This window comes from Streptomyces sp. NPDC056987 (assembly GCF_042673865.1).
Taxonomy (GTDB): domain Bacteria; phylum Actinomycetota; class Actinomycetes; order Streptomycetales; family Streptomycetaceae; genus Streptomyces.
In genome coordinates, this window is sequence record NZ_JBHURV010000015.1 from 16,601 (window position 1) to 130,693 (window position 114,093).

The following is a 114,093-nucleotide window of genomic DNA, read 5'->3' on the forward strand; positions in this document are numbered from 1 at the left end:
TTGTTCTTTTGGTTGCGCGGGGGCCGGGGGGGGGGGGTTTCGCAATCTTGACGCGGTGGTGGCCCACCCACTGTTGCGGGGGCCGGGCGGTTCCCCCGCGGGCCCACTTCGCGGTGGTGAGGGTTGTTCCCGGTGGCCGCCGGGTAGTGACGTGACGGGCCGCGAGGTCCGGACCGCGTACCCACCCCTCGGTGTTGTGAGGTGATCGGCAGTGATCCTGGTAATCCTCGGATCGGTCCTGCTCGGACTCGGTCTGTCGTGGGCCGCCGCCCACCACCTGGCGGACCGGCTGCCCGCGCTCCGTACGGTGTACGCGGCGGGCCCGCTCGGCGCCCTCTTCGGCGCGTATGTGACGCACATGGCGCTCGGCACCGGCCATGTCATGGCGACCCTCGTGGGGGCCCTCCTGGTCGCCGCGGTGCTGCTCTCGCTGCTGCTCCGCCCGGCGGGCCGCCCGCTGCACCGCGCCATACCGTCCTGACGTCCGGCCGGGCCGCCCCGCCGAGGGGCGGCCGGGTCAGGCGGCCAGTCCGAGCGCGGCCATCCGCTTCGTGTGCGCCTCGGTGATCCGGGAGAACATCCGGCCGACCTCCGCGAGGTCGAAGCCGCCCGCCACCCCGCCCACCAGCATCGTGGAGAGCGCGTCCCGGTCGGCCACCACCCGCTGGGCCTGCGAGAGCGCCTCGCCCATCAGACGGCGGGCCCAGAGCGCGAGCCGGCCGCCGACGCGCGGCTCCGCCTCGATCGCTGCCCGCACCTTCTCCACGGCGAAGTTGCCGTGCCCGGTGTCGTCCAGCACGGCGAGCACCAGCGCGCGGGTGTCGGTGTCGAGGCGGGCCGCGACCTCGCGGTAGAAGTCACTGGCGATCGAGTCGCCCACGTACGCCTTGACCAGGCCCTCCAGCCAGTCGGACGGCGCGGTCAGGTGGTGGAAGTCGTCCAGCGCCTTGGCGAACGGCTCCATCGCCCCGGTCGGCTCGGCGTCGATCGCCCGGAGTTGGTCGTTCAACTGTTCGAAGTGATGGAATTCGGCGGCGGCCATCTTCGCCAGCGCCGCCTTGTCCGCCAGGGTCGGCGCGAGCTTGGCGTCCTCGGCGAGCCGCTCGAAGGCCGCCAGCTCGCCGTAGGCGAGCGCCCCCAGCAGGTCCACGACCGCCGCGCGGTACTGCGGCTCGGCCGAGGCCGTCGCCCAGTCCTGGGCGGCGATTCCGGTCGGCGCGGCCGGCGCGGCCGGCGCAGTCGGCTCAGCGGGGTCCGTGGGGTCGTCGGCTCCGGCTGCGGGCGCGGTGGCGTTGTCGGGCGTCTCCATGAGGGGCACAATAGCCCGCCCGGTGGAGGGTGTAAGGGCCGGTCGGACCGGGCTGTCACACCGTTCCGACGAATTCGCCCAACACACATGCACGATTCCGGGGTACAGTGGTAATGCGCCTGCCGAGTATTCGGCGGGCCATCGTGTGTCTGACTCGCATGTTTGACTTGCATGTTTGACAGTGTTTGACGAGGTCCGTTCCTCACGGACAGGCCCCAGAGGATGCCCGGTCGGTGGCCCGATCGGCTCCGACCCCGACCGCCCTCCGCGCGGACCGTGCGCACAGCAGCGTACGACCGCAGATGAGGGGCCCCCTCAGCGGCATGAGCGCTCTGAGCGACGGCAGTGGTCCCGCGCCATCCGGCCAATCCACGGCCGGCCGAGTACCCAGGTGCGGTACGACCCCCCGCGTTCGCCTCGCGCCGCGTTTCACAGAAGAGGCAGCACCCTGACTACGACTTTCCGAGAACTCGGAATCCTCCCCGAGACGGCCGAGGCGCTTGAAGCCGTCGGCATCCTGTCTCCGTTCCCCATCCAGGAGATGACCCTCCCCGTCGCACTGTCGGGCAAGGACGTCATCGGACAGGCCAAGACCGGCACGGGCAAGACCCTCGGTTTCGGTCTGCCGCTGCTGGAGCGCGTCACCGTCCCCGCGGACGTCGAGTCCGGCCGGGCCGTGCCCGAGCAGCTCACCAACGCCCCGCAGGCCCTGGTCGTCGTCCCCACCCGCGAGCTGTGCCAGCAGGTCACCAACGATCTGCTGACCGCCGGCAAGGTACGCAACGTACGCGTCCTCGCGATCTACGGCGGCCGGGCCTACGAGCCGCAGGTCGAGGCCCTCAAGAAGGGCGTCGACGTCGTCGTCGGCACGCCGGGCCGTCTGCTGGACCTGGCCGGCCAGCGCAAGCTGGACCTGTCGCACGTCCGCGGGCTCGTCCTCGACGAGGCCGACGAAATGCTGGACCTGGGCTTCCTGCCCGACGTCGAGCGGATCATCCAGCTGCTGCCGGCCAAGCGCCAGACGATGCTGTTCTCCGCGACGATGCCGGGCGCGGTCATCGGCCTCGCCCGCCGCTACATGTCGCAGCCGACGCACATCAGCGCCACCTCGCCGGACGACGAGGGCGCGACCGTCGCCAACACGACCCAGCGGGTCTACCGCGCCCACTCCATGGACAAGCCGGAGATGGTCGCGCGGATCCTCCAGGCCGAGGGCCGCGGGCTCGCCATGATCTTCTGCCGGACGAAGCGCACCGCCGCCGACATCGCCGACCAGCTCGCCCAGCGCGGCTTCGCCTCCGGCGCGGTCCACGGCGACCTGGGCCAGGGCGCCCGGGAACAGGCGCTGCGCGCCTTCCGCAACGGCAAGGTGGACGTGCTGGTCTGCACGGACGTCGCCGCGCGCGGGATCGATGTCGAAGGTGTGACGCACGTCATCAACTACCAGTCGCCGGAGGAGGAGAAGACCTACCTCCACCGCATCGGCCGCACCGGCCGCGCGGGGGCGTCCGGTACGGCGGTGACGCTGGTCGACTGGGACGACATCCCGCGCTGGCAGCTCATCAACAAGGCGCTGGACCTCGGCTTCCCGGACCCGCCGGAGACGTACTCCACCTCCCCGCACCTGTTCGAGGAGCTGAGCATCCCCGCCGGGACCAAGGGTGTCCTGCCGCGCGCCGAGCGGACGCGTGCCGGACTCTCGGCCGAGCAGGTCGAGGACCTGGGCGAGACGGGCGGCCGCGGCCGCAGGTCCGCGCCGGCCGCCGCGCCCGTACGGGAGGAGCGCCCGGCCCGTACGCGCACGCCGCGCCAGCGCCGCCGCACCCGTGGCGGTACGGCGCCGGCCGCGTCGGCGGCGACGTCGGCCGCCACGACGGCCCCGGCCACCGCGGCCCCGGCCGTCACCGCCCCGGCGAGCGCCCCGGTGGTGACCGCGCCGAAGGAGACGCCCGAGCCGCAGTTCCAGACGTCCTGGACGATGGTCCCGGCCGACGAACCGCGCACCCCGCGCCGTCGGCGCACCCGCTCCCGTGCCGGTGCCGGTACGGACACGCCGTCCCCGGAGACCGTGGCCGCGGACGCCGTGGCGACGGCCGCGGCCCCGGCCGTCGCGGAGCCGGAGGCGGAAGCGGCGCCCAAGCCGCGCCGCCGCCGTACCCGCGCCGTGAAGCCGGAGGCGGACGCCCCCGCGGTGGCCGAGGCGGCCGTGGCGGCGCCCGAGGCACCGGCCGCGGAGGCTCCGGCCACCGAGGCCCCGGCCGCGGAGCCCAAGCCGCGCCGCCGCACCCGCGTGGCGAAGGCCAAGGCGCCCGAGGCTGCGGTCGCGGAGGTCGCGGAGGTCGCGGAGACCGCCCCGGCCGATGTGCCGGCGGAGGCCGCCGCGACGGAGGAGCCCAAGCCCCGGCGCCGTACCCGCGTCGCCAAGCCGAAGACCGAGCAGGCCGAAACCGCCGAGCCGGCCGAGAAGGCGGGAAAGGCCGAGAAGGCTGAGAAGACCGAGAAGGTCGCGAAGGTCTCCAAGGCGGGCAGGGCCAAGAAGGCCACGGTCGCGGAGGCCGTCGCCGAGGCGCCCGGGACGGAGCCGGAGGCGGTGCCCACACCGCGCCGCCGCCGCACCCGTACGGCCGCGGCGAAGACCGCGCCGGCCCAGCCCGAGGAGAGCTGAGCCGGACCGGAGCCGAAGAACAGAACAGCCCGCCGTGCCGCGACCGGCACCAGGCAGCACCGCCGATGGCCCGACGCCCCGAACCCAGGGGTGCCGGGCCATCGGCGGTTCGGCAGTTCGGCGGTTCCGGGGACGGGGCGCCGGTCGGGCCCGTACGCGGTTAGCCTCGTCGCATGAGTCGGCCGCCCACCTTCACCCCGCCCCCCTGCGCCCGCGCCCGTACGCTCGCCACCCGGCGCGGACGGTTCGCCGTCCTCGACGCACGCCCCGCCGGGAAGCCGCACGGGACCGTGCTGATGCTGCCCGGGTTCTCCGGCAGCAAGGAGGACTTCGTCGCGCTGCTCGAACCGCTCGCCGCGGCCGGGTACAGAACCGTCGCCGTGGACGGCAGGGGACAGTACGAGACCGACGGGCCCGACACCCAAGAGGCTTACACGCGGGCCGAGTTGGCGGCCGATGTGCTGGCGCAGGCGGCGGCGCTCGACACCCCCGTACATCTGCTCGGGCACTCGCTCGGCGGCCAGATCTCCCGCGCCGCGGTGCTGCTCGACCGGGACCCGTTCCTCTCCCTGACGCTGATGTCCTCCGGGCCCGCCGAGGTCGCCCCGGGGCAGCGGGAGCGGATCAAGCTGCTCAGCGACACGCTCGCGGTCATGACGATGGCGCAGGTGTGGGAGGTGATGCAGACGATGGAGCCTCCCGCAGACACTGCCACTGCCACCGCCACCGCGGCGGCGTCGGCCCCCGACAACGGCGCCGACCTGCGTGAGCGCTGGGTACGGACCAGTCCCGCGCAGCTCATCGCCACCGGCGCGCAGCTCAGCGCGGAACCGGACCGGGTGGCCGAGCTGGCCGCCGTACAGCGGCTGCCGCTGCATGTGATCTCCGGCGAGCGGGACGACGTGTGGCCGGTGCCGCTGCTGGACTCGATGGCGCGGCGGCTGGGGGCGCGCAGGACCGTCGTCGCGGGGGCGGAGCACTCCCCCAACACCGACCGGCCGGCGGAGACCGCGGCGGCGCTGGCCGACTTCTGGGACAGCCTCTACTGACCCCTGCCGCCCTTCCAGGTCCGGTACGGGGCGCTCAGTGCTGGCCGCTCAGTACTGGGCCTGGAGGTGCTGCCAGAAGCCGTCCCGCAGCGCCCGGCGCAGCAGGGCGTGGCCCCGCAGTGAGCGCTGGAGCAGCCTCTCCGCCTCGATCAGCAGGTCCTGGTCCACCGGTCCCGGCAGATACGGATGGCCCGGCAGCAGCTCGGCCAGCGCCTCCCTGCCGCGCTCGGTCAGCCAGGTCGCGGCGATCTGCGCGCCGATGAAGCGGACCTGGTCGCGGGAGGGCGGCGGCTCGCCCTCGTGCTCGTACGTGGTGACCGGGCGGCGGGTCACGTACGGCTTGCAGAACTCCAGGTCGAAGGTGCGCTGGCTGTCGACCTCCCAGAGCAGCGGCTCCGCCTGGTTGCGTCCCTCGCCCGCCTCGATGCCCCAGAGGTGGACCCGTGCGCCGTATCCCTGTGCCGCCTCGACGGCCGACACCAGGTCCTCGTCGCCGCCGACCAGCGCCGCGTCGCTGATGGCGCGGTGCCGGGCGAGCGATTCGAGGTCGGTGCGGATCAGGGAGTCGACGCCCTTCTGCTGGTTGTTGGCGTTGAGGTTGCCGAGCCGGACCTTGACGTCGGGCAGTTCGGCGATGGACTGCTGCTCGGAGGTGTGGATCCGCCGCCTCGCGCCGTCGTACCAGTAGACGCGCAGCAGCCTGCTGTCCGCGAAGATGATCCGCGCCTTGTCGATGAAGGCCTCGATGAGCCCCTCGGCGTCCAGATCGAAGGAGCGCCGGTCCTCGGTGCCCGCCACCAGCAACCCGGCCGCAGCATAGACGTAACCGGCGTCGACGAAGATGGCGTGCGTGGACGGGGTCTTCGCGACCTCTGCGAGCATGCGCTGGAGCAGCTCGTTGGTGCGCTCCAGCCGGGCGCCGATCGCGGTTGTCTCTGCGGTCATCTCTGCCTTGATCTCCGCCTCGTTCATAGGCCGTCAGTTGTTCTCCGTGGATGATACTTACCAGTCAGTAGTTAGCCTCGCAAAAATTTTCCTTAGCGTAGGGAATGTTTGCAGAGGGCAAGCCGTTGATACGGATGTACCCGCCCGACATATAACCAACGACGGAGATGCCCGTCACTCACTCAGTTCTCCAGCAGGAGGATCAGACGAAGGGAGAAGCCTTGCGCTTCGAAATCATGCGACTCGACGACGTCGACGGCTCGGCCGTGGACAGCACCGTTGTGGACGCCGCCTCCGTCAACCGGATAGTGCAGCAGGCCGCCGCGATGGGCCAGCGCATCTACATCCGCCCGGCCGACTCCCCGGCCTCGTAACGCCGACGACGAAGCGCCCCCGTACGGATCACCCGTACGGGGGCGCCGCCCGTTGCCCCGGCGTCAGGCACCCTGGACGACCTGGGTGACGCCGTTGATGATCTGCTGCACGGCGATGGCCGAGAGCATCATCCCGGCGAGCCGGGTGACCAGCACCACCCCGCCGTCCCTGATCACCCTGATGATCAGCAGCGAGTAGCGCATCGTCAGCCAGAGCACCCCGTGCATCGCGATGATCGCCGCCCAGACCGAGACCCCGTCCGCCACACCGTCGGCGTGCTGGACGGCGAGAATGACGGAGACGATCGCGCCCGGCCCCGCGAGCAGCGGCATGCCCAGCGGCACGAGGGCGACGTTGACGTCCTTGGTCTGCTGGGGCTCGTCGGTCTTGCCGGTCAGCAGGTCCAGCGCGATGAGCAGCAGGAGCAGCCCGCCGGCGATCATCAGGGCCGGTACGGAGACATGGAGATAGTCCAGGATCTGCTGTCCGAGCAGGCCGAAGACGGCGATCACCCCGAAGGCGACCGCCACCGCCTGCCAGGCCATGGCGCGCTGGACCTTGGCGGGGCGCCCGGAGGTCAGGGCAAGGAAGATCGGGGTGATCCCGGGCGGGTCCATGATCACAAAAAGGGTGAGAAAGAGGGATCCGAAGACAGCGAAATCGAACACAGTGAAGCCCTGAAGGAAGAAGAGGAGGAAGGGGAGGAGAGGAGAGGAAGGGGAGGAGGAAGCGGCTGACAGCGTGCGGGCAGCCGGAGAGCGGTGGGTGTACGGGCGGCTACGCCGGGAAATACGTCAGGCGCCCGGCAGGACCGCGCCACGGCAGAGGTACGGCGGGCGGGGCCGCGGGACGGCGGCGCCCCACGTCCGTGCTACGCACGTCCGCCCGCGCCCGGCACCGGGAAGGCGCCGGAGGCACGCCGGGTGATCTCGCCGTAGATCTCCGGGTCGGTGGTGCAGGCGCCGAGCTCCACGGACTTCCGGGTGCCGTGGTAGTCGCTGGAGCCCGTGGTCAGCAGCCCGAGTTCGGCGGCGAGCCCGCGCAGCCTGGCGCGGGTGGGCGCGTCGTGGTCCATGTGGTCGGCCTCGACGCCGTCGAGACCGGCTTCCGCGAGCCGCGCGACGGCGGACTCGGGCACCACCGCGCCGCGCTTGACGGCCAGCGGGTGGGCGAACACGGTGACCCCGCCGGCCGCCTTGACCAGCCGGATCGCCTCGAAGGGGTCGAGTTCGTGCTTCTCGGCGTAGGCCCGGCCGCCGTTCGCCAGCCACTGCGGGGTGAAGGCGTCGGAGACGGTCTCGACGACGCCCAGCTCGACGAGCGCGGTGGCGATGTGCGGCCGGCCGAGGGAGGCGTCGCCCGCGATCCGCGCGACCTGCTCCCAGGTGATCGGGACGCCCAGCTCCTGGAGCCTGGCGACCATGGTGCGGGCGCGCGGCACCCGGTCGTCCCGTACCAGCTCACGCTCGCGCAGGAACTCGGGCTCCTCCGGGTCGAAGAGGTACGCGAGCAGATGCAGCCCGACGCCGTCGAGCCGGCAGGAGAGTTCGGCGCCGGTGACGAGGGTGAGCGGCCGGTCCAGCCCCGGGAGCGCGGCGATGGCCTCGGCGTGGCCCCGGGTGGAGTCGTGGTCGGTCAGCGCGACGACGTCGAGTCCGGCGGCCGCGGCGTTGAAGACCAGCTCGGCGGGGGTGTCGGTGCCGTCCGAGGCGGTGGAGTGGGTGTGCAGATCGATGCGCACGACGCGGACTCCGGGACTCGGTACGGGCCAGGGGGCGGGCCCTGGGGGACGCTCAAGGATAACGGCAGCCCTCCCCCGGCCCCGTACGCCCCCTGCACGCCCCCTTGCACCTCTGAGCGCCGTCCCGCCGCGGGCGCCTTCCCCGTACGGTCGTAGTCACGGTCGGTTTCACGGCGGGTTTCCCGGCCGGATTTCCCGGTCAGTTCAGCAGTCGCGGGGAGAGCGCCCCGCAGGGCAGCAGCTCCACCTCCGTACCCTCTTCCCGCAGGTCGGTCAGGACCAGTTCGTCGTAGAGCAGCAGCCCCGACTGCTCCGGCCAGACGATCGCCCACAGCCAGAGCCCGAGCGCCTCGCCCACGAAGACGGCACGGTCCTGCGGCGCCTGCGGGACATGCCAGAGCGGTGTGGGCCGGCCCGCGGCCAGGAGTTTGGTCTGCGGTGGCTTGCCGACTCCGATACCGGGCCCCGGGTCGGGCCCGGTGATCCCCGCGTAGCGCGCCCCGAGCCCGACGCCCAGCTCCTCGGCGATCAGCAGCAGCTCACCGCTGCCGCCGAGCGGACCGGGGCCGGAGCAGGCGACGGCGGTGGCCCGGCCGCCGCTGCGGTCGTCACCCGCGTACGCCACGCCGGTGAAGAGCCAGCCGATGGGCAGCGGCCAGGGCATCCAGACCGGGACCCGCGCGCGGTGCACCACGACGTCAAGGGCCTCGACACTGGGCGGTATCACGGGCTGGAGCGGATGCACAGTGCCGTGCACATCGCACTGCCAGGAGTCGGCGAAGAGACCGGGCGCCCTGACCCGGCCACCGCACTTCGGGCAACTGGGTTCGCCCCTCATAGCGCCCCACGGTCCTCCGCGACCGCCGCCGCGTCAAGGACGATCACCCGTCCGGCCCGAGGCGTCACGGAGCGAGGTAGGTGCATGTTGCATTTATTAGCCGGGCTAACTTAATATATGCACACACCAACCATCAGCTCGCGGAGCTGGCTTCGGAGAGCGAGGAGAACCCTCATGCGCGCAGAACCGGGAGAACCGGCAGAACCGGGAGAGGCAGGCCGGGACGATCCCTTCGACGAGGGGCGGCCCAGCCTGCTGCGCCAGCCCAAGGCCGTCTGGGCCACGGCCGGGGCGTCCGTCGTGGCCTTCATGGGCATCGGACTCGTCGACCCGATCCTGCCGTCCATCGCCAAGGGGCTGGAGGCCACCCCGAGCCAGGTGTCCCTCCTCTTCACCTCCTACTTCCTGATCACCGCCGTCGCGATGCTGCTCACCGGCTGGGTGTCCAGCCGGATCGGCGGACGCAGGACCCTGCTCGCCGGCCTGGCCCTGGTCGTCGTCTTCGCCGGACTCGCCGGTACGTCGTCCTCCGTAGCGGAACTGGTCGGCTTCCGGGCCGGCTGGGGCCTCGGCAACGCGCTCTTCGTCTCGACCGCGCTCGCCGTCATCGTCGGGGCGGCGGCCGGGGGCTCGGCGGCGGCCATCCTGCTCTACGAGTCGGCGCTCGGCCTCGGCATGGCGTGCGGGCCGCTGCTGGGCGCGCTCCTCGGCGACGCGAGCTGGCGCTACCCCTTCTTCGGCACCGCCGCGCTGATGGCCGTCGGCTTCGTCTGCATCACGGCGTTCCTCAAGGAGCAGCCCAGGCCCGCGCGCAGGACCGCGCTCCTCGACCCGATCCGGGCGCTCGGCCACGGCGGGCTCGCGTCGGCCGCCGCCGCGGCGTTCTTCTACAACTACGCCTTCTTCACGGTCCTGGCCTTCACGCCGTTCGTCCTCGACATGTCGCCGTACCGGTCGGGCGCGGTCTTCTTCGCCTGGGGGCTGCTGCTCGCGGTCTTCTCCGTGCTGGTGGCGCCCCGGCTCCAGGCGCGCTTCGGCTCGCTGCGGACGCTGGGCGGCTCGCTCGTGCTGCTCGCCGCGGACCTGGTGGTGCTCGGGTACGGGAACCACACCGCGGCCGTGGCCGGCACGGTCCTCTCCGGCGCCTTCATCGGCCTGAACAACACCGTCTTCACCGAACTGGCGCTGGGTGTCTCGGACGCGCCGCGGCCGGTGGCGAGCGCGGGGTACAACTTCGTCCGCTGGTTCGCCGCCGCGGCGGCGCCCTTCCTCGCGCCGAAGATCGAGGAGTGGAGCGACGTCCATGTCCCGTTCCTGGTGGCGGCGGGCGCGGCGGTCGCCGGCGCCGTCGTCGTGGGCGCCCGGCGCGGCGCGCTCACCCACCGCGCCGAGGAACTGCGGCCCGCGCACGCCACGGAGGACGGGGTCGGGGTCTTCGCCAACTGAGCCCCTCTCCCCCCGATACGGGTCAGTCCAGCGCGACCGAGCGGCGCAGCGGGTCGCGCAGGTCCGTGCCGCGCGCCAGCCAGCGCTCCTCCAGCTCCGCGGCGCCCCTGACCCGCTTCCACGCCGCCTCGTTGGGCGTCATCGGCAGCAGCGGCAGGAACCGTACGGGCTCCATCGGCGCCGCCAGTTCCAGGTCCGGTACGAGGCCGCCGGGCTCCCCGACCAGCACGGAGTGGAACGGCGCCCCCGGCCAGAGCGGCCCGCCGACGTCGAGCGAGCCGCCGGGCGCCACCACCACGCCCTCGACCTGCGGCGACGCGGCCAGCACCGCGAGCGCCCGCAGCACCTGGTCGGTGTCGGCGAGCCCGGCGCGCACGGAGAGGACCAGCTCGGCCCGGGGACCCTTGACCGGGTCGGCGAGGAGCGCGGACGGGTCGGCCATCGGCTGCGCGGACATCCCGAGCGTGGCGTACCGCACGACATCGGCGCCGTCCAGGAAGCGCAGGACCTCGATCCGGTCCGTGCCCAGGAAGGTCACCGCGGCGCGCGCGTCCGGTTCCCCGAGGGCCGTACGGAGCCGCGCCTCGACCAGGGCGAGAATTTCTTCCATACGGTGAGCATAGAACGCGTAAGGATTGGGCAAGAGAACCGTTTGGCCCTGGGGCTGCTGATAGGCTAGGCCGCCGGTCGGGACAGCGCGCCGAAGCGCCGCTCTCCAGTCCCGACGACACGTCATCCCCCACGGGGGACAGACCGGAGGAGGTGGGGCTGCGGTGGACCGAAGTCACCCGGCCAGTACCAACCGCTCTTCCGCCCCAGCCGTATCGGCCGTATCGCGTCCGTCCCGGTAGTCGGCACCTCTTCGTGAGCTGACACCTCCGGGCCGGGCCCCCGCCCGTACCGGGCACGGCCATGGCAGATCGCACGACGGAAGAGCACTTCTCGATCGCCGGTGTTTTTTCCTGTCATTAGCGAACGCCGTCACCGCGAACCCCCGCGGTGCCGCCCGCTTTGCGGACGTCTCGCGACACGTCCCCATTCCGGGCTGTGCCACGCTCTCGCCGACGGCCTCTCCGTAGAGGAGTTCCCGCCATGTCGATGATCCGTGACCTGCGCGCGGCGGTCCGTCCCGCCCTGCGCAAGAACAACGCCGCCTACGGCACGTACGACGGCTACGACGCCACCCGTGACCCGTCCGCCTCGACCGCGGTCGTCGACTGCGCGGTCTACCGCGACGGCGAGCGCGTCCGTGAGGACCCCTGCCTGACCCCGCGTGAGGCGATGTTGCGGGTCCGTGAGGGCGGCGGCTTCGCCTGGATCGGGCTGCACGAGCCGACCGAGGCGGAGTTCGCGGGCATCGCCGCCGAGTTCGGGCTGCACCCGCTGGCGGTGGAGGACGCCGTCCACGCGCACCAGCGGCCGAAGCTGGAGCGGTACGACGACACCCTGTTCACCGTCTTCAAGACCATCCACTACGTGGACCACGCCGAACTGACCGCGACCAGCGAGGTGGTGGAGACCGGCGAGGTGATGTGCTTCACCGGCCGGAACTTCGTGATCACCGTCCGGCACGGCGGCAAGGGCTCGCTGCGCAGTCTGCGCCACCGTCTCGAATCCGACAGCGAGCTGCTGGCCAAGGGGCCCTCGGCGGTGCTGCACTCCATCGCCGACCATGTCGTGGACGGGTACATCGCCGTGGCGGCGGCCGTGCAGGACGACATCGACGAGGTCGAGATCGATGTCTTCTCGGCGCCGGCCAAGGGCGGCCCGCGCGGCTCGGACGCCGGGCGGATCTACCAGCTCAAGCGGGAGGTGCTGGAGTTCAAGCGCGCGGTCTCCCCGCTGCTGCGGCCGATGCAGCTGCTGAGCGAGCGGCCGATGCGGCTGATCGACCCCGACATCCAGAAGTACTTCCGCGATGTCGCGGACCATCTCGCCCAGGTGCACGAAGAGGTCATCGGCTTCGACGAACTGCTGAACTCGATCCTCCAGGCCAACCTGGCGCAGGCGAGCGTCGCGCAGAACGAGGACATGCGCAAGATCACCTCGTGGGCGGCCATCATCGCCGTGCCGACGGCGGTCTGCGGGGTGTACGGCATGAACTTCGAGCACATGCCGGAGCTCCAGTGGCGGTACGGCTATCCGCTGGTCCTCGGCGTCATCATCACGACGTGTGTGGCGATCCACCGCACGCTCAAGCGCAACGGCTGGCTGTAACCGGGCGGTTGCCGGGACGGGACCGGGCCGGACCCGACGGTGATCGGGTCCGGCCCGTACGTACAGCGGTGAGGCGGCGGTCAGTTCAGCGCGCGGAAGCCCGCCATGCCCGAGCCGACGCCGGCCCCGCTGCCCTTGATGTCCGGGTAGAACAGCAGGTCACCCGCGGCGTTGGTGGACCAGATCGCGGGCTTGCCGTCGCCGAGGACGTTCGGTACGGCGGTGAGCAGCGGCCGGCTCGCGGGGGTCCAGCCGGTGCCGATGGCGGTGCGGTCCGGGCCGGAGCCGAGGCCCTCGCCGCTCGGGCCTTTGCCGGCGTACAGGAACAGCTCGCCGGTGTCCTTCTTGCGGGCGACGAGGTCCACGCGGCCGTCGCCGGCCGTGTCGCCGGGGGCGGCGAGGTCGTAGTTGGACCAGCTTCCGTCACCGATCAGCACCGGCGGCTGGTCGATGAAGTCGTCCAGGTAGTAGACGTAGTCGTCGAGGTAGCCGGAGGGTGAGCCGAAGTAGAGCCAGAGCTGGTCGCCCTGCTTGACCAGCAGGTCCGGGTAGCCGGGGCGGTCGTCGGGGCCGATGACGCCGTCGCCGTCGAGGTCGAGCGGTCCGTCGACGTCACCGATGGCGAGGATCTGGTCGGCACCCTGCCAGTGGTCGTTCTCCGGCTCCCAGACGCGCAGTTCGCGCTTGTCGGACTCGTCGACGGCGGCGGAGCCGTCGTTGGGGTGGACCCAGAGGCGGTCGCGGCCCGCGGCCGGGTCGCCGGACAGGGTGATCAGGTCCTCGTAGCCGTCGTCGGTCCAGTCGCCGCGGCGCGTCGTCTTCGTGTCGGTGTAGCGGCCGGCGGCGGAGGCGGCGCGGTCGGCCTTGACGGCCTTGCCGGTGCCGTCGCCGAAGTAGCGCTGGAGGGTGCCGGCGGCGTCGACCGCCCACAGGTCGGGGTGGCCGTCGCCGTTGAGGTCGCCCGCCTTGTCGGCGACCTTGGCGCCGTTGGCGTAGAAGAGGTAGGCGCGCGTGTCGGAGCGGTTGCCCGCCCGGTCGAGGCTGCGTACGTAGAGCTGGTGCGCGCCCGCCTTGGTGGGGGTCAGCTCGATGGTGACACTGCCGCCGAGGGCGCCGGGCGCGCGGGTCGTGATCGCCGGGTCGATCGTGGACCAGAACTCGTACGAGGCGATGTCGGTGGCGGCGCCGGGGCCGACGGTGAAGGTGCCCGGGGTGCGGACCGTACCGGTGTCGACGGGCCAGCCGGCGGTGCCGTCCGGGAACTGCTGGGAGGTCACGCTCGGCGGGGTGCTGGGCCGGTCCGGCAGATAGACGAAGCGGCAGCCGGGGGCGCCGGCCGTCGGGTTCCAGTCGCTGGTCAGGGAGCCGTCACTGGCCTGGACCTTCCAGGAGAAGTTCCCGTTGGCCGTGCCGACATGCGCCTTCAGGGTGGCCTTGGGGACGGTGACACGGGCGACGGAGCCGGAGGTGACGGAGACCGTCTGGTTGACGATCAGGACGCCGTTGGGGTCGTCGCCGGGGTGGTGGCCGGTCGCCCAGAGGTGGAACTTCAGCTGGACCGTGCCGCCGTCCGGGTCGGTGCCCTTCGCCGTGAGCTGGACGTCGGTGTCACCGATCAGGCCGTACGGCGCGGTGTTGCCGCACCCGGTGGTGTTCTTCGTGCTGGGGACGGTGTCGAGCGCGGACGGCACCGCGGGGGGCGTGTTGTACTCCGTGGTCAGGACAGCGGTGGACGCATCGAACTTCTTCCAGCCGTTGGTGTCCGTCGTGCTGGCCTGGAGGCTGAGCGTCATCGTCGCCCAGTTGGAGGCGGCCGCCTTCACGGCGTTGCCCTTGACGCCGAACTCCAGGTTGCCCGCCGGGCAGCCGGTGCCCCAGCCCTTGGCGTCGGTCACGGTGGTGAGCAGCGCGCCGAGGGTGGGCTGCTTGGCCCAGGTGGTGGCGGAGCTGATGGGGTTCGAGGCGTACAGGTACACCGGCTTCTTGGTGCAGGACCAGGAGTGGGTGTTCTTGATCCGGAACGTCGAGTTGACGATCGTCTTGCCGGAGAGGTTCCGGGTGTCCATCGTGAAGTACGAGAACCAGGTGCCGCCGGTGTCGTCCTCGTGGCCGACGCGGGCGACGTTGTCCGACTTGTTCCAGTAGCTGGTCGTCGGGTAGCTCTTCGCAACCGACGTCCAGTTGTTGCGTCCACCGGAGACGTACGGGTCGATGTGGACCGGGAAGACCGTGTCGGGCGCGGTGAGCAGGCCCTGGTCCGGGGTGAGTTTGAGGGCGCCGCCCTCGACGACGGCGGGGACGGCGCTCTCCTTGGCGCCGGCCGCCGGGGCGAAGCCCTCGTCCTCGACGGCGGGGGCCCGCGGGGCGGTCCGCCCGGCCGCCGAGCCGGCGGTGGCGGTGGCGAGCGCGGCGCCGAGCGAGGCGGCGCCCTGGGGCTCCTGGCCCGCGGCGACGCCCGAGCTGTCCCACATGACGGGGGTGGGCGCGGCGAACACGTTCTGTCCGGCCGGGTCGACGGCGGTGAGGTTGCCCGCCGCGTCGGTACGGGCCCGTACGCCGTCCGTCTCCATCGGGAAGGTGAGCCGCTCCAGCCGGGGATCGGCGGCGGCCGCGCGGGACTTGACGACGAGGAGCTGCTGGAACCCGGTGACCCCGGCGCGCAGTTTCAGGTCGACCCCGGGGAACACCTCGGGATACGTCGCGGTGTCGCCGTCGAGTTCGGGCTCGGGGAGCTTGCCCTGCCAGTCCAGCGACATGGTGCGGCCGTGCTGCTCGATGGTGGCCATCACCGAGTCGCCGCCGCCGGAGAACTCCAGGCCGACCGAGGTGGCGCGGGGCCGTACGGCGCCGTCGGCGGCGCGCACCAGGGTCGGATCGGCGTCCACCAGACGGCCGTTCTGCCGGACCCGGATCGGGACGATGTGGGTCTCCTGGGTGAAGGTGCCCGAGGGGTTGGCGTAGGTCGTGGAGAACTCACCGCGCTCCGCGACCACTTCGGCCCGTTTCCCGGTCTCGGCGGCCTTCTTGAGGGCGCGTTCGGCGGGGGTGGTCCGCTCGGCGGCGTCGGCGGCCGTCGTGGCGGTGGTGTCGGCGGCGGCCGGTACGGCGGAGAGCGGTATGACGGCGCCGGCCAGGCCGGTGGCGACGGCGGCGGCGATCAGGGGGCGCAGTCGCGCCCGGCGTCTGCGCAGCCGTGGTTGAAGTGACAAGACGTTTCCTCCCCGAAGCCCCGGCGGCCCGGTCCGGTGTCCGCGCACGCCAAAGGCGCGCGCGTCGCGCGGAACGGTGACCGAGGGGCCCAACAGTCTTTGTGAATGAACGGTGATGACCGACGAAAGGAGAGTAAAGCGCACGCCAACGCTGAATTAATGCGGCATGTTTCGGCAATTCCGGCATTCCGCTTGTGCAAATCACAACAGAAGCGAACAGATATGCCCCCTTTAACCACGCTTTACGTAGCTCTTAGACACGTATCCTCCACACGCGGTTATCAACATCACCACTAGGGGGACTCCGTGAACGACCCTTCGAGCCGTGCCGTGCACAGCCGGCGCAGATCGAGACCGACACGTCGAAGAAGATGGACGAAAACCACCTCGGTCATCACCGCGTCCCTGCTCATCGGGGGTTTCCTGAGCGCCGAGACCGCCTTCGCGGTCAGCTCGCTGACCCTGCCGAAGCTGGACGAGACCAAGCCCGTACCGGTCTCACCGGTCGAGCGGAAGCGCGCCGGCGGCAAGGACGACGCCGCTCAGGACGCACTGCGGTCCGTGCCCGGCGTCAGCTGGCCCGCGCCCGGCTCGGCGGAGGTCGAACTCCCCGCCGCCCGCGGCAGGGTGGAGCGCGCGGGCACCCTTCCCGTACGGCTCGGAGCGGCCGCCGGGAAGCCCGCGGCCGGCGCGCGCGGCACGGCGCCCGGCTCCGCGCAGGTCCAGATACTCGACCGGAGGACCACCGAGAAGCTCGGCGTCGAGGGCGTCGTGCTCGCCGTGCGCGCGGCCGACGGCGGCAGCGACGCGAAGGTCCGGCTCTCCCTCGACTACTCCCGGTTCCAGCACGCCTTCGGCGCCGGCTGGGCCTCCCGGCTCTCCCTCGTCCAGCTGCCCGCCTGCGCGCTGGAGACGCCCGGGGCGAAGGACTGCGGCGCGCCCGTCGCGCTCGACACCGACAACGACGCGGGCGACCGGACCCTGACCGCGGATGTCCCGGTCGACGCGGCGGAGCCGGCGGACACCGCCGACGGCGCGCCCGCCGGAGCCCCCGTCACGGCCGCGCCCAAGAGCGCCCGCTCCGCCACCGGGCTGACCGCCGCCTCCGGCGTCACCCTGCTCGCGGCCACCGCGGGCCCCTCCGGCGCGGGCGGCGACTACAAGGCGACCCCGCTCTCCCCCTCCGGCAACTGGACGGCCGGCGACTCCTCCGGCGGCTTCGGCTGGGGGTACGAGATCCAGACGCCGGAGGTCCCCGGCGGCCTGGAACCCGAGCTGGCCCTGAGCTACTCCTCCCAGTCGCTGGACGGCCGCACCGCGGCCACCAACAACCAGACCAACGAGGTCGGTGACGGCTGGTCGGTCACCGAGAACTACATCGAGCGCCGCTACGTGTCGTGCAACGACGACATGACGGGCGGCACCAACAAGGCGAAGAACGGCGACCTGTGCTGGGGCACCTGGAACGCCACCATGTCGCTGGACGGCCAGTCCCACGAACTGGTCAGGGACGACACCCGCGGTGAGTGGAAGCTCAAGGACGACGACGGCACCAAGGTCGAGCGGCTGACCGACGCCGACGCCCCCTCCCCGCGCGGCAACGGCGACAACGACGGCGAGCACTGGCGGATCACCACCACCGACGGCACGCAGTACTACTTCGGCTACAACCGGCTGCCCGGCTGGTCGTCCGGGAAGGCCGAGACCAGCTCGGCCTGGACCGTGCCGGTGTACGGCAACCAGAGCGGCGAGCCCTGCTACAAGACCGCCTTCGCCGACGCCTACTGCCAGCAGGCGTGGCGGTGGAACCTCGACTACGTGGTGGACACCAACGACAACGCCACCGCGTACTACTACACCCCCGAGAAGAATCGTTACGGCCGCAACGTCTCCGCGACCACCGGTCTCGGCACGCCGACCGAGTACACCCGGGGCGGCTACCTCTCCCGTATCGAGTACGGACTGCGCTCCGACACCGTGTACGGGACCGACGCGGCCACCGCGAAGGTCGACTTCACGGTCGCCGAGCGCTGCCTGCCCGACGCCTCCTTCGACTGCGCCCCGGCCAAGATGACCACGGCGAACGCGAAGCGCTGGCCGGACGTCCCGGTCGACCAGGACTGCAAGGCGGGCGAGGACTGCAAGAACCGGATCGCGCCGACCTTCTGGACCAGCAAGCGGCTGACGAAGATCACCACCTCGACGCTCTCCGGCTCCTCCTACCAGCCGGTCGACTCCTGGACGCTGCGCCACGAACTGCCCGACCCGGGCGACGGCTCACCGGCCACCCTCTGGCTGGCGGGCATCACCCGGACCGGCCACACCGGTGAGCAGCCGGTCAGCCTGCCCGAGGTCACCTTCAAGGGCTGGCAGCTCCCCAACCGCGTGGACACCACCGGCGACGGCATCCCCGCGCTGGTCCGCTACCGCGTCAACCAGATCAACAGCGAGACCGGCGGCTCGATCGGCATCACCTACTCGGAGGCCGACTGCAAGCCGGGCGATCTGCCCTCGGAGACCTCCAACACGCGGCGCTGCTACCCGGTCTACTGGTCGTCCGCGGACTCCCCCGCCGCCGACTACAAGCCGGTGAAGGACTGGTTCCACAAGTACGTCGTCACCCGTGTGCTGGAGAACGACCTGGTCGGCGGCTCGCCCAGCGAGCAGACCGACTACACGTACGTGGGCGGTGCGGCCTGGGCCAGGAGCGAGGACGAGTTCACCAAGGCCGAGCACCGCACGTACAGCGACTACCGCGGTTACGGAGAGGTCCGCACCCAGAACGGCAACGGCGCCGACGGTCCGAAGCAGGACAGCCGGACCCGCTACTTCCGGGGCATCGCCGGGGCCGGGGTGGCCGACTTCGAGGGCAAGGAGGTCGCCGACCACCCCGCCTTCCAGGCCATGGTGCGTTCGGAGATCGTTTACAACGGCACCGAGGTGGTCTCCGAGGAGACCTCCACCCCCTGGCACAAGGGCCCCACGGCCACCCGCGCCAGGACCGGCCTGCCTGCCCTGACCTCGGGGATCACCGACGTCCAGGAGGAGACCACACGCTCCCCGGCCAAGGGCGGCGGCTGGCAGCGCACCAGGACCGAGCGGACCTTCGACGCGTACGGCATGATCGCCACGGAGACCGACCACGGCGACACGTCGAAGACCGGCGACGAGACCTGTGACACCACGACGTACGCCCGGAACACGGCGGCCAACATCCTGGAGCTGGAGGCCTCGGAGAAGGTCACGACGGGCACCTGCGCCGCACCCGGCGAGCTGATCTCGGAGAACCGCAGCTTCTACGACGGCTCCACCACCCTGGGCGCCGCGCCGACACGCGGCAACACCACACGCGAGGACGAGAACAACGCGGAAGGGACCGGCTTCTTCACCGCCTCGCAGACCACGTACGACCTCTACGGCCGCCCGCTCAAGGTGACGGACTCGCAGAACCGCGCCATGACGACGCGGTACGTGCCGGCCACCGGCGCGCCGACGAGCATCGTCGCCACCAACCCGCTCGGCCACACGCTGACCACCGAGATCGACACGCGGCGCGGGGTACCGACCGCCGAGGTCGACGCCAACGGCAAGCGCACCGAGCTGGCGTACGACGCGCTCGGCCGGATGACCGGCGTCTGGGAGCCCGGCCGCACCCAGGCCAAGTTCCCCGACCACCCCAACGCGTCCTACGCGTACCGGATCTCTCCCACGGACACCCCCGCCGTCACCACCCGTGAACTGCGCGGGGACGGCTCCTTCGAGACCAGCTACGAGATCTACGACGGTCTGCTGCGCGAGCGCCAGACCCAGGGACCCTCGCTCACCGGCACCGGCCGGGTGCTGACCGAGACCCTGTACGACTCGCGTGGACAGGAGTGGAAGTCGTACGACGACTACTACGCCACCGGGTCCCCCGAGGCGAAGCTGGTCGCCGTCGACGACACCAAGGCCCCGGCCGGGGTGCGCACGGTGTACGACGCCGCGGGGCGGCCGACCGAAGCCGTCGCGCTGAAGTACGGCACGGAGACGCGCCGGACGAAGACGGTGTACGAGGGCAACCACACCACGCTGATCCCGCCGAAGGGCGGTCTGGCCAGCACCACGGTCACCGACGCGCAGGACCGGCCGGTCGAGGTCGTCGAGTACACCGACGAGGCGCGCACCACCTCGCAGTCCGTCAAGTACGGCTACGACAAGCGGGGTCTGCTGGAGACCGTCACCGACCCCGCGGGCAACGTACGGAAGTTCACCTACGACACCCGCGGCCGCGAGACCCGCACCGACGACCCGGACAGCGGCACGCTGCGCACCTCCTACGACTCGCTCGACCGGCCGGTGACCACCACGGACGCCCGTGGCGTGACCCTCACGGCCGCCTACGACGAACTGGGCCGCAGGACCTCGCTCAGCCAGGGCGACAAGGTCCTGTCCGAGTGGGCGTACGACGGGGTCGTCAAGGGTGAGATCAGCGAGTCGCGGCGGTACGTGGACGGAAACGCCTACGTGCAGAAGGTCACCGGCTTCAACGACGACTACCAGCCGACCAAGGTGGAGGTCACCGTCCCGGAGTCGGAGGGCGCCCTCGCGGGCACGTACTCCGTGGGATATGTCTACGACGCGCTGACCGGGCTGCCGACGGCCGTCAACCAGCCGGCGCTGGGCGATCTGCCGGCCGAGCGGGTGGTCACCCGCTACGGCGGGGACGACCAGGCGCAGGGTCTGACGGCGGGCAGCAGGACGCTGGTCAACTCCTCGACGTACGACCCCTTCGGGCGGGCGCTGCGGACCGAGTACAACGACGCCGCGCGGCGCCTGTACCGCTCCGCTTCGTACGACGAGCACACCGGCGAGCTGCTGCGGACCGTCACGGACCGTACGGCGGCGCCGAGCCGGGTGGACGACACCAGCTACGGCTACGACCCGGCCGGCAACGTCACCCGTATCACCACGGTGACCGGCCAGGACACGACGGAGCAGACCGACACCCAGTGCTTCACCAACGACGCCCTCCAGCGCCTCACCGAGGCGTGGACGACCGAGGACTCCTGCGACGCGGCCCCGGCCCCGTCGACGGTCGGAGGCCCGAAGCCGTACTGGCTGACGTACAGCTACGACGCACTGGGCAACCGCACCAAGGAGGTGCGCCATGACGTGGGCACGGACGGCTCGGCGGGCAACAGCGCGCTGGACTCGGTCCGTTCCTACGACTACGCGAAGAAGGACGGCGCCCAGCCGGCCGCGCTGACCTCGGTCGGCACGGAGCGCGACGGCGTCACGACGGTCACGGACTCGTTCGGCTACGACGCGGTGGGCAACACCACCTCGCGCAACACGAACGGGCGCGACCAGAAGCTGGTCTGGGACGCGGAGAACCAGCTCGCGAAGGTCGAGGAGCCGGGCAGGACCACCGTCGAGTACACCTACGACGCCGACGGCGGGCGGCTGCTGCGCAAGGACCTCACGGGGACCACGCTGTACCTGCCGGGCGGCAACGAACTGCTGCTGCGTCCCGACGGCAAGAAGGCCGGCACGCGCTACTACGACTTCGACGGTGAGACGGTCGCCGCTCGGTCGGACGGCGCGGTCCAGTTCCTCTTCGACGACCACCACGGGACCGTCTCGACCGCGATCGACTCGGCCACCCAGGACGTCCAGCACCGCGCGCTGGCCCCGTTCGGAGAGGAGCGCGGCTCGCCGTCGGCGCAGCCCGCACTCTGGCCGGGTGGTGACCAGGGGTTCGTCGGCGGGACGATGGACAGTACGGGCCTGACCCAACTGGGCGCCCGTGCCTACGATCCGAAGCTCGGCAGGTTCCTGAGCGTCGACCCGATGACGGACGTCTCCGAGTCGCAGCGCATGAACGCGTACGCCTACGCGAACAACAGCCCTGCCACCTTCTCGGACCCGGACGGCCTGTTCTGGGGCAAGATCACCAAGGCGGTCAAGAAGGTCGCCAAGAAGGTGACCAAGAAGGTCAAGAAGGCCGTCAAAAAGGTCAAGAAGGCCGTGAAGAAGGTCGCCAAAAAGGTGACCAAGGTCGTCAAGAAGGCCGCCAAAGCCGTGAAGAAGGCCGCCAAGAAGGTGGCCCGCGTCGCGAAAAAGGTCATCAAACGGACCACGGCGACGGTGAAACGGTATGCGAAGAAGGCATCCAGTTTCGTCAAGAGAAACGTCAAACGCGCCGGTTCCTACATAAAGAAGCAGGCCAAGAAGGCAGGAGGTTACATCAAGAAGGCCGGAACCTCGGCGAAGAAGGCGGGGCGTTCAGCCCTGTCCGCCGGGAAGTCCGCGGGCCAGGCCATCGGGAAGAGCGCGAGCAAGCACGGGGGCAAGATAGGCGGGGCCGTGGGCCTCATCGCCTCGGTCGCCGGCGGCATGGGGACCGGACCGTCCGGCGGAAGTCTGGGCGACCTGCTCGGCAGGGTGTCCACCCTCGCCGGGACGGCGGGCATGGTCGCGGCCTTCATCCCCGGCATGCAGGGGGCCGCGCTGGCCCTCGGCGCCGTATCCGTCGCTGCAGGTGCGGCGAGCGGGTATGCCTACCAGCGTGAAGGCAACAGCGAGAGCGCCCGCAACGCGTACATCGGTGCGGGGCTCGGACTGTTCGGCGGAGCGGCCGGCAAGCTGGCCGGTCGCGCCGTCGGGGGAATGAGCACCAGGGCCTTCACCGGCATCACCGGGCGGAGTTACTCGTCCGGTTTCCAGAAGGGTGTGGTGAACACCTTCAGTAACATCGGTGCGGATCTGCCCGGGGCGGCCTGGGCGTACTCCACCACCGACTTCAAGTAACCGGCGTTTCCCACCCTGTTCCCCCGGGGCCGAACGGCCCCGGGGGAACAGGGCCGACCCTGCGGACAGGAGCCATGCAGCTTTCCTCCATACCACTGGCAGTCGTGATCATCGTGGTGGTTCTCGCGGTGGCCCTCTTCGTTCGCGTCTGGGTACCCCTGATGGACACCAAGGAACAGAAGGTGAAGATCGGGGTGGCGGCGGCAGCGGGTCTCGTCGCGATCAACGTGGGCGGGGTGGTGAAGTTCGGCTGGCCGCTGAAGACGGCGCTCGCCTACTACGCCGTCATCATCGTGGCGTTCGCGATCGGTGCCCTCGGCCACTCCACGTCGATCAGAGCCGTCGCGAGCCGCGAGGCGGCCGAAGGGCCGAGCAAGGACAATCAGATGTCCGGTCTGCTGATCATCCAGATCTTCGCGGTGATGGTGGCCCTCTTCTTCCTCGGCGGGTGGCTCTTCGAAGACTTCTGAGCCGGGCGGACGACTCATACCCGCCCGCTCCCGGCCCCCCTTCCCGCGACACCGCGGCTCCGCGGCTCCGCGGCTCCTCGGCAGGAGAATGCGTATGCCCCACGTCTCCCGCGACGTCGTCCTCCTCGTCTTCGTCCTCGGCCTGGGCGCGTTCGCGCTGGTCCACATCATGCTGACCGCCACCTGGGGTCAGCGGTCGGTACTCCTGTGGATGCTGGTCCCGCTCGGCGGTGGAACAGGACTCGGCCTGGCCAAAGGCGAATCGGTCGACGTACTGCTCTTCAGCCTCGGCGGGGCCTTCGCGATCATGGCCGTACTGATGGCCTTCCCGAGCGGAAAGAGAAAAGAGCTGTACCGGCGTCAGGCGGCCGGGGAGACGGTCGAGTGGAAAGAGGCCGAGCCGCCGGCGTGGGCCGTCTGGGTCTTCGTCTGCGCGATCTGCCTCTGGGCCGCCTTCTCCTTCGTGGTGACCGGATCATGACCCCGCCGATAGGCTGCGCGCATGACAGAACCACAGCTCGGGCAGGCGCTCGTCGAGGAGGCCACCAAGAAGTCCGGCCTCATGTGGGTGCGGGGCTCCGGGCCCGAACGGGCGCTCTGGCACGTCTGGCACGAGGGCGCCGCGCTGATCGTCGGGGACGGCCCCGGGGAGCAGCCGCTGCCGGGGCTCGCCGACGGCGCGCCCGCCGAGGTGACCGTACGCAGCAAGGACAAGGGCGGCCGGCTCGTCGCCTGGACGGCGGTCGTGGCCGAGCTGGCGCCGCGCTCGGAGGCGTGGGAGAGCGCGGTCGCCGAGCTGAAGGGCAAGCGGCTCAACGCGCCGGACGCGGAGACGATGACCGAACGCTGGGCCCGCGAGTGCCGGGTGGTGCGGCTGGTGCCCCAGGAGACGATCACCGAGCTGCCGCAGGGCTCGCTCGCCGCCGTACCCCTGGAGACCCCGGCGACGACCCGGGAGCCCGTACCCGCCTCACTCGGCCGCCTGCTGCTGCGGCGCAAGAAGCGGACGGGCGGCGCCTGAGGCCCGGCGCCCCCGGCCGGTCGGCTCAGCCGTCTCCGTCGCCTCAGTCGCCTCAGTCGCCGGTCTTCGGCAGCCTGCTGCCGTAGTCGACCGTCTGGCCCTTCGTCGGGGCCTCCAGCTCGAAGTCCTTGCCCCACTCCGTCAGCGAGAGCGTCCCCGCGCCGCCCGCGCGCAGCAGTTGCAGCGGGTACGGCGTGCCCTCCAGCGAGACGTCGAGCGTCCCGCCCGCGCCCTTGGTGCCGTTGATCTTGATGGTCCGCACCCCGCCGATGCGGTCGCGGTCGCCCTTGTCCAGCGCGCCGTGGAGCGTCAGTATCCCGGCGAGCAGGACCTTCTTGTCCGTGAATCCGCTGAGCTGCTGGTACGCCGGATCGTCCTGCGGGACCTTCACGTACTTGTCCTTGAGCTTGCCCGCGGCCGCGGCGTCCGCGCTGCTGCTGGGCGCCGGGGTCGCCTTGCCGGCGGCGTCCCCGGGGTCCTCCGCGTGGTTCCAGAAACCGGCGTCGGCCTTCAGGTACAGCTCGTCCTCGATGCGCAGCAGCTGGAAGGTGCTGTTCTTCGAGGTGACGGAGCCGGTGCCGCCGTTCTCCTTCAGCCGCATGTTGAGCCGGTACGTACCGCCCTCGCTCACCAGCGCGCCGGAGAGGTGCACCGCGCCGGCCGCGTCCGCCGCCGCCTTGGCCTTTCTCTCGATCTCGACGGCGGTGAGCTTCCCGACCCCGTTCGTCCCCTTGTCCGGATCCTCGGTCTCGCCGCCGCACGCCGTGAGCACCGCCATGAGTCCCAGGCAGAGCGCCAGGGGAAGCGCTGCCCGGCGGGGGCGGTCGGACGACAGGGGAACGATCACAGACGCACTGCCTCTCATACGCTGCCGGAGGGTGGCAGACCGCAGCGTACCCGGGCCCCGGGGCCCCCGGCCCGCCCCCCGAACAGCACGCGGTACGGACGTCCGGACGGACGGATCCGTCAGCGCGTGGCGCAGCGGTACGGGCTAGCCTGAACCCGTCATCACGCTGGATAGAAGGAAAATCGAGTACATCAAGTACAAGAACCAAGGAGGCGCTCGGCATGGCGGCAGGCGCCCCTCGGATCTTCGTCTCGCACCTCGCCGGCGTACCGGTCTTCGACCCCACCGGCGACCAGGTCGGCCGCGTCCGCGACCTCGTCGCCATGCTGCGCGTCGGCGGACGCCCGCCGCGCCTGCTCGGCCTCGTCGTGGAGGTCCTGAGCCGGCGCCGGATCTTCCTCCCGATGACCCGGGTCACCGGGATCGAGTCGGGCCAGGTGATCACCACGGGGGTGCTCAACGTACGGCGCTTCGAGCAGCGCCCCACCGAGCGCCTCGTCCTCGGCGAACTCCTCGACCGCCGGGTGCGGCTGGTGGAGGACGGCGAGGAGGTCACCGTCCTCGACGTCTCCGTGTCGCAGCTCCCGGCCCGCCGCGACTGGGAGATCGACAAGGTCTTCGTACGGCGCGGCCGCAAGGGCGGCAAGCTGCGGCGGCGCGGGGATGCGCTGACCGTCGAGTGGTCGGCCGTCAGCGGTTTCTCGCTGGAGGAGGAGGGCCAGGGCGCGGAGAGCCTCGTCGCCACCTTCGAACGGCTGCGCCCCGTCGACCTCGCCAACGCGCTGCACCACCTCACCCCCAAGCGCCGCGCGGAGGTCGCGGTGGCCCTCGACGACGACCGGCTCGCGGACGTCCTGGAGGAGCTGCCCGAGGACGACCAGGTGGAGATCCTCGGCAAGCTGAAGGAGGAGCGCGCCGCCGACGTCCTGGAGGCGATGGACCCGGACGACGCGGCCGATCTCCTCTCCGAGCTGCCCGAGCCGGACAAGGAGCGGCTGCTGACGCTGATGCGCCCCGACGACGCGGCCGACGTGCGGCGCCTGATGTCGTACGAGGAGCGCACCGCGGGCGGTCTGATGACGACCGATCCGATCGTGCTGCGCCCGGACGCGACCGTCGCGGACGCGCTGGCCCGCGTACGGCAGCAGGACCTCTCCCCCGCGCTCGCGGCGCAGGTCTACGTGTGCCGGCCGCCGGACGAGACCCCCACGGGGCGTTACCTGGGCACGGTGCACTTCCAGCGGCTGCTGCGGGACCCGCCGTACACGCTGGTCAGTTCGATCGTGGACAGCGATCTGCCGCCGCTCGCCCCGGACACCCCGCTGCCCGCGATCACCAGCCACCTCGCCGCGTACAACATGGTCTCCGCGCCGGTCGTGGACGACAGCGGGGCGCTGCTCGGCGCGGTGACGGTCGACGACGTCCTCGACCACCTCCTGCCGGACGACTGGCGCGAGACCGGCTTCCACGGCGGGGAGGCGGCGCGTGGCACCTGAGCGGCGGGACACCAACGAGGGCGCCGGGTCCCGCGCCCTGGAGCGGATGCGCTCCGGGGCCGGTTCGACGGCGCTGCTGCGCGGCGGGCGGAACCGGCTGGACCAGCCGCGGCCGCAGCGGCGCAAGCTGCTGCCCGAGTACGACCCGGAGGCGTTCGGGCGGCTCTCGGAGCGGGTGGCGCGCTTCCTGGGGACGGGCCGCTTCATCGTCTGGATGACGCTGTTCATCATCGTGTGGCTGGTGTGGAACGTCTGGGCCCCCGCCGACCTGCGCTTCGACCCGTACCCGTTCATCTTCCTGACCCTGATGCTGTCGCTCCAGGCCTCGTACGCGGCGCCGCTGATCCTGCTGGCGCAGAACCGGCAGGACGACCGGGACCGGGTCACCCACGAGCAGGAGCGCAAGCAGAACGAGCGGTCGATCGCGGACACCGAGTACCTGACGCGGGAGATCGCCGCGCTGCGGATCGGCCTGGGCGAGGTCGCGACCCGCGACTGGATCCGCTCGGAGCTCCAGGACCTGGTGCGGGAGATGGCGGAGCGGCGCGCGCTCCCCCCTGCGGGGCCCGGTGAACCGCCGCCCGCCGGGCGTCCGGAAACCGACCGCTGACGGGCCTTTCCTGCTGCGGTACGGATCGCCGTACCATCTCGGTATGGCTACCGACACGTACGGAACCGCCGTCCCCGCGGAAGAAGCGGTGCGCGAAGCGCTGGCGACGGTGAACGACCCCGAGATCCACCGGCCCATCACCGACCTGGGGATGGTCAAATCGGTGGAGATCGCCGCGGACGGTGCCGTGGCCGTGACGGTCTACCTGACGGTGGCCGGCTGCCCGATGCGCGACACGATCACCCGGAACGTGACGGACGCCGTCAGCCGGGTCGAGGGCGTCACGCGGGTCGAGGTCACGCTGGACGTGATGGGCGACGAGCAGCGGCGCGAGCTGGCGGCCTCGCTGCGCGGCGGCACCGCCGAGCGCGAGGTGCCCTTCGCCAAGCCGGGATCGCTGACCCGGGTGTACGCGGTCGCCTCCGGCAAGGGCGGCGTCGGCAAGTCCTCGGTGACGGTCAATCTGGCGGCGGCGATGGCGGCCGACGGGCTGAAGGTCGGCGTGGTGGACGCGGACATCTACGGGCACAGCGTGCCCCGGATGCTCGGTGCGGACGGCAAGCCCACCCAGGTCGAGAACATGATCATGCCGCCGTCCGCGAACGGCGTGAAGGTCATCTCGATCGGCATGTTCACGCCGGGGAACACGCCGGTGGTGTGGCGCGGCCCGATGCTGCACCGCGCGCTCCAGCAGTTCCTGGCGGACGTCTACTGGGGCGATCTGGACGTGCTGCTGCTCGACCTGCCGCCGGGGACCGGCGACATCGCGATCTCGGTGGCGCAGCTGGTGCCGAACGCCGAGATCCTGGTGGTCACCACCCCGCAGCAGGCCGCGGCCGAGGTCGCGGAGCGGGCCGGCTCGATCGCCGTGCAGACCCACCAGAAGATCGTCGGTGTGGTCGAGAACATGTCGGGGCTGCCCTGCCCGCACTGCGACGAGATGATCGATGTCTTCGGCACCGGCGGCGGCAAGCTCGTCGCGGAGGGGCTGACCCGGACGACCGGCGCCGAGGTGCCGGTGCTGGGCGGGATCCCGATCGACGTACGGCTGCGCGAGGGCGGCGACGAGGGCAAGCCGATCGTCCTCTCCGACCCGGACTCCCCGGCGGCGGCGGCGCTGCGCGCCATCGCGGGCACGCTGGGCGGGCGGCAGCGCGGCCTGTCGGGCATGTCGCTGGGGATCACACCGCGCAACAAGTTCTGAGCCGTCCAGGGGGCCGTGGAGGGCTCCGGGATCCCGTACGCGGGATCTTCCGTCCGCGGGATCCCTCCGGGGCAAGGGGGCGGCCGTTCGAGCGGTCGCCCCCGTCACGGCGCAGGCGTCAGGGCGCGTACGACCTGATGTCGCCGATCGCCGAGAACCCGAGGCCGTACGCGCTCATCCCGCGCCCGTACGCGCCGAGGTGCACCTCGTCGCGCGCCGATCCCGCCAGCACCCAGCCGAACTCGGACTCGCGGTAGTGGAAGGGCGTCAGCTCGCCGTCGACCGGCAGGGAGAGCGACGACCAGGCCGGCCCGGTCAGATCGTCGGCCAGCTCGAAGGCGGTCTCCGTCTGCTGTGCCAGCCATTCGGCGCGCAGCGTGTGGTCGAGCTGCGCGGGCCAGGTGGTGGCCAGCAGCCCCGACCCGGCCAGCCAGGCCGCCGAAGAGGCCGTCGTGGCGTCCAGATGCCCCGTACCGTCACTGGTACGGCGCAGCGCGCTGTTGGCGACCGTGACGACCACCGCGAAGCGTTCCCGGTGCGCGGCGGCCGCGTCCGGTCTTATCGACGGCTCTTCGCCGTGGCCCGTGGCGCCGTGCCGGACGGTGCCGTCGGCGGTCGCCCCGACCTGCATCAGCCAGCGGGGCCCCGTGAACGCCTCGTCCAGCCCGTACCAGGGAAAAGGCGCCCGCAGATAGGCGGCGAGGGAACGAAGACCCGTCTGCCCTCCCTCGGAAGGGGCTGGTCCGGCCGTGTCCCACGCACCCGCCCGACTCGTGGTCTCCATCTGCCCGCGCCTCCTCGATCTCGGTCGTCCGGCGCGAGCCGCCCCCGACGGGCGTTCCACTGCCGGACAGATGGAGGATAGCCACCCGCTCCCGACTCGTAGGGATTGGTCGTGCTCAGGTGGCGTCTGAGTCGAAGGGGGGCCGTTCGACCGGATCGGGCTTTTCGCGCTTCTTGAGCAGGTCGGGCGTCTGGGGCGAAGTGGGGGTTTTCTTGAGGAGATCGGGTGTGCCGGTCCCCCCGACGGACGTACCGCCCGCCGGCGATCCGTTCACGGCCGATCCGTTCGCGGCGCTTATGGCGGGCGCGGGGGTCTCCGGCGCGTCGAGCTCGTCCGGGTCGTTCTCCCGGCCGTTCACCACGTCCGCGATGTCGTTCATCTCCTGGCGGAGATCGAAGGTGCTGCGGATGTCCTTGAGCCCCAGCTCGTCGTTGTCCATGAGCTGTTTCCGGACGAAGTTCTTGGGGTTGAGGTCCTCGAACTCGAAGTCCTTGAACTCCGGTCCCAGCTCGGAACGGATGTCCTCCTTGGCGTTGTCGGAGAACTCACGGACCTTCCGTATGAAGCCTGCGACGTCCTGGATGACCTTGGGCAGCTTCTCCGGACCGAAGACGATCACGGCGAGGACGGCGATCGTGATCACCTCAAGGGCGCCAATGTCGTTGAACACCTTGCTGCTCCTTGTGTTCTCCATGCACGCCGGACGGGGACGGGACCGTCCTGGTCCGTACGGGGTCGAGGTGGGGCGGGGGCCGGGCCGCTCCACGGTACCTGCCCGAACTGTCCGGGCGGTACCTTCCGGTGACCGTCAGGTGCCGTCCGCGGAGCCGAGAACCAGACTGAGCGTGCGCTCGTCGCCGTCCCGTACGAGGGTCAGTTCCAGCTGGTCGCCGGGGCGGTGGGCGCGGATCTTCACGATCAGCTCCTCGCCGCTGTGCACCCGCTGCCCGTTGACCTCGGTGATGATGTCGCCGGGCCTGATGCCCGCCTTGGCGCCGGGGCCGCCCGTGGTGACGGCGGGGCCGCCGTCGGCCGCCTCGGCACCGACCTTGGCGCCGTCGCCCGCGTACTCCATGTCGAGGCTCACGCCGATCACCGGGTGGGTGGCCTTGCCGGTGTTGATCAGCTCCTCGGCGACGCGCTTGCCCTGGTTGATGGGGATGGCGAAGCCGAGCCCTATCGACCCCGACTGGCCGGTGCCGAGCCCCGTACCGCTGTCGGCGGCGCGGATGGCGCTGTTGATCCCGATGACGCGGGCCCGGGCGTCCACCAGCGGGCCGCCGGAGTTGCCGGGGTTGATGGGGGCGTCGGTCTGGAGCGCGTCGACGTAGCTGATGTCGCTGCCGTCGCCCTTCTCGCCTCCCGCGGTGATGGGGCGCTCCTTGGCGCTGATGATCCCGGAGGTGACCGTGTTGGAGAGGTCGAAGGGCGCGCCGATGGCCACCACCGGGTCGCCGACCTGGACGTTGTCGGAGTTGCCGAGCGGCAGCGGCTTCAGCCCGGACACACCGGTGACCTTGACGACGGCGAGGTCGTAGCCGCTGTCCTTGCCGACGAGCTTCGCCCGGGCGGTTTCACCGCCGCTGAACGTGACGGATATCTCGCCGCCGGAGCCGGAGGTGGACGCGGGCTGGACGACGTGGTTGTTGGTCAGGATGTGGCCCTGCCGGTCGAGGACGAAGCCGGTGCCCGTGCCCTGCTCGCCGCCGCCGCTGACATGGAGGGTGACCACGCTGGGCAGGGCGCTGGCGGCGATGCCCGCGACGCTGTCGGGCGCGCGCCCGGCGGCCTCGGGGCCGGCCTGCGGGAGCTCGACACGGGTGAGGCCGCCGTTGCGCTCGATGTACGCGCCGACCGCGCCGCCCAGGACACAGGCGGCGAACCCGACGAGCACGAGGGCGGCGACCCCGGCCCGCCGCCGCTTCGGGGCGGGCTCCCCGTACTGCTGGGTGAGCGGCGCGCCGCCCGGGGCGCTCCAGGGGTCGTACTGGAGCCACTGGGAGGGCGCGGGCTGGGGCTGCGGCTGGAGGTGAGGCTGCTGGAGGGGCTGCTGCTGCGCGGGCTGTACGTGAGGCTGCTGCGGGCCCCCCGGGCCGGGGTACGGCGGCGGCATCGGTGTACCGCCCGCGGGGGTCGGCAGCTGCACCGGGGGCGCGGGGGCCCAGGGACCGGGGCCGCCGTACGGCGGGGTGCTGTAGGCGTCGGGCTCGTGCAGCGGCCGGGGCCGCTCCGGGGGCGCGTCCGACGGCTCGGGCACGTCGGCCGGCGGCGCCATGGGGGCGGGGTGCCCGGCGACGGTGGCGGACGGCTCGGCGGGCTGCCCGGCCGGGGCCGCGACCGGCTCCGGGCCCGCGACCGGCTCCGTAGGCGTCACCGGCTCCACCAGCGAGGCCGGCTCCGTAGGCGCGACCGGCGCCTCATATGCGATCGGTGCCGTGGGCGGCTCGGCGGAGGGGCCGGCGGGCGGCGCGGCCGGCGGTTCCGCCGTCACCGCGGGCAGTTCCGCCGTGACCTCGGCGCTTCCCGCCGGCCCTGACGGGCCGTCGGGCTCCTGCGGCGGCGCGCCGACCGCGGAGGGCCGGCTCCACCACTTCGCCTTCGGTCCGGTCGGCTTCCCGTCGTCCATGCTCTCCCCGCAACTGCCGTTCCGTGCCCTGACAGGGGCACCCCTGCCCTGGATTCAACCAGGTTTACGAATGTCCGCGCAGGGAACCGGTCAGCGCCTGGCCGAAAGCGGCGTGGAAGGCAGCGTCGGGGCGTCGATCCGGGTGGGATCGGGGGTGTTCGGGGAACCGGACTCCGGCGTTCCGTCGTCGAACCGTACGGCGGAGCCCGTGGTCCCGCTCCACGGCAGCGGCGAAGCACCCGTCAGCAGCCCCTGCGAGAAGGGGTGCTCGGAGAGCATCTGCGACTGGAGCACACCGGCCGGGGCGGTGCCGGCGGGCCGGTCGGCGGAGCGCGAGGACGATCCGCCGCTCTGGCGGCGGGAGGAGTCGCTGATGGTGGAGGCCGGGGCCGTCGGGCCCGGGGCCCGCATGGGGGTCACGCTGTTGCCCGCGCCGCGCGGCAGTACATCGGCGGCGGTGCCCAGCGGCATCGTCCCGCCGAGGGCCATCGCGGCGAACGACACGGCACTGGCCGCGGCGAAGGCGAACCGCCGGCCGCGCCACGGGGAGCGCTCCTCGTCCCGCCGCTGGCCGGGGCGGGAGACCTCGTGGATCCGGAAGCCGGAGCCGCCCGGCAGCAGCCCGGCGCCCGATCCGGCCGGGACGTAGCCGAAGCCGTCCGTTCTGACGCCGAAGGCGCCGTCACCGAAGCGCCCCCCGTCGAAGAGCCCTTTTCCGTCGTCGTCATCCCCGGAGCCGGGTCCGGAGCCGGGACCACCCGGAAGCCCCTGGAGCCGCGCGAGCAGCCCCGCCGAGAGCTGCGGCGGCGCGGCCTGCGCGAACGCGGTCTTCAGCCGGCGCTGGGCGTCGGCCTCCGCCTTGCACTTGGCACAGGTCGCGAGATGGGCCAGCACGCGCTCACGCGCGTCGTGATCCAGCTCCCCGTCCACCAAGGCGGCGAGTCGGTCCCCCAGATGCTGCTCGGCGGGGGTGGGCCCTGTGCCACTCACGCCGCTCCGCCCTCCCCGGCCACGCTCGCGAAGGCGCGCTGCTCGGCCCGGGCCTCGGGGGAACGGTGCTGGAGGGCCTTGCGCAGGTGCGAACGGCCGCGGTGGATCCTGCTGCGTACGGTGCCGAGCTTCACGCCCAGCGTGGCGGCGATCTCCTCGTACGACAGCCCCTCGATGTCGCAGAGCACCACGGCGGCACGGAATTCGGGCGCGAGGGTGTCCAGCGCCTGCTGGACGTCCGCGTCGAAGTGCGTGTCGTGGAAGACCTGCTGCGGCGAGGGCTCACGGCTGGGCAGCCGCTCCGCCGCGTCGTCGCCGAGCGCGTCGAACCTGATCCGCTGCTTGCGGCGGACCATGTCGAGGAAGAGATTGGTGGTGATGCGGTGCAGCCAGCCCTCGAACGTGCCGGGCGTGTAGGTCGACAGCGAGCGGAAGACCCGCACGAAGACCTCTTGGGTAAGATCCTCGGCGTCGTGCTGGTTGCCGGTCAGGCGGTACGCAAGGCGGTAGACACGTCCGCTGTGCGTGCTGACGATCTCCTCCCAGCTGGGAGGCGTCCACGCCTGCGATTCCGCATCCGATGCGAAGGTCGCCGTTACTGCGGAGTCGGTGGAGCGGGAACGGTCAGCAATGTTGGTCACGGATTTCGGCTCGCCGGCTGACCTGAGAAAGCGCCGGAGCACTCCTCCCCGATCCACAGGCGCAGCCGCACCTCCCCTGTCGGCTCTGGTGGTGTCCAGTGGAGCCCCTACCATAGCCACTCCGCCCGTTAGCTCCGGATAAGAATCTTTACGTGAATTTGGGGGCGGTCCCGGGCCCCTTCCAGGGGCTCTTCGGGGGTTTCCCCCGCCTCGCGCTCTGCCTTTCTTAACGCCCGGTCCCATCTGCGGGTTCCCGGGCGCAGCGGATACAGTCACCGTTGCGCCGCCAACGGGGACAAGGAGAGGGTCATTACCGCCAACCGGCAGACGAGCTGGGCGTTCGCCGACGCCTTTGTCGCCGAGGACGAAGCTCTGCACTGGGCCCGGGAACGGGCCCGGGAGACAGGGCTCCGCTCGGTGTCACCAGGCACCGGCGCCGCGCTGCGTCTGCTGGCCGCCACGCTGGACGCCAAGGCGGTCGCCGAGATCGGCACGGGCACCGGTGTCTCCGGTATCTACCTGCTGGAGGGCATGCGCCCGGACGGCGTGCTGACCACGGTCGACACGGAGCCCGACTGCCAGCAGTTCGCCCGGCAGGCGTTCCGCGCCGCGGGCTTCACCGGGAACCGCGCACGGTTCATCCCCGGCGGCGCCCTGGACGTACTGCCGCGGCTCGCTGACGGCGCGTACGATCTCGTCTTCTGCGACGGGGACCGGCTGGAGTGCCTCGACTATCTCGCTGAATCGTTGCGGCTGCTCAGGCCCGGCGGTCTGGTCTGCTTCGAGGGCGTCTTCGCCAACGGCCGGACGGTGGACTCGGCGGCGCAGCCCTCGGAGGTGCTGCGGCTGCGGGAGCTGCTGCGGACCGTACGGGAGAGCCAGGAGCTCCAGTCGACGCTGCTGCCGGTGGGGGACGGTCTGCTCTGCGCGGTACGGCGCGGCTGAGTCCTCCGGGACGGGCCCGACGCTCCCGGCACGGGCCCGCGTTCCCGGGACGGACGGGCGGGCCGGTCCTCCCCGTACGCACGGCGAACAGTCCTCTGCCCCGGCACGGACTGATCCGTACCGGGGCAGAGGGCCGTTCGTCCGGGGGTGACTCCCCACCCCGAAGACCGTGATCGTTCCGCTCAGCCGACGACCTTCTTCAGCGCGTCGCCGAGCGCATCCGCCTCGTCCGGAGTCAGCTCGACGACAAGCCGACCGCCGCCTTCGAGCGGAACGCGCATGACGATGCCCCGCCCCTCCTTGGTCACCTCGAGCGGGCCGTCGCCCGTTCGCGGCTTCATGGCCGCCATGCTCGTTCCCCTTCCTGAAACCAGCTCATCGCAGCCGGCGGCCCCATGACAGGCGCTGTGTCACCGGCATCGAACACATTGCTTCCAGCCCATTATCCCGCATGGCGGGAGCCGATGACCAACATCGGACGGCATCGCTTACGCAACGCGCTCTCGCAAAACGCCGCATTTCGGGGATCCGGCTGCGATACTTCGCCGCCGCGTGCTCCGCCGGCGGCGAACTTTCTTAGACGCAGGTCACATGCCCGGCGCCGGTGATCTCCGCCATGCTGGGGCCGGACAGGACCGCCCGAGCCGCGAAGGAGACCCGATCATGGCCGACACCGTGCTCTACGAGGTGAGTGACGGACTCGCAACGATCACGATCAACCGGCCCGAGGCCATGAACGCGATGGACGTCGCGACCAAGGTCGCGCTCCGTGACGCGCTGACCGCGGCGGGGGACGACGCCGCCGTGCGGGGCGTGCTGCTGACCGCCGCCGGGTCCCGGGCGTTCTGCGTGGGCCAGGATCTGAAGGAGCACACCGCGCTGCTGGCGGAGGACGCCAGGACCGGCGCCGGACAGACGATGAGCACGGTGCGCGAGCACTACAACCCGATCGTCCGGGCGATCACCGGGATGCCCAAGCCGGTCGTCGCCGGGATCAACGGCGTCGCGGCGGGCGCGGGCCTCGGCTTCGCCCTGGCGGCGGACTACCGGATCGCGGCGGACACGGCCGCGTTCACGACGTCCTTCGCGGGCGTGGCCCTGACCGCCGACTCCGGCATCTCCTGGACGCTGCCCCGGCTGATCGGCCGGGGCCGTGCGACGGACCTGCTGCTCTTCCCGCGGTCGGTACCGGCGGCGGAGGCCCACGCGTGGGGCCTGGTGGACCGGCTGGTCCCGGCGGCCGACCTGGCGGCCACGGCCGCCCGGGTGGCGGCGGAGCTGGCCGCGGGCCCGACCGTGGCGTACGCGGCGCTGAAGGAGTCCCTGGCGTACGGCGCGGAGCACTCGCTGGCCGAGACGCTGGAGAAGGAGGACGAACTCCAGACCCGGGCGGGCACGTCGGAGGACCACGGGATCGCCGTGCGCGCGTTCCTCGCGAAGGAGAAGCCGCGGTACGTGGGCCGCTGAGGCCGCACGGGGACGCACACGGCCCCCGATGCGGCCCGTGCCGGACGCCCGCACGGGCGTCCGGCACGGGCGTCCGGCACGGGACGTCCTCGCCGGTCGGTATCGGGTCAGGCCGTCCGGCGGCGGGCCGTGCACGCCTCCAGGTGGTCGTCGACCAGACCGCACGCCTGCATCAGCGCGTACGCCGTCGTCGGGCCCACGAACCGGATGCCGCGCTTCTTCAGCTCCTTCGCCAGCGCCGTGGACTCGTCCGTCACGGCCGGGACGTCGGCCGTCGTCACCGGGGCCGGGCGCCCGGCCGCGTCGGGTGCGTACGACCAGATCAGCTCGTCCAGGGCGCCCGCGGGCCAGTCGGTCAGCACGCGCGCGTTCGCCAGGGTCGCGTCGATCTTCGCCCGGTTGCGGATGATCCCCGGGTCCGCGAGCAGCCGCTCGCGGTCGGCGTCGGTGAACTCCGCCACCGACGCGATCTTGAACGAGGCGAACGCCGCGCGGAAGCCCTCACGGCGGCGGAGGATCGTGATCCAGGACAGCCCGGACTGGAAGGCCTCCAGGCTCAGCCGCTCGAACAGGGCGTCGTCGCCGTGGACCGGACGGCCCCACTCCTCGTCGTGGTACGCGAGGTAGTCCTCCGTGGAGACGCCCCAGGGGCAGCGGGGCCGGCCGTCGGGACCCGCCACCGCACCGCCGGGAAGCTCGCTCATCGGTCGCTCTCCTCCCCCGGCTTCTTGAAGAGGTCGGGGGAGGAGACGGCCGTCGCCTGCGCGCCCGCGAGCGCGGACTCCAGCTCCGCGATCCGCGCGTCCCGCTCCGCCAGCTCCGCGCCGAGGCGGCTGAGCACGTCGTCCACCTCCGCCATCCGGTAGCCGCGGGCCCCGACGGGCAGCCGGAGCGCGTCGACGTCCGCGCGCCCCACCGGGCGCGACACGGGCAGCGGGTCCACCAGCCGTTCCGGAGCGGCCTCCGGCAGGACCGCGCTGTCGCCCCCTCCGACGACGGCGAGGGTGACCGCGGCGACGACCACGACCATCGCGATGAGCAAGAACAAGAACACGAGCTTCTCCCCGGGCAGGAAACGTCCAGTGCCGATCGTGCCACGAGCCACTGACACCGGGTGCCGCCGAAGGCGGTTAGGGTCGGTTCCGGCCCCGGGACGGACGACAGGACCGAGGCCGCGGACGTACCGAACGCTGGGAGGAACCACGGGATGCGCGCCACCGACGGGACGCTGCGGCTGGGACGCCGGGAGTTCGGCCCGTACGAGCCGGTCGTCATGGCGATCGTCAACCGGACTCCTGACTCCTTCTACGACGGGGGCGCGACCTTCCGCGACCAGCCGGCCCTCGACCGGGTCGAGCAGGCGGTCTCCGAGGGCGCCGCGATCATCGACATCGGCGGGGTGAAGGCGGGCCCCGGCGAGGAGGTCACGGCCGAGGAGGAGGCCCGCCGTACGGTCGGCTTCGTCGCGGAGGTGCGCCGCCGCTACCCGGACGTGGTGATCAGCGTCGACACCTGGCGCCACGAGGTCGGCGAGGCGGTCTGCGAGGCGGGCGCCGATCTGCTCAACGACGCCTGGGGCGGGGTGGACCCCCGGCTGGCGGAGGTCGCCGCGCGGTACGACGCGGGGCTGGTGTGCACGCACGCGGGCGGCGCGGAGCCACGGACCCGGCCGCACCGGATCGCGTACGACGACGTGATGGCGGACATCCTGCGGGTGACGCTGGGACTGGCCGACCGCGCCGTGGAGCTGGGGGTACGCCGCGACGCGATCATGATCGACCCGGGCCATGACTTCGGGAAGAACACCCGGCACTCGCTGGAGGCGACCCGCAGGCTGGGCGAGATGGCGGAGACGGGGTGGCCGGTGCTGGTCTCGCTCTCCAACAAGGACTTCGTCGGGGAGACGCTCGACAGACCGGTCAAGGAGCGGCTGATCGGCACGCTGGCGACCACCGCGGTCTCGGCGTGGCTCGGCGCGCGCGTCTACCGCGTCCACGAGGTCGCGGAGACCAGGCAGGTGGTGGACATGGTCGCGTCCCTCGCGGGCCACCGCCCGCCCGCCGTGGCCCGCCGCGGCCTCGCCTGAACGAGCACCGCGGCGGAGCGGAGGTCACCCGGCGGAGGTCACCCGACGGGGATCAGTTGCCGGTCTCCTTCGTGACCAGCGCGACCGCCTCTTCCACGTCGTCCGTGACGTGGAAGAGCAGCAGGTCCTTCTCGGACGCCTTGCCCTGTCCCACGACCGTGTTCCGCAGCCAGTCGACCAGGCCGCCCCAGTACTCCGTACCGAACAGCACGATCGGGAAGCGGGTGACCTTGCGGGTCTGCACCAGGGTGAGCGCCTCGAACAGCTCGTCCAGCGTGCCGAGGCCGCCCGGCAGCACCACGAAGCCCTGCGCGTACTTCACGAACATCGTCTTGCGGACGAAGAAGTAACGGAAATTGACGCCGATGTCGACGTGCGGGTTGAGCCCCTGCTCGAAGGGGAGCTCGATCCCCAGCCCGACGGAGATGCCCGACGCCTCCCGCGCCCCCTTGTTCGCCGCCTCCATGGCACCGGGGCCGCCGCCCGTGATCACCGCGAAGCCCGCGTCGACCAGCGCGCCGCCGAGCCGCACGCCCGCCTCGTACTCCACCGTGCCGGCCGGGGTGCGCGCGGAGCCGAAGACCGCGATGGCGCTGGGCAGTTCGGCGAGGGCGCCGAAGCCCTCGACGAACTCCGACTGGATCCGCATCACCCGCCAGGGGTCGGTGTGCACCCACTCCGAGTCGCCCTCGGTGTCCAGCAGCCGCTGATCGGTCGTGCCGGGCTGCACCTGCTCGCGTCGCCGGATCACCGGTCCGAGCCGCTGTTCCTCCGGCCTGCGCGCTCCGTCAGGCATGCCCATGAGCTGCTCCCTCCGCTGCTGTGCGTTGTTCTGGGCAAGGGTAGATCGGCGGACGTGACAAACGGCGAAATTCCGGCAGTCGATCAGGCCCCCGGCGGATGAGCCGGGGCCCGGGCCGGGACCGGGACCGGGAGCTACCGCGTGAGCCACTCACGGAGCCGGTCCTCGCAGTGCGTGATCCGCTCGACGGCGACCCGCTCGTCCCGCTTGTGGGCGAGCAGCGGGTTGCCCGGCCCGTAATTGACCGCGGGCACCCCGAGCGCGCTGAAGCGCGCGACGTCCGTCCAGCCGAACTTGGGCCGCGCCGTCCCGCCGACGGCCGCCATGAACGCCGCGGCGGCCGGGTGCGAGAGGCCGGGCAGGGCGGCGCCCGAATGGTCGTCCACGGTGAACTCCGTCACGCCGCACCCCTCGAAGACCTCGCGGACATGCGCCAGGGCCTCCTCCTCGCCACGGTCCGGCGCGTAGCGGTAGTTGACGACGACGGTGCAGGCGTCGGGGATGACGTTGTTGGCGACGCCCCCCTCGATCCGTACGGCGTTGAGCCCCTCCCGGAACTCCAGCCCGTCGATGACCGGCCGGCGCGGCTCGTAGGCGGCGAGGCGCTGGAGGATCGGCGCGGCGGCGTGGACGGCGTTGGACCCCATCCAGCTCCGCGCGGAGTGCGCCCGCTCCCCCGCCGTGTGGAGGAAGACCCGCAGCGTGCCCTGGCAACCGCCCTCGACCTCGCCGTCGGAGGGCTCCAGCAGGACGGCGAAGTCACCCTCCAGCCAGTCGGGGTGGGCCTCCGCCACATGCCCGAGACCGTTGAGGTGTGCGGCGACCTCCTCGTTGTCGTAGAAGACGAAGGTCAGGTCGCGGTTGGGGGCGGGGACGGTCGCGGCGATACGGAGCTGTACGGCGACGCCCGACTTCATGTCGCTGGTGCCGCACCCCCACAGCACCCCGTCGGCGTCGAGCCGGGAGGGCACGTTGTCCGCGATCGGGACGGTGTCGATGTGTCCGGCCAGGACGACCCGCTCGGCGCGCCCGAGCCGGGTCCGCGCCACGACGTTGTTGCCGAACCGGTCGACGGTGAGGTGCGGCAGCGTGCGCAGCGCCTGCTCGATCGCGTCGGCGAGCGGCTTCTCCTCCCCGCTGACCGAGGGGAAGTCGACCAGCCGCGCGGTGAGCGCGGGGCCGTCCAGGGTGAGGTCGAGCGGGGTCTCAGACATGCTTCGACCCTAATACGCCCCGTCGGCGACCCCGGCCCGACGCCATCGCGGCGGGTCCGCCGGACCGGGCCGCCGGGGCCCTCCGACTCCAGTACGGTGGGCCCGTGCCCGAGCCCGTCTCCCCCTCCGCCTCCCCCTCGCGCGCTTCCTTCGGCCGTGGCCGTCTGCTGCGTGCCGCGGGCGCTCTCCTCGTGCTGCTGGCCGTCGCCGGCTATGTGGTGGTGCAGTACCTGAGCGGCGGCGGAGGCGCCCCGCGCTGCGTGGCCCGCGCCGGGGACGACGCCGGCGAGGGCAGCTCGACGTACGAGATGACACCCGAGCAGGCGGCGAACGCGGCCACGATCTCCGCCGTCGGCACCCGGCGCGGACTGCCGGAGCGCGCGGTGACCATCGCGCTGGCGACCGCTCTCCAGGAGTCCGCGCTGCGCAATCTCGACCACGGTGACCGTGACTCGGTCGGCCTGTTCCAGCAGCGCCCGTCGAAGGGGTGGGGGACGGTCGCGCAGATCCGGGACCCGGTCTACTCGGCGGGTGAGTTCTACGACCATCTCGTCAAGGTTCCCGGCTACTCGCGGCTGCCCCTCACGGAGGCGGCGCAGCGCGTCCAGCGCAGCGGTTTCCCGCAGGCGTACGCGAAGCACGAGCCGGACGCCACGCTGCTGGCCGCCGCGCTCACCGGCCGGTCCGCCGCGTCGCTGACCTGTTCGGCGCCGTCCGGCGGCACGCCGGGGGACCCGGCGAAGGTACGGGCCGCGCTGACCCGGGACTTCGGGGCCGAGGTGCGGCCCGCGGACGCCGCGCACGAGGTCTCCGTACCGGTTCCGGCCGGGGCCGGCGCCGGTACGGGCGGCGAGCGCGGCGCCTCGGTGGCCGGTCAGGCCGGCGGGTCGGACGGTTCGAGCGGTTCCGGTGACTCCCGTGACTCCGGCGGATCCGCCGGATCCGTGGACGGGAACACGGCCTCGCCGCGCGGCTGGGAGCTGGCGCACTGGGCGGTGGCCCAGTCCTCGGCGCTGCGGATCGACAAGGTGACCTACGCGGGCCGGGTGTGGCGCGCCGGGCGCGCGGACCAGGGGTGGCAGCGGGCGGACGGTTCCGCGGACAGCCGGACGTCCGGCGCGGATGTCGTCCGTATCCGCACGGCACGGTAGTCGTCCGTACCGGCACGGCGCGGCAGTCGTACGGCAGGACGCCCAGCCGTACGAGCCGTCACCCGGACGGGCGAGTCTGCACCGGCCCGGACCCCCGGCTCGACGGCCGCCCCGAGGCAGCGGTCCGATACGGCGATTCTCTTGCGGGACAAGGGAAGTGACGGTTCTGCAGACACCCCGGGACCGCACCGTTTACCCGATTTTATCCGCAGCGGACCACAGTGCGCATTACCTACTCTTTACCCGCGTCCACCGCATCCTCCGGGGCCGTTCGAGGGGTTGTCACGACGTCCGATCGACCGATCCGCGGATTGACCGATCCGCGGATCTGCCGATCGACGGACAAGCGACACGCACCACACCGTTGCCCTCAAGCCCCAAGGAGCCATGATGTCCGCGAACCTCCCCCTCACCCGTCGGATCGCCCGTGCCGCGCTGCTCATCGCCGCGGGCGCCGCCCCGGTGATCGGCGCGGCCGGGTCGGCGAACGCGGCGGCACTTCCGCAGACCACCGATCTGGGCGCGGTCACTGCGCTCGACGGCGCCAGTGTCGGCGGCACCGTCGACAGCGGGGCGCAGAAGGCCACCCAGGCCGTGGGAAGCACCGGCGGCGCGGCCGTCGCGAAGGGCGTGCCCGCCGCGGGCAAGACCGTCGGCAAGGCCGTCAAGACGGCGACCCCCGCCGTCCAGAAGACGGCGGGCGAGACCGCGGGCAGCGCGGGCACCGTACTGGGCGAGACCGCGAAGACCGCCACGGAGGGCACGGCCCCGGCCCAGCAGACCGCCCAGGGCGGTCTGCCGCTGGGGCAGCTCCCGGTCAAGGGCCTGCTCACGCCAGGCGCTTGACCGCCGCGTCGATCCGTTCGTCGGTGGCCGTCAGCGCCACGCGTACGTGCCGCTCGCCCGCCGTGCCGTAGAAGTCGCCGGGCGCGACCAGGATGCCCAGACCGGCGAGGTGCGCCACGGTGTCCCAGCAGGGCTCGTCGCGCGTCGACCACAGGTAGAGGCTCGCCTCGCTGTGGTCGACGCGGAAGCCGCCCGCCTCCAGCGCCGCGCGCAGGGCGGTGCGCCGGGCCGCGTACCGCTCCCGCTGCTCCCGTACGTGGGTGTCGTCGCCGAGCGCCACGACCGTGGCCGCCTGCACCGGCGCGGGCACCATCATCCCGCCGTGCTTGCGGATCTTCAGCAGCTCGCCCAGGACGGCCGCGTCGCCCGCGAGGAACGCCGCGCGGTAGCCGGCCAGGTTGGAGCGCTTGGAGAGCGAGTGGACGGCGACGAGGCCCTCGTACGTACCGCCGCAGACGTCCGGGTGCAGGACGGAGACCGGCTCGGTCTCCCAGCCCAGCTCCAGGTAGCACTCGTCGCTGAAGACCAGCACGCCGTGCTCGCGCGCCCAGGCGACGATCCGGGTCAGCTCGTCCTTGGAGAGCACCCGCCCGGTGGGGTTGGACGGCGAATTCAGCCAGAGGAGCCTCAGCCCGGCCGGATCCAGCGCCGTGGGGTCCTCGTACGTCACGGGTTCGGCGCCGCAGAGCCGCGCGCCCACCTCGTACGTGGGGTACGCGAGCAGCGGGTACGCGACCTTGTCGCCCGCGCCGAGCCCGAGCTGCGTCGGCAGCCAGGCGACCAGTTCCTTGGAGCCGACCACCGGCAGGACGTTCGCGTGGCCCACCCCGCGCGCGCCGAGCCGCCGCTCCACCCAGCCGGTCAGCGCGTCCCGCAGCTCGGCCGTGCCCCACACCGTCGGGTACCCGGGCGAGTTCGCGGCGTCTATGAGGGCCTGCCGGACCAGCGCGGGAACCGGGTCGACGGGCGTGCCGACGGACAGGTCCACGATCCCGTCCGGATGGGCCGCCGCCGTCGCCTTGTAGGGCTCCAGCTTGTCCCAGGGAAAGACGGGAAGGCGCGAAGAGACTGGAGAGACTGCGGACACGTGGTCACTCACTCTTTCTCGGGTGGCAAACGCCACGGTCCCGTACGGCGGGCAGCCGTACGGGACCGGGGGCGCGCCGTCAGCCGTTCTGGGGCGGCAGCGCGGCGATGAAGGGGTGGTCGCGCTCGATCAGGCCCAGCTTGGAAGCACCGCCGGGCGAACCGAGCTCGTCGAAGAACTCGACGTTCGCCTTGTAGTAGTCCTTCCACTCCTCCGGGGTGTCGTCCTCGTAGAAGATGGCCTCGACCGGGCAGACCGGCTCACAGGCTCCGCAGTCGACGCATTCGTCCGGGTGGATGTACAAGGACCGGGAGCCCTCGTAGATGCAGTCGACCGGGCACTCTTCGATGCATGCCTTGTCCTTGACGTCGACACAAGGCTGCGCGATGACGTAGGTCACGCTGTCGTTCCTCCTCGATAGGGCGCGGCGGGCCGATCTGCGGCTCCGTCCACGGGCGCGCGGGAGCGCGGCGTCGTCGATGCCCGCATCTAGTATCTCCGTTCTTGAGCACGATCCGAACAGGAGGGGCGTACAGAGCTGTGGAATTCACTGCAGGCGGACGGCTTGAGGTCCGGGTGACCCCCTCTGACGTGGGAAAACGTGTATCGGTCAGACAACTGACTGAAGGCGGTAAGGGCCCGGAGAAGTTCACCGACACGGTGGGTGTTCTCACATCCTGGGACGGTGGTGTGCTGCTCATCACACGACGGACCGGGGAGACCGTGCGCGTCCCGGAATCCGCGCTGGTCGCGGGCAAGGTCGTACCGGCCGCCCCGGCGCGCCGCCGGGGCCCCGCGGCGTCCTTCGAGGAGCTGGCCCGGGTCTGCGCGCGCTCCTGGCAGCCGGTGGAGAGCGAGCCGCTGGGTGACTGGCTGCTGCGGGCCTCGTCCGGCTTCACGCGGCGGGCCAATTCCGTGCTGCCCCTCGGTGACCCCGGTATGCCGCTCGACGAGGCGTTGGCGCGGGTACGGCACTGGTACGCGGAGCGGGGGCTCCCCGCGTACATCCAGGCCGCGACCGGCGCCGAGGGCACGCAGGAGGTGCTCTGCGCGGAGCTGGAGCGGCGCGGCTGGCGCTCGGAGGTGACGGCGGAGGTACGTGTGGGCGCGCTCGCCGCGCTGGCCGACCGGGACGCCGGCCTCTCAGGCCTCCCCGGCCTTCCCGCCGTACGTCTCGACCGCGCCGTCGACGCGGCGTGGCTGCGGCGCTACCAGCGTTCCGCCGGGGAACCGGGGCCTCAGGTCCGCCAGGTCCTCGGCGGCGGTCAGGGGCCGGGCGGCGGCCCCTCGGTGTGGTTCGCGTCCGTTCCCGCGGAGGGCGCCTCCCCGGAGGACTCCGCCGAGGGGGGCGGGACGCCCGCGGCGATCGGCCGGTGTGCGGTCGACGGGCGGTGGGCCGGGTTCATGGCGGTGGAGGTCGCCCCCGCGTACCGCAGGCGCGGCCTGGCCACGGCCGTGATGACCGCGCTCGCCCGGCGCGCGCTGGAGGAGGGGGCGTCCGCCGCCTGGCTCCAGGTCGAGGCGGACAACGAGGCCGCGCGCGCCCTGTACGACGGCATGGGTTTCGCCGTCCACCACCGCTACCACCACTTCCGATCACCCTGAGCGGGGATACGTCGCACATGCATCCGGAATCCACCGAACGGCGCCGTCGGTTCGCCGAGGAGGCCCGCGCGGACCGGCCCGATCTGGCGACGCTCTGTCTGCTCATCGGCACGGAGGGCGAACCGGCCCTCACCGGTGCGGACCTCGACGCGGCCCAGGCCGAGCTCGACCGGCTCGCCGGGCTGCTGCCCTTCGGCGTCGGCGGGGCTCCCGCGTGGGCGGCGGCGCTCGCGGAGCTGCTCGGCGCGCGCTGCGGCTTCCACGGCTCCCCCGCCGACAACGGGCGGCTGGAGTCCTCCCTGCTGCCCGCGGTGCTGCGGCGGCGGCGCGGGCTGCCGATCCTCCTGTCGGTGGTCTGGATCGAGGTCGCCCGCCGGGCCGGGGCGCCGGTGTACGGGGTGGCCCTGCCCGGCCACTTCGTGGTCGGGTTCGGTGACCCGGCCGAGCGGATCCTGGCCGATCCGTTCGCCGCCGGCCGCCTGCTGTCGGGCGACGACGCGGACCTGCTGGTCACGAGCGTGACGGGGGCGCCGCCCGACCCGGCCGCGTACCGCCCCGCGGACCCGCTCGACATCGTCCAGCGCGTCCTGAACAACATCCGCGCCTGGGCCGCGACCCGCCCCGAACGCACCGATGTCGCGCTCTGGGCCGTCGAACTCTCCCTCCTCCTCCCGGTCCACCCGGCGCGGCTGCGCTACGACCGGGCCCAGTTGCTGGTCCGGCGCGGGGAGTTCCTGACCGGGGCGGCGGAGATGGAGGAGTACGCGCGGGTGGTGGCGGCGGTGGAGCCCGCGGCGGCGGAGGCCATCCGGGGAAAGGCCCGCGCGGCGCGGGCCATGCTGAACTGACCGTCCCCACCACCACGACGCCCCCCGGTGGCCGCGTGTCCGTAACGGCTACGCGGCCACCGGGGGCGGAGCGCCCAGCACCGTACGACCACGCGCCCACCGGGGGCGGAGGGGTCAGCTCGGGTTGAGGTTGATCGTCTGCGTACGCTCCGCGGGGGTCTTGCCGCGCAGCGCCGTCTGCATCGCCCGCGCCACGTCCGCCGCGGAGACGGGGTACTGCTTGCCGTCGCCCTTGGTGATCGTGATGCCGTCGAAGACGCCGTCGAGGAGCTGGTCGATGGCGTCCCGGTCGTAGACCTCGATGAGCTTTCCGTCGACCGCCTTCATCGAGAGGATCTTCGGCAGCGACTTGGCGGGGCCGAACTGGATCTGCTTGCCGCCCGCCTGGATGGTGACCAGGTCGGACATGGCGGGCTCGGCGAACTCCTTCATCGCCCGGTCCAGCTCCGCCTGGTCGACGGTCGGCTCGCGGGTGACGACGGGCAGCTCGATGCTGTTCGCCTTGCCCGTCTGGACCTGGGCCCGGTAGGCGTCGCGGGTCGAGATGATCGAGTGGTTGACGTCGAGCGCCTTGCCGGCCTTGCCCGGTACGGCGACGGCCTTGCCCGGCTCGAACTTGACCGTGCCCTCCGAGGCCGAGCCGGAGGCGCCCGCCAGGTCGGTCAGCGCGACGCTCAGCTTCTCCTCGTCGACGGGGATCACCGGCTCGGCGACGCGCGCGCCGCCGAAGAGCGAACCGATCACCGAGACGGGGTTGTAGTCGCTGCCCGCCGCGTTGCGCACCGTCGCCTGGCTGTCCAGGCTGAGGCCCGCCTTGTCGGGGGCGAGTTCCTCCGTCGTACCGCCGATGCTGAGCCGCAGCGGGGCGGAGGCGCGTTTGCCGAGGGCGTCGTCGAGCTTGTTGACCGCCTGGTCGCGGGTGCCGCCACCGATGTCGACACCGAGGACCGTGGTGCCCTTGGGGACATCGGAGTGGTTCATCAGCAGTCCGGCGCCGTAGAGCCCGCCGGCCACCACCACGACGGCCACCCCGAGGAGCGCCACCTTGGAGCGGCCCTTCTTGGCGGGCGCGGCGGCTGCCTTCGGCGGCGGGGTGCCCTGCCCGGTGGGACGCGCGGCGGCCTGGCCCGCGGGCGGGGTGCCGGGCCCGCCGCCGACCGGGCCGGGGAAGTCGGGCGCCGAGAAGTCGTGGTCCCGGCCGAACGCGCCGCCCCCGTCGCCGCCCGGGCCGCCGGGGCCCGCGTCGGTACGCGGAGCGCCGCCCTGCGGTCCCGATCCGGGGAACGGCGAGCGGTGCTCCGGCGGCACCACCGGGATGCCGCTGGTGAGCGTGTCGCCCGAGACATGGCCGGCGGGGCCGGGCCCCGGGGCGGGCTGCTGCGGGGTGAGCACGGCGGTGTCGTCGGAGAACCGGGGGGCGGCGATCCGGCCCGCCCCGGGCGGGCCGGACAGGGACGCCGGCGGGGTGCCGAGCGCCGTGCTGCCGGGGACCGGCCCCGTCGTCGGACCGGTGGGACCGGCCGGACCGGAGGCCGCGCCCGGGGGTCGCGTACCGAACGGCGGCGTGGTGGGGCCGCCGCCCTTCACGAGCCCTTCGGCGGCGAGATCGCTGAGCGAGGAGCCGCCCGCGCCGGCCGGCCGGTGGGACCCGGTGGAGTAGTCGGTGCCGTTGGAGTAGTCCGAGCCGTACGGCGACTCGGCGCGGCGCTCGCCGCCCGGGTCCGTCGGGAGCGGCGGGGCCGCCGCCGTCGCCGAGGCCGCGCCCGCGACGGCCGCGGCGCCCGCGCTCATACCCGCCGCCGTCCCGGCGCCCGCCTTGCGCGGTGCGAACCAGTCGCTGGTCGGCTTCGAGCGGTCGTCGCCGCCGTCACCGCCCTCGCCCTTGTCGGCCTGGCCGGCCCTGGCCGCGGAGCGCTGCTCCCCGACGAGGTCGATCGGCCGCGTTTCGGACATGTCCGGGGCCGCCGTGGCCTTCGGGGTGCTGCCCGTGCGCTCGCCGACCGGGACGCCCCGCCCCTCGGTGCTGTCGACGTCACTCATGGGCGTACGCATCACGACGGGCGGGATCGGCCGCGAACCCGGGATGTTGATCCGGATCCGGGTGGTCAGGGTGGTCTCGGTTCTGGGCTCGTCCGGCTGTGCGGCGGACGCGGTCTCTGTCTCCTCCGGAGCGTCCTGCTGGGGATGCAGCGACGGATACTGGCGGGATCCGTACGGCGGTGTCCCCGAGGGGTACGCGGCTCCGCCGCGCCCCTGCGGCCCGGAGGACGAACTGTCAGTTTCACGACTCAAAGCAGGTTCTCCCGGTTGGCTCCGCCGCCCGTTCTTACTGGTACTCAACTGTTCAGGTCCCCCACAGCCGGAGAGCGGGGGGAAGGCCCGGAGCGCGCACCACCATACTGGCCTCCAACGACGGAGACCCGACGACCGTGAGAAGCGATGCTCCGCCGACCGTACGCGCATGGTCAATTCAGCGGCTGCCGGGCGCGTCACTTCCCAAGTCGGCCGGACTTCGTGCCCGGTTGCGGCAACCGCGACATCGTGGCACACATCACAGCCACCACCATGCCGCCGAGCAGGTAGACAAGGGGCCCGGCACCTGCGGCGAAGGCGGCGTCGCCCTCCGCGCGGCCCATGCTCAGCCCGATCGTCGCGATCAGCCAGCCGGCCGCGGGCGCCCCCAGCCCGAGCTGCGTACCGGTCGCGTACAGCCCGCCGAGGAAGAGCCCGGCCGTGGCGAGCAGCGCGAGCACCAACCCGCCCGGGAACCAGCCGCCTTGAGCGAGGGAACCCGCGACCCCGACGAGCCCGCCGAGCACCAGCAGCGCCAGATACACGGCGATACGCCCGGGTTTGAACGTGAGAGGGGTCGCGAGCGGAGTCGCGGCGGGCGCACCCGGCTCGCGGGGGCTCACGAGTCCGCCCCGGCGTGCGGACCGGCGCCCGCTCCGGTGTGCGAACCGTCACGCGGACCGGCGACTCCGCCGGCCCCTGCAACTCCCTCAACTCCGGCGATTCCCTCAACTCCGGCGATTCCGGCGAAGAGGTCACTCTCCCGTTCACCGGCGGGCGCTCCGGACATACCGTGCACCAACTCGTAGTACTCGGCGGCGAAGATCGGCTGACCGAGGTCGTTGGAGAGCGCGAAGAAGGGACCGTCCACGGCGATCTGGGTGGCGTGGGCGCGCATCGCCGCCGCCTTCCGCTCGGCGTAGGGCGCGCCGTCGACCGCCGCGGTGATCTCCTCGTCGGCCACGACGCCCGGAATGTCCCCGATCTCCGCGATGCCCGGGAAGTCGGCGCCGGCCGCGCGGAGCCGGGCGAAGCCCTCCTCGGCGACGGAGCGCGGCACCCGGTTCCAGTAGATCTTGTCGACGGTGTGCGCCGCGCCCAGCTCCGGACGGTAGGCGGGGTCGGCCGCCAGTTCGGCGGCGCGCATGGCGACGCGGTGGGCCTGGATGTGGTCCGGGTGTCCGTACCCGCCGTGCGGGTCGTACGTGACGAGCACCTGGGGGCGCACCTCCCTGACCACCTCGACGAGGTGCGGAGCCGCCTCGTCCACGCCGGTGTGCCAGAACGCGCCCTCGCGGTCGTTCTGCTCCAGGCCCATCATCCCGGAGTCCCGGAACCGGCCGGGGCCGCCGAGGAAGCGGTGGTCGGTGACGCCCAGCTCGCTCATCGCCTCGGCGAGTTCGCCGATGCGGTGGAGACCGAGCCGGTCGTCCCGGTCGGCCGCCAGGTGGGCGAGTTCGGGCGGGATGACCTCACCCTCCTCGCCGAGGGTGCAGGTCACCAGCGTGACCAGGGCGCCCTCGGCCGCGTACCTGGCCATGGTGGCGCCGTTGTTGATCGACTCGTCGTCGGGGTGCGCGTGCACGAGCAGCAGACGGCGAGCGGGGAGATCGGTCATGGGGTCAAGCCTACGAGGCCGCGCCGACAGTCGGCGGGAGGCGTGTGCGGGCAGCGGTCAGCACCCCTCGGCCGGTGGGCGGTGACGGAACCGAGGGGTGGGACCGGATCGTTGAAGCGCTCAGCGAAGATTGGCCGATTGCGGACGGCCGGTGGCTAGAACTTGATGCCACCGATCATGCCGGCCACGTTCGTGGTCAGTTCGCTGATGGTGGGAGCGATGGAGGAACTGGCCATGTAGAACCCGAGCAGCATGCAGACCACCGCGTGTCCCGCCTTGAGTCCGGACTTCCGGACCAGCAGGAAGACGATGATCGCCAGCAGCACCACCACCGAAATCGAGAGTGCCACGGCGGTTCACCTCCATAGATATTCGTTCGGGAAATCGCAGCGTGCATGTGCCCGGCTCATTCATACCCAGCTATCGCTACGGATCATAACTATCCGTTCGTACGCATCGATCGGTGCACGGCAGCACACGGGGGCGCACGGAACTCCGCCGCCGGGATCGCGACGCGCTAGGTTCGGGCCCATGACCATGAGGCAGCAGCACTCGTTCCCTCGTCAGCACGCCAGGACGCAGCGGTTCACGCTCGGAGCGCCCCGGTCGTTCACGGTCTCCCCCGACGGGACGCGGGTGGTCTTCCTGCGTTCCGCCTCGGGGACGGACCGCGTGAACCGCCTCTGGGTGCTCGACCTGGACGACTCCGCGACGGCTCCGGGGGACGCCCGGATCGCCGCCGATCCGGGGGTGCTGCTCGGCGGCGCCTCGGAGCGGCTCTCCGCCGAGGAACGGGCCCGGCGTGAGCGCAGCCGAGAGGGCTCTGGAGGCATCGTGGGGTACGCGGTGGACGCGGAGGTCGAGCTCGCCGCGTTCGCCCTCTCAGGGCGCCTCTACGCGGCCGAGCTGCGCGCCGGGACGGCGCGTGAACTCCCCGTACGGGGGCCGGTGATCGACCCGCGCCCCTCGCCGGACGGCCGGCACATCGCCTATGTGACCGGTGGGGCGCTGCGGGTCGTCGGGGCGGACGGGGAAGGTGACCGCCAACTCGCGGGCCGGGACGGCGAGGAGCCCGCCGCGCACGCGGACGTCACCTACGGTCTGGCCGAGTTCATCGCGGCCGAGGAGATGAGCCGTACCCGGGGCCACTGGTGGTCGCCCGGCTCCGACCGGCTGCTCGTCGCGCGCGTGGACACGGCCGCGGTACGGCGCTGGTGGATCTCCGACCCGGCCCACCCGGACCGGGAGCCCGCCCAGGTGCCCTATCCGGCGGCCGGTACCCCCAACGCCGACGTACGGCTCTTCCTGGTGCCGTTGGCGGACGGCGAGGAGACGGACGGCTCCGGTACGCCTCCCACGGAGGTGACCTGGGACCGGGGCACTCATCCGTACCTCGCCCGCGTCCACTGGTCCGCCGGGGGCTCCCCGCTGCTGCTCGTCCAGAGCCGGGACCAGCGCAGCCACCTCTACCTCGCGGTGGACCCCGCGACGGGCGCCACCCGGACCGTGCACCGGGACGAGGACCCGGCGTGGCTCGAACTCTCCCCCGGGGTGCCCGCCTGGGCGCCGGACGGCCGCCTCGTACGGCTGGCCGACGAGGGCGGCGCGCGCGTCCTGATGGTCGGCGACCGGCCGCTGACCGGGCCGCAGTTGCATGTGCGGTCGGTGCTGGACATCGGTGAGCACGACGTCCTGGTCTCGGCGTCGGCCGGCGCGGAGGCCGCGGATCCCGAGACCGGCGAGATCCACGTGTACCGCGTCAGCGGGCTGGGCACCGAGCGGTTCTCGGCGGGCGCCGGGGTCCACTCGGCCGTGCGCGCGGGCGAGGTGACCGTCCTCGTGTCGGCGCGCCCCGAGACCGCGGGGGCGTCCGTGGAGGTCCTCCGGGACGGCAAGCGGCTCGCCTCCGTCGCCTCGTACGCGGAGCCTCCGGCGCTCACGGCGCACGCACGGCTCACGGAGGGGGGCGCACGGCGAATTCCGTGCGCCGTTCTGCTCCCCACGGGCTACCAGGAGTCGGACGGTCCGCTCCCGGTGCTGCTCGACCCGTACGGAGGCCCCCACGGCCAGCGCGTGGTCGCCGCCCAGAACGCGTACCTCACCTCCCAGTGGTTCGCCGACCAGGGGTTCGCGGTGCTCGTCGCCGACGGACGCGGCACCCCCGGCCGCTCCCCCGCGTGGGAGAAGTCCGTCCACCGGAATCTGGTGCTCACCCTGGATGACCAGGTCGAGGCGCTGCACGACCTCGCCGGCCGGTTCCCGTTCGACCTCGGCCGGGTCGCGATCCGCGGCTGGTCGTACGGCGGCTACCTCGCCGCGCTCGCGGCGCTGCGCCGCCCCGATGTCTTCCACGCGGCGGTCGTGGGCGCGCCGGTCACCGATCTGCGGCTCTACGACACCCACTACATGGAGCGCTACCTCGGCACCCCGCAGGAGGCGCCCGAGGTGTACGCCGCCAACTCGCTGGTGACGGACGACGGGCTCTCGTCCCCGGCGGAGCCCGCGCGGCCCATGATGATCATCCATGGGCTGGCCGACGACAATGTCGTCGTCGCCCACTCACTCAGGCTCTCCGCGGCGCTGCTGGCGGCGGGCCGGCCCCATGAGGTGCTGCCGCTCACCGGTGTGACGCACATGACACCGCAGGAAGAGGTCGCGGAGAACCTGCTGCTGCTCCAGGTCGACTTCCTCAAGCGGTCACTGGGCCTGCCGTAGGACGTTCACGGACCGGCCGGGAAGAGACCAAGAGACACGTACCGGCCGGGAAGGGTCACCGACCGCCCTGGGAGGGCGGGCGTACGGCAACCGGCCGGGACTCCTGGAAGTCCCGGCCGGTTTACGGCACCCGCACGGCCGTACGCTCCACAGCCTGACGGGTCCGTATATCGGTACCGGGTCCACCAAGTTGCCTTCGTGTTAACGAAATTGTTGCGCTTTATCGGCCTTTCTCCGCCCCGGAGCCCGCAGAAACGATCTTCCGCTCCTCCGCGAAGTGGCAGGCCGAGGGGTGCGCGGCCGGCCCCGCCGCCGTCCGGAAGGCCTCCGGGACGGTGAGCGGCGGCACCTCCTCCGCGCACCGCTCCCGCGCCTTCCAGCAGCGCGTACGGAAGCGGCAACCGGACGGCGGGTGCGCCGGGGACGGCACGTCGCCCGCGAGGATGATCCGGTCCCGGTGCTCGCGCGCCGAGGGGTCCGGCAGCGGCACGGCCGACAGCAGCGCCTGGGTGTACGGGTGCGTGGGGTGGTCGTAGATCTGGGTGTCCGTACCGATCTCGGCCATCTTGCCGAGGTACATGACGCCCACCCGGTCCGCGATGTGCCGGACGATCGACAGGTCGTGCGCGATGAAGACGTACGAGAGGCTGAACTCGTTCTGGAGCCTCTCCATCAGGTTGATGACCTGCGCCTGTACAGAAACGTCCAGTGCCGAGACCGGCTCGTCGGCGACGATGACCTCCGGCCGGAGCGCGAGGCCGCGGGCGATGCCGATGCGCTGGCGCTGACCGCCCGAGAACTGATGCGGGTAGCGGTTGATGTACTCCGGGTTGAGCCCCACCACGTCCAGCAGCTCCTGGACCCGCCGCCGCCGCTCACCCTTCGGCGCGACCTCCGGGTGGATCTCGTACGGCTCCCCGATGATGTCGCCGACCGTCATCCGGGGGTTGAGCGAGGTGTACGGGTCCTGGAACACCATCTGGATGTTCCGCCGCACCGCCTTCAGCGCCCGCCCCGACAGCTTCGTGATGTCCTCGCCCTTGTACCGGATCGCGCCGGATGTCGGCCGCTCCAGATGGACCAGCAGCTTGGCCACGGTCGACTTGCCGCAGCCGGACTCCCCCACGATGCCCAGGGTCTCGCCGGGCGCCAGGCCGAAGGAGACGCCGTCGACCGCCCGCACCGCGCCGATCTGCCGCCGGAAGAGGATGCCCTGGGTGAGCGGGTAGTGCTTGACCAGATCCCGTACCTCCAGGAGGGGCTCAGCCATCGAGCGTCTCCTTCCAGAAGTGGCAGGCGCTCCGCCGCTCCCCGGCCGCGCCCCCGGCCTCCCTCACCTCGTACAGCGGCGGCTCCTCCGCCCGGCACACGTCCCGGGCCCTCGGGCAGCGTGGATGGAAGGCACACCCGGACGGGATGCGCAGCAGGTTGGGGGGCAGGCCCTTGATCGCGTACAGCTCCTGGCCCTTCTGGTCCAGGCGCGGGATCGAGTCCAGCAGACCCCGCGTGTACGGATGCGCCGGACGCTTGTAGATCTCGTGCACCGGAGCCGTCTCCACGATCCGACCCGCGTACATCACAGCGATCTTGTCCGCCACATCCGCCACGACACCGAGGTCATGGGTGATCAGGATCAGGCCCATGTTGAACTCGCGCTGCAACTCGGCCAGCAGATCCATCACCTGGGCCTGGACCGTCACATCGAGCGCCGTCGTCGGCTCGTCCGCGATGATCAGATCCGGCTCCAGCGCCAACGCCATCGCGATCATGATCCGCTGACGCATACCACCGGAGAACTGATGCGGGTAGTCGTTCACCCGATCCTTCGCCGCCGGGATACGCACCCGCTCCATCAGCTCGACGGCCCGCACCCGCGCCTGTCTCCGGCCCGTCCCCCGGTGGACCTCGTACATCTCCCCGAGCTGGGCGCCCACGGTGAGCACGGGGTTGAGCGAGGAGAGCGCGTCCTGGAAGATCATCGCCATCCTGGCGCCGCGGATCCTGCGGCGCTGCTCCTCCTTGAGTTTCAGCAGGTCCTGGCCCTGGAAGAGCACTTCGCCGCCCGCGATCCGGCCGGGTGGGGTGTCGAGGATGCCCATGATCGCCTGCGCGGTCACGGACTTGCCCGAGCCCGACTCGCCCAGCACGGCGAGGGTTTCGCCCGCCGCCACCGCGTACGTGACGCCGTTGACGGCCCTGGCGACCCCTTCGCGGGTGTGGAACTCCACCTGGAGATCGCGTACTTCGAGCAACATCGGCAGGGGGCTCCTCAGCGCAGCTTGGGGTCGAGGGCGTCGCGTACCGCGTCGCCGAGCATGATGAACGCGAGCACGGTGACCGCCAGCGCGCCGGCCGGCCAGAGCAGCATGTGCGGGGCGTTGCGGATGTACGGGGAGGCGTCCAAGATGTCGATCCCCCAGGAGACCGTCGGTGGTTTGAGTCCCACCCCGAGGTACGAGAGGGTCGCCTCCAGCGCGATGAACGTACCGAGCGCGATGGTCGCCACGACGATCACCGGCGCGACCGCGTTGGGCAGGACGTGCCGCAGCATCATCCGCGCGCTGGAGGCACCGAGCGCCCGCGCCGCCTGGACGTAGTCGTTCTGTTTGACGGTGATGACGGAGCCGCGGGCGATCCGGGAGATCTGCGGCCAGCCGAGCAGCACCATGAAGCCGATCACCGGCCAGACGGTGGTGCTGGTGACCACGGACAGCAGCACGAGGCCGCCGAGGACGACGGGGATCCCGAAGAAGATGTCGGTGATCCGGGAGAGGACCCCGTCCCAGGCTCCGCCGTAGAACCCGGCGAGCCCGCCGAGGACCGACCCGGCGACGGCGACCCCGAGGCTGGCGAGGACGCCGACGACGACGGAGGTCCTGGCGCCGTGGACGGTACGGGTGTAGACGTCGCAGCCCTGTCCGTTGAAGCCGAAGGGGTGGCCGGGCCGGGAGCCGTCCTGCGCGTAGGCGAGGTCGCAGGAGAGCGGGTTGCCACTGGCGATCAGTGACGGCCAGATCGAGATGATCACCAGAAAGACGATGACCAGGCCGGAGAGGACGAAGACGGGGTTGCGCCGCAGATCCCGCCAGGCGTCGGACCACAGGCTGCTCGCCCGGCCCACGGACCCGCCCACGGCCCCGCCCGCCACGGGACCGCCCGCCACAGGGCCGGTGGGGCTCGGGCGGGGGCTCTGGGGGTCAGGCATACCGGATCCTCGGGTCGAGTACCGCGTACAACAGGTCGACCAGCAGGTTCGCCACCAGGAAGACGATGACGAGCACGGTCACGAAGCCGACGACGGTCTGGGTGTTCTGGCGCAGAATGCCCTGGTAGAGCTGGAATCCGACGCCGTGGATGTTGAAGATCCGCTCGGTGACGATGGCGCCGCCCATCAGGGCGCCGATGTCCGTACCGATGAAGGTGACCACCGGGATCAGTGAATTGCGCAGCAGATGCCTGACGACCACCCGGCGCCGTGGCAGCCCCTTGGCGACGGCCGTACGGACGTAGTCGGAGCGGGCGTTCTCGGCGATCGACGTCCGGGTGAGCCGGGTGACGTACGCCAGGGAGACCGAGGCGAGCACCAGCCCCGGCAGGATCAGCTCGCCGAGCGGCGCCGTCGGGGAGACCGAGGGTTCGACGATCTTCCACCGGACACCGAGGAGGAGCTGGGCCAGCAGTCCGGTGACGAAGGTCGGCACGGCGATGACGACGAGCGTCAGCAGCAGGACGGAGGTGTCGACGGGGCGGCCCCGGCGCAATCCGGTGACGACGCCGAAGACGATCCCGATGAGGATCTCGAAGAAGACGGCGACGAGCGTCAGCCTGATGGTGATCGGGAAGGCGGAGGCCATCAGGTCGATGACCTTCTGCCCGTTGAAGGCGGTGCCGAAGTCTCCCGAGAAGACATGGCCCATGTAGGTGAGGTACTGCTGCCAGACGGGCTGGTCGAGGCCGAACTCCTTGCGGAGCTGGGCCTCGGTGGCGGGGTCGCACTGCCGCTCGCCGCAGAGGCCCGCGACGGGGTCGCCCATCACGTTGACCATCAGGAAGATCAGCAGCGTGGCGCCGGCGAAGACCGGGATCATCTGGAGCAGACGCCGGATCACATAACGTCCCATGCAGGGCTCCGGGGGAAGAGGCGAACAGTGACCGCGAGGATCGGAGGGCCGGGAATCAGGGGATCCGGGGGCCGGGGATCAGGGGATGCGTTCCGGCGTCAGTGGACCGTGATCTCGTTGTAGACCGGGACGCTGAACGGGTTGAGCGCCACGTCCGAGACCCGGTCCGAGTAGCCCGCGCTGCCGTTCTGGTACCAGAGCGGGATGGCCGCCATCTGATCCCGTACGACACCCTCGGCCTCCTGGAACTTCTCGATCGCCGGCTTCGGGTCGGCCTCTGCGTTGGCCTCGTCGATCAGCCTGTCGAACCGGGCGTTGCTCCACTTCCCGTCGTTGGACGAGGCGTTGGTGTAGTAGAGCGGCTGGAGAAAGTTCTGGATCAGCGGGTAGTCCATCTGCCAGCCCGCGCGGAAGGGCCCGGTGAGCTTCCGCTGCCCGATCTTGTTGCGGAAGTCCGCGAAGGTGCCGACGGGGCTGCCGACGCACGCCTTGTCGTTGCCGAGCGCGTTGTTGATGCTGTTGCAGACGGCGTCGACCCACTCCTTGTGGGAGCCGGTGTCCGCGTTGTACGTGATCGTGAGCCGACCGCGGGGGATGCCACCGCCCTCCCGCACCAGCTTCCGCGCGGCGGCCGCGTCGTACGCGCACGCCGCCCCGCAGAGCCCGGCCCTGTAGCCGCCGTCCGCGCCCAGCACCGGCGAGGTCCAGTCGGTGGCCGGGGTACGGGTCCCGCGGAAGATGGTCTCCGTGATCTGCTCCCGGTTGATCGCCCGGGAGAGCCCGGTGCGGACCTTGACGGCCCCCGGGGTGTTCCACGCCGTGTCGTAGTACGGGAACGCGAGGGTCTGGATGATGCCGGCGGGGGTGTTGATGTAACGGCCGCTCAGATCGGACTTCACGTTCTTGAGCTGCGCGGCCGGGATGTCGTCGACGAGGTCGAGATTGCCCGCGACGAGGTCGGTGTAGGCGGTGTTGTTGTCCGTGTAGACCACGAGGTCCACGCCCCCGTTGCGCGCCTTGTCGGCGCCCGGGTACTCCTTCCAGGTGCGCAGCGACATCTGGGAGCCCTTGGTGTACCGCTCCACGGTGTACGGGCCGTTGCCGATCGGCTTGGCGAGCCAGGCCGCGTGCTGGTCGTGAAAAGCCCGGGGCAGCGGCGCGAAGGCCGCGTACCCGAGGGTGTCGGGCCAGGTGGAGAAGCGCTGCGAGAGCGTGACGGTGAAGGTCCGCGGGCCGGTGACCTTCAGCCCGGAGAGGGTCGCGGCGGTCGGCGCTCCGGAGGCCGGGTGGACCGTGTCGTACCCGTCGATGTACTGGAAGAAGTAGGCGTTCTTCTGGTTGTTCTTGAGGTTGGCGCCGTAGTTCCAGGCGTCCACGAAGGACGCCGCGGTGACCTTCTCTCCGTTGCTGAAGGTCCAGCCGTCCTTGACGGTGACGGTGAAGTGCCGTGAGTCCGTGGTCTCGATCCGCTCGGCGAGTTCGTCCTCGGCCTTGCCGGTCTTCGGGTTGTACCGCTTCAGCCCGCGGAAGATCATGTCGAGGACCTTGCCGCCCTGGACCTCGTTGGTGTTCGCGGGTTCCAGCGGGTTCTGCGGGTCGCCCCAGGAGGAACGCACCACGCCCTCGGCGCCGCTGCCGATGGTGCTGTCCCCGCCGCCGCAGGCCGTCGCCGCGAGGACGACGGCCACCGCGCACGCGGTCCACCCGGCTTGCGCGACTCGAACCGTGTGCGTAGCTCCTCGCATCGATGTGCCTCCTCGGGTGCTGGGCTCGACCGGGCCCCAATATCCACCCATAGGGCGCAATACGCCTATTCGACTCACCTGAACGGCCGGATCCGCCCTCCGGATGTACGCACGCCGGGAGCCGGGGATCTCTCGGTCCGGTCATGACGGCAGCGCATTCGCACCAACGGTTGGCCATGCACGCACCAAGCCGCAAAAGAGGCGCTCAAGGCCACGAAGAATTCATTGACTGTGCACATACCGATTGAAAAAGTCCGATTGGCCCGCGGGTTTGACCGCGGAGTTTTCGATCTCTTTCGGCCAGGAGCATCATGACCTCCGCGCCCTCTCCGCTCACCGCCCCGTCCGGCACCGCCCCCGCCCCGTCCGGCACCGTGGCGGCCGGCCGCTCCCCGGGACAGCTCGCTCGCCGGCGTTTCCGGCGCGACCGTACGGGCGTTGCCGCCGCCTGCGTCGTCGCCTTCTTCTTCGTCGTGGCCGTCTGCGCCCCGCTGATCGCCCGGCTCTACGGGAAGAACCCGTACGACACCTACGGCCAGGACAACCCCGGCCTCCTCGACGACTTCGGCTTCCCGGTCCGCCCCAACGGCGGTATCAGCGGCACGTACTGGTTCGGCATCGAACCCGGGCTGGGCCGGGACGTCTTCACCTTCCTGCTGTACGGGATCCGCAACTCGCTGCTGATCGCCACCGTGACCACGCTGCTCGTGGCGGTGTTCGGGGTCGTCATCGGTGTCACGGCCGGATACCTCGGCGGCCGGACGGACTATCTCGTGGGCCGGGTCATCGACATCCTGCTGGCGTTCCCCTCGACGCTGTTCTTCATCGCGTTCTGGCCGGTGCTGATCTCGATCCTGGTCCCGCCGGAGGAGAACACCCCGGTCTGGCTCACCGTCACCAGCCTCATCTCGGTGATGACCGCCTTCGGCTGGGCGCCCATCGCCCGGCTGCTGCGCGGCGAGGTACTCGCCCTGCGCGAGCGGGAGTTCGTGGAGGCGGCGAAGGTGACCGGCGCGTCCCCGGCGCGGATCATCTTCAAGGAGCTGCTCCCCAACCTGTGGACGCCGATCCTCATCCAGGCGACCCTCGCGCTCCCCCTCTTCGTCACCACCGAGGCGGGCCTCGCCTTCCTGGGCGTGGGCCTCAGCTCACCGACCCCCGACTGGGGCGTGATGATCCAGCGCGGCGCGAACGTGTACCAGAACGACATCACGTTCCTGCTGTTCCCGGGGGTGGCGATGGTGATCTTCGTGATCGCCTTCAACCTCCTCGGCGACTCGGTACGCGACGCACTGGACCCGAGGATCAGGCGCTGACCCCGGCCACGCCGCTCCGACCGGCATCGCTTCACTCCCCCTCCGCATCGACTCGAACTCGAACTCGACTTCCACCTCGAACTCGACAGGGCAGGAAACAGCGGACATGTCCCTCTCACGCAGAACCTTCGTCATCACCACCTCCGTAGCGGCCGCGGCCGGCGGCTCCGCGCTCCTCGCCGCCTGCAGCAGCGGCAACTCCGGCGGCAGCGGCCCGGGAGACGGGACCGGCTCCGCGGGCTCCACGAAGTACACCGGCAGTACGGTCGCCGTCGGCACCGCCGCGGACTCCACCGGGCCCGCCCCCGCCGTCGCCGGGTCGCGCACGGGCGGCACGATCCGCGGCATCGGGCCCGACGACTTCTCCCATCTCGACCCGCAGCGCATCTACTTCTCCTGGAACTCCACGGTCGGCAACCTGTACATCCGCTGCCTCACCGGCTACAAGATCGCGCCGGACGGCTCCATGAAGCTGGTGGGCGACCTCGCCACCGACGCGGGCACCCTCTCCGACGGCGGCAGGACCTGGACGTTCACGCTGAAGGACGGCCTCCGGTGGGAGGACGGCAGCGAGCTGACCGTCGACGACGTACGCCACGGCATCGAACGCGGCTTCGCGAGCTTCACCACCGAGGGCGCCGGCTATCTCCAGACCGCGCTGACCGGCTCCACCGACTACCGGGCCGCGTACAAGGGCCCGTACGGCGGCAAGCACCTCGACTCCGTCGTCACCGACGCGCGGCGCGGGACCATCACCTTCCATCTGAAGCTGGCCCGCCCGGACCTCAACTTCACGCTGGCGATGCACTCGTACGGGGCCGTGCCGGTCAGGCTGGACACCAAGGAGAAGTACGACAAGGACCCGGTCTCGGCCGGACCGTACAAGCTCACGCAGCACGCGGTCGACAAGTCGATGACGCTCACCCGCAATCCGCACTGGGATCCCCGGACGGACGCGATCCGCACCGCCTATCCGGACCGTTTCGCCTTCGAGTTCGGGCCGCAGGCGCTCGCCGCCTCCGACCGGCTGATCGCCGACTCGGGCGACGACCGGTATGCGGTCATGGCGTACAGCGGAGTGCCGGCCGAGCGGATCCAGAAGGTGCTCACCGATCCCGCGCTGAAGAAGCGCACCATCGACGGCCTGCTCACCGGCCTCTACTACTACGCCATCAACACCCGGCGCGTCCCCGACCTGAAGGTGCGCCAGGCCCTCATCCACGCCTGGCCGCTGGAGCAGATCCGGCAGATCTACGGCGGCCCCTCGGCGGGCGACCTCGCCACGACGATCCTCAGCCCGGACATCCTGGGGCGCGAGAAGTTCGACGTCTACGGGAAGCTGAAGAAGCCGCAGGGCGACCCGGAGGCCGCGAAGAGGCTACTCAAAGAGGCGGGGAGGACCGGCCAGAAGATCGTCTACGCCTTCCCCCAGGCGGACAACTACGACAAGACCAAGGTCGTCATCGAGAACGCGCTCAAGAAGGCGGGCTTCACCCCCGTCATCAAGCCGCTCGACTCCACCAGTTACTACGACCAGGTCCAGCAGATCGACAACCGGTTCGACGTGATGTGGTTCGGCTGGGCCCCGGACTGGCCCACCGGCTACACCCTGATCCAGCCGCTCTTCGACGGCGGCACCATCGCCGACGGCGCCAACAACATCTCCCAGCTCAAGGTCGGCTGGGTGGACGCGGCGATCAGGAAGGACGTGGTGATCGCCGACCCCCGGCAGGCGGGCACAGCATGGGCCGCGCTGGACCGGCGGATCATGACCGAGGAGGCGCCGATCATCCCGGAGACGTACCAGCGCCGCTTCTACCTGGCCGGGTCGGAGGTCGGCGGGGCGCTCTACGACCCGCTGTTCTCTGCGGCCGTGCTCTACAAGCTGTATGCCAGGTCCTGAGGAAGCCGGAGGAACCCGAGGAGAACACGCCATGCTCCGCTTCCTCGTGCGCCGGACGCTCGGCGCGGCGGTGATCCTGCTGGTCATCAGCGCGTTCACCTTCGTCCTCTTCTACGTCGCGCCCCGCGATCCGGCCCGGGTCGCCTGCGGCAAGGTCTGCACCCCCGAGACGCTGGCGCTGGTACGGCGCAACCTGGGCATCGCGGACCCGCTGCCCGTGCAGTACTGGCACTGGCTCCGGGGGGTGTTCGCCGGCCGGGACTACGCGTCGTTCGGGCACTGCCCGGCGCCCTGCCTGGGCTACTCGTTCCACAACCGCGAACCGGTCCTCGGCACCATCCTCGACCGCTTCCCCACCACCCTGTCGCTCGCCCTCGGCAGCGCCGTCGTCTTCGTGGTGCTGGGCGTCGGCGCGGGCATGCTCGCGGCGGTCCGGCAGGGCAGGGCGCTGGACAAGGTGGCGTCGTCGGCCTCGCTGGTCGGCTCCTCGCTCCAGATCTACATCGTCGGAGTGGTCGCCATGTACTACCTCACCGACCAGTGGCACCTCCTCGGCCGCCCCCAGGACATCCCGATCACCCAGGACCCGGCGGGCTGGTTCCGGGGGCTGCTGCTGCCCTGGTTCGTCCTCGCGCTGATCTTCACCGCCAACTACACGCGGATGGCCCGCTCCCAGCTGGTCGAGACGCTCGGCGAGGAGTACGTACGGACGGCACGCGCCAAGGGCCTCTCGCGCCGGACGGTCTTCTTCCGCTTCGCCTGGCGGGGCGCGATGGGGCCGATCGTCACGATCTTCGGGCTCGACATCGGGGCCCTGCTCGGCGGCGCCATCATCACCGAGCAGACGTTCGGCCTGCACGGCATCGGCGCGCTCTCCGTCAAGGCGGTGCAGGACAACGACCTGCCGCTGCTGCTCGGGGTGGTGCTCGTCGCGGCGGGGGCGATCGTCGTCTTCAACATCGTCGTCGACGCGGTGTACGCCGTCATCGACCCGCGCGTACGCCTCACATGAGACCCGCCAGGCCCGAGGAGGCACCCCATGCCCCGAAGAGGCACCCCACGCTCCAAAGAGGCACCCCACCGCCCCGAGGAGGCACACCCCATGAGCACCTCACCTCCCGCCCCCTTCCTCTCCGTCCGCGACCTGCGGGTGCGCTTCGCCACCGAGGACGGCACCGTACGCGCCGTCGACGGGCTCTCCTTCGACGTGGCGCGCGGCAGGACCCTCGGCATCGTCGGCGAGTCGGGCTCCGGCAAGTCCGTCACCGGCCTGGCGGTCCTGGGCCTGCACGACCGCGACCGCGGCCGCACGGCCATCGAGGGGGAGATCCTGCTGGACGGGCGCGATCTCCTCACCGCGGGCGAACGCGCACTGGAACGGCTGCGCGGGAACACGATGGCCATGATCTTCCAGGACGCGCTGGCCGCGCTCTCCCCGTACCACACGGTCGGCCGGCAGATCGCGGAGACGTACCGCAAGCACACCGGCGCCTCCCGGAAGGCCGCCCGCGCGCGGGCCGTCGAGATGCTCGGGCGCGTCGGGATCCCGCAGCCGGACATGCGGGCCGACGACTACCCGCACCAGTTCTCCGGCGGGATGCGCCAGCGGGCGATGATCGCGATGGCGCTGGTCTGCGACCCCGCGCTGCTGATCGCGGACGAGCCGACGACCGCGCTGGACGTCACCGTCCAGGCCCAGATCATGGACCTGCTGGGGGAGCTCCAGCGGGAGACCGGCACCGCGATCGTCCTCATCACCCACGATCTGGGCGTGATCGCCGGCATCGCGGACGACATCCTCGTGATGTACGGCGGCCGGAGCGTGGAGCGGGGCACGAGGAAAGAGGTCCTGCGCACCCCCAACCACCCCTACACCTGGGGCCTGCTCGGCTCCATGCCCAGCCTGCGATCCCCCGTGGACATCCCCCTCGCCCCCATCCCCGGCACCCCGCCCAGCCTCCTCACCCCGCCCGGCGGCTGCCGCTTCCACCCGCGCTGCGCCTTCACCGAACAGGTGGGCGGCACGCGCTGCGCGACCCGGCTGCCGCCGCTGGAACCGGACACCGGGCACGGGGCGGCCTGTCACCTCACGCCCGCGCAACGGATCGAGTTCTCCGCGGACTTCGCGGGAGCGGGCCCGTCGTGAAGCGGCCGGGCCGATCCCGCACACACCCCACCGAAGGGACCCCGCCCCGAATGACCGCGCCCACGAGCACCCCTCCGAACACCCCCATGAGCACCCCCACACCCCTCCTGGAGATCTCCGGACTCGTCAAACACTTCCCGATCACGGGCGGCTTCCCCGTCCGGCGTACGGTCGGCGCCGTCCAGGTCGTGGACGGACTCGACTTCACGGTCGCCGAGGGCGAGAGCCTGGGCCTGGTCGGCGAGTCCGGCTGCGGCAAGTCCACGACGGGCCGGCTCATCACCCGGCTCCTCGAACCGACCGCCGGCCGGATCACCTACCGCGGCCAGGACATCACGCACGCCCCGCGCAAGCGGCTGGCACCGGTGCGCCCCGAGATCCAGATGATCTTCCAGGACCCGTACGCCTCGCTCAACCCGCGGCAGACGGTCGGCAGGATCATCGCCGGGCCGATGGAGATCAACAGCATCGACCCGCCGGGCGGCCGGGAGAGACGCGTACGCGAACTCCTCGACACGGTCGGCCTCAACCCCGAGCACTACAACCGCTTCCCGCACGAGTTCTCCGGCGGCCAGCGCCAGCGCATCGGGGTGGCCAGGGCACTCGCCCCGCAGCCGAGGCTGATCGTGGCCGACGAGCCGGTCTCGGCGCTGGACGTCTCGATCCAGGCGCAGGTGGTCAACCTGCTCCAGCAGCTCCAGCGCGAACTGGGTATCGCCTTCGTCTTCATCGCCCACGACCTGGCCGTCGTACGCCACTTCTCGCAGCGCGTGGCGGTGATGTACCTGGGCCGGATCGTGGAGATCGCGGACCGGGACGAGCTGTACGGCGCCCCCCGTCACCCGTACACGAGGGCCCTGCTCTCGGCGGTCCCCGAGATGACGCTCCCGGACGACGACACCCCGCCCAGCCCCCGCATCCGCCTGACGGGCGACGTCCCCTCCCCGGTCCACCCGCCCTCGGGCTGCCGTTTCCGCACCCGCTGCTGGAAGGCGACGGACACCTGCGCGACCCGCACACCCCCGCTGACCCGCCAGAACGGCAGCCGCCCCACCCACCTGACGGCCTGCCACCACCCGGAACCACTGCCGCCACCGGACGCCGGTCCGCCCGTGCCCGCGCCCCCGGTCGACACCCCGTGATCCCCGGCCCGTCACACCGGCATGACCGGTACGTCGTACTGGGGGATCCACTTGTCCCGGGTCACCAGGGTCATCCCCTCGGTCTGTGCCTGGGCGATCAGTATCCGGTCGAAGGGGTCCCGATGGTGCCCCGGCAGCCGCCCCGCCCGCACTCCGTGCCCGGCCGTGACGGGCAACCCGGTGAACTGGCAGTCGCGCACCCGCTCGGCGAGATCCTCGGGCCCCTCTATCTTCCCGAGAGACTGCTTGATCGCGATTTCCCACGGTGACACAGCGCTCACGTAGACACCGGGCTCGGTGTCCAGCAGGTCCTTGATCTCGTCGGACAGCTCAGGCGAATCGTCCAGCCACCAGAGGATCACATGAGTATCGAGCAGGAGGCGCATCAGTGCATCCCGAAGGCGTCGGCGAGATCATCAGGAAGGTCATCGAAGTCGTGCGGGATGTGGATACGCCCACGGAGCGAGCCCCGGCCGGTCCTCATCACCTTGGGGCGCAGCGGCACCACCTTGGCCACCGGCTCTCCTGCCTTGCTGATCACGACCTCCTCGCCGGTCGCCACCTGTTCCAGGATCCGGGAGAAATGCGTCTTGGCCTCATGAACGTTGTACTGCCGGGCTGCTTCCACGCTTGCCTCGCGATGCGATCACTGAATGGACTAACCACTTGACTAAGTCTAGCCAGGGCGTCTGCCCGTCGCGACCTGAAATGAGTCGGGCATGAACGATCACCCCCGGATCGGCCGCCTGGCCGAAGCGATCGCACTGCGCGAGCAGGGCGCCCCCGACCAGGCCCGGGGAGCGGCTCCTGGCCCTGGCCACCGCCCTCCCCGACCACGCGGAGGTGGCGGTACCGGGCGGCGTGGGTCCACGACGTCCTGGGCCTGGAGGCCGAAGCGGCTCCCTTCGCGCCCAGCGTGACAGCGTGCCCACTATCAAGGGAAGCCCCAACCGCTTACCGACACCCAACCGCCAGGCAGGCTTCCGTCCCGCTGAACGACGCCGAGCACCACAGCCTCTTACGACGCGGGCTCGATCGTTCCGACCCGCAGATACTTCTCGAACTTGATATGCGTGAGAGGCGCGTAGGCCTCGCCGTTGTTGCCCGGCGGCTTCGATCCGTACTCGGACGTGAAGCTGAACTCCTCGGCGTTCTTGACGTTGAACGCGCCGTACTCCTGCAGTGCCTTTGCGACCATCCGCTCGTACGGCTTGAGCGAGGTGTCGGCGTCGATGTCGTACGCGCGGTCAAGCCAGATGAACTGGCCCTCGCTCCAGCGGCCTTGCCCCGGGCCATCGCTTTCAACCGCCGGGAAGACGAACTGGTCGTTGTTGTCCGGGGTGCCGAAGCTCAGAGCGTGATCGATGCGGCCGGCCTTCCAGTCCTCGCGGGTGATCAATCCGGCGAGGCGGGACAGACCACTGCCGGTGGCCTGCCCCTTGTCAGCGACCGACGAGCCACGGGCGTCGGACACGGCTCCCCATTCACAGCTCGGCCTGCCATCCCGCACCTCGGTCCGCCAGCACTCCACCGACCGCCCGTCCGCCGTGACCACCACCGTCCACTGGCGCTCCGGTGGCGGCGCCTTCCACGATGCGTCCCAGGGGAAGCCGACGCCTTCGAAGGGGTTGGGCCCCCATTGACCGACGTGCTTGCGCGGGGTGACTTCGTAGGTCGGGGTGCTGGAGGTGGCTCGGTACACAAAGGATCCGGCCTTGCCGGAGTACAACTCCACCCGCCCCAGGGCGAGCAGGTCGGCGACCATCCGCGCCGAGTCCGGCGCCAGTTGGGGACGCGATTGCCGCTGGTTGAAGGCATCATCGTCGGCGAAGAAGCGGGGGGTGTGGTCGGCCGCGTCCGATGGTGGCGGCTCGTGCGTGAGCCGACTCGCGAGAACTGCCCCGGCGGCCACCAATAAGAGCACGACGCCGCCTGCGGCGGCAACGACCGGCCACCGCCGTGCCGGTGGCGGTGTCGTGCCGAGTTCGGCCTTCGCCGCTTGCCACCGTCGTTCCCATTCCGTGCGGTCGCCGTCGCAGGCTTCGACGTAGGCCAAGGTGACTTCGAGGGTCGGCAGCTGTCTGCCACTCGTGGCATTGGACAGGGCACTGGTCGACTGGTCGGTACGCGCGGCCATCTGGCGGTACGTCGGACTGCCTGCGGAGTTGCGGAGGGCTCGTAACTCGGAGGCGAAACGCTGTGCCGAATCCTCCGCCGGATCGCCCGGTGGGCGGTGTGATGCTGCGGCCATCTGCCCGACCTCCAAACCAATGGCCCGTGATCACGCATGTGTGTGACGCTTCGTCAACTTCATTGAGTCTAGGAGACGCGGGGATCTGAGGAAAAGGTCTCGCGCGACGGCATACGGCAGCAGGATGGACCGCATGGACCAAGGATGGGCGGCCGTGGCGGGAGCCGGAGTAGGCGTCGCCGGCACCCTGTGCACCTCGTGGCTGACGTATACGGCCGCTCGGCGGCAGGCTCGTGACCAGGGGGCGGTCGATCACGGTCGGACGCTGCGGAGCGAACGCCTGGAGGCATACCTCGCATTCATGAAGGCGGCGGAGCCGGTCGACAGTGTGCTGCACCGCGTCGCACACCAGGACGGCGTACGGGACTCCGCCCGGGACTCCCCGCCTCCGGCCGATGTGCTGCGCGAAGCCGTCGAAGAGCTCGGTACCGCGGTGGACGCCCTCTACAAGGCACAGGCACGGCTCGATCTGATGGGGCCGAAAACCGTGGCCGCGGAGGCCGTGAACGTGTGGTCGGACGTACGGTCCCTGCGGATGTACCTCAAGAGAGTGCTCCGCGAGACGCTCGAAGGGGAATCGCCTGATGACGGGTACCGCACCAGCCTCGAAGACGCAGTTGACGCGGTGGAGGTGAGCCGGGAGAAGTTCGCCCAGTGCGCTCAGGGGGTGATTGTGACCCCGCCGTGAGACCGCCGGAAGTCCGCCGCCGAACGTGTCGCGCGCCCGGTTCACGCCGGGTGAGTGGCAGGCCTTCAAGTCCGGCATGGGCACAGGGGACTTCGAAACCTGTAGCCGGCGACCACCGGGCATGGTCAGCCGATGCGCTGCCGCACTTCGTCACGTATCTCCTGGACGTTCCGCGCCGTGGCGTCGAGGTCGACCGAATCCGCATCCTGCGCGGAATCCTCAGGGGTAAAGAACGCAACGTAGCCGACGGTGTTCTCATCACCCCATGCGCATACGGGGACAGTGGAGGTCCCGTCGTCGTCATCGGAGAGCAGGACAGTGCATTCCAGATCGATGCCTGCCCCTTCTGGCGTGATGACCCGTGAAGGGTTGGGCTCGCTCATCCCGTCCGCCTGCCGCATGCCGCGCAACAGGCCCTCCCTCTCCTTCTCCGGGTTCTTGAACTGGCCGTACATTCCCACAAGGGCGAGCCCGCTCTGCGCATCCGTAGCGGATCCGGTGTACGAACCCAGGATTCCTCGCACATTGAGTACGTCCGGACCGTCGCCGTAACCATCCCTCTTCAACCGGTCGTTCGAGTCGGCACTTCCGTCCTTGACCAGCTCGTAGCTGCTGTTCAGCAGTGTCTTCGGCGCGGTGAGCCTGTACTCGGCAGCCGCGAAATCGTCGGAGGAAGCACTACCCCGATTACCGAGGTAGGAGAGGACGAGGAGTCCCCCGACCGACGCCGCGACGATACCGAGGATCAGACCCGGCCGGTTTTTGCGCGGAGGCGGCCCCGGCGGGAACTGCCCCCAGGGTGCCTGGCCGGCGTACGGCGGAGGGGGCTGCTGGTAGTACCCGGGCGGATACGGGTGGGCGGCGTACGGGTTCGGCTGCTGCGGGGGGCCGTACGGGCCCGGAGACTGATGGGGCGGGGGTGGCATGCTCATGATCACGCATCTTATGCACGCATCCGACGCGAGCCTCCACTCCTGTTGTGCATGAGACGGCCGATCACGGCGATATCCGCATGCGCGCGATGCGTTCGCCCACAGCCGCCGGAAGCGGATACTCTCGCTCGTCCGGCAGTAGGGCGGCCACTTCCTCGCGATCCCCACCGCGAACCGCCCGGCGAATGTCGCCGACCGTACCGGTGATGTCGGTCATGCCGACGATCCAGTCGTCCAGATACCTGTCGACCGCCTCCCCCGACAGACCGATCTGAATGGCGCGTCGGGACAGCGGATTCAGGGCGGTATCGCGGTCAGGGTCCCACTGCACCCGAACCGGACTCGACTCCAACTCCGCCCGCCACTCGGCCTTGTCGCGGTAGCGGGTCCGGTCGAAATGGCTGAGGCATGCGCGAGAAAGAGCCCACTCGAATCCCTCCAGCGTGATCTGGATGGACAGGATCCGCTCCTGGTCCGGCTTCGTGGCCCAGCCCGAGCGATACATCATCCAGAGGAACGAGGGCTTGATCCACGTCATCCGTGTGCGCTTGAACGGATCCACAAATGTGCCGGCTGCCACTGCGGGATCAGCGATCCTCACTGGATACGCCTGATACACCGTGATGGCATCGTCCGTGAAAACCGCGCGAACTTTCTCATTCATACGGATACCTCTTCCGCCCATACCTCCGGACGCCTGAGGATCGGACCGTCGACCTCACTCGCACCGCACATGTACAGAAGCCACCGCAATTCCTCCCACGCGAAGAATGATTCACCCCACGCGTCAACCCGCAGCCTCAGTCGACCATCCGGCAGGGACGTCAGATCCCACCACGCCCACCCTCGCACCTCCGCTTCCGGATGAAATCGATACAGCCAGTCCCGCAAAACCCCAGGGCCCCTCTCCAATTCTCTCCGAGTAGCGCAAGGCGCCCACCCGGGCGAAATCCTCGACGGGACCATGACCTCCGAGGCACACAGCCCTGAACCAGGCCGGTATCGTATCGACAGGGAAATCATCGTCCTCGAACTCCTCCGACATCGCCAGCGCCAAGACCGCACCCAGGGCAGCCCGAAGCCGGGTCGCATACTCGATAGCGGGAGGCGGAGATCTCCGATCCCATGCAGAATTTCCGGCCCCCCGCCCAGAAAACAATCATTCAACGTTCTTCTCGGACCGCACCAAGCATCGACCTTAAAATTCATCCCAGGCAGACGTTCCAGGCGCCCTGGTGCCCCAACCAGCCGCCTCGCCCTTCATGATCATTATTTACCAAGACGAGCCTTCACCCGTCGAGCCAACTCAGAGGATCCTCTTCCTGAGCATCCGTGAGCGAAGTAACCGTAATAGGAATATCCAGGGATGCCAACCTACCAATCACCCGAGGCGAAAGAGACAATTGGGAGCCGGTTCTCACCGTTCCCGCGATGGCCACTTGAACCGTATGACCAGTTTCACGGAGATTTTCCACCCCACCCAAGCAAGGCTTGAAGCGGTCTACCAGCGCAACGACTTTTGAATCCAAGTCATCACTGAAACCCTCGCCATAAGTGTACGCCCACCAATTCGGCCCGGAGCTGATGAGAACACCACGCTCCGACGGAACAGCATCAATGCTCAGAAAGCCACAGACAATCGGGGCATCGACGGGCTCTTTCATTACAGCCAGTGAGATATTCACCGATTCCCAGGCCTCGAACACAGCCACGACACATCCTCACTAAGCCAACTATCGCTCATTGACATTGGGAATAATTTTCACCGAGGTTTGCAGGCGAGAAATCCTTGCCATGTCCTCTCCGGAGAAGACGATCTGGGAGTCATCATCCGCAAAACCCGAAATGACGATAAAAGTTTCGCAGCCTTCGGCTCTCAATATTTCCAGCACCCGGGCACACCCTTCGGCTGCCCGCAGAATCACATCGAGCTGCTCCGAGAAAATTCTGGTCGTGCGCTCGTCACACTGCAGACGCCATTGCCCGTCAGTATCCCCGGCAGGATTCCAGCGATCAACGCCAGGCAGCCGCACAGCCGAGGGGCGCAACCCCAGGCGCCCCGTGACCGAATCAGGGTCGAGGTCATCTTTCTTGACCACAAGAGTCACATCCGTCAGAGTCCATGACTCTCCCGGCTGCCCTGCGCTACTCATTGAATCTTCACCCGATTCTCCCTTGCCGAGGCTGCTGTAGGCTACTGCTTGAACTCACGACAGGCCGCCCAGTGCACATTCCCCATGTCGGTTTTCAGGAGATCGGCGAGCATCGTTCGTTGTGAGACTGTTGTGGAGTTCTCGTAAACCGTGAATCCACCCGGCCCCTTCGCTTCGGGTGGAGCCAGGGTGTAGTTCGGTATCCTATCTCCTGGCACGAACTTCTCCATCGCCGTCCCGGGGTAAGAACCTCCCTCCACAGCAACGCCGTTGAGTCCAGGGATCCTGTCGCCATGCGCCACATAAAATGAGACGCTCGTGCCCGGCGGTACTGTTACCTCACCTGCTCCAACTTCAATATACCCATGGCCGGCCAATACGGTCTCGCCATCCGGCCGCCCGCCTTTGAGAACTCGACTTGCATAGTAATGCCCGTCCTGATCGGACCATTTTCGCGGCGACACCTCTGGCGAGCTCTCGATGACCGCCCTCTTCACGTCCTCGAATGCCGGAAGGTCGGCTCCGGATCCTCTGCTCGCCAGATTATCGAACGGGCTTCCGGCACTCTCTCTCAAACCATTCTTGAGGCCGTCTCTCATACCCGCGCGGGCCGCGCTCCTGACGCCGCCCGCCGCGCGGCCCGTGCCCTTCGTACCGAACAGTTCGGGCACGATGCGGCCGGCGAACTCGCTCGGGTCCTTCTTCGCCGCGATCCAGGCGTCCTTGAGTGCCTGGTCGGGGTCGGCGCCCACCGCGACCAGGCCGGCCAGCGTCATGTTGACGCCCTTGTAGTACTCGGCCGGGTGCGTGATGTTGTACGCGTCCATCGGGTTGACCGAGCGGACGAAGTTGGTGATGCCGACCGTGCCCTTGACGATGCCGCCGCCGAAGTGGCTCATCTCCGTGGACCGGCTGACGGAGAAGTCGACCAGGCCGAGCTTCGCCCGCTCCGCCGCCGAAGGCATCGCCGGCGCGTGGGCCAGCGCCGCCGCGATCGCCTTCCGGGCCGTTTCGGCCGCCTCGTCGCGCTGCCGGCGGGCCTCGGTCAGGATTTCCCGCGCCCGTGCCCGCCGCGCCTCACCCGGATCGGTGAACTCGCCCGGATCCGGGAGGGGATCGGGGCCGGTCCTGGCGGCGTTGTAGGCGTCGACCTTCTTGTTGTACGCGGCCACCGCCGCCTTCGACGCCGCCTCGCCCTCCTCGTGGCGGGCGATCGCCTCCGTGGCCTCGGCCTGCGCCCAGGTGACCGTCGTCGCGTATGTCTTCAGCGCCCCCGCCGCGTCCCCGAAGGAATCCGCGGCGCGCAGCCAGTCCCCGCCGAGCGGTGCGAACTTCTCGCGGAACGCGTCGGCCGCCGCACCCTTCCAGTGGCCGGAGTCCAGGTTCTTCATGCCCCGGCCCACGAGTTCGAAGGCGTCCTGGAAGTCGGTGAGGTTCCGCGCGCTCGCGTTGATCCTGGCCGTGCTGCCGTGGATCAGCTCGTCGGCCTCCTCGCTCTGGCCGAGCTGCCGCTCCCCCACCTTCGCACCGAGCGAGGACGCGGCGCTGTCGCCCCAGTCCTCGACCTGGTCCGCCAGACCCTCGGCGCCCGCGTACTCCAGACCGGCGCCGGCCTTGTCCGTCGCCCAGTCGACGCCCTCGCCGACCTTGCGCTTGCCGGCCTCCCAGCCGGCCTCCAGCTTTCCGAGGCCCTTGTCTGCCAGCTCGCCCCAGTCGGTCACCGGCCGGCCGCCTCGTCAGTCGTCCCCTCGCCCGGTCCGCCGATCGGCCCGTACCGCTCGTCCGCCTGCTGGACGGCCCCCTCCGAGGGGCTGAAGGTGTCGCGGAGCTTGTCGTCCCCCGGTCCGCTCAGCTCCGGGCTCACGATGCCCTTCTCCTGGAGGTCCTTCAGCGCTCCCCGTTCCGCCACGTACATCGTGTCGCCCCAGGTCTGCTTCGTCTCGCCGTGCGCCTGCTCGAACGACTCGGCGCTGTAGTCCGCGCCGTCGGTCGCGGACTGCGAGCGGATCTCGTCCCAGCTCTTGCCCTGGACCTCTTCCTCACTGAGGTGCGGGTTCCCGTTCACCGCGTTCACCGCGATCTTGAACGTGCCCTTGACGTACTGCTCCTGCTCGTGGAACGCCCCGGCCGACAGCCCCACACCGGAGGCGAAGGTGTTCCCCCGCCACATCAGCGCCCGTACGCCCCACTCCCAGCGCTGGCAGAAGGCATCGAACTGCGCGGCCAGCCCCTCGTGTCCCAGCTCCAGCCCGGTCAGGGCGAGTTCCGAGAAGCCGCGGCCCGCGGTCGCCTCGCCGATCGCGCCGAGGTCCTTCAGTTCGCCGTGCGCCTTGTCGATGCCCTGGGCTATCAGCGCCAGCGCCTCGTCCGGGGCGTCGAGGTCTCCCGCGTCCCCGCCGCTCACCGGGTGCCCTGCGCTTTCGCCGTTCCCTCGGCGCCGGGATCCACGACCGCCGTCTCCGGGACCACCCCGGCCACCGGCGGGAAGAGGGTCCCGTCGGGGCTGCCCGCGTCCAGGGCCACGCCCGCCGGTACGCCGAGCAGTGGCACCATCACGTCCAGCAGGCGCGCGCCCAGCACCGTACGGTACGGCCACTCCCGCGCCGCGTCTCCGCGCGCGAGCGCGAACCGGGCCAGCGCGGCCTCGTCCGAGAAGGCGCAGATCCACCGGACGCCGCCCTGCTCCGCCGTCCAGAGGCTGCCCTGGCCGTCGTCGGGGACGAGTACCGCCGTACGCCGGAATTCCCCCAGCAACGCCGCGAACTCCGCCCTCGCCGCCTCGATCCGGTCGATCCGATCGGCCGCGAACGCCGCGGGGGCCGGCGGGGTGACCGGGCCCGGGCGGCTTCCGCCCGGCTCGGAGCGGGCCAGATCCGCCAGGCGCAAGGGGCGTTCCCGCCCTGGTGAACCGTTCCCGCTCATGGTCATGAGCCGGATTCTGTCGTGATCGTCTTATGTGACGCAACGCCGAAAGGGCGGACCGCGAACGCACCGGGGCCCGGAACCGTCCACACGGTTCCGGGCCCTCGGGCGGTGCGGGGCGTGACGCGGGTCAGGCCGCGTGGACCACGTCCTTCTCCTCCGCGAAGTGGCACGCCGACTCGTGCGCGGCCTCGGTGTCCGAGTCCTTGAAGCGCTCCGGGACGGCGAGCAGCGGCACCTCCTCCGCACACCGGTCCTGCGCCTTCCAGCAGCGGGTGCGGAAGCGGCAGCCGGACGGCGGGTTGGCCGGGGAGGGGACGTCTCCGGTGAGGATGATCCGCTCGCGGCCCTCGCGGGCCTCCGGGTCGGGGACCGGGACCGCCGACAGCAGCGCCTGGGTGTAGGGGTGCGTGGGGTGGTCGTAGATCTGGGTGTCCGTACCGATCTCGGCCATCTTGCCGAGGTACATGACGCCCACCCGGTCCGAGATGTGCCGGACGATCGACAGGTCGTGCGCGATGAAGACGTACGAGAGGCTGAACTCGTTCTGGAGCCTCTCCATCAGGTTGATGACCTGCGCCTGTACAGAAACGTCCAGTGCCGAGACCGGCTCGTCGGCGACGATGACCTCCGGCCGGAGCGCGAGGCCGCGGGCGATGCCGATGCGCTGGCGCTGACCGCCCGAGAACTGATGCGGGTAGCGGTTGATGTACTCCGGGTTGAGCCCCACCACGTCCAGCAGCTCCTGGACCCGCCGCCGCCGCTCACCCTTCGGCGCGACCTCCGGGTGGATCTCGTACGGCTCCCCGATGATGTCGCCGACCGTCATCCGGGGGTTGAGCGAGGTGTACGGGTCCTGGAACACCATCTGGATGTTCCGCCGCACCGCCTTCAGCGCCCGCCCCGACAGCTTCGTGATGTCCTCGCCCTTGAAGAAGACCTCGCCCGCGGTGGCCGTCTCCAGCATCATCAGCAGCTTGGCGACGGTGGACTTGCCGCAGCCGGACTCACCGACGATGCCCAGGGTCTCACCCTGGTACAGGTCGAACGAGATGCCGTCGACGGCCTTGACCGCGCCGACCTGCCGCTTGAAGAGGATGCCCTGCGTCAGCGGGAAGTGCTTGACGAGGTTGCGGACCTGGAGGATCGGCTCGCCGCGCTCGACGGGCGCCTCGATCGCGGCGACGGAGGCCGACTCGCTCGCCGCGTCGACCACGTCCACCTCGGTGACGTTCGGGGTGGTGTCCGCCGCGTCCTGGCCGTTCGCGCCGTCCATGGCCCGGGCGGCCTCGTCTCGTTTCGCCGGCTCAGCCATGGATCGTCTCCTTCCAGAAGTGGCACGCACTGCCGCGGCCCGGCAGCTCGCCGCCGTCGCGCTCGGTCACCCGCACCAGCGGCGGGACGTCCGTACGGCAGATGTCCTGCGCCGAGGGGCAGCGCGGGTTGAACGCGCAACCGCTGGGGATCTTCAGCAGGTTGGGGGGCAGGCCCTTGATCGCGTACAGCTCCTGGCCCTTCTGGTCCAGGCGCGGGATCGAGTCCAGCAGACCCCTGGTGTACGGATGCGCCGGACGCTTGTAGATCTCGTGCACCGGAGCCGTCTCCACGATCCGACCCGCGTACATCACCGCGATCTTGTCCGCGACGTCCGCAACGACACCGAGGTCGTGGGTGATCAGGATCAGGCCCATGTTGAACTCACGCTGCAACTCGGCCAGCAGATCCATCACCTGCGCCTGGACCGTCACATCGAGCGCCGTCGTCGGCTCGTCCGCGATGATCAGATCCGGCTCCAGCGCCAACGCCATCGCGATCATGATCCGCTGACGCATACCCCCCGAGAACTGATGCGGGTAATCGTTCACCCGGTCCTTCGCCGCCGGAATACGCACCCGGTCCATCAGCTCGATGGACTTGGCCTTGGCCTCCTTCTTGGAGAGGCCCTGGTGCACCCGGAACATCTCGCCGAGCTGGTAGCCGACGGAGAGCACGGGGTTGAGCGAGGAGAGCGCGTCCTGGAAGATCATCGCGATCTTCCGGCCGCGGATCTTGCGCCGCTCGTCGTTGCTCATCTTGAGCATGTCCTGGCCCCGGAAGAGGATCTCTCCCTTGGGGATGCGGCCCGGAGGCATGTCGAGGATGCCCATGATCGCCTGCGCGGTCACGGACTTGCCCGAGCCCGACTCGCCCAGCACGGCGAGGGTCTCCCCGGCGGCGACGCTGTAGTTGACTCCGTTGACCGCCTTGGCCACGCCGTCCCGGGTGTGGAACTCCACGTGCAGGTCACGGACTTCCAGCAGCATGCCGCCTTCGCCGCCGGAGGCATCCGGAGCGGACCGGTCCGCTGTCTTCTCGATGATGGTCATGTACGCCTCCCTCAGCGCAGCTTGGGGTCGAGGGCGTTGCGTACCGCATCGCCGAGCATGATGAACGCCAGAACGGTGATCGAGACCATGACCGACGGGATGATCAGGACGAACGCGGCGTTACGGAGCTGTTCCTGGCCCGAGGAGATGTCGACACCCCACGAGACGGTCGGCTCGGCGAGGCCGATGCCCAGGAAGGACAGGGTGGCCTCGGCGGAGATGTAGCCGCCGAGCGCGATGGTGGCGACCACGATCACCGGGGCGATCGCGTTGGGCAGGATGTGCCGCAGCAGGATCCGGGTGGTGGAGGCGCCGAGCGCCTTGGCCGCCATCACGTAGTCCGCCTGCTTGACGGTGAGCACCGAGCCACGGGCGACACGGGCGATCTGGGTCCAGCCGAGGAAGGCGAGGGCCAGGATCACGACGTACACGTGGCGCTCCTCGAACGAGGTCAGGACGACCATCGCGCCGAGGATGAAGGGGACGCCGAAGAAGATGTCGGTGACCCGGGAGAGCAGGGTGTCGATCCAGCCGCCGAAGTAACCGGCGAGCATGCCGACGACCGTACCGAGCACGGTGACGAGCGCGGTGACGGCGAGGGCGACGGTGATGGAGGCGCGGGCCCCGTAGATCACGCGTGCGTAGACCGAGCGGCCCTGGATGTCGTAACCGAACCAGTCCTCCTTGAAGAAGTGGCTCCAGTTCGGCTTCTGCAGGTAGTGGTTGGCGAGATCCGCGTACCGCGGGTCCGCCCCGGTGAAGAGCCCGGGGAAGATCGCCATCACCAGCAGTACCACGATCAGCACGGCGGAGATGAGGAAGAGCGGGTTGCGCCGCAGGTCGTTCCAGGCGTCCGACCACAGGCTGCGGGGCTTGCCCAGCGAGCCGTCGGCGGGCGCCGCCGGGGCCTCGGCCAGCGCCTCGGCCGGTTTCACCCCACCGGTGTCCTTGGTGGTGTCCTTGAGTGCCTCAGGCATAACGGATCCTCGGGTCCAGGACCGCGTAAAGCAGGTCGACGAGCAGGCTGGCGACGAGATACACGACCACGATCAGGGTCACGATGCCCACGACCGTGGCGCCCTCCCGGTGCCTGAGCGCGTCGAAGATGGCGTTACCGACACCCTTGACGTTGAAGATGCCCTCGGTCACGACCGCGCCGCCCAGCAGCGAGCCCAGGTCGGTCCCGAGGAAGGTGACCACCGGGATCATGGAGTTGCGCATCAGGTGCACGACGACGATACGACGGCGCGGCAGCCCCTTGGCAACCGCGGTGCGCATGTAGTCGGAGCGCAGGTTCTCCGCGATCGAGGTACGGGTGAGCCGTGCCACGTACGCCAGGGAGAGCGAGGCGAGTACCACGGCGGGCAGGAACAGTTCGTCCCAGCTCGCTTCCCCGCTCACGTTCGGGTCCACCCAGCCGAGTTGGAAGGCGAAGAAGTACTGGCCGAGGAAGCCGAGCACGAAGGACGGAACGGAGATCAGCAGCAGGGTCAGGATGAGCAGCCCGCGGTCCCGGAGGGTGTCGGCCTTCAGACCGGCGAAGACCCCCATCGAGATACCGACGAGCACGGTGAAGGCGAAGGCGAACAGGGCCAAGCGGACCGTGATCGGGAACGCCTCGGAGATGATGTCGGCGACCGGTCGCCCGCTCGCGATCTGTGTGCCGAAGTCACCCTGGAACAGGCCGGTCAGATAGTTCCAGTACTGGTGCCAGAGCGGCAGATCGAGCCCGAGATCCTTCTTCATCGCAGCGATCTGCGAGGGATCGGAGGTCTGCTCACCGGCGAGCGCGCGCACGGGGTCACCGGGCAGCGCGAACATCATGGAGAAGACCAGCAGGGTTGACCCGATGAACACCGGGATCATCTGGAGCAGTCGCCGCGCGACATAACGCCCCATGTTTGCCTCCGAATGAAATAACTTCAGCCCCGAAGGCCGCTCCCCGTGCTATGCGGGGGAGCGGCCTCGGGACCACCGCCGTCGGGGCGGCTTCTGGCCGAGTGGGGGGGGATGGCCCTCGGGCCGTGGCGCGACCTACTTGGTGGTGACCTCGGTGAGCTCGTAGTCACCGTGGAAGTCGACCTTCACGTTGTCCACGGACTTGGAGTAGCCACCGTTGGCCTTGTACTCCCACAGCGGGATCGCCGGCATCTTCTCCAGGACCAGCTTCTCGGCGTCCTGGTAGGCCGCGATCGACTCCTCCAGGGTCTTCGCGCTGTCGCCCTTCTTGAAGGCCGCGTCGACGTCCTTGTCCGAGAACCGGCCGTTGTTCGCCTCGGCGGTGGTGCCGTACAGCTCCCGCATGAAGTTGACGTTCAGCGGGTAGTCGGCGACCCAGCCACCACGGTAGGCGGACTTGACCTGGTTGTTGTCGCGCGCCTCCAGGTCGGTCTGGAAGTCCGGCTTGGCGTCCGGGACGCAGTCCACACCGGTGGAGTTACGGATCGACTCGCAGACCGCGGTCACCCACTCCTTGTGGCCACCGTCGGCGTTGTACTGGATCCACATCTTGTTGCCGGGGACGCCACCGCCCTCGGTGACCAGCTTCTTGGCCTCCGCGGGGTTGAACTTGAAGACGTCGGTGCCCAGGTCCTGGTTACCGGCGACACCCGGCGGGGTGAAGCTGGTGGCCGGCTTGCGGGTGCCGTTGAGGACCGTCTTGGTGATCGTGTCGCGGTCGATGCCCATCGACAGACCCTGGAGGACCTTGGGGTCGATGCCCTTGAAGGTCTTCGAGTAGAACGTCGGCACGATGGACTGGATGGCCGCGTACGGCTGGTCGACCGCGCGGTCGCCGAGGTCCTGCTTGTACTTCGGCAGGTCCTTCGGGCCGACCTGCTTGACCAGGTCCAGGTTGCCGGAGAGCAGGTCCTGGTACGCGGCCTCGACGGTCGCGTAGTTCTTGAAGAGGATGCCCTTGTTCTTGGCCTTGTTCGGACCCTTGTAGTCAGGGTTGGCCTTGACCTGGATGAGCTTCTTGTGGTCCCACTTCTCGAAGATGTAGGGACCGTTGCCCACCGGGGCCTGGCCGAACGCCTTGGTGTCCTTGTAGAAGACCTCGGGCAGCGGCGCGAAGGTCGCGTAGCCGAGCTTGTACTCGAAGTACGGCACCGGCTTCGAGAGCTCGATGGTGAAGGTGGTGTCGTCGACGACCTTCAGGCCCGACATCGTGTCGGACTTCGGGTCACCCTTCTCCGGGTGGACGTCGGCGTAACCGGCGACATCCTCCCACCAGAAGGCGTTCTGCTGGTTGTTCTTGATGTTGGCGTACCAGTTCCACGCCTTGACGTACGACTCGGCGGTGACCGGCGTGCCGTCGTGGAACTTCCAGCCGTCCTTGAGCTTGACCGTCCACGTCTTGGAGTCGGTCGTCTTGATCGACTCGGCGTTCGTGTAGACGATCTGACCCTTGGAGTCGAAGTCGACCAGCTGGGTGAAGACGGACTGGATGACGTAGCTGCCGACGGACTCGTTGGTGTCTGCCGGGATCAGCGGCTTCTGCGGCTCGCCGTTGTCGATGGAGATGTAGCCCGCGGGCTTGCCCTTCTCCTTCGAAGCCGAGTCGTTGCTGTCGTCGCTGCCGCCGCCGCAAGCCGTCGCCGACAGGGCGACGACAATCGCGCCCACTACCCACTTGGCGCTCTTGGCACCGCGCATGGGTTCCTCCTCATGAGTCCACTAGTCACTACGAGAAGGGCACTGTCTACGCGCGCTGACACCCCTGACAGCGGGCTTGTCGGCAGTACCCCAAGTGTGCTCGTGAGTCGGCGCTCCCCATCGCGCATGACCCATTGACCCGAGCTCAACGGAGCCAACTATTGAGTACGACTGACCTGTAAACCACACTTAAAGGGTCTCGTTTTGACAACATCGACCGACCCCGGTGGCCCGAAATCCGGACAAACAAGAACAGACAGACAGGCCCGAAACGGACCGTTAACACATGTTCCGGAGAGGGCGCTCCGATATCCGGACGTTCTGGTCGAGCCGCACGGTGCCTCCGGGGCGGAAATCGAATTGACGAACGGCCCGCCCCACCGCGCTTCCGCGGGGGCCGGGCCGTCGTCCTGCGTACGGGCTCTGGTCCTGATGACGTAGCCGATCAGGACCGCGCGTCAGCCGTAGGTCGTGCTTGTCGGCCGTCGACCGTGTTGGCCTGCCGTTCGGCCGTCAGCCGTGCTTGGCGCGCGAGGCGGTACGGCCGCGCTGCTTCTGGTCCAGGACGACCTTGCGGATACGGACCGTCTCCGGGGTCACCTCGATGCACTCGTCGTCGCGGCAGAACTCCAGGGACTGCTCCAGCGACAGCTTCCGCGCCGGCACCACGTTCTCCGTGGTGTCCGCGGAGGCGGCACGCATGTTGGTGAGCTTCTTCTCCTTGGTGATGTTCACGTCCATGTCGTCGGCGCGCGAGTTCTCGCCGACGATCATGCCCTCGTACACCTCGGTGCCGGCCTCCGTGAAGATGACGCCGCGCTCCTGGAGGTTGACCATCGCGAACGGCGTCACCGAGCCCGAGCGGTCGGCGACCAGCGAGCCGTTGTGCCGGGTGCGCAGCTCGCCGAACCACGGCTCGTGGCCCTCGAAGATGGAGTGGGCGATGCCGGTGCCGCGGGTCTGGGTGAGGAACTCCGTACGGAAGCCGATGAGCCCGCGGGAGGGCACGATCCACTCCATGCGGATCCACCCCGAGCCGTGGTTCGTCATCGTCTCCATACGGCCCTTGCGGGTCGCCATGAGCTGCGTGATGGCGCCGAGGTGCTCCTCGGGGGAGTCGATCGTCATGCGCTCGATCGGCTCGTGCGTCTTGCCGTCGACCTGCTTGGTGACGACCTCCGGCTTGCCGACGGTCAGCTCGAAGCCCTCGCGGCGCATCTGCTCGACCAGGATGGCCAGCGCCAGCTCACCGCGGCCCTGCACCTCCCAGGCGTCGGGGCGCTCGGTGTCGAGGACGCGCAGCGAGACGTTACCGATCAGCTCGCGGTCGAGGCGGTCCTTGACCTGGCGGGCCGTGACCTTGTGGCCCTTGCCGCCCTTGCCGACCAGCGGCGAGGTGTTGGTGCCGATGGTCATCGAGATCGCGGGCTCGTCGACCGTGATCAGCGGCAGCGCGACCGGGTTCTCGGGGTCGGCCAGCGTCTCGCCGATCATGATGTCCGGGATACCGGCGATGGCGCAGATGTCGCCGGGGCCGGCCTTCTCGGCGGGCTTGCGGGTCAGCGCCTCCGTCATCATCAGCTCGGTGATGCGGACGTTGGACATCGTGCCGTCACGCTTGATCCACGTGACGGTCTGGCCCTTCTTCAGCTCACCCTGCTCGACGCGGCAGAGCGCGATACGGCCGAGGAAGTTGTCGGCGTCCAGGTTGGTGACATGGGCCTGGAGCGGCGCGGCCTCGTCGTACTCGGGGGCCGGGACATGGGCGAGGATCGTGGAGAAGAACGGCTCCAGGTTCTCGCTGTCGGCCGGGACCGTACCGTCCTCGGGCTTGGTCAGCGAGGCGACGCCGTCCCGCGCGCAGGCGTAGACGATCGGGAACTCGATCTGCTCCTCGGTCGCGTCCAGGTCCAGGAAGAGGTCGTACGTCTCGTCGACGACCTCGGCGATCCGGGAGTCGGGGCGGTCCGTCTTGTTGATGCAGAGGATGACGGGCATCTTCGCCTGGAGGGCCTTGCGGAGCACGAAGCGCGTCTGCGGGAGCGGGCCCTCCGACGCGTCGACGAGCAGCACGACGGCGTCGACCATCGACAGACCGCGCTCGACCTCGCCGCCGAAGTCCGCGTGGCCGGGGGTGTCGATGATGTTGATCGTGATGGGGTCGCCACCCGACTTCGGGTGGTACTTCACCGCCGTGTTCTTGGCGAGGATCGTGATGCCCTTCTCACGCTCCAGGTCGTTCGAGTCCATCATCCGGTCGTCGAGGTGCTCGGCGGCGTGCGCGGCGAAGGCGCCGGCCTGCTTCAGCATGGCGTCGACCAGAGTGGTCTTGCCATGGTCGACGTGGGCGACGATGGCGACGTTACGGATGTCGTGGCGCGTGGGCATGCTGGCTGGCGCTTCTCTCGATCGTGGGTGCGGCGTTGTTTTCCTCGTACGCCCGCCGGGCGGACACGCCACGGCTCTTCCATCGTACGGGGCCACGGCGTATGGGGCTTCCCGGCCCGATCGGAGAGGCCTGAATCACGGTGATGCGGGGTGTGAGCGGGGTCTGCGGAGGGTGTGAGCGGGTCTGCGCGGGGGTGCTCGCGGGGTGTGCGCAGGGATATGGAGGGGTGGGGCGGCGCTACGGAGGGTGGAGAAGCCCGGGTCGGGGACGGGAACGAGCTTGCCCGCCGGGGTGGCCGGCGGGCAAGTGAATTGATGGGTATCTGAGCTTACGAAACGGCGCTGACCTGGTACTTCTCCGCTGTGTGGGCGCCGCCTGCCGTTTTCTTCCGGCGCGTGCGCTCTGTCTTCCGGCGCGATTCCTACTTCTTCTTGCCGCCGTCCGGTCCGGAGGCTCCGGGCTCCTCCCACCCGACGTCCTCGTAACGCGGGGCGGCGAAGCCGAAGGCGCCGGCGTTCACCAGCCCCGGCTTGACGGCCACGAGCTCGGGGCGCTGGTAGAGGGGGATGGAGCCGGCCGCGGCCCAGATCCGGGCGTCGGCCTGCCGTACGAGATCACGGGACTTGTCCTCGTCCAGCTCCGCGACGGCGCGGTTGAAGAGCTGGTCGATGTGGTCCGTGCCGACCCGGGTGTAGTTCTGCTCCACCAGCAGCGATCCGTCACTGGCGGGCACGGGCTTGGCGTAGATCGGCCGGCCGTCGGTGGCCGGGTAGGGGCTGGCGGGCCAGGAGTAGAGCGCCAGGTCGTAGTCGCCGGAGGCGATGTGGTCCTTGAAGTAGCTGTCGTCGGCGACCTTGGTGATCTCCGTGCTGATCCCGACGCGGTCGAGCATCCGCGAGATCCGCTCGCCGACGGCGCGCAGCGACTCGGTGCCCTCGCCCGCGGGGAGGACGAAGCGGAGGGTGAGGGGCTTGCCGTCCTTGCCGAGCGGGCCGCCCACCGGGGCGGGCGAGCCGGAGGGGGAGGCGGAGGCCGCGGGGGCCGCCGTGCCGCGCGGGGCGTAGGCGCCCGCCATGCCGCCCGGCCGGTCCTGGCTGTCCTGGGCGGCCTGCACCGCCTGCCGCGCGGTGTCCGTGTCGTCGACGGCGGCGGCCTGGCGCAGCAGCACCGTGCCCTGGAAGGCGGCGGCGGGCGCGGGCGCGAGGATGTGGGTGGCGGACTCGGGGCGGGGCGCCCGGTGTCCCGGCTTCCCGTGTCCCGGCTTCCCGTCGTCGCCGACGATGTACGTGCCCTCGTCGGTGGCGGCGTCGTCGGCCGCCTCGCGCTCCCTCTTCTCGGCCGCCGCTTCGGCTTCCTGGTCGCCTTGGTCGCCTTGGTCGCCTTCCCGGTCGGCCTCGGGTCCGGCGCCCTGGGCGGCGCCGTGCTCGGCGCGCTTCTCGTCGGTCGTCGACTCGTCGGACGTGCCCGAGGACTCGCCGTCCTCGTCGTTCTCCCCCGCGCCCTTCTTCCGCTGTCCCGCGCTGCCCGCCTTCGTGCCGTCCGGCTTCTCCACCGCGCCGGCGGGCGTCCACCCCGCGTCGGCCAGCAGGGCCAGCGCCTCGTGCGTGTCCTGCTTGCCGAGCGCGCGGCTGCTGTCCGCGTACGCCTGCTGCCCGACCAGTGCGAGATGGCTGCCCGGCGGCTCGGCCGGCAGGTCGAGCGGCTTGAGTACGGTCTGGGCCAGCTCCTTGCGGTCGAGCGCGCGGGCGACGGCGCGCCGTACCCGCTCGTCGGCGAGCGGTCCCGACTCGCCGTTCAGGGCGAGCTGGGTGTAGGCGGGCTCCAGCGACTTGCGGACGACGATGCCGCTCAGCCCGCGCTGTTCCTCCGCGTACCGGCGGACGGCCTCGGCGTTCTCCTTCCTGGCCTCCCGCGCCAGCTCCGCCTTCTCGTCGTCGGAGCCGTGGGCCAGCGCCCAGGAGCGGAGTGCGGAGGCCGGGGTGATCTCGGCGCCGGGGCCGTGCGTGAGCGGCTCGCTGCCGGCCGCCTTCTCCTTGATCGCCAGGGCGATACGATTCGCCTGGCCGCTGTCGATCTCCGCGAGATCGAGCTTCCCCGCGGCGAGTTCGGCGGCCCGCTTGTCGCGCGGTACGGCGCTCAGCACGAGCGAGTCGAGCATGGCGGGCTGCCCCCACCAGCGCGGGTCGCGGACGAGGGTGATGTCCTTGGCCTTGCGGTCCACCTTCTTGACGGTGAAGGGGCCGGCCGTCTTCTTCAGGGCGGCCCTGGCGCCGTCGTTGAACGCGTTCGGCTTGCCCGTCACCTCTTTGGGATAGAGCGGGGTGAACAGGGACTTCCAGTCGGCGTAGGGCTTGTTGAAGGTGACCCGCACCTCCAGGTTGTTCGCCCCGCGCTCGATCTTCTCGATCCGCTCGTAGCCGGCGTTGCGCGCCGTCCAGTACGAGGAGTCCTTGCCGCGCAGCGCGCGCCACTGCGCCACGAAGTCCGGTGCCCCGATCTCCCGGCCGTCGCTCCACACCGCCTGCTGGTTGAGCTTGTAGAGCACGACCTGCTTGGGCTCGCGCTCGACGATCTTGGCGGATTCCAGATAGTCGGGGTTGCGCTGCGGCCGGCCCGCCTTGTCCATCCGGAAGAGCGAGGGAAGTACGGCGTCGGCGACCCGGCCGGTGGCCGCGTCCGCGTCGGCCTGGAAGGCGTTGAGGGTGGCGGGCATGGTGTCGATCGCCCAGCGCACGGAGCCGCCGTGCTTGATCCGGTCCCGCTTGGTGGGGGCGATGTCCGGGGCGGCGGCGGCCGAGGGCTCGCTCCCGTCCTTCTCCGAGGTGCATGCGGACAGGGTGGGCAGGGCGAGCACACCGGTGGTCAGAAGCGCGACGGAGCGGAGCGTTCGGGAGCATGTCCTCCCGCGTGGGGCACCGACGTGGGACATGACTTGTACCTCTTCGTCCTGTTTGTGGAATTTAGAGATGATCACACCTATTGCCCACTCACTGAAGTGGACGGGGCGGGGGCGGGGGCGCAGACACGTCGGCGTGCGCCGCGAATCCCACCCGCACGGCGCAACGCGCCCCGCGCGGACCCGGGGCACCGGGCGCCGGGCGCGGGCCGGGAGGCGGGCGCCGCGCACGCCGGGAGCGCGGGCCGCGGGCCCCGATCCCGAAAAGGCCCGCCGACGCCTTCACAAGCGGGTGTGTGACGCGCGACACTCGCAGCCGCACACAGAGAGCGTCCGAGGGGTCACACAACCCCCAAGGACCCCCGCATGCCACCGGCGATCGTGGAAGTGAGGGCAACTCATGTCCCTGCAGGACGAGATGGCGGCGGTCAGACGCCGCCTCGACGATCTGGTCTCCACGGTCGAGCGGCTGGAACGCGAACTGGCCCACGCCCGCGAGCACGGGCCGCCTCCGGAGCCGGCCGACCGCGTCAGCGATCTGGTGACCATCCCTGACACCCCGTACAACGCCGCGCTGTGGACGGACTCGGACGACGAGGGCCTGGGCGTACGCGACCGACGCGCCCCCTGAGCACCACGCGCCCGCCTCAACCGCACCGCGAGGCACCGCAAGGCAAGGCACCTCACCATCTCCCCCAGCCTCCGCCCCGTCACCCGCCCTCCCACCGGCCCCAGTAACGCGAGGAGACCTCGTTGGCCACCGGTACTCAGCCCCCGGCCTCCGGCACGGACGCGCCGCGCGGTGTGCGCGGCGCCTCGCGCGCCGCCATCACGGCCCGCCACCTGCGGACCGACCGCTGGTGGCTCTCGCCCGCGCTGACCGCCGCCGGGCTCTTCGCCTTCATCGTCTACTCGACCTGGCGCGCCTTCGCGAACAGCGACTATTACGCGGCGCCCTACGTCTCGCCGTTCTACTCCCCATGTCTCGCGGAGAGCTGCGTCCCGATGCGGGGCGGCCCCAACTGGGAGCTGTTCGGCAGCTGGTGGGGGCTCTCGCCCGCGCTGCTGATCCTGATCTTCCCGCTCGGCTTCCGGCTGACCTGCTACTACTACCGCAAGGCCTACTACCGGGGCTTCTGGGCCTCGCCGCCCGCCTGCGCCGTCGCCGAACCGCACGCGAAGTACACCGGGGAGACCCGCTTCCCGCTGATCCTCCAGAACATGCACCGGTACTTCTTCTACGCGGCGGTGCCGGTCGCCGGGATCCTCTCGTACGACACGGTCCTCACGTTCCGCGACGAGCACTACGCCTGGGGCCACATGGGCCTCGGCACGCTGCTCTTCCTCGTCAACATCGGGCTGATCTGGGCGTACACCCTCTCCTGCCACTCCTGCCGGCACATCATCGGCGGCCGGCTGCGGCACTTCTCCAAGCATCCCGTGCGCTACCGGCTCTGGAGCTGGGCCGGAAAGCTGAACCACCGCCACATGCAGCTCGCGTGGGCCTCGTTGATCAGCGTCGCGCTCTGCGACTTCTACGTCTATCTGCTGGCCACCGGCGTCTTCGACGATCCGCGCTTCTTCTAGCCACTGCGAACAGTCACTCCGAACCGTCACTCCGAGGTGAGCCTTCAGACATGACGCAACTGGAACGCCGGCCCTGGGACGTCGTCGTGGTGGGTGCGGGCGGGGCGGGGCTGCGCGCCGCCGTCGAGGCGCGCGAGCGCGGCGCCCGTACCGCCGTCATCTGCAAGTCCCTCTTCGGCAAGGCCCATACGGTGATGGCCGAGGGCGGGATCGCCGCCTCCATGGGCAACGTCAACGCGGGCGACAACTGGCAGGTGCACTTCCGCGACACCCTGCGCGGCGGGAAGTTCCTCAACCAGTGGCGGATGGCCGAGCTGCACGCCCGGGAGGCGCCCGACCGGGTCTGGGAGCTGGAGACCTGGGGCGCGCTGTTCGACCGTACGCCCGACGGCAGGATCTCCCAGCGCAACTTCGGCGGCCACGAGTATCCCCGGCTCGCCCATGTCGGCGACCGCACCGGCCTCGAACTGATCCGTACCCTCCAGCAGAAGATCGTCGCGCTCCAGCAGGAGGACTTCGAGGAGTACGGCGACTACGAGGCCCGCCTGAAGGTCTACCAGGAGTGCACGGTCACCCGGATCCTGAAGGACGACGGCGGACGGGTCGCCGGGACCTTCTGCTACGAGCGGGAGTCCGGCCGGTTCTTCGTGCTGGAGGCCCCGTCGGTCGTGCTCGCGACGGGCGGCATCGGCAAATCCTTCAAGGTGACCTCCAACTCCTGGGAGTACACGGGCGACGGCCACGCGCTGGCGCTGCTCGCCGGGGCGCCCCTGCTGAACATGGAGTTCGTCCAGTTCCACCCCACGGGGATGGTCTGGCCGCCCTCCGTGAAGGGCATCCTCGTCACGGAGTCGGTGCGCGGCGACGGCGGGGTGCTGCGCAACTCCGAGGGCAAGCGGTTCATGTTCGACTACATCCCGGACGTCTTCAAGGAGAAGTACGCGGAGTCCGAGGAGGAGGGCGACCGCTGGTACGAGGACCCGGACCACAACCGCCGCCCGCCCGAACTCCTCCCCCGCGACGAGGTGGCCCGCGCCATCAACTCCGAGGTCAAGGCGGGCCGCGGATCGCCGCACGGCGGGGTCTTCCTCGACGTCTCGACGCGGATGCCCGCCGAGGTCGTACGGCGGCGGCTGCCGTCGATGTACCACCAGTTCAAGGAGCTGGCGGACGTCGACATCACGGCCGAGCCGATGGAGGTCGGGCCGACCTGCCACTACGTGATGGGCGGGATCGCCGTGGACTCGGAGACCGCGGCCGCGGCCGGGGTGCCGGGGCTGTACGCGGCGGGCGAGGTGGCCGGCGGCATGCACGGCTCCAACCGGCTCGGCGGCAACTCCCTTTCCGACCTGCTGGTCTTCGGCCGGCGGGCGGGGCTCTACGCCGCGGAGAACGCCACCGGGGCCGCCACGCGCCCGGTCGTCGACGAGGCGCAGATCGAGGCGGCGGCGGCCGAGGCACTGCGCCCCTTCCACGCGGAAGGAGCCGAGGGCGGGGCGGGGCCGGCCGAGAACCCGTACACCCTGCACCAGGAACTCCAGCAGACGATGAACGACCTGGTCGGCATCATCCGGCGGGAGGCCGAGATGGCCCAGGCCCTGGAGAAACTCGCCGAACTGCGCGAACGGGCCGGCCGCGCCGGGGTGGAGGGGCACCGGCAGTTCAACCCCGGCTGGCACCTCGCGCTCGACCTGCGGAACATGCTGCTGGTCAGCGAGTGCGTGGCACGGGCGGCCCTGGAGCGCACGGAGAGCCGGGGAGGCCACACCCGGGAGGACTGGCCGGGCATGGTGCTCGACTGGCGCCGGATCAATCTGTACTGCCGCCTCGCGGACGGGGGTATCGCGCTGGACCGGCGCACGACCGAGCCGATCCGGCCGGACCTGCTGGCGCTGTTCGACAAGGAAGAGCTGGTCAAGTACCTCGCCGAAGAGGAGCTGCACGAGTGAGCACAGAGACGGGCGCGGGTACGGGAACGGGCGGGACTGCCTCGTCGTACGAGGCGAAGTTCCGCCTCTGGCGCGGCGACGCGGACGGCGGGGAGCTGACGGACTTCGCCGTCGAGGTGAACGAGGGGGAGGTCGTCCTCGACATCATCCACCGCATCCAGGCGACCCAGGCGCAGGACCTCGCGGTGCGCTGGAACTGCAAGGCGGGCAAGTGCGGTTCGTGCAGCGCGGAGATCAACGGCCGGCCCCGGCTGATGTGCATGACCCGGATGTCCGTCTTCTCCCGGGAGGAGACGCTCACGGTCACCCCGCTGCGCGCCTTCCCGGTGATCCGGGACCTGGTGACGGACGTGTCCTTCAACTACGCGAAGGCCCGGGAGGTCCCGGCGTTCGTGCCGCCACCGGGGGTGGCCGCCGGCGCCTACCGGATGCAGCAGATCGACGTGGAGCGCTCGCAGGAGTTCCGCAAGTGCATCGAGTGCTTCCTGTGCCAGGACACCTGCCATGTGGTGCGCGACCACGAGGAGAACAAGCCGGCGTTCGCCGGTCCGCGCTTCCTGATGCGGGTGGCCGAACTGGACATGCATCCGCTGGACGCGGCCGGGGAGTCGGGCCTCGACCGCAAGCGGACGGCGCAGGACGAACACGGGCTGGGGTACTGCAACATCACCAAGTGCTGTACGGAGGTGTGCCCCGAGAACATCAAGATCACCGACAACGCGCTGATCCCGCTCAAGGAACGCGCGGCGGACCGGAAGTACGACCCGCTGGTGTGGCTGGGCAACAAGATCCGGCGCCGGGAGGCATAGCCAGGTAGGTCCGAGGGAGCGTCACCCGAGCCGAACTCAGCCGGACGCCGCCTCAGGTGTTCTGCGGGACGACAGGTCTGCCGGTTCGCCGGAGAACAGGGCGACCGCGTGTGCTACTGCCGCGAGTGTGGCGTGACGGTTCCAGCCGCCGTAGGAACGGCCCGTGAAGTCACGTATACCGAGATGTGAGGTGATGCGCTCGGTAGCGTCGTTGGTCCGGTGCGAGAGAGAGGTCAGGGACAGCAGGTTGCCGTGGGTGGCGTCGAGCATGTTCGTGAGCCATACCTCCTCGGGGTTCTGTCCGGTGTCCGTCCGCGTGCGGAGCAGGAGCAGGTCGTACGGCTCGTCGTGGCCGTCCGAGCGGTCGCTCCTGTCGGGGTCGTACGGCGGGCGAACACGGACGGCTGTGACCGGACCGCGCGTCGGCTCCTCGGTACCGGGCTCCGTTCTTGACGTCCGCGGTGTTTGTTCCGGCGAGGGGTACAGGAAGCCGCCGCGGAGTCCCTCGGCCTCTGCCAGGATCCGGTGGGTGGACAGCGGGCCGGTTCCGAGGCCGGGCAGGGCAGGATCGACGGCGGTGAGCTGCATGCTGCGGTATGCCCTGACCAGGAACGGCACCTGGGCCGAACGCAGCCGGTGGACCGCCTTGGCGGTGTCGCTGCCGCACACATCCATCACCACCGGCAGCCGCGCCCGCAGTTCGGCCGGCAGACCGAGGTAGGCCGCGACGGCGCATTCCACCGGGGTCTCGGGCGTGTAGCTGCCGGGGATCTGGGCTCGGGCCCGCCGCCGGTCGTCCTGGAGCCACTCGGGCGGCAGCACCAGCCGCCAGGTGAGCGGGTAGCACATCGATGGAGAGGCGGCCCACAAGCCGACAGCGTACTGGGCGTTGAGGTCTTGCCCACGCCCGGGAAAGAAACGTTTATGTACCCCGACGGTGCCCTCCCCTTCCCTGGGCATGACCAGAGTCCGCAGCACCCACCCCTGTGGCGGTGCCACCGCCATCAGAGTGTCGGCCAGCGCGCGGGACACGCTCGTCCAGTCCCAGGTGGAACTGCTGATGAAATGGTGCAGGCTCTGTTCGAGCCCGGGGACTCCCAGGGAAGCCGCCATGTTCCGGAAGGACTTCCGCCCCCGGGTGGTCAGCAAGCCCCGCACATACGTCAGGGCCATCCTGCGCTGGTCACTACGCGGCAGTGAGGCGAAGAGCGCGGTGCCCAAGTCGGTGAGCAGTTCGTCGTGGCCGGACATGGCCTCCCCCCTGGGGTCATGCGGAGACGGGCGCGGAATGCTCGGGCTTGCCGATCATGCGTGCTCCCTTCCGCTCGTGTCGGAGTGGAAGGGAACACGCAAGGTCATGAACCCGGCGGGTCGTACGACGGCCGGGTCACGACACCGTTGTCTCCGTCCCTGTCTGGGCGCCCTGGGGCGCCTGTGCCGGCTTCGGTGCCTTGAACGCCCCGGCGCCCCCGAAGACGGCCGCGGAGATGATCAACGCCAGTACGGTGAACCCGGCGACGCCCTTGAAGCCGTCGAACTCTGTCAGAAGCACACCGCCGGCCAGGCCTCCGACGGTGGTTCCCGCGTACAGGGCGGTGGTCGACAGCGACGACACCGTGCCGCGTGCGGCCGTCGTCCGGGACAGCAGCATGGCCATGAAGATCGGGTAGCCGAGGCCGAGCACGGCCGATCCAGCAGCGAGGCCGGCGATGGCCAGACCCAGGTTGGGTGCGAACGGCACGGCCGTGTAGATGACGATCAGTCCGGTGAACACCACTGCCAGCGTGCGGTGTTCACCGATCCGGCTGATGAGACGGCTACCGAAGACGGAGGTGATCGCCATACCCGTGCCCAGGGCCATCATCGCGGCGCCCACGGCACTCACTCCCAGGCCGAAGTCCTTGTCCAGCCAGGAGCCGATGAATGAAATGGTCTCGAACACGCCCATCTGGTAGATGAAGTAGGCCACCAGGTACCAGGTGAAGGTCGCGGACCGGAACAGTTCGGCGTAGGTGCCGAGGATCCCGGTGGCCGCACCCTGTGTCCGGGCGGACGGCACGGACGGGAAGACCCGCCACAGCAGCAGCCAGGCGATGACGGAGAGACCGGCCACCACGAAGAAGGGCGTGTGCCACGAGACGGCGGCCAGCCAGCCGCCGATCGGGACACCGACGACCTGCGAGATGGACATGCCCGCGCCGGCGATGCCCATGGTCTTCATGATCGACTCGGGTGCCACAAGGACGGGGATGGACGCCCAGATCTGCGGGGTGACGAGCGCCGCGAACATACCGGCCAGGAACCGGAAGAGGAGCATCGTCCACAGACCTTGCGCCACACCGCACAGCGCGGTGGCAGCGGCGAACCCCGCGAAGCCGAGCAGAAGCACCCCCCGCCGGTCACGGCCGTCCGACAGCGGGCCGGCCACCAGGGCGAAAAGCGCGAACCCCAGTGCGTAGGCACTGACCATCCACCCGGAGACGCTGGTGGACACATCGAATTCCGCGGCCAGCGTGGGCAGCATCGGGGCGACCAGAAACGTGTCGGTTCCGATGACGAACATGGTCGCGAACGACATCCACGCGATGACCGCGCTTGACGCGGGGGCACGACCGTGTGTCGTGCTCGGTGCCTGTGTCACGGCTTTCCTTCCACATTGCTTGAGTCTCTGGGGCCTCAAGGCTCAGTTGGCCGCGGTTCGCCGGCCCCAGCTGGAATAGATGAAGGTCGATACGTCAGGAGCCGGACCGCTTTCCACCAGGGCGCGTGCCTGGGCGATCTGCTCCTCGGTGACAAGGCCGGCGTCGACAAGACTCGGACCGCTCTGGAGCAGCCGGATGCGCAGCAATTCGTCCTGCACGGCGTCGACCCCCAGACCGCCCGGAGTGACCGCCCACCCGACGGAGGCGCAGCCGGCCGCCGCGAGCAGGGCCGGGGTGCGGCGGGCCCACGCCAGATCGATGCCTTGCGCGGCAAGGGCGGTCAGCCATGCCTTCTGCACCCGTCGCCACTCCGGGTACGGGGAGTCCTCAGCGGGAAGGAAGTAGACGTCCTCCAGGACGAGCCAGCCGCCGGGGGCGAGCCAGCGCACGGCTCTGCGGAGGACTTCCTCGCGCTGCGGAAGGTGCATGAACACCGCTCGTGCGTGCACGAGGTCGAAGGATCCGGGTGCGAAGTCCTCCTCGTTGACATCCATGTGCCGCACGGTCAGTTGTGGTGCGCGGTCCGCGTCGAGGAACCGAGGGTCGATGTCGGCGGCGACGACGCTGCCCTGCGGCACCCGGTCGGCGAGCCAGTAGGCGATGGAACCGGCGCCCGCGCCCAGTTCCAGGCAGCGCCAGGTCGGGGAGATGTCCAGTTGCTCCAGGATGCCGACGGTGCCCGGGTCGTAGGTCTGCTCCAGCAGCCGCAGCCGGGTTGCCTCGGTGGGCAGGTCCTTGTTGAGCAGACCCGAGGTGTATGCCTCGGCGGTCAGGGTGGTCTCGCTCATCGCGTGGTGCGCCCTTCTGGTCGTGAGGTCCGCGGTCACAGCTGGTCAGGCGGAGTAGCCGGACGAGTGGAGGATGCGCAGCCAGGTGCCGTCGGGCTGGAGCCGGGCCACTTGGTAGCGGCCGGTGCTGTGGTCCGCCGGCACCGTCGACGTGAGCGCCAGGTCGCCGTGGCGCAGGGTCGGCAGCGCCTCCTCCATTTCGTAATGGGTCTGGGCCCGGAGCATCTGTCCGAATGCCTTGCGTATCGCCTCACGGCCGACGATCGTGTTGCCGATGGGAAAGGCCATCACGGCATCGGGCTCATAGAGCTCCGCGAGTCCCTCGGCGTCTCCGGAATTCGCCAGTTCAACCCAGATCCGGGCCAGATCCTCGGGGGTCTTTGCACGTTCACGCGCAGTGGTCACGGGATGTTTCCTTTCTCCAGCAACGCTCGGGGGTCGTAGACCGCGCGAATGGCGGTGATCCGGCCTTTCTCGACGTGTATCCAGTTCGCCACCTCGGTGGGCGCGGCAATCGTGGTGTGCAGGTCGAGCCAGGTCACGACGTCGGCTCCGGAGGCGAAGACCTTTCGGATCACGAGATCGGTGGTGATGGAGGCCATCCGCGCCAGGGAGTCCCGGCAGGCGTCCGGGTTGTCGAGCCGTGCGAGCGGACCTGTGTAGGAGAATTCCTCATCGGCCAGCAGCGATCGAAGTGCGGTGAAGTCTTTGGCGCGCCACGCCCCGAAATAGGCGGTCGCCACCTGTTCGGCGTTATCAGCCATGACATCTCCTTGGTTTTCCGCAACGTTCCTCCGCATGCGCGAACACACTTATCGGACCCGAACGCGGAGGCATGTTCTTTTCCCCGAGGACATGGTTTTCCGGGCGTCACATGGGTGAGTGTGCGCGCCTCGCGCGGGGCCCACCAAGAGCGGACGGGGACTATGTCAGGTCGGTTCACGGCTGGAGGCGGTAGGGCGTCCAGCCGTCGTCGGTGCGGTCGTAGCACAGGCGCTCGTGCAGCCGGTCCTCGCCGTTGGCCCAGAGTTCCACGGTGTCGAAGCGCAGCAGGAAGCCGGCGTAGCCCTCCGGGCGAGGCAGCGGACCGCCGTCGGCGTTCTCCGTCCGTCGCCTGACCTCGGCGCGCAGCGCCTCGGGGTCGTGGAGTCGCTCGCTCTGCCGGGAGGCCACCGACAGGGGATGCGTGAACGGCGGCCGGGAGAACCACAGTTCGTCGGCGACGGTGTCGGAGAGCCGTTCCACCGCGCCCGTGACGATGATCTGCTGGGTCGTCTCGCGCCAGTACAGCGCTCCTGACGCCCAGGGGTTGGCCGTCATCTCGCGGCCTTTGCGGCTGTCGGCATGGGTGGCGAAGACGAATCCCTCGTCCGTGATCCGGTTCAGGGCGACCATCCGGGTCGAAGGACGTCCGCGGGTGTCCGCGGTGGCCAGCGCCAGCGCCCGGGGCTCGCGTACGCCGAGGCGCACGGCCTCCTCGAACCAGGCGCGGACGAGCGCCACCGGGCCGGCCGGCGGCTGGAGGAACTCCGGGAAGGAGATGTCGACGGTTCCCGTGAGGGTCTCCGACCTGGTCGTGTTCATGAGTGGTTGCCTCCGTTTGTCGGTGTTCGGTGTTGTGGTGACGGTGGGCCGGCGCGGGCCCGGGTCGCGGGCAGCCTTTTCAGACCTGGGCCGTGCCGTGGGCGAAGACAGCGCCGCTGCCGCCGACCTCGACCTCGGTGACCCGCTCGCCGGTGCCCTCGGCACGAGCGAGCATCAGGGAGGGGCGGGCGATCTCCACTCCCTGGAGGATCTCGATGCGCCTCCCGTACCCGACCAGACCGTGTCGGGCCAGGTGAACGGCGAGCGGTCCGGCCGCGGAGCCGGTCGCCGCGTCCTCGACGACGCCGTACGCGGGTGAGAACATGCGGCTGCGCCAGTGCACGCCCGATCCCGCGAAGCAGTTGGTCGCCATGTCGGGGAACCTGGCCAGCGCACGGTGGTCGGGGTCGAGCGCGGACAGTGCCTCGACGCTCTCCAGGCCGACGAAGACATGCCGGGGTCCGTTGCGGTAGATCTCCACAGGCAGGGTGGACTCCTTCATCCCCAGTGCGTCGAGGAGTTCGTCGGCGTGCGCGAACGGCTCCCAGGTGGGCACTGGCTGGCGCATCCGCGCGGCGACCGCTCTGCCGTCCGCGTGGTCCACGTCGAACGGGATGGCTCCCATCCGGGTCTCCAGCCGGAGTTCGGAGCGCCCTGTGTCGTTGCCCAGGGCGATGGCGGTACCGAGCAAGGGGTGTCCGGCGAAAGGCAATTCGTTGACCGGGGTGAAGATGCGGATACGTGCGTCCGTGTCGCCCTCCGAGGTGAGGACGAAGGTGGTCTCGGAGAGGTTCATCTCCCGGGCGATCGCCTGCATGTGCTCGGCGGTGATGTCGTCGGCGTCGAAGAAGACCGCCACGGGGTTGCCCCGCAGGGGCTCGGTGGCGAAGGCGTCCACGACCACGTATCTGTGCATATGTCTCTCCAACTGGTGGTGGGATGCGTGCGGAGCATCGGAGGCCGCCAAGGCACGTGCGCGGCACACCCGCGGTCATGGGCGCAGCAGGTCCCGCAACGCCGTGGCGACGATCCGTGGGCCGTCCTGGGTGAGCACCGACTCGGCGTGGAACTGCATGGACACGAAGTGCGGGCCGCGCAGCGCGTGTACTTCTCCGGTGCGCGAGTCCCGGCTGATCTCGACCACGCCGACGCCGTCGATCTCGGCCTTGTCGTCGTGGGCGAGGGCCGCGAACGTGTTGTAGAAGCCGACCCGCTCCACGTCTCCGAAAAGGTCGATCTCCTTCTGCACGCCCTGGTTGGGCGCCTCCCTGCGGCGCAGCTCGAAACCGAGCAGGAGGCTGAGCACTTGGTGGCTGAGACACACGGCGAGGAAGGGCCGCCCGCTTGCCAGCAGCGTGCCCACCGCGCGCCGCATGTGAGCGATCTTGGGGTCGCCGGTCTCGCTCGGGTCGCCGGGCCCGGGCCCCATGACCACCAGGTCGTACCCGTCGAAGGAGTACTCCTCGTCGAAGCGGCGCACGGACACCTTGAGCCCGCTGGAGCGCAGTTGGTGCGCGATCATCGAGGTGAAGGTGTCCTCGGCGTCGACCACCAGGACCTCTCTCCCTGCCAGGTCGGGCTGTGGCCGTCTGCGCTCGACGGCCTCGCGCAGCCAGAAGTCCGCGATACCGTCGTTGCGGCTCGCCAAGGCGGCACGGACTTCGGGGTGGGAGGCGAAGCGGGGGCCGGCACCCTCCTCAAGGGCCGCGATCAGACCGGCGGCCTTGGCCCGGGTCTCGGCCGCCTCCGTGATCGGATCCGAATGGCGTACGAGGGTGGCGCCCACCCCGATCCGCACACGTCCCCGGCCATCGATGTCGGCGGTGCGGATGAGGATGGCGGAGTCCAGGGAGCGACTGCCGTCGGCGTCACGGCCGATGAGAGCGGCGATGCCGCTGTAGTAGCCGCGGCCCTGCGGCTCGTGGCGTGCGATGACCCTGCAGGCACTCTCCAGCGGACTGCCGGTGACGGTCGGCGCGAACAAGGTCTCCCTCAGGATGTCCCGCACATCGCGGTCGGTACGGCCCTCGATGAGGTACTCGGTGTGCGCGACGCGTGCCATCTCCTTGAGGTACGGGCCGGTGACACGGCCACCGTCCGGGCACACCCGCGCCATCATCTTCAGCTCCTCGTCAACGACCATGTACAGCTCGTCGGTCTCCTTGCGGTCGGCGAGGAAGTCCATGACCTCGGGCAGGCTGGGGCCTGTCGGCGGATAGCGGTAGGTGCCGCTGACGGGGTTCATGACCGCGACGCCGTCGCGCAGGCTGATGTGGCGCTCGGGCGAGGCTCCGACAAACGTGCGAGTCCCGGTGTGGACGAGGAACGTCCAGTACGCCCCGGACTCCTGCTGGAGAAGCCGGCGGAAGAACGCGAGGGCGCTGTGCGGTCCGTAGTCCCCCAGATCGGCGACGAAGGAGCGTTTGACAACGAAGTTGGCGCCCTCGCCCGCGCCGATGGACTCCTTGACGATCCGGCGCACGGTGTCGGCGTATGTGTCGTCGTCCACGTCGAAGTGGCCGCCGGTGAGAGGGGTCGGCACGTCCGGAATGCGGGCCAGCGCGTCGGCGAGCCGAACGGTCTCCTGAGCGGTGACGGTCATCGTGATCAGCGGCGCACCGTCGTCCACTGCGGTGAAACCCCGCTCGGCCACCTGCCGGTAGGGCACGACCGCCAGTACATCGTGTCGTGCCCCGGCGGGATGCGCCACGGCGTCGGGCAGGTGGAGCTCGGCGAGCGACGCGACCTGAGCCACATCACCGACGAGCACCTCCAGGAGGTCAGGACCGGTGGTCTCCGGACGGTGCAGCAGGGCGTACGGACCCGGCCGCGCGCCCAGGACCCGGTCCAGTACGCCGTACGGCACGGGATCGGTGAGATCGGTCATCCGAGGACCTCCTTGGTGGTCACGACCACGGCACAGCGTTCGGCCGCGTACCGGAGGGCCAACAGGTGGTATTCCTCGGAGAAGTCGGCGACGGCGTCGGCGACGAGGAAGGGCTGGATGTCGTTCGTGTAGGCGTCGACGGCGGACATCAGAACGCCCACATGGGCATACACCCCGCACACGATCAGCTGGTCGCGGCCCGCGGACCGCATGCGCTGCAGCAGGTCGGTGCGGAAGAAGGCGCTGTAGCGCCACTTGGTCAGCCGCCAGTCCTCGGCGGCGGGCGTGAGTTCGCCGACGATCTCGCGGTCGACGGGGTCGGTCCGCATCCCCGGCCCCCAGAAATCTTCGAGGAGGCCGCGGTCCTGTTCCCCCATGCCGCCTGGCTGGGCCGTGTAAGCGACCGGCACACCGTGCGCGGCGCACCACCGGCGCACCTGCGCGGTGTTGCGCACGAGTTCGGTGCGTACGGCGTCCGGGAAGGGCTTGAGGAAGTAGCGCTGCATGTCGTGCACGAGCAGGACCGCGCGGTCGGCGCGAATGGACCACGTCGCGGTGTTGCGGGGCAGGTCTCCCGCTGCCGGAAGCGAGTAGGGGTCGATGGGCGGTATGCCGGTCATGGCCCTGGTCTCCAGTTCCTGGGGTCGCTGGCTGTCCGGTGGGGGAAGGAAGGCGGCTGCCGGTGATCAGCCGGTCCAGGCCGACACGACGCGCAGTGCCTGCCCCGGGTTGAGACGCGGGTCGCATCGGCTCGTGTATTTGTCGCCGACACGCAGCAGGCCGGCGGCGTCGGAGGCACACTCGGTGACGTCGTCCGGTGTCGTCTCCAGGTGCACTCCCGCGGCGACGCCACCCGAGGCGGTGACGGCGAGTTGGAAGTCGCGCACCTCGCGCACGATCGTGTCGACCATCCGGGTCTTGGTGCCGCACGGGGCCTGGACGGTGTTGCCGTGCATGGGATCGGTGAGCCAGTTGACCGGATGGCCCGCAGCCCGCACGGCCTCGACGAGCGGTGGTAGCCGGTCGGCCACGGCGTCCGCGCCCATCCGGGCGACAAGGGTGAGCCGTCCCGGGTCGCGGGCCGGATCGAGCCGTTCGCACAGGGCCAGCAATTCGTCGGTGGCCATGCCTGGGCCGACCTTGCAGGCAACCGGGTTGAACACCTGTGAGAGCAGGGCGACATGGGCGCCTTCGACCTGGCGGGTGCGCTCACCGATCCACGGCAGGTGGGTGGAGCTGAGGTAGCACCGGCCGGTCTCGTCACGTCGCAGCATCGGCATCTCGTAGTCGAGGAGCAGCGCCTCATGACTGGTCCACACCGGCGCGTCGATGCCTGTGCCCGCGACCGGCCGCTTCCAGCCAAGGTGCTCGACGATGTCGTTCGCCGCCATGTATCCCGCCAGGATCCGCAGCGGATCCGGCCGTCGGGTCTCCGGATGGGGCTCCAGGCCATTGACCATGTCCCCGCGATAGGACGGGACCTCTACACCGCCGCACAACTCGGTCGGCCGGGAGCGCGGCTTGGCGAACTGTCCGGCGACACGTCCGATCCGCACCACGGGCTTGTGCGTGGCCAGGCGCAGAGACCCGGCCAGGAGGTCCAGCACCGCGGCTTTACGGGCCACGTAACCGGTGGTGTGCTCGTTCACGTCCTCCGCGCAGTCGCCTGCCTGTACGACCAGAGCCTCACCAGCGGCGACCCGGGCCAGGAGGGAGTACAGGGTGCGGATGTGCTCAGCTCTGACGAGCGGGGGCCGCGCCTCCAGGGTCTCGCGCACGCGCCGCACCTGGGACGCGTCGGTCCATTCGGGCTGTTGCAGAGCCGCGCGGGTTTCTATTCCGCGCAGGACTTCCTCCATCGTTTGCTCCATCGTTCGCTCTCCCATCATGAGAACCCGGTCAGGTGGGTATTCCCTCACGCCGTACGGAGGGCACGGGGATTCCGAGGGCGCGCAACTGCTCATTGGGGTTCATGAACTCACGCTGCCGCTTGATCAAGCCGTTCTCGAACTCAAAGGAATGCAGGAAGTGGTTCTTGTAGTAACCCTCCGGGTAGCCGGGAAAAACGATTTTTCCCTCACCGTCGCATTCCACCCAGAAGAAGTTCTGGTCCTGTGTCTCAAAGATCCTGACGTTCTTCCACTCCCAGTCCGGGAAGCACTTCAGCGACCACACCGCGTGCTCACCGAGCCGGTCCCGGCCGTGCGTCATGATCGGCTGCCCGGTGTCGTTCGTCCAGAGACCGCCACTGCCCTCCTCGGCAAAAAGAAGATGCCGCCGCAGCCGGTCCTCGCCTTTGGTTCCCATGTACTTCTCGACGATCGCCCGATTGCGACGGCGCACTTCCGCCGCGTCGCCGGATTCCGAAGAAAGCACGAAATCGGACATACCTGTTTCCCTTCGATGTGAATGGATACTGAAATCTGGTCCGCCGGCCGGGGAAGTCCTGTGATGCGGACTTTGCAGAGCCGAGCGAGGCAAGCGCTCTCGCCTACGACGAAAAACCCTCCCGGAAATGGTCTGGCTCTTCCCGGCAGGAATGATGGTCTTGGCGTGCGTCACACGGACGGAATCCGGCGTCGTCGACTCAGCTGCTGGTCGACATCACCGGCGAACAACGAGAGCCCGGCAGGCCGGCCGAGATGCTCCGGTGCCGAGGCCGAGAACGGTGCCAGGGAGGACCTCTCCCTTACGGCCGGGGTGAGCTTGCCGAGCCCCGTCGGGTTCGACCAGGACGACCAGCGGCCCGCTCAGCGGATGGCCAGTTGGTCGAAGTACGCCTGCGCGTTCCGACGCGTCTCCGGCATCCTGTCGACACCGGACTTCTCCACCACCACGTCCGCCGGCACCAAACGACCATCACCTCGCGACGATCCCGGCCGCCGGAACGGCACACCCGTCCGAGCGCCGGTGATGCTCCGCAGTGGCCTCACCCGTCGCCACGTCCACCGTCCGCAACGCCCAGGGCGCTGTCGCGATCGGCTTCATTCGCCGCCCGCACCCGCGGCAGCTCACCCGCCGGTCGGCAGCGCGCCCTCGGTACCGCCCGAGCGGCCGATCACCGCCGGATGCCCTCATCCGTCGACACGGTCTCGTCGCCCTCTTCGACCCGACACCCGGGCGCGCTCGACATCGTCACCGGCCTCGACACCCTGGACCGCTCGGATCCTCATCAGCGCAGCCTCCGGCCGCGCGTCCAGCAGCCCGGCCCACGTGCGAACCGAGGCTCACCGGCACGCTGTACGCCAGCATTTCGGCCACCCCACCGAGAGTGCCACCGTCCGTGTGGGCCCGTCGATCTCCGTGACCACCGTCTTCGATGCGTCCGGGTCCAGGCACCGCACCGGATCGGTGTCCGGCCTCTCGACGTCGGTCGGCCTCGGGCAGGCGCCGCCCGGCCAGGTGGTCCGCCACCATCTCCATGGTGATCGGCACGCCGCCGGCAAGGCCCACCGGCGTGGCGACGAGTGCGGGACCGTGGGGCTCCGCCGTGGTCGGCCGACGCAGCCTGCTCACGCCGCGCCTCGCGCCGTGCGTGCGTGCGCGTCGGCCAAGGCCTTCCGCTCCTCGGCGCGCAGTGGTTCGTCATGCGGCCGACCGCGCGGAGGCTGCAGTCGGGGTATCCACGGAAAGATGCCGGCGTGCTCGACAACCTGGCGCTGTCGTTGCGGCACAGGGCCCAGATCGCGGCTCAGCCGGTCCCGTACGTCTCGGACGGTTTCCGCGGACAGCCCGGGCCCACGGACCGGTTCCCGAGGGAAGGGGCTTGGGTCGACGGCCGCCCGCGCGGCGACGCGGCGACAGCCCTCAGTGGTGCCGAGTGGCCGTACGCTGCCGTCCCTGCCGACCCCCCGGTCGCTCAGTCCGGTGCGCTCCACGGCGGCTCGGTCCGACCGGTGCGAGTGAGATACGAGAATGCGGACGGCGGCGAGCCGGTGCGTGCCGTCGACACCCCTCTTCGCCAGCCGGCGCACCAGGACCGGCTCGATGTCATGTCCGGACTCGAAGGGTCCACGGACGTGGGGCTTGTTCTGCCGCTGGGTGTGAGGTACGCCGGACGGCTTGAGCTCAAGCGTCGCGATGGGCACCGGCCGGGAAGGGCCCGCGGCAGCGGTGGGTAATCGGCTGGTCAGGCCGACGGCAAGATCCATGAAAACGCTTTCCCCCTTGGCTTGTGAAGCTCCGCGTGAAGCACTGCACAGATCATGCGGTACGCGCTGAGACACGCCAACGAAGAATGCGATACTGTGTCAAGTTTGCCGGAGTACGTCAAGTCCCCCTCCGACCTGCGGAATCCGCGCTGCAACACTCTGCCGGCCGGGCCCGGAGCAGATCTTCGCACAGGACCGGATTCAGAAGATTCGCTGGTAGCCGTAGGACCTGTGGTACGTCGTGCGGCAGGCGTCGGCTCGCTGCGCAAACAGCGTGTCCGTAGCGGTCGGACAACAGCCGAACGACGAGTCAACCGCTGACGGCCGTGGTCCTTCCCGGTGCACGAGGCGGTTGAGCGCCCGCCCAGCATCACCGCTTCCGTCCACGCACACACGGGCCGCGGGGCATCTCCGTCAAGTCGCCGGCAGTACCCGAGGCCGCTGCCGCGGATCTGAAAAAGTGTGCGGCAGGTCGTTGCGGAGGACGGGCCGACGAGGGCAGGCCCGGTGAGAGAGGAAGAACTGTGCCGGATCCGGGCGAGCCTTCGGTCACCATCCCCCGCCAAGCGCAGCACCAGTTCGGAGCGGAACGTACGCCAGGGACAGATGGTCACCGGCCGGCCCGGTGCGGGGGGCGGCGTCTGTCGGAAACCGGCGGATCCTCCGGGCACCTTGTTTCACCGGGCGGGCGGGATTGCCGCGGCCCTGCCGCACGACCCGATGACCGGCACAGCGTTCCCCTCGTGCTCGACAGCCGTGTCCGGCAGGCCACGACGGCCCTCAGTTCGAAGGCGAGGAGTACTCAGGGGGCTATGGCTCCCTCGATGCGGCCGGAAGACGGACCGGCCTGCAGATGAGCGAACCGCTGTGGGCGGAACATCCGAGTGAACGGAGACCGGGCCGTCGTATGGAGCGTTACGCGCAGTCGGTCAGGCTTCTGGCTGGGCTGTTACCCGCGAGCACCACGACCGCATGGGCCGCAGAAGCCAGTGTGATGTGCCGGTGCCAACCGCGGAACGACCGCCCCTCGAAGTCCTTGATGCCGACCTGCTCGCCGATCTCCGCCAGGTCCCGGCGGGCCCGCCCCGCCAGCTTGGTCATCCGCAGCAGCACTCCGGCCGGTACGGAGGCCATGTTGGTGACCCACATGGCTGTCGGCGCGTGCCCGCTGTCCTCCCACTCACCCAGCAGCACCAGATCCTCGCCTCCGGCGCCGACACGGCTCAGGCGCGCGGACTTCGCCGCGCCCACGCGTACCGTGACGGCCGTCGAAGTGCGTCGGACACAGGGCATTCCGGCCGGGTCGGCCCACTCGACAGGGCGGCCCAGTCCCCTCACACCCGCAAGGATCTGCTGGGCTCCGAGCGGCCCCCCGCCGTATCCGGGCAGGGCGGGATCGCGCATCGTGAGCAGGGAGGCGCCGTCCGCCCTCACCAGCACCGGCACGCCCGCGCGAGTGAACCGGCCGACAGTGGCCGCGATATGTGCGACGTAGGTGTTGAGCACCACTGGCCGCACCGGCACCCGCCACGAGGTCATCGTCGTCAGGACGGCGGAAGAGGCGCACTCCTCCTCCGTCTCCTCGTCGACGGCCTCGGGAATCTCGGCCCGCCGCCGCCGGTTGTCATCAAGCACCCAGGTCTGCGGAAGGTGCAGCCGCCAGTGCACAGGCACGCTGAAGGATTCGGAGGCGTACCACACACCGAAGGCGTGCTGGCCCCGGAACGCCTGCCCCATACAGGGATCGAACACCTCATCAACACCGACGGACTGATACCCGGCCTTGAGGATCGGCATGGACCGCACCACCCATGCCTGGGGTGCGCTGACCTCCTCCAGATGGGCGGCGAGCGCCTCCCGCACCGGCACCCAGTCCCAGGTGGAGCTGCTGATGAAGTGATGGAGACTCTGCTCCGCGCCAGGACCGCCGACATGGGCGGCAACGTTACGGATCGACTTACGGCCACTCGTGCTCAGCAGACCACGTAAGTACTGCAGACCTTTCTCCCGCTGATCCCGTCTGACCAACGAGGCGAGCAGCACATCGGCCAGTTCCCGGGTCATTCCTTCCCACTCGTCCACAAGACGATCGGCAGCGAGCCGCGGCCGCCGGTGTCCGAAATTCAGGTCTTTCCCCAACACACCCATGGATGCCCCCCTTGATGCTGCGATAACGGTCCGCGCACTCATTGCCATCTGCCCGCTACCGGCCGGTGCACGAGACGCACAGAACCCGAAATGCTCCCTCCAACTGGCCACCTGGCCACCCGGCCGCCACCGGCCTCGGGGCGTGACCCACCTCGCGTGTCGGTGGAGGGAGAAGCAGCCCGATTCTGCGCCGGACCAAACCAGGTACCGCGCACGCGAGTTCATCGACGGACGAGTAATAACCGTACACTGGATGAACACTTCGGGCACCTGCAATTTCCTGCGCGCCCATCCGTTCCGCTTCCCCGCCTGGGCCTTCGGATTCCAGCTGAACCTTGATCTGCGCCGCATACTCGACAATTACCCTTGGACGTCAACGCCCTTGGCGAATGAGATGTTCAAGTAGTACACGCAGATGGCTGCTGCACCAGAGCGTGTCTCGGCCAGGGAAAGGACGCGCTCTTGCCGGTCGCGATGCCGGTCACCACAACCTGAGTAAAGCTGCGGCGACGCAGGTGAAGGTCGAGGCCGGCGCCACGGCAGGATCGCCGCCGAGCGGCAGCCCACCGACGGAGGAGAAAGAGACCGCCGAAGTCACCCGACCGGCCCAACCGCCACCCGCCCCGCAGCAGAACCGGGAACCACCACACGACGCGGACCCACTCCCGCACACTCATCAGTGCCCGGAACCCACTTGTCCGGCAGCAGTTCCTCCCCCTCACCAGTCCGGTCGCGAGCCCACCGATGCGGACATAACCTCCGAACTGTGACGTCCCTCGTGAGCCGCGCCCGGCCGCGCCGCGCCCGGCCCCGCACCGTCGGCCGGAGCGTGGCCGCGCTGCTGACCCTGATGGTCATGGCGTGCGGGCCGGTCCTGACCGGGGCCCGGGACGCCCGCGCCGAGGACCCGGTCACCCTCTCCCGGCAGGGGCAGATCACCGACAAGGTGGGGGCCCTCGACGGTCTCAGGAACGAGGTCACCGCGGCGCTCAACCACCTGTACGACACCAGCCGCGTCCAGCTCTTCGTCGCGTACGTACGGGACTTCTCCGGCCGGTCCGCCCAGAGCTGGGCCGACGCCACGGCCACCCGCAACGGCCTCGGCCAGGGCGACATCCTGCTCGCCGTCGCCACCCATGACCGGCAGTACGCCTACTCCGCCGACACCGGCTCCGAACTCACCGCCGCGCAGCTCGCCGATGTCGCCAGGACCGCGATCGAGCCGGCGCTGCGGCAGAACGACTGGGCGGGCGCGGCGATCGGCGCCGCCGCCGGGTACGGCGCCGTACTGACGGGCCGCCCCGTGCCCACCCCGGCCCTCACCCCCGGCGAGGCCGATCCGGGCGGCGCCGCGGCCGACGGGGGCGCGGCGACCAATCTGGTGCTGCCGGCCGTCGTGGTGGTCGGCGTGGCCGCGGTGGCCGCGTACACCTTCGCCAAGCGCAGCCGGCGGGCCAGGGCGCGTACGACACCCGGCGGGGGCGCCACGGGCGGGCGGTGGGGGGACGGTTCCCAGGGCCCCCGGGGCCGGCCGGGCCCCCCGGAGACCCCGCTGCCCGAGCTGGACTCCGCGGCGAAGCGGCGGCTCGTCGAGACGGACGACGCCCTGCGCACCAGCCAGGAGGAACTCGGCTTCGCCACCGCGCAGTTCGGGGAGGAGGCGGCGGCGCCCTTCACCGACGCGGTGGCGTACGCGAAGGGCGAGCTGACCGTGGCGTTCCGGCTGCGCCAGGAGCTGGACGACGCGTATCCGGAGGACGACGCGACCCGGCGCCGGATGCTCGACGAGATCATCGCCCGCTGCACGGAGGCCGACAACCGGCTGGACGCGGAGTCCGAGGCGTTCGACCGGCTGCGGGCCATGGAGCGGAACGCGCCCGGGGCCCTCGCCGCGGCCCGGGCCGCGTTCCGCGAGTTGAGCGGGCGGGTCGGCACGGCGCGCGCCACCCTCGCGGAGCTGCGCGAGCGGTACGCCGCCTCGGCGTCCGCGCCGGTCGCGGACTGCCCCGCGCAGGCGGCGGACCGGCTGGTCTTCGCGTCGGACAGCCTGGACACGGCGGGCGGTTTCGTGGAGTCGGGCGACAACGGGCGGGCCGCCGTCCACGTACGGGCCGCCGAGGGCGCCGTGGGGCAGGCGGCGACGCTGGTCGAGGCGGTCGAGCGGCGCGCGCGGGAACTCACGGAGGCGGCCGGGAAGCTGCCCGGCGCGCTCACCGAGACCGAGACGGATCTCGCGGACGCCCGGGGCCTGCTGAAGGGCACTCCGGCCGGTGTGCCCACGGCCGACCTCCAGGGCCGGATCGGCCGCGCGGAGGCGGTGACGGCCGAGGTGCGGCGGGCGGTGAACGCGGGACCGTACGACCCGATCGACGCCCTGCGCCGGGTCGAGGAGGCGGACGCGGTGCTGGACGAGGCGCTGACCGGGGCGCGGCGGCGGGAGGAGGGCGAGCGGCGGGCCGGTTCGCTCCTCGACCAGGCGATGCTGACGGCGCGTTCGGCGATCGGCGCCGCCGCCGACTACGTCACCACGCACCGCGGCGCGGTCGGCAGCCAGGCACGGACCCGGCTGACGGAGGCCCAGCGGCGGCTGGAATGGGCCCAGGCCCAGGCGGGCTCCGGCGCGACCCAGGCGGCGCTGGCGGAGGCGCAGCAGGCGGACGCGCTGGCCCGGCAGGCGCAGGACCTCGCGGAGCGGGACGTGCTGTCGTACGGGAGCCACTACGGCGCGGGCGGCGTACGGGGCGCGGGCGGCGGCGTCGGCGGGGCCATGCTCGGCGGCATCATCCTCGGCGGCCTGTTCGGCGGCGGACGCGGGATAGGGGGCGGCGGATTCGGCGGCGGATTCGGCGGGGGGTACCGCGGGGGCGGTCCCGGCAGCTTCGGCGGCGGCGGGACGCGCGGCCGGATGGGCGGCGGCGGCCGGTTCTGACCTTCCCCATCATCCCGTGCGCACGACTTCCTTCCTACCTATGCGTACGACCCTTCCCACAAGGAGCGGAGCCATGACGAAGCAGACCATTCTCGGGCGGGTCACCCAGCTCGCGAAGGCCAACATCAACGCGCTGCTGGACCAGGCGGAGGATCCGCAGAAGCTGCTGGACCAGCTCATCCGGGACTACACCAACAACATCGCCGACGCGGAGGAGGCGGTGGCCGGCACCATCGGTCATCTGCGTCTGCTGGAACAGGATCACCTGGAGGACACGGCGGCGGCCCGGGAGTGGGGCGAGAAGGCGCTCGCGGCGAGCAGGAAGGCCGACCTGCTGCGCGCGGCCGGCCAGGGCGCGGAGGCCGACACCTTCGACCGGCTCGCCAAGGTGGCGCTGGGGCGGCAGCTCCAGTCGGAGAAGGAGGCGCGGACCGCGGAGCCGACCATCGCGGCGCAGACGGAGGTCGTGGAGAAGCTCAAGACGGGCCTGGAGAAGATGCGGGGCAAGCTGACCGAGCTGCGCTCCAAGCGGGACGAGCTGGTGGCGCGGGCGAAGTCCGCGCGGGCGCAGAACCAGATGATGGACGCGGTGAAGAACGTCGACGTCCTCGACCCGACGAGCGAGCTGGGCCGGTTCGAGGACAAGGTACGGCGCGAGGAGGCACGGGCGACGGGCAAGCAGGAACTGGCCGCGTCGTCGCTGGACGCGCAGTTCGAGCAGCTGGACAGCGACGGCGACAGCGCGGAGATCGAGGCCCGGCTGGCCGCGCTGAAGGCGGCGTGACGCGCGCGGCGCGACGCGGACGGCGGGGCCCCGGGCCGCGTAACGCGACAGCGGGCCACCGGCCCACGGGCCGCGACGGCTTGACGCGGATGGCGGGCCCGGGGCAGCGGCCCCGGGCGGCGCGACCGGACGGCCTGACGCGACCGGACGGCCTGACGCGGACAGCGGGCCCCCAGGACAGCGGGCCCGGGCCGCAGGGACCTGCGAGCCCGCCGGGCCCGCCGAGCCGTCGCCCGGCCCTGCCCGCCCAGCCCAGCGTCAGAACATGCTCAGCAGCTGCTCCACCGTCGGTTCCTTCACCGAGTCCCCGTCCGGCAGCGCGAGTTCGAACCAGACCGTCTTGCCGCGCGGCGTACGGCGCGATCCCCACGCCGCGCTCATCAGTCCGACCAGTTGCAGCCCCCGGCCGCCCTCGTCGGTGTCGCGGGCCCGGCGTCGCCTCGGCTGGACGAGGCCCGCGTCCCAGACCTCGCAGACGAGCGTACGGTCACGCAGCAGCCGCAGCCGGATCTCGCCCTCGCCGTACCGCAGGGCATTGGTGACCAGTTCGCTGACGAGCAGTTCGACGGTGTCCACGAGCGGTTCGAGGTCCCAGGCCATGAGCTGCGTGCGGGCCAGCTCCCTGGCGCGGCCCACCGAGCGCGGTTCGCGCGGGAGGCTCCAGTCGCCGACGGCCTCGGTGGACAGGCCCTGGATCCGCGCCATCAGCAGGGCGATGTCGTCCTCGCCGTGCCGGGTGTCGAGCGTGGTGAGCACATGGTCGCAGACGTCCTCCAGGGGGCGTGCCGCGTCGCCGAGGGCCGAGCGGAAGGCGCTCAGCCCTTCGTCGAGCGGCTGGTCCCTGGACTCGACCAGGCCGTCGGTGTAGAGGGCGAGCAGCGCGCCCTCCGCCACGTCGACGTCCACCTGTTCGAAGGGCTCCCCGCCGACGCCGAGCGGCATACCGGGCGGCACGTCGAGCATCAGCGCCTCCTCGCCCGGTTCGACCAGGACCGGCGGCAGATGACCGGCGTTGGCGAAGGTGCAGCGCCGGGTGACCGGGTCGTAGACGGCGTACACGCAGGTGGCGAGGTAGACCTCGGACAGCTCCGCGTCCCGCGACTTGTGGGCGACCCGTGACGCCTGCTGCGCCCCGCTGGGCGTGCCGAGGCCGCGGGCGATCTCGTCGAGCGCGGAGAGCACTTCGGCGGGTTCCAGGTCGAGCAGCGCCAGCGTCCGTACGGCCGTACGCAGCTCGCCCATCGCGACCGCCGCCCGCAGGCCGCGCCCCATGACGTCGCCGACGACCAGCGCGGTGCGGTGGCCGGGGAGTTCGATGACGTCGAACCAGTCGCCGCCGACCTCGGTCGCGGTGTTGCCCGGCAGATAGCGGCAGGCGATGTCGAGACCGGCGGCCTCGGGGTCGCCCGGCGGCAGCAGGCTGCGCTGGAGGATCAGCGCCCGTTCGTGCTCCCTGCGGTAGAGACGGGCGTTGTCGATACAGACGGCGGCGCGCGCGGCGAGTTCGACGGCGAGTGCCCGGTCCTGGTCGCCGAAGGGTTCGCTGCCCTTCGTACGGGAGAACTGGGCGAGGCCGATGACCGTGTCGTGGGCGACCATCGGGACGGCGAGCGTCGACCGTACGAGGCTGCCGGGCTCGCCGGGGATGGACTGCACGCGGGCGGTGCGCAGCGCGCCCGCGCTCTGCGAGCTGAACGGGTAGCGGTGGACGGCGCCGACGTCCGGTGACACGTACCCGTCCCCGCCGCCGGAGGTGCCGAGCGGTCCGTCGGAGACGGCACTGGCGAAGGCGACCCGGCGCAGCCTGGCGCTGCCGCCGCCGGACTCGGCCCCGGAGGAGCCCCACCGTCCCGGCGGTGCCTCCTCGCCGGTGAGCAGGGACTGGTAGAGGTCGACGGCGGCGAGGTCGCAGAAGCCGGGGACGGCGACCCCGAGCAGTTCGCGCGCGGTGGTCTCCAGGTCGAGGGAGTTGCCGATCCGGGCGCTGGCCTCGTTGAGGAGTGCGAGGTCGCGCCGGGCGCTGGCGGCCTCCCTGGCCGCGTTGTGACGGCGGGTGACATCCGTGCCGACCCCGGCGACGCCGATGGTGCGCCCCGAACCGCTGTGCACCCGGTAGAGGTTGATCGACCAGTGCCGGCGCTCCTGGTCCTCGGGGGCGGTGCCGACGATCTGGAGGTCGCTGACGGAGTCTCCGGTCTCCAGGACCCGTTTGAGGGCCCCGGTCAGCCGGTCGGCCTCGGGCCGGGAGAGATAGTCGTGGACCGTACGGCCGCGGTGGTCGCCGACGGTGCCGCCGAAGACCTGTGCGAATCGCTGGTTGGCGCGCCGTACCCGGAGATCGGTGCCGAACAGCAGAAATCCGAAGGGAGATTGGCCGAAAATCGCCTGCGAGGCGGCGAGGTCGGACTCGATCCGCTGGAGCGCGCGCACATCGACGACCAGACAGAGCGCGCCCCGGTCGCCGCTCTCCGTCTCGCTCGGCATGACATAGATCTCGGCGAGCCCGTGCTCCCCGCTCCTCCCGCCGGTCCGGAACGGGACCAGTCCGGTCCACTCCTTGCCGTCGAGGATCTCCTTGACCGTGCGGTGGCCTCTGGCCCGCAGATCCGCCGGTACGAACACCTCGACCGGATCCCTGCCCCTGACCTGGTGCGCGCTGATGCCGAACAGGTCGGCGGCACGCTCGCTCCACTGGTCGACCAGCCCGTCGGGCCCGATCGAGAAGGAAGCCACCTTGATGTAGTCATAGATGGAGCCGGGTGGATGGCTCTGCCATACGACGTCGCCCGCCGTCCCAGATATCTCGCTCACGCGACCGTCCCCTCCAGCTCACGCACCGGACCGGCCATGCCCGCAGTATTCAGCACTACGGCCCCGGCCGGCACGCCGTTCACGATCACAGCACAGTCTCGTTCTTTTTGAGCCGAGTCCGTCGTGATCGTTGTCCCTTCAGACTTCTAACCAGGGAGGGGCAGCTCGAACCACACGGTCTTACCTGTCTTCCCGCGCCGTGTCCCCCAGCGCAGTGCGGAACAGGCCACGAGCCGGAGTCCGCGGCCCCCCTCGTCCTCGGGACCGGCGAGGCGTTCGGTCGGGGGGTCGGGCACCGGGTCGGAGATCTCCACCAGCAGCGCGGCGCTCCGGGCGACGAGCCGTACGCCGATCGGTCCGGAGGTGTAGCGCAGGGAGTTGGTCACCAGCTCGCTGACGAGCAGGACCGCCAGGTCACGGAGAGTGGGGGACAGGCCCCAGGTGTGGAGGGTGTCACGAACGGCGTGGCGCGCGTGGCGCGCGGTGCCGGGTTCGGCAGGGAAGGTCCACTCGGCGCGGGCGCCGTCCGCGGTGTCGATCAAGCCGACCACATCCCAGGACCGACGGAGGCCCCTCGGCCCGTGCGAGAGGGGCAGTCCGTCATATACCCGGAAATCGGGACAACTACCCTCACTGGACTGCGGGTGCCGAGGAGAGGTCCGAGAGGCGCGGGAGGTCGCGGGACGCCCGAGAGGCCCGGGAGGTCGCGGGACGCCCGGGAAGTTTCAGGATGCCCGGGAAGCCCGGAAGGTTTCGGGAAGACCCGGGAGGTTTACGGGAGGCCCTGGACGAGCAGGCGGGCCGCCTCGGCGACGGCGGGGCGGTCCTGGTCGAGCCAGTCCACCGTGTGGATCTCCTCCGGACCGAGCCAGCGCAGCTCGTCGTGGTCCTCCAGCGGCAGGGGTTCGGGCTCCCCGGCGAGGAGCCGGGCCGTCCACACCTGGAGCACATAGCCCGGCTTGAGCGGCCACTCACCGGGGACCCGCTCCACCGGGCGCGTCTCCACGCCCAGTTCTTCCCGCAACTCGCGTACGAGGGCCTGTTCGGGCAGCTCCCCCGGCTCCACCTTGCCGCCGGGCAGCTCCCACCGGCCGGCCAGCTCGGGCGGCGCGCTGCGCCGGGCCGCCAGCAGCCTGCCACGGTCGTACACGGCGCCCGCCACCACCACACGATCACTCATGCGCCGGGAGCGTAACGCGAAAACGCCACGGGGTCGTACGCGCCGGGGTGCCGCAGGGGCCCCACGGCCGGGCCCGCGGCTACGGGGTGGTCTGGCCGGCCCGCTCCACCCAGTACGTCTGGCCGTGTCCGCGCACCCCGAGGCCGTCGGCCATCTTCTGGGCCTCGTCCTCGGTGGCGTACCTGCCGACGCGGTAGCGATTGCCGTTGTCGTCCTCCCGTATGACCAGCCATGGGAGCAGGGCTCCGCTGTCGTTCATCGAGCCCCTTCCACCGACGAGCCGCGTCTCTCCGAAGATCTCCAGGAAACCGCATTCCGCATATGCCCGAGCGTACGCCTGACCTTTACTCAGCGAATATGGGTTTACACAAAGAGGCACTCATCCGGCCAACAATGCGCCGAAAACCGGGGGCAGGGGGCGCACTCAGCCGAACGCGCCCCCTCTCCCGGCCCGCCCCGGGCATCCGGTCCCGGCCACCGCCCGCCTGTCGGACGAGCGGTCCACGCAGAGGGTCCGCGAGCCTCCCGGAACGGCATCCTCCGTGGTCAGGCGCATCTCCGGCGGCCCGTAAGGGCGTTGGAGCGGAGTGCGGGAGGCGGCTCGAACACGCCGGAGCGCGTGCCCCGGCACCGGGCAGGCGGGCGCGCACACCTGCCCTTCCGTTATTTGACCGAAAGATGGTAGGCGATCCGGTAGCGGTCGGCCGGGACGACGACGTCCGCCGTCTCCACGGCACGCCCCGACGCGTAATAGGTCCGCTCCAGGACCATCACCACATGGCCGGGCACGCCGCCGAGCGTCAGCAGCTCGTCGGCCAGCCCCGGGCGCGCGCCCACCTCCTCCAGGACGTTGTCCACGACGATGTCGATGGCCGCCATGCGCTCCACCACTCCGCAGCCGCCGAGCGGCCCCTCCTCGGGGAGCATCACCGGCGTACGCCCCGTCACCGCGAGGGGCTCCCAGGACGTGGAGAGCATCATGGGGTCGCCCGCCTCCCGGAAGACGTAGCGCGTCCGCATCACCCGGTCGCCGGGCTCGATGCCGAGCCGGGCGGCGATCTCCTGCGACGCCTCGCCCTGCTCACTCCTCGACTCCCACGTCCCCCGCGCGCCCGCCTCCGCCTGCTCCTGACGGAACGGGCTGGACCCCACCGGCGGCCGGTAGCCGGAGCGGGCGATCCGGCGCGGCACGGGCCGCTCCCGCACATACGTGCCCGACCCGGAGCGGCCCTCCACCAGGCCCTCGGCCATCAGCACCTTGCGCGCCTCCAGCGCGACCGTGTCGGACACGCCGTACTCCTGGCGGATCCGGGCCTGCGAGGGGAGCCGGGTGTGCGGGGGCAGCGCGCCGTTGACGATCTTCTCGCGCAGATCACTCGCCACGCGCAGATAGGCGGGCTGCTCACCGAAGGCCACGGGCCACTCCCATCAGGTTGACAGACAGCAACAGACTGGCAACCGTCGGTTGTTGGCCGCAAGCGTGGGCCAGGGTTTCACTCGATGTGATGATTTGCGTTTACGCTGCGGCTTCCCGGCGTAACCGTCCCCTCGCCGGCCGGTCCCCTACGCGCGCCGTACGGGGCCGCCTGGCACGGCCTTCCTACCGTCGTACCCGTGATCTTCTCCCCCGCCCCCTTCCGCCGCATTCGTCCGGCCGCGCCCTTCGTCGCGGCCACGCTGCTGCTGGCCGTCCTGCCCGCCGCGTACGCGGCCCCCGCCCCGGACCGCCGGGCCGCCTCCGACCGCCGGGCCGCCGCGGGCCCCGACGCCCCGTCAGGACCGCCCTGCGGACAGGAGACCGAGCCCGGCTGGTCCCCCGCCGCCACCCGGATCGATCCCGCCGACAGCTACCACGCCTACACCGGCAACGGTTTCCTGGGCGTACGGGTCCCGCCCACCGGCGCCGGGTACGCCGAGCCGGGCGGCGCCACCGGCTGGCCCCTCTACACGCCCCGCTACGACGGCGCCTTCGCCGCCGGGCTCTACGCGCACGAGCCGGGGACCACCGCCGACCGCCAGGTGATCGCCGCGCTGCCCACCTGGACCACGATGGACGTGCGCGTGGGCGGCGAGACCTTCGGCCCCGGCAGCCGGATCTCCCGCTACCGCCAGCGCGTGCTGCTGCGCTGCGGAGTCGTCGTCACCACCCTGCGCTGGACCACCGCCGACGGCCGCGTCACCGATCTGACGTACGAGGTGCTCACCGACCGCTCCGACCCGCACACCGGCGCCGTACGGCTGGAACTGACGCCGCGCTGGAGCGGCACGGCCACCGTCACCGGGGCGCTCGACTGGCGCGGGGCGCGGCGGCTCACCCGTACCGGAAGCGACGCGGAGGCCGACACCTTCCGCGCCAAGGGCACCGGGACGGCCGGCGCGGTCGCCTCGGTGGTGCGGCCCGCGCTCCACGGGCCCGTCCGGGTGCGGGCGGACCGTACGTACCGCTTCGTGAAGTACGTCGGCGTCGACACCGCGCTGACCGCCCGCGATCCGCGCGCCGCCGCCGTGGCCGCGGCCCGGCGGGCGGCCGGCCGCGGCTGGCCCGCGCTGTTCGCCGCCAACGCCGCCGCGTGGGCGCCCCTGTGGTCCGCCGGTATCGGCGTCGTCGACGCACCAGGGATGCCGGATCTGCGGGCCTGGCTGCGCGCCGCCCAGTACGGGCTGCTGACCAGCACCCGCGCGGGCGCCTCCGACAGCATCGCGCCGACCGGACTGACCAGCGACAACTACGCGGGCCTGATCTTCTGGGACGCCGAGGTCTTCATGTTCCCCGCGCTGCTGGCCACCCGCCCCGAACTGGCGCGCTCCGTCGTGGAGTACCGCTACCGCACCAGGGAGGGCGCCGCGTCGAACGCCGAGAAGCTGGGCTTCAAGGGGCTGTTCTACCCGTGGACCAGTGGCGAGGCGGGCCTCCTCTGGTCGGAGTGCCAGTCCTGGAATCCGCCGCACTGCGTCACCCAGATCCACCTCCAGAGCGACATCGCCCTCGCCGCGTGGCAGTACTACGAGGCCACCGGGGACCGCGACTGGCTGCGCGAGCGCGGCTGGCCGCTGCTCAAGGGGATCGCGGAGTTCTGGGCCTCCCGGGTCACCGCCAACGACGACGGGAGCTACTCCGTCAAGGAGGTGGCGGGCCCCGACGAGTACAGCAACGGCGTCACCGACGGCGTCTTCACCAACGCGGGCGCCGCCACCGCGCTGCGCCGCGC

Annotated in this window: 98 protein-coding genes and 2 pseudogenes (1 of these 100 running past the window's edge); 36 read left to right on the top strand and 64 right to left on the bottom strand. The window is 70.6% G+C overall.

The genetic code is table 11. From position 1 onward, the window contains the following. Positions 1 to 211: 211 nt before the first annotated feature. A complete protein-coding gene (locus ACFTZC_RS19010) occupies positions 212 to 481 on the top strand; it encodes a hypothetical protein (RefSeq protein WP_365812090.1) in 270 nt (89 codons plus the stop codon). Between the two features lie 36 nt (positions 482 to 517). Here the strand turns inward: ACFTZC_RS19010 and ACFTZC_RS19015 are convergent, their stop codons facing one another. After that, positions 518 to 1,309, bottom strand: a complete 792-nt coding sequence (locus ACFTZC_RS19015; RefSeq protein WP_382891100.1) for a ferritin-like fold-containing protein — start codon at positions 1,307 to 1,309, stop codon at positions 518 to 520. Positions 1,310 to 1,850: 541 nt separating this feature from the next. Here ACFTZC_RS19015 and ACFTZC_RS19020 point away from each other — a divergent pair. After that, positions 1,851 to 3,974: a DEAD/DEAH box helicase gene (locus ACFTZC_RS19020; RefSeq protein WP_382891102.1), complete on the top strand. Its 2,124-nt coding sequence runs from the start codon at positions 1,851 to 1,853 to the stop codon at positions 3,972 to 3,974. 173 nt (positions 3,975 to 4,147) lie between these two features. Further along, on the top strand, positions 4,148 to 5,023 hold the full coding sequence (locus ACFTZC_RS19025) for an alpha/beta fold hydrolase (protein WP_382891104.1): 876 nt from the start codon (positions 4,148 to 4,150) through the stop codon (positions 5,021 to 5,023). A gap of 48 nt (positions 5,024 to 5,071) precedes the next feature. On the opposite strand, the gene ACFTZC_RS19030 is transcribed toward ACFTZC_RS19025, so the two are convergent. After that, complete coding sequence (locus ACFTZC_RS19030) at positions 5,072 to 5,968, bottom strand: NYN domain-containing protein (RefSeq protein WP_382891107.1); 897 nt, start codon at positions 5,966 to 5,968, stop codon at positions 5,072 to 5,074. A 221-nt stretch (positions 5,969 to 6,189) separates the two neighbouring features. Between ACFTZC_RS19030 and ACFTZC_RS19035 the strand changes: the two genes are divergently transcribed. Then, complete coding sequence (locus tag ACFTZC_RS19035) at positions 6,190 to 6,342, top strand: hypothetical protein (protein WP_382891109.1); 153 nt, start codon at positions 6,190 to 6,192, stop codon at positions 6,340 to 6,342. A 63-nt stretch (positions 6,343 to 6,405) separates the two neighbouring features. Here the strand turns inward: ACFTZC_RS19035 and ACFTZC_RS19040 are convergent, their stop codons facing one another. The 3 genes from ACFTZC_RS19040 to ACFTZC_RS19050 form a co-directional block, all read right to left on the bottom strand. Then, positions 6,406 to 7,011: a MarC family protein gene (locus tag ACFTZC_RS19040; RefSeq protein ID WP_382891111.1), complete on the bottom strand. Its 606-nt coding sequence runs from the start codon at positions 7,009 to 7,011 to the stop codon at positions 6,406 to 6,408. Positions 7,012 to 7,214: 203 nt separating this feature from the next. Beyond that, a complete protein-coding gene (locus ACFTZC_RS19045) occupies positions 7,215 to 8,084 on the bottom strand; it encodes a PHP domain-containing protein (protein WP_382891113.1) in 870 nt (289 codons plus the stop codon). A gap of 199 nt (positions 8,085 to 8,283) precedes the next feature. Beyond that, positions 8,284 to 8,922: a DUF6758 family protein gene (locus ACFTZC_RS19050; protein WP_382891115.1), complete on the bottom strand. Its 639-nt coding sequence runs from the start codon at positions 8,920 to 8,922 to the stop codon at positions 8,284 to 8,286. Positions 8,923 to 9,096: 174 nt separating this feature from the next. Here ACFTZC_RS19050 and ACFTZC_RS19055 point away from each other — a divergent pair, with 174 nt between their 5' ends. Continuing rightward, positions 9,097 to 10,368, top strand: coding sequence for an MFS transporter (locus ACFTZC_RS19055; RefSeq protein WP_382891117.1), 1,272 nt, complete (start codon positions 9,097 to 9,099; stop codon positions 10,366 to 10,368). Between the two features lie 22 nt (positions 10,369 to 10,390). Here the strand turns inward: ACFTZC_RS19055 and ACFTZC_RS19060 are convergent, their stop codons facing one another. Next, positions 10,391 to 10,978 (bottom strand): suppressor of fused domain protein, encoded by a 588-nt coding sequence (locus ACFTZC_RS19060; RefSeq protein ID WP_382891119.1) that lies wholly within the window; start codon positions 10,976 to 10,978, stop codon positions 10,391 to 10,393. A gap of 482 nt (positions 10,979 to 11,460) precedes the next feature. On the opposite strand from ACFTZC_RS19060, the gene ACFTZC_RS19065 reads away from it, so the two are divergent. Continuing rightward, positions 11,461 to 12,585: a magnesium and cobalt transport protein CorA gene (locus ACFTZC_RS19065; RefSeq protein WP_382891121.1), complete on the top strand. Its 1,125-nt coding sequence runs from the start codon at positions 11,461 to 11,463 to the stop codon at positions 12,583 to 12,585. Positions 12,586 to 12,665: 80 nt separating this feature from the next. Here ACFTZC_RS19065 and ACFTZC_RS19070 read toward each other — a convergent pair whose 3' ends face one another. Continuing rightward, positions 12,666 to 15,794 carry a VCBS repeat-containing protein gene (locus ACFTZC_RS19070; protein WP_382891123.1) on the bottom strand — a complete coding sequence of 1,043 codons (3,129 nt, stop codon included), beginning with the start codon at positions 15,792 to 15,794 and terminating at the stop codon, positions 12,666 to 12,668. Positions 15,795 to 16,100: 306 nt separating this feature from the next. Between ACFTZC_RS19070 and ACFTZC_RS19075 the strand changes: the two genes are divergently transcribed. The 4 genes from ACFTZC_RS19075 (at position 16,101) to ACFTZC_RS19090 (ending at position 24,074) form a co-directional block, all read left to right on the top strand. Then, positions 16,101 to 22,583, top strand: a complete 6,483-nt coding sequence (locus ACFTZC_RS19075) for an RHS repeat-associated core domain-containing protein (protein ID WP_382891125.1) — start codon at positions 16,101 to 16,103, stop codon at positions 22,581 to 22,583. A 74-nt stretch (positions 22,584 to 22,657) separates the two neighbouring features. After that, positions 22,658 to 23,053, top strand: a complete 396-nt coding sequence (locus tag ACFTZC_RS19080; protein ID WP_382891127.1) for a hypothetical protein — start codon at positions 22,658 to 22,660, stop codon at positions 23,051 to 23,053. Positions 23,054 to 23,147: 94 nt separating this feature from the next. Then, positions 23,148 to 23,534: a hypothetical protein gene (locus ACFTZC_RS19085; protein ID WP_382891132.1), complete on the top strand. Its 387-nt coding sequence runs from the start codon at positions 23,148 to 23,150 to the stop codon at positions 23,532 to 23,534. Positions 23,535 to 23,555: 21 nt separating this feature from the next. Continuing rightward, positions 23,556 to 24,074, top strand: coding sequence for a hypothetical protein (locus tag ACFTZC_RS19090; RefSeq protein WP_382891134.1), 519 nt, complete (start codon positions 23,556 to 23,558; stop codon positions 24,072 to 24,074). Positions 24,075 to 24,126: 52 nt separating this feature from the next. On the opposite strand, the gene ACFTZC_RS19095 is transcribed toward ACFTZC_RS19090, so the two are convergent. After that, entirely contained in the window at positions 24,127 to 24,852 is a 726-nt protein-coding gene (locus ACFTZC_RS19095; RefSeq protein WP_382891136.1) for a hypothetical protein, read from the bottom strand. Between the two features lie 290 nt (positions 24,853 to 25,142). On the opposite strand from ACFTZC_RS19095, the gene ACFTZC_RS19100 reads away from it, so the two are divergent. From ACFTZC_RS19100 to ACFTZC_RS19110, 3 genes are read left to right on the top strand one after another with little or no spacing between them, the layout of a single operon-like run. Then, on the top strand, positions 25,143 to 26,417 hold the full coding sequence (locus ACFTZC_RS19100) for a magnesium transporter MgtE N-terminal domain-containing protein (protein WP_382891139.1): 1,275 nt from the start codon (positions 25,143 to 25,145) through the stop codon (positions 26,415 to 26,417). A gap of 46 nt (positions 26,418 to 26,463) precedes the next feature. Next, positions 26,464 to 27,027, top strand: a complete 564-nt coding sequence (locus tag ACFTZC_RS19105) for a DUF1003 domain-containing protein (RefSeq protein WP_365812236.1) — start codon at positions 26,464 to 26,466, stop codon at positions 27,025 to 27,027. A 43-nt stretch (positions 27,028 to 27,070) separates the two neighbouring features. After that, on the top strand, positions 27,071 to 28,231 hold the full coding sequence (locus ACFTZC_RS19110) for an Mrp/NBP35 family ATP-binding protein (RefSeq protein WP_382891142.1): 1,161 nt from the start codon (positions 27,071 to 27,073) through the stop codon (positions 28,229 to 28,231). Between the two features lie 118 nt (positions 28,232 to 28,349). Here the strand turns inward: ACFTZC_RS19110 and ACFTZC_RS19115 are convergent, their stop codons facing one another. The 5 genes from ACFTZC_RS19115 to sigE all read right to left on the bottom strand — a co-directional run bounded on the left by ACFTZC_RS19115 (position 28,350) and on the right by sigE (position 33,386). Then, a complete protein-coding gene (locus tag ACFTZC_RS19115) occupies positions 28,350 to 29,015 on the bottom strand; it encodes a hypothetical protein (RefSeq protein ID WP_382891144.1) in 666 nt (221 codons plus the stop codon). A 115-nt stretch (positions 29,016 to 29,130) separates the two neighbouring features. Beyond that, on the bottom strand, positions 29,131 to 29,685 hold the full coding sequence (locus ACFTZC_RS19120; RefSeq protein WP_382891146.1) for a sec-independent translocase: 555 nt from the start codon (positions 29,683 to 29,685) through the stop codon (positions 29,131 to 29,133). Positions 29,686 to 29,823: 138 nt separating this feature from the next. Next, positions 29,824 to 31,641, bottom strand: coding sequence for a trypsin-like peptidase domain-containing protein (locus ACFTZC_RS19125; RefSeq protein WP_382891148.1), 1,818 nt, complete (start codon positions 31,639 to 31,641; stop codon positions 29,824 to 29,826). Positions 31,642 to 31,731: 90 nt separating this feature from the next. Next, entirely contained in the window at positions 31,732 to 32,631 is a 900-nt protein-coding gene (locus ACFTZC_RS19130; protein WP_382891150.1) for an anti-sigma factor family protein, read from the bottom strand. Then, a complete protein-coding gene (gene sigE / locus ACFTZC_RS19135; RefSeq protein ID WP_365812046.1) occupies positions 32,628 to 33,386 on the bottom strand; it encodes an RNA polymerase sigma factor SigE in 759 nt (252 codons plus the stop codon). The genes ACFTZC_RS19130 and sigE overlap by 4 nt, the downstream gene beginning before the upstream one ends. 164 nt (positions 33,387 to 33,550) lie before the next feature. Here sigE and ACFTZC_RS19140 point away from each other — a divergent pair. Then, positions 33,551 to 34,217 (top strand): annotated as a pseudogene (locus ACFTZC_RS19140) (O-methyltransferase). Between the two features lie 182 nt (positions 34,218 to 34,399). Here ACFTZC_RS19140 and ACFTZC_RS19145 read toward each other — a convergent pair. Further along, the gene (locus tag ACFTZC_RS19145; RefSeq protein WP_003966491.1) at positions 34,400 to 34,567 is read right to left on the bottom strand and encodes a DUF3117 domain-containing protein; all 168 of its coding nucleotides are present in this window, start codon (positions 34,565 to 34,567) and stop codon (positions 34,400 to 34,402) included. A 313-nt stretch (positions 34,568 to 34,880) separates the two neighbouring features. Between ACFTZC_RS19145 and ACFTZC_RS19150 the strand changes: the two genes are divergently transcribed. After that, positions 34,881 to 35,684, top strand: coding sequence for an enoyl-CoA hydratase/isomerase family protein (locus tag ACFTZC_RS19150; protein ID WP_382891152.1), 804 nt, complete (start codon positions 34,881 to 34,883; stop codon positions 35,682 to 35,684). A 107-nt stretch (positions 35,685 to 35,791) separates the two neighbouring features. On the opposite strand, the gene ACFTZC_RS19155 is transcribed toward ACFTZC_RS19150, so the two are convergent. Both ACFTZC_RS19155 and ACFTZC_RS19160 read right to left on the bottom strand, forming a co-directional pair. Beyond that, entirely contained in the window at positions 35,792 to 36,388 is a 597-nt protein-coding gene (locus ACFTZC_RS19155; protein ID WP_382891154.1) for a DNA-3-methyladenine glycosylase I, read from the bottom strand. Beyond that, the gene (locus ACFTZC_RS19160) at positions 36,385 to 36,738 is read right to left on the bottom strand and encodes a hypothetical protein (RefSeq protein WP_382891156.1); all 354 of its coding nucleotides are present in this window, start codon (positions 36,736 to 36,738) and stop codon (positions 36,385 to 36,387) included. Before ACFTZC_RS19160 ends, ACFTZC_RS19155 begins: the two co-directional genes overlap by 4 nt. Positions 36,739 to 36,891: 153 nt before the next feature. Between ACFTZC_RS19160 and folP the strand changes: the two genes are divergently transcribed. Beyond that, positions 36,892 to 37,770: a dihydropteroate synthase gene (gene folP, locus ACFTZC_RS19165; RefSeq protein WP_382891158.1), complete on the top strand. Its 879-nt coding sequence runs from the start codon at positions 36,892 to 36,894 to the stop codon at positions 37,768 to 37,770. 52 nt (positions 37,771 to 37,822) lie between these two features. On the opposite strand, the gene ACFTZC_RS19170 is transcribed toward folP, so the two are convergent. Together ACFTZC_RS19170 and dapE are read right to left on the bottom strand one after the other, a co-directional pair. Further along, positions 37,823 to 38,572, bottom strand: coding sequence for a TIGR00730 family Rossman fold protein (locus ACFTZC_RS19170; RefSeq protein ID WP_382891160.1), 750 nt, complete (start codon positions 38,570 to 38,572; stop codon positions 37,823 to 37,825). A 134-nt stretch (positions 38,573 to 38,706) separates the two neighbouring features. Next, positions 38,707 to 39,786, bottom strand: a complete 1,080-nt coding sequence (gene dapE / locus ACFTZC_RS19175) for a succinyl-diaminopimelate desuccinylase (RefSeq protein WP_382891162.1) — start codon at positions 39,784 to 39,786, stop codon at positions 38,707 to 38,709. Positions 39,787 to 39,890: 104 nt separating this feature from the next. Here dapE and ACFTZC_RS19180 point away from each other — a divergent pair, with 104 nt between their 5' ends. Both ACFTZC_RS19180 and ACFTZC_RS19185 read left to right on the top strand, forming a co-directional pair. Next, a complete protein-coding gene (locus tag ACFTZC_RS19180) occupies positions 39,891 to 40,937 on the top strand; it encodes a hypothetical protein (protein WP_382891164.1) in 1,047 nt (348 codons plus the stop codon). A gap of 390 nt (positions 40,938 to 41,327) precedes the next feature. Then, positions 41,328 to 41,783, top strand: coding sequence for an ATP-binding protein (locus tag ACFTZC_RS19185; protein ID WP_382891166.1), 456 nt, complete (start codon positions 41,328 to 41,330; stop codon positions 41,781 to 41,783). On the opposite strand, the gene dapC is transcribed toward ACFTZC_RS19185, so the two are convergent. Beyond that, positions 41,767 to 42,870 (bottom strand): succinyldiaminopimelate transaminase, encoded by a 1,104-nt coding sequence (dapC, locus tag ACFTZC_RS19190; protein WP_382891168.1) that lies wholly within the window; start codon positions 42,868 to 42,870, stop codon positions 41,767 to 41,769. The genes ACFTZC_RS19185 and dapC overlap by 17 nt on opposite strands. 79 nt (positions 42,871 to 42,949) lie before the next feature. Next, positions 42,950 to 43,270 (bottom strand): ferredoxin, encoded by a 321-nt coding sequence (fdxA, locus tag ACFTZC_RS19195; protein WP_003985062.1) that lies wholly within the window; start codon positions 43,268 to 43,270, stop codon positions 42,950 to 42,952. Between the two features lie 140 nt (positions 43,271 to 43,410). Here fdxA and ACFTZC_RS19200 point away from each other — a divergent pair, with 140 nt between their 5' ends. Together ACFTZC_RS19200 and ACFTZC_RS19205 are read left to right on the top strand one after the other, a co-directional pair. After that, positions 43,411 to 44,475, top strand: coding sequence for a GNAT family N-acetyltransferase (locus ACFTZC_RS19200; RefSeq protein WP_382891170.1), 1,065 nt, complete (start codon positions 43,411 to 43,413; stop codon positions 44,473 to 44,475). 17 nt (positions 44,476 to 44,492) lie between these two features. Further along, positions 44,493 to 45,323, top strand: a complete 831-nt coding sequence (locus tag ACFTZC_RS19205; protein WP_382891172.1) for a tetratricopeptide repeat protein — start codon at positions 44,493 to 44,495, stop codon at positions 45,321 to 45,323. Between the two features lie 114 nt (positions 45,324 to 45,437). Here the strand turns inward: ACFTZC_RS19205 and ACFTZC_RS19210 are convergent, their stop codons facing one another. From ACFTZC_RS19210 to ACFTZC_RS19225, 4 genes are all read right to left on the bottom strand, one after another. After that, positions 45,438 to 47,615, bottom strand: a complete 2,178-nt coding sequence (locus ACFTZC_RS19210) for a hypothetical protein (protein ID WP_382891174.1) — start codon at positions 47,613 to 47,615, stop codon at positions 45,438 to 45,440. A 197-nt stretch (positions 47,616 to 47,812) separates the two neighbouring features. After that, a complete protein-coding gene (locus ACFTZC_RS19215; RefSeq protein ID WP_382891176.1) occupies positions 47,813 to 48,238 on the bottom strand; it encodes a DUF6113 family protein in 426 nt (141 codons plus the stop codon). Further along, positions 48,235 to 49,233 (bottom strand): N-acetyl-1-D-myo-inositol-2-amino-2-deoxy-alpha-D-glucopyranoside deacetylase, encoded by a 999-nt coding sequence (gene mshB / locus ACFTZC_RS19220; protein WP_382891178.1) that lies wholly within the window; start codon positions 49,231 to 49,233, stop codon positions 48,235 to 48,237. The genes ACFTZC_RS19215 and mshB overlap by 4 nt, the downstream gene beginning before the upstream one ends. 155 nt (positions 49,234 to 49,388) lie before the next feature. Further along, a complete protein-coding gene (locus ACFTZC_RS19225; RefSeq protein ID WP_365815552.1) occupies positions 49,389 to 49,583 on the bottom strand; it encodes a hypothetical protein in 195 nt (64 codons plus the stop codon). Between the two features lie 181 nt (positions 49,584 to 49,764). Here ACFTZC_RS19225 and ACFTZC_RS19230 point away from each other — a divergent pair, with 181 nt between their 5' ends. After that, complete coding sequence (locus ACFTZC_RS19230; protein ID WP_382891181.1) at positions 49,765 to 51,948, top strand: prolyl oligopeptidase family serine peptidase; 2,184 nt, start codon at positions 49,765 to 49,767, stop codon at positions 51,946 to 51,948. A 220-nt stretch (positions 51,949 to 52,168) separates the two neighbouring features. On the opposite strand, the gene ACFTZC_RS19235 is transcribed toward ACFTZC_RS19230, so the two are convergent. The 5 genes from ACFTZC_RS19235 to ACFTZC_RS19255 all read right to left on the bottom strand — a co-directional run bounded on the left by ACFTZC_RS19235 (position 52,169) and on the right by ACFTZC_RS19255 (position 57,814). Continuing rightward, the gene (locus ACFTZC_RS19235; protein WP_382891183.1) at positions 52,169 to 53,218 is read right to left on the bottom strand and encodes an ABC transporter ATP-binding protein; all 1,050 of its coding nucleotides are present in this window, start codon (positions 53,216 to 53,218) and stop codon (positions 52,169 to 52,171) included. Then, positions 53,211 to 54,203 carry an ABC transporter ATP-binding protein gene (locus ACFTZC_RS19240; RefSeq protein ID WP_382891185.1) on the bottom strand — a complete coding sequence of 331 codons (993 nt, stop codon included), beginning with the start codon at positions 54,201 to 54,203 and terminating at the stop codon, positions 53,211 to 53,213. Before ACFTZC_RS19240 ends, ACFTZC_RS19235 begins: the two co-directional genes overlap by 8 nt. 14 nt (positions 54,204 to 54,217) lie before the next feature. Continuing rightward, on the bottom strand, positions 54,218 to 55,153 hold the full coding sequence (locus ACFTZC_RS19245; RefSeq protein WP_382891187.1) for an ABC transporter permease: 936 nt from the start codon (positions 55,151 to 55,153) through the stop codon (positions 54,218 to 54,220). Then, positions 55,146 to 56,069: an ABC transporter permease gene (locus ACFTZC_RS19250; protein WP_382891189.1), complete on the bottom strand. Its 924-nt coding sequence runs from the start codon at positions 56,067 to 56,069 to the stop codon at positions 55,146 to 55,148. Before ACFTZC_RS19250 ends, ACFTZC_RS19245 begins: the two co-directional genes overlap by 8 nt. A 98-nt stretch (positions 56,070 to 56,167) precedes the next feature. Next, the gene (locus ACFTZC_RS19255; protein ID WP_382891191.1) at positions 56,168 to 57,814 is read right to left on the bottom strand and encodes an ABC transporter substrate-binding protein; all 1,647 of its coding nucleotides are present in this window, start codon (positions 57,812 to 57,814) and stop codon (positions 56,168 to 56,170) included. Positions 57,815 to 58,125: 311 nt separating this feature from the next. Between ACFTZC_RS19255 and ACFTZC_RS19260 the strand changes: the two genes are divergently transcribed. The 5 genes from ACFTZC_RS19260 to ACFTZC_RS19280 all read left to right on the top strand — a co-directional run bounded on the left by ACFTZC_RS19260 (position 58,126) and on the right by ACFTZC_RS19280 (position 64,321). Then, positions 58,126 to 59,130 carry an ABC transporter permease gene (locus ACFTZC_RS19260; protein WP_382891193.1) on the top strand — a complete coding sequence of 335 codons (1,005 nt, stop codon included), beginning with the start codon at positions 58,126 to 58,128 and terminating at the stop codon, positions 59,128 to 59,130. Positions 59,131 to 59,236: 106 nt separating this feature from the next. Then, complete coding sequence (locus tag ACFTZC_RS19265; protein WP_382891195.1) at positions 59,237 to 61,033, top strand: ABC transporter substrate-binding protein; 1,797 nt, start codon at positions 59,237 to 59,239, stop codon at positions 61,031 to 61,033. A 31-nt stretch (positions 61,034 to 61,064) separates the two neighbouring features. Further along, complete coding sequence (locus ACFTZC_RS19270; RefSeq protein WP_382891197.1) at positions 61,065 to 62,045, top strand: ABC transporter permease; 981 nt, start codon at positions 61,065 to 61,067, stop codon at positions 62,043 to 62,045. A 90-nt stretch (positions 62,046 to 62,135) separates the two neighbouring features. Beyond that, the gene (locus tag ACFTZC_RS19275; RefSeq protein ID WP_382891199.1) at positions 62,136 to 63,179 is read left to right on the top strand and encodes an ABC transporter ATP-binding protein; all 1,044 of its coding nucleotides are present in this window, start codon (positions 62,136 to 62,138) and stop codon (positions 63,177 to 63,179) included. 86 nt (positions 63,180 to 63,265) lie between these two features. Then, complete coding sequence (locus tag ACFTZC_RS19280) at positions 63,266 to 64,321, top strand: ABC transporter ATP-binding protein (RefSeq protein ID WP_382891201.1); 1,056 nt, start codon at positions 63,266 to 63,268, stop codon at positions 64,319 to 64,321. A gap of 11 nt (positions 64,322 to 64,332) precedes the next feature. Here the strand turns inward: ACFTZC_RS19280 and ACFTZC_RS19285 are convergent, their stop codons facing one another. The 3 genes from ACFTZC_RS19285 to ACFTZC_RS19295 all read right to left on the bottom strand — a co-directional run bounded on the left by ACFTZC_RS19285 (position 64,333) and on the right by ACFTZC_RS19295 (position 66,572). After that, positions 64,333 to 64,707, bottom strand: coding sequence for a type II toxin-antitoxin system VapC family toxin (locus tag ACFTZC_RS19285; protein ID WP_382891203.1), 375 nt, complete (start codon positions 64,705 to 64,707; stop codon positions 64,333 to 64,335). Beyond that, positions 64,707 to 64,949: a type II toxin-antitoxin system Phd/YefM family antitoxin gene (locus ACFTZC_RS19290; RefSeq protein WP_382891205.1), complete on the bottom strand. Its 243-nt coding sequence runs from the start codon at positions 64,947 to 64,949 to the stop codon at positions 64,707 to 64,709. The genes ACFTZC_RS19285 and ACFTZC_RS19290 overlap by 1 nt, the downstream gene beginning before the upstream one ends. Positions 64,950 to 65,339: 390 nt before the next feature. Beyond that, complete coding sequence (locus ACFTZC_RS19295; RefSeq protein ID WP_382891207.1) at positions 65,340 to 66,572, bottom strand: helix-turn-helix domain-containing protein; 1,233 nt, start codon at positions 66,570 to 66,572, stop codon at positions 65,340 to 65,342. Between the two features lie 133 nt (positions 66,573 to 66,705). Here ACFTZC_RS19295 and ACFTZC_RS19300 point away from each other — a divergent pair, with 133 nt between their 5' ends. Continuing rightward, positions 66,706 to 67,260, top strand: a complete 555-nt coding sequence (locus ACFTZC_RS19300) for a hypothetical protein (RefSeq protein WP_382891209.1) — start codon at positions 66,706 to 66,708, stop codon at positions 67,258 to 67,260. Positions 67,261 to 67,385: 125 nt separating this feature from the next. Here the strand turns inward: ACFTZC_RS19300 and ACFTZC_RS19305 are convergent, their stop codons facing one another. From ACFTZC_RS19305 to ACFTZC_RS19370, 14 genes are all read right to left on the bottom strand, one after another. Further along, positions 67,386 to 68,192: a hypothetical protein gene (locus ACFTZC_RS19305; protein ID WP_382891211.1), complete on the bottom strand. Its 807-nt coding sequence runs from the start codon at positions 68,190 to 68,192 to the stop codon at positions 67,386 to 67,388. A gap of 64 nt (positions 68,193 to 68,256) precedes the next feature. After that, on the bottom strand, positions 68,257 to 68,856 hold the full coding sequence (locus ACFTZC_RS19310; RefSeq protein ID WP_382891213.1) for a DUF4291 domain-containing protein: 600 nt from the start codon (positions 68,854 to 68,856) through the stop codon (positions 68,257 to 68,259). Positions 68,857 to 69,481: 625 nt separating this feature from the next. Further along, complete coding sequence (locus tag ACFTZC_RS19315; protein WP_382891215.1) at positions 69,482 to 69,904, bottom strand: hypothetical protein; 423 nt, start codon at positions 69,902 to 69,904, stop codon at positions 69,482 to 69,484. 21 nt (positions 69,905 to 69,925) lie between these two features. Next, on the bottom strand, positions 69,926 to 70,300 hold the full coding sequence (locus ACFTZC_RS19320; protein WP_382891216.1) for a DUF4279 domain-containing protein: 375 nt from the start codon (positions 70,298 to 70,300) through the stop codon (positions 69,926 to 69,928). Positions 70,301 to 70,386: 86 nt separating this feature from the next. Next, positions 70,387 to 72,066: a putative T7SS-secreted protein gene (locus ACFTZC_RS19325; RefSeq protein WP_382891218.1), complete on the bottom strand. Its 1,680-nt coding sequence runs from the start codon at positions 72,064 to 72,066 to the stop codon at positions 70,387 to 70,389. Next, the gene (locus ACFTZC_RS19330; RefSeq protein WP_382891220.1) at positions 72,063 to 72,749 is read right to left on the bottom strand and encodes a hypothetical protein; all 687 of its coding nucleotides are present in this window, start codon (positions 72,747 to 72,749) and stop codon (positions 72,063 to 72,065) included. The genes ACFTZC_RS19325 and ACFTZC_RS19330 overlap by 4 nt, the downstream gene beginning before the upstream one ends. After that, complete coding sequence (locus ACFTZC_RS19335; RefSeq protein ID WP_382891222.1) at positions 72,746 to 73,273, bottom strand: SseB family protein; 528 nt, start codon at positions 73,271 to 73,273, stop codon at positions 72,746 to 72,748. The genes ACFTZC_RS19330 and ACFTZC_RS19335 overlap by 4 nt, the downstream gene beginning before the upstream one ends. A 124-nt stretch (positions 73,274 to 73,397) precedes the next feature. Further along, positions 73,398 to 74,543, bottom strand: a complete 1,146-nt coding sequence (locus ACFTZC_RS19340; protein ID WP_382891384.1) for an ABC transporter ATP-binding protein — start codon at positions 74,541 to 74,543, stop codon at positions 73,398 to 73,400. A 31-nt stretch (positions 74,544 to 74,574) separates the two neighbouring features. Beyond that, positions 74,575 to 75,633: an ABC transporter ATP-binding protein gene (locus ACFTZC_RS19345; protein ID WP_382891224.1), complete on the bottom strand. Its 1,059-nt coding sequence runs from the start codon at positions 75,631 to 75,633 to the stop codon at positions 74,575 to 74,577. An 11-nt stretch (positions 75,634 to 75,644) separates the two neighbouring features. Then, on the bottom strand, positions 75,645 to 76,610 hold the full coding sequence (locus ACFTZC_RS19350; protein WP_382891226.1) for an ABC transporter permease: 966 nt from the start codon (positions 76,608 to 76,610) through the stop codon (positions 75,645 to 75,647). Beyond that, positions 76,603 to 77,532, bottom strand: a complete 930-nt coding sequence (locus tag ACFTZC_RS19355; RefSeq protein ID WP_365815600.1) for an ABC transporter permease — start codon at positions 77,530 to 77,532, stop codon at positions 76,603 to 76,605. The genes ACFTZC_RS19350 and ACFTZC_RS19355 overlap by 8 nt, the downstream gene beginning before the upstream one ends. Positions 77,533 to 77,667: 135 nt before the next feature. Further along, positions 77,668 to 79,290 (bottom strand): ABC transporter substrate-binding protein, encoded by a 1,623-nt coding sequence (locus ACFTZC_RS19360; RefSeq protein ID WP_382891229.1) that lies wholly within the window; start codon positions 79,288 to 79,290, stop codon positions 77,668 to 77,670. Positions 79,291 to 79,803: 513 nt separating this feature from the next. Beyond that, positions 79,804 to 81,678: a translational GTPase TypA gene (gene typA, locus ACFTZC_RS19365; RefSeq protein ID WP_382891231.1), complete on the bottom strand. Its 1,875-nt coding sequence runs from the start codon at positions 81,676 to 81,678 to the stop codon at positions 79,804 to 79,806. A 422-nt stretch (positions 81,679 to 82,100) separates the two neighbouring features. Beyond that, positions 82,101 to 84,608: an ABC transporter family substrate-binding protein gene (locus ACFTZC_RS19370; RefSeq protein WP_382891233.1), complete on the bottom strand. Its 2,508-nt coding sequence runs from the start codon at positions 84,606 to 84,608 to the stop codon at positions 82,101 to 82,103. 367 nt (positions 84,609 to 84,975) lie between these two features. Between ACFTZC_RS19370 and ACFTZC_RS19375 the strand changes: the two genes are divergently transcribed. From ACFTZC_RS19375 to ACFTZC_RS19390, 4 genes are all read left to right on the top strand, one after another. Continuing rightward, positions 84,976 to 85,206: a hypothetical protein gene (locus ACFTZC_RS19375; protein ID WP_382891235.1), complete on the top strand. Its 231-nt coding sequence runs from the start codon at positions 84,976 to 84,978 to the stop codon at positions 85,204 to 85,206. Positions 85,207 to 85,328: 122 nt separating this feature from the next. After that, entirely contained in the window at positions 85,329 to 86,162 is an 834-nt protein-coding gene (locus ACFTZC_RS19380; RefSeq protein WP_382891236.1) for a hypothetical protein, read from the top strand. A 50-nt stretch (positions 86,163 to 86,212) separates the two neighbouring features. Then, positions 86,213 to 88,111, top strand: coding sequence for a fumarate reductase/succinate dehydrogenase flavoprotein subunit (locus ACFTZC_RS19385; protein WP_382891237.1), 1,899 nt, complete (start codon positions 86,213 to 86,215; stop codon positions 88,109 to 88,111). Beyond that, positions 88,108 to 88,920 carry a succinate dehydrogenase/fumarate reductase iron-sulfur subunit gene (locus ACFTZC_RS19390; RefSeq protein WP_382891239.1) on the top strand — a complete coding sequence of 271 codons (813 nt, stop codon included), beginning with the start codon at positions 88,108 to 88,110 and terminating at the stop codon, positions 88,918 to 88,920. The genes ACFTZC_RS19385 and ACFTZC_RS19390 overlap by 4 nt, the downstream gene beginning before the upstream one ends. Positions 88,921 to 88,956: 36 nt before the next feature. On the opposite strand, the gene ACFTZC_RS19395 is transcribed toward ACFTZC_RS19390, so the two are convergent. The 12 genes and pseudogenes from ACFTZC_RS19395 to ACFTZC_RS19450 form a co-directional block, all read right to left on the bottom strand. Further along, positions 88,957 to 90,171: an IS701 family transposase gene (locus ACFTZC_RS19395; protein ID WP_382891241.1), complete on the bottom strand. Its 1,215-nt coding sequence runs from the start codon at positions 90,169 to 90,171 to the stop codon at positions 88,957 to 88,959. A 136-nt stretch (positions 90,172 to 90,307) separates the two neighbouring features. Next, on the bottom strand, positions 90,308 to 91,498 hold the full coding sequence (locus ACFTZC_RS19400) for an MFS transporter (protein ID WP_382891243.1): 1,191 nt from the start codon (positions 91,496 to 91,498) through the stop codon (positions 90,308 to 90,310). A 105-nt stretch (positions 91,499 to 91,603) separates the two neighbouring features. After that, the gene (locus ACFTZC_RS19405; protein ID WP_382891245.1) at positions 91,604 to 92,410 is read right to left on the bottom strand and encodes a class I SAM-dependent methyltransferase; all 807 of its coding nucleotides are present in this window, start codon (positions 92,408 to 92,410) and stop codon (positions 91,604 to 91,606) included. A gap of 45 nt (positions 92,411 to 92,455) precedes the next feature. After that, positions 92,456 to 92,815 carry a YybH family protein gene (locus ACFTZC_RS19410; protein ID WP_382891248.1) on the bottom strand — a complete coding sequence of 120 codons (360 nt, stop codon included), beginning with the start codon at positions 92,813 to 92,815 and terminating at the stop codon, positions 92,456 to 92,458. Next, a complete protein-coding gene (locus ACFTZC_RS19415; protein ID WP_382891250.1) occupies positions 92,812 to 93,174 on the bottom strand; it encodes a nuclear transport factor 2 family protein in 363 nt (120 codons plus the stop codon). The genes ACFTZC_RS19410 and ACFTZC_RS19415 overlap by 4 nt, the downstream gene beginning before the upstream one ends. Before the next feature lie 175 nt (positions 93,175 to 93,349). Beyond that, on the bottom strand, positions 93,350 to 93,994 hold the full coding sequence (phzG, locus tag ACFTZC_RS19420) for a phenazine biosynthesis FMN-dependent oxidase PhzG (RefSeq protein ID WP_382891252.1): 645 nt from the start codon (positions 93,992 to 93,994) through the stop codon (positions 93,350 to 93,352). A gap of 79 nt (positions 93,995 to 94,073) precedes the next feature. After that, positions 94,074 to 94,910, bottom strand: a complete 837-nt coding sequence (locus ACFTZC_RS19425; RefSeq protein WP_382891254.1) for a PhzF family phenazine biosynthesis protein — start codon at positions 94,908 to 94,910, stop codon at positions 94,074 to 94,076. Between the two features lie 75 nt (positions 94,911 to 94,985). Then, positions 94,986 to 96,881: an anthranilate synthase family protein gene (locus ACFTZC_RS19430; protein ID WP_382891256.1), complete on the bottom strand. Its 1,896-nt coding sequence runs from the start codon at positions 96,879 to 96,881 to the stop codon at positions 94,986 to 94,988. After that, positions 96,878 to 97,501 (bottom strand): isochorismatase family protein, encoded by a 624-nt coding sequence (locus ACFTZC_RS19435; protein WP_382891258.1) that lies wholly within the window; start codon positions 97,499 to 97,501, stop codon positions 96,878 to 96,880. The genes ACFTZC_RS19430 and ACFTZC_RS19435 overlap by 4 nt, the downstream gene beginning before the upstream one ends. A gap of 66 nt (positions 97,502 to 97,567) precedes the next feature. Continuing rightward, positions 97,568 to 98,740: a 3-deoxy-7-phosphoheptulonate synthase gene (locus ACFTZC_RS19440; RefSeq protein ID WP_382891386.1), complete on the bottom strand. Its 1,173-nt coding sequence runs from the start codon at positions 98,738 to 98,740 to the stop codon at positions 97,568 to 97,570. A gap of 40 nt (positions 98,741 to 98,780) precedes the next feature. Next, entirely contained in the window at positions 98,781 to 99,269 is a 489-nt protein-coding gene (locus tag ACFTZC_RS19445) for a PhzA/PhzB family protein (RefSeq protein ID WP_382891260.1), read from the bottom strand. 362 nt (positions 99,270 to 99,631) lie between these two features. Then, a pseudogene (locus ACFTZC_RS19450) lies at positions 99,632 to 100,279 on the bottom strand (chorismate synthase); the annotation flags it as partial. Positions 100,280 to 100,522: 243 nt separating this feature from the next. Between ACFTZC_RS19450 and ACFTZC_RS19455 the strand changes: the two are divergent. Next, entirely contained in the window at positions 100,523 to 101,002 is a 480-nt protein-coding gene (locus ACFTZC_RS19455) for a hypothetical protein (protein ID WP_382891262.1), read from the top strand. 945 nt (positions 101,003 to 101,947) lie between these two features. Here the strand turns inward: ACFTZC_RS19455 and ACFTZC_RS19460 are convergent. After that, positions 101,948 to 103,096: an IS701 family transposase gene (locus ACFTZC_RS19460; RefSeq protein WP_382891264.1), complete on the bottom strand. Its 1,149-nt coding sequence runs from the start codon at positions 103,094 to 103,096 to the stop codon at positions 101,948 to 101,950. Positions 103,097 to 103,433: 337 nt separating this feature from the next. Between ACFTZC_RS19460 and ACFTZC_RS19465 the strand changes: the two genes are divergently transcribed. The 3 genes from ACFTZC_RS19465 (at position 103,434) to ACFTZC_RS19475 (ending at position 106,893) form a co-directional block, all read left to right on the top strand. Further along, on the top strand, positions 103,434 to 103,586 hold the full coding sequence (locus ACFTZC_RS19465) for a hypothetical protein (protein WP_382891266.1): 153 nt from the start codon (positions 103,434 to 103,436) through the stop codon (positions 103,584 to 103,586). Positions 103,587 to 104,030: 444 nt separating this feature from the next. Next, the gene (locus ACFTZC_RS19470) at positions 104,031 to 106,109 is read left to right on the top strand and encodes a TPM domain-containing protein (protein WP_382891388.1); all 2,079 of its coding nucleotides are present in this window, start codon (positions 104,031 to 104,033) and stop codon (positions 106,107 to 106,109) included. A gap of 73 nt (positions 106,110 to 106,182) precedes the next feature. After that, complete coding sequence (locus ACFTZC_RS19475) at positions 106,183 to 106,893, top strand: PspA/IM30 family protein (protein ID WP_382891268.1); 711 nt, start codon at positions 106,183 to 106,185, stop codon at positions 106,891 to 106,893. Positions 106,894 to 107,151: 258 nt separating this feature from the next. Here the strand turns inward: ACFTZC_RS19475 and ACFTZC_RS19480 are convergent, their stop codons facing one another. The 5 genes from ACFTZC_RS19480 to ACFTZC_RS19500 form a co-directional block, all read right to left on the bottom strand. After that, positions 107,152 to 109,704: a SpoIIE family protein phosphatase gene (locus ACFTZC_RS19480; RefSeq protein WP_382891270.1), complete on the bottom strand. Its 2,553-nt coding sequence runs from the start codon at positions 109,702 to 109,704 to the stop codon at positions 107,152 to 107,154. A 146-nt stretch (positions 109,705 to 109,850) separates the two neighbouring features. Continuing rightward, on the bottom strand, positions 109,851 to 110,255 hold the full coding sequence (locus tag ACFTZC_RS19485; RefSeq protein WP_382891272.1) for an ATP-binding protein: 405 nt from the start codon (positions 110,253 to 110,255) through the stop codon (positions 109,851 to 109,853). A 221-nt stretch (positions 110,256 to 110,476) separates the two neighbouring features. Next, positions 110,477 to 110,884, bottom strand: coding sequence for a (deoxy)nucleoside triphosphate pyrophosphohydrolase (locus ACFTZC_RS19490; protein WP_382891274.1), 408 nt, complete (start codon positions 110,882 to 110,884; stop codon positions 110,477 to 110,479). 79 nt (positions 110,885 to 110,963) lie between these two features. Then, positions 110,964 to 111,143, bottom strand: a complete 180-nt coding sequence (locus ACFTZC_RS19495) for an SPOR domain-containing protein (protein WP_365815640.1) — start codon at positions 111,141 to 111,143, stop codon at positions 110,964 to 110,966. Between the two features lie 404 nt (positions 111,144 to 111,547). Beyond that, positions 111,548 to 112,300, bottom strand: coding sequence for a GntR family transcriptional regulator (locus ACFTZC_RS19500; protein ID WP_382891276.1), 753 nt, complete (start codon positions 112,298 to 112,300; stop codon positions 111,548 to 111,550). Positions 112,301 to 112,498: 198 nt separating this feature from the next. On the opposite strand from ACFTZC_RS19500, the gene ACFTZC_RS19505 reads away from it, so the two are divergent. Then, a protein-coding gene (locus tag ACFTZC_RS19505; protein WP_382891278.1) for a discoidin domain-containing protein crosses the window boundary here: on the top strand, positions 112,499 to 114,093 show its 5' portion. 1,114 nt of this gene lie beyond the right edge of the window; 1,595 of the gene's 2,709 nt are visible here — the first part of the coding sequence; its start codon is at positions 112,499 to 112,501; its stop codon lies beyond the right edge, outside the window.

What these genes read in the sequence shown, in the direction of transcription:
- ACFTZC_RS19280 (WP_382891201.1), top strand. Translation starts at nt 63,266, where the DNA reads ATGAGCACCCCCACACCCCTCCTGGAGATCTCCGGACTCGTCAAACAC.
- dapE (WP_382891162.1), bottom strand. Translation starts at nt 39,786, where the DNA reads ATGTCTGAGACCCCGCTCGACCTCACCCTGGACGGCCCCGCGCTCACC.
- ACFTZC_RS19415 (WP_382891250.1), bottom strand. Translation starts at nt 93,174, where the DNA reads ATGGCTGATAACGCCGAACAGGTGGCGACCGCCTATTTCGGGGCGTGG.
- ACFTZC_RS19340 (WP_382891384.1), bottom strand. Translation starts at nt 74,543, where the DNA reads ATGGACGGCGCGAACGGCCAGGACGCGGCGGACACCACCCCGAACGTC.
- ACFTZC_RS19155 (WP_382891154.1), bottom strand. Translation starts at nt 36,388, where the DNA reads ATGAGCGAGCTTCCCGGCGGTGCGGTGGCGGGTCCCGACGGCCGGCCC.
- ACFTZC_RS19405 (WP_382891245.1), bottom strand. Translation starts at nt 92,410, where the DNA reads ATGAGCGAGACCACCCTGACCGCCGAGGCATACACCTCGGGTCTGCTC.
- ACFTZC_RS19285 (WP_382891203.1), bottom strand. Translation starts at nt 64,707, where the DNA reads ATGCGCCTCCTGCTCGATACTCATGTGATCCTCTGGTGGCTGGACGAT.
- ACFTZC_RS19260 (WP_382891193.1), top strand. Translation starts at nt 58,126, where the DNA reads ATGACCTCCGCGCCCTCTCCGCTCACCGCCCCGTCCGGCACCGCCCCC.
- ACFTZC_RS19490 (WP_382891274.1), bottom strand. Translation starts at nt 110,884, where the DNA reads ATGAGTGATCGTGTGGTGGTGGCGGGCGCCGTGTACGACCGTGGCAGG.
- ACFTZC_RS19275 (WP_382891199.1), top strand. Translation starts at nt 62,136, where the DNA reads ATGAGCACCTCACCTCCCGCCCCCTTCCTCTCCGTCCGCGACCTGCGG.
- ACFTZC_RS19400 (WP_382891243.1), bottom strand. Translation starts at nt 91,498, where the DNA reads ATGTCGTTCGCGACCATGTTCGTCATCGGAACCGACACGTTTCTGGTC.
- ACFTZC_RS19360 (WP_382891229.1), bottom strand. Translation starts at nt 79,290, where the DNA reads ATGCGCGGTGCCAAGAGCGCCAAGTGGGTAGTGGGCGCGATTGTCGTC.
- ACFTZC_RS19395 (WP_382891241.1), bottom strand. Translation starts at nt 90,171, where the DNA reads ATGTCCGGCCACGACGAACTGCTCACCGACTTGGGCACCGCGCTCTTC.
- ACFTZC_RS19185 (WP_382891166.1), top strand. Translation starts at nt 41,328, where the DNA reads ATGTCCGCGAACCTCCCCCTCACCCGTCGGATCGCCCGTGCCGCGCTG.
- ACFTZC_RS19250 (WP_382891189.1), bottom strand. Translation starts at nt 56,069, where the DNA reads ATGGGACGTTATGTGATCCGGCGTCTGCTCCAGATGATCCCGGTCTTC.
- ACFTZC_RS19475 (WP_382891268.1), top strand. Translation starts at nt 106,183, where the DNA reads ATGACGAAGCAGACCATTCTCGGGCGGGTCACCCAGCTCGCGAAGGCC.
- ACFTZC_RS19170 (WP_382891160.1), bottom strand. Translation starts at nt 38,572, where the DNA reads ATGGGCATGCCTGACGGAGCGCGCAGGCCGGAGGAACAGCGGCTCGGA.
- typA (WP_382891231.1), bottom strand. Translation starts at nt 81,678, where the DNA reads ATGCCCACGCGCCACGACATCCGTAACGTCGCCATCGTCGCCCACGTC.
- ACFTZC_RS19345 (WP_382891224.1), bottom strand. Translation starts at nt 75,633, where the DNA reads ATGACCATCATCGAGAAGACAGCGGACCGGTCCGCTCCGGATGCCTCC.
- ACFTZC_RS19465 (WP_382891266.1), top strand. Translation starts at nt 103,434, where the DNA reads ATGAACACTTCGGGCACCTGCAATTTCCTGCGCGCCCATCCGTTCCGC.
- ACFTZC_RS19470 (WP_382891388.1), top strand. Translation starts at nt 104,031, where the DNA reads ATGGTCATGGCGTGCGGGCCGGTCCTGACCGGGGCCCGGGACGCCCGC.
- ACFTZC_RS19090 (WP_382891134.1), top strand. Translation starts at nt 23,556, where the DNA reads ATGACAGAACCACAGCTCGGGCAGGCGCTCGTCGAGGAGGCCACCAAG.
- ACFTZC_RS19100 (WP_382891139.1), top strand. Translation starts at nt 25,143, where the DNA reads ATGGCGGCAGGCGCCCCTCGGATCTTCGTCTCGCACCTCGCCGGCGTA.
- ACFTZC_RS19050 (WP_382891115.1), bottom strand. Translation starts at nt 8,922, where the DNA reads ATGAGGGGCGAACCCAGTTGCCCGAAGTGCGGTGGCCGGGTCAGGGCG.
- ACFTZC_RS19080 (WP_382891127.1), top strand. Translation starts at nt 22,658, where the DNA reads ATGCAGCTTTCCTCCATACCACTGGCAGTCGTGATCATCGTGGTGGTT.
- ACFTZC_RS19435 (WP_382891258.1), bottom strand. Translation starts at nt 97,501, where the DNA reads ATGACCGGCATACCGCCCATCGACCCCTACTCGCTTCCGGCAGCGGGA.
- ACFTZC_RS19305 (WP_382891211.1), bottom strand. Translation starts at nt 68,192, where the DNA reads ATGAGCATGCCACCCCCGCCCCATCAGTCTCCGGGCCCGTACGGCCCC.
- ACFTZC_RS19440 (WP_382891386.1), bottom strand. Translation starts at nt 98,740, where the DNA reads ATGGAGGAAGTCCTGCGCGGAATAGAAACCCGCGCGGCTCTGCAACAG.
- ACFTZC_RS19295 (WP_382891207.1), bottom strand. Translation starts at nt 66,572, where the DNA reads ATGGCCGCAGCATCACACCGCCCACCGGGCGATCCGGCGGAGGATTCG.
- phzG (WP_382891252.1), bottom strand. Translation starts at nt 93,994, where the DNA reads ATGAACACGACCAGGTCGGAGACCCTCACGGGAACCGTCGACATCTCC.
- ACFTZC_RS19430 (WP_382891256.1), bottom strand. Translation starts at nt 96,881, where the DNA reads ATGACCGATCTCACCGATCCCGTGCCGTACGGCGTACTGGACCGGGTC.
- folP (WP_382891158.1), top strand. Translation starts at nt 36,892, where the DNA reads ATGCGCGCCACCGACGGGACGCTGCGGCTGGGACGCCGGGAGTTCGGC.
- ACFTZC_RS19460 (WP_382891264.1), bottom strand. Translation starts at nt 103,096, where the DNA reads ATGACCCGGGAACTGGCCGATGTGCTGCTCGCCTCGTTGGTCAGACGG.
- ACFTZC_RS19355 (WP_365815600.1), bottom strand. Translation starts at nt 77,532, where the DNA reads ATGGGGCGTTATGTCGCGCGGCGACTGCTCCAGATGATCCCGGTGTTC.
- sigE (WP_365812046.1), bottom strand. Translation starts at nt 33,386, where the DNA reads ATGGTAGGGGCTCCACTGGACACCACCAGAGCCGACAGGGGAGGTGCG.
- ACFTZC_RS19125 (WP_382891148.1), bottom strand. Translation starts at nt 31,641, where the DNA reads ATGGACGACGGGAAGCCGACCGGACCGAAGGCGAAGTGGTGGAGCCGG.
- ACFTZC_RS19110 (WP_382891142.1), top strand. Translation starts at nt 27,071, where the DNA reads ATGGCTACCGACACGTACGGAACCGCCGTCCCCGCGGAAGAAGCGGTG.
- ACFTZC_RS19375 (WP_382891235.1), top strand. Translation starts at nt 84,976, where the DNA reads ATGTCCCTGCAGGACGAGATGGCGGCGGTCAGACGCCGCCTCGACGAT.
- ACFTZC_RS19255 (WP_382891191.1), bottom strand. Translation starts at nt 57,814, where the DNA reads ATGCGAGGAGCTACGCACACGGTTCGAGTCGCGCAAGCCGGGTGGACC.
- ACFTZC_RS19300 (WP_382891209.1), top strand. Translation starts at nt 66,706, where the DNA reads ATGGACCAAGGATGGGCGGCCGTGGCGGGAGCCGGAGTAGGCGTCGCC.
- ACFTZC_RS19085 (WP_382891132.1), top strand. Translation starts at nt 23,148, where the DNA reads ATGCCCCACGTCTCCCGCGACGTCGTCCTCCTCGTCTTCGTCCTCGGC.
- ACFTZC_RS19030 (WP_382891107.1), bottom strand. Translation starts at nt 5,968, where the DNA reads ATGACCGCAGAGACAACCGCGATCGGCGCCCGGCTGGAGCGCACCAAC.
- ACFTZC_RS19235 (WP_382891183.1), bottom strand. Translation starts at nt 53,218, where the DNA reads ATGGCTGAGCCCCTCCTGGAGGTACGGGATCTGGTCAAGCACTACCCG.
- ACFTZC_RS19055 (WP_382891117.1), top strand. Translation starts at nt 9,097, where the DNA reads ATGCGCGCAGAACCGGGAGAACCGGCAGAACCGGGAGAGGCAGGCCGG.
- ACFTZC_RS19205 (WP_382891172.1), top strand. Translation starts at nt 44,493, where the DNA reads ATGCATCCGGAATCCACCGAACGGCGCCGTCGGTTCGCCGAGGAGGCC.
- ACFTZC_RS19310 (WP_382891213.1), bottom strand. Translation starts at nt 68,856, where the DNA reads ATGAATGAGAAAGTTCGCGCGGTTTTCACGGACGATGCCATCACGGTG.
- ACFTZC_RS19150 (WP_382891152.1), top strand. Translation starts at nt 34,881, where the DNA reads ATGGCCGACACCGTGCTCTACGAGGTGAGTGACGGACTCGCAACGATC.
- ACFTZC_RS19095 (WP_382891136.1), bottom strand. Translation starts at nt 24,852, where the DNA reads ATGGCGGTGCTCACGGCGTGCGGCGGCGAGACCGAGGATCCGGACAAG.
- ACFTZC_RS19025 (WP_382891104.1), top strand. Translation starts at nt 4,148, where the DNA reads ATGAGTCGGCCGCCCACCTTCACCCCGCCCCCCTGCGCCCGCGCCCGT.
- ACFTZC_RS19370 (WP_382891233.1), bottom strand. Translation starts at nt 84,608, where the DNA reads ATGTCCCACGTCGGTGCCCCACGCGGGAGGACATGCTCCCGAACGCTC.
- ACFTZC_RS19245 (WP_382891187.1), bottom strand. Translation starts at nt 55,153, where the DNA reads ATGCCTGACCCCCAGAGCCCCCGCCCGAGCCCCACCGGCCCTGTGGCG.
- ACFTZC_RS19065 (WP_382891121.1), top strand. Translation starts at nt 11,461, where the DNA reads ATGTCGATGATCCGTGACCTGCGCGCGGCGGTCCGTCCCGCCCTGCGC.
- ACFTZC_RS19230 (WP_382891181.1), top strand. Translation starts at nt 49,765, where the DNA reads ATGACCATGAGGCAGCAGCACTCGTTCCCTCGTCAGCACGCCAGGACG.
- ACFTZC_RS19495 (WP_365815640.1), bottom strand. Translation starts at nt 111,143, where the DNA reads ATGAACGACAGCGGAGCCCTGCTCCCATGGCTGGTCATACGGGAGGAC.
- ACFTZC_RS19270 (WP_382891197.1), top strand. Translation starts at nt 61,065, where the DNA reads ATGCTCCGCTTCCTCGTGCGCCGGACGCTCGGCGCGGCGGTGATCCTG.
- ACFTZC_RS19425 (WP_382891254.1), bottom strand. Translation starts at nt 94,910, where the DNA reads ATGCACAGATACGTGGTCGTGGACGCCTTCGCCACCGAGCCCCTGCGG.
- ACFTZC_RS19145 (WP_003966491.1), bottom strand. Translation starts at nt 34,567, where the DNA reads ATGGCGGCCATGAAGCCGCGAACGGGCGACGGCCCGCTCGAGGTGACC.
- ACFTZC_RS19240 (WP_382891185.1), bottom strand. Translation starts at nt 54,203, where the DNA reads ATGTTGCTCGAAGTACGCGATCTCCAGGTGGAGTTCCACACCCGCGAA.
- ACFTZC_RS19115 (WP_382891144.1), bottom strand. Translation starts at nt 29,015, where the DNA reads ATGGAGACCACGAGTCGGGCGGGTGCGTGGGACACGGCCGGACCAGCC.
- ACFTZC_RS19445 (WP_382891260.1), bottom strand. Translation starts at nt 99,269, where the DNA reads ATGTCCGATTTCGTGCTTTCTTCGGAATCCGGCGACGCGGCGGAAGTG.
- ACFTZC_RS19265 (WP_382891195.1), top strand. Translation starts at nt 59,237, where the DNA reads ATGTCCCTCTCACGCAGAACCTTCGTCATCACCACCTCCGTAGCGGCC.
- ACFTZC_RS19105 (WP_365812236.1), top strand. Translation starts at nt 26,464, where the DNA reads ATGCGCTCCGGGGCCGGTTCGACGGCGCTGCTGCGCGGCGGGCGGAAC.
- ACFTZC_RS19385 (WP_382891237.1), top strand. Translation starts at nt 86,213, where the DNA reads ATGACGCAACTGGAACGCCGGCCCTGGGACGTCGTCGTGGTGGGTGCG.
- mshB (WP_382891178.1), bottom strand. Translation starts at nt 49,233, where the DNA reads ATGACCGATCTCCCCGCTCGCCGTCTGCTGCTCGTGCACGCGCACCCC.
- ACFTZC_RS19350 (WP_382891226.1), bottom strand. Translation starts at nt 76,610, where the DNA reads ATGCCTGAGGCACTCAAGGACACCACCAAGGACACCGGTGGGGTGAAA.
- ACFTZC_RS19015 (WP_382891100.1), bottom strand. Translation starts at nt 1,309, where the DNA reads ATGGAGACGCCCGACAACGCCACCGCGCCCGCAGCCGGAGCCGACGAC.
- ACFTZC_RS19020 (WP_382891102.1), top strand. Translation starts at nt 1,851, where the DNA reads ATGACCCTCCCCGTCGCACTGTCGGGCAAGGACGTCATCGGACAGGCC.
- ACFTZC_RS19060 (WP_382891119.1), bottom strand. Translation starts at nt 10,978, where the DNA reads ATGGAAGAAATTCTCGCCCTGGTCGAGGCGCGGCTCCGTACGGCCCTC.
- ACFTZC_RS19335 (WP_382891222.1), bottom strand. Translation starts at nt 73,273, where the DNA reads ATGACCATGAGCGGGAACGGTTCACCAGGGCGGGAACGCCCCTTGCGC.